Raw genomic sequence first — 84803 nt, 5'->3', positions numbered from 1 at the left:
GTAAGTGAATAGAGTGAAACTCTGTTCGCTTATGACAAGGCGAACAAGCAAAGCGCGTTAGCTTGAATATACAATTAGCTATGAAACTCAATTCAATGTGTCCAATTTCTTGACAGAGTATCAATAAGAGTACAAACTACTTGGGAGACTATGTTGTATCTTTTCGTTATACCAGTGAAATCCCAATGTCCATGCTTGCCTCCCAAGCAGAGGAAGCTAGGGATAAGAGTCGTCTAAACAATTTTGAGACTTGTTTTTATAAAGCAGTGGACTCTGATTATTTAGATCGTTTTAAGCCAGTTTTTCCCGGTGATTTAGCAGGTGGTTTAGAACACCATATATATCCCGTGGACACAGGAATAGTCGAGGTTATTAGTGACTATGTCCCGAGCATTACTTTAACTAAGAGGCGGCTCAACGTAGATTAACCAAAAAAGCAATAATCCATCCTTGAGTGTCTAGCTCACAATTAGATGATATCTCGAGCTGCCCCTCTGAATGTAACTTGCTATTACAGACAACCTAATGTTTGTCGCATAGGTCTGACCTATTTATTTTCTTCGCAAGTGCCAAATGCCTATATCGTATCAAAAGCTATCGCATCACAACGTAACCGCGTCGCATCACAACATAAAAATCCACATAAAAAAACCGCCAACTCAATGGCGGTTTCAACAATTTATTCCCCTAAATCGACGTTATGATACACTTGTTGAACGTCTTCCAAGTCTTCCAGCGCATCGATCATCTTTTCGAATTGTGCTTGTGCGTCTGCATCTAGTGCGATATCGTTTTGCGCAAGCATCGTCAGTTCGGCAACAGAGAATTCAGTGATGCCGGCGTTCTTCAGCGCTTCTTGAACCGCGTGGAATTGGTCTGGTTCTGCATAGATGATGACTGTTTCCTCTTCTTCTAGAATATCACGGACTTCAATGTCTTCTTCCATAAGCAATTCCAATAATTCGTCAGCGGACTTGCCTTCTAATCCGAATACAGCTGTCGCGTCAAACATGTAAGCGACCGATCCACTCACACCCATGTTTCCGCCGTTCTTACCGAATGCTGCACGTACCTCGGATGCTGTTCGGTTCACGTTATTTGTTAGCGCATCGACGATTACCATTGATCCGTTCGGACCGAAGCCTTCGTAACGTAGTTCGTCGTAGTTTTCTTCTGCGCCGCCTTTTGCTTTCTCAATCGCACGGTCAATAATTGTTCTTGGTACGTTATAGGTTTTCGCACGTTCCACGACCATTTTCAACGTTTGGTTCAACTCGGGATCCGGCTCACCTTGCTTTGCAGCTACATATAGTTCACGTCCGAACTTTGCATATATACGACTCGTATTTGCATCCTTCGAAGCTTTTTTGTCTTTAATGTTGTTCCATTTACGACCCATTTCATTCACTCGCTTTCGCTCTGTGCATAGATTCTATCGAGCTATTATACACCCGTTCTCACAATCCTGACAAGTTGAAACCCTAAAAATGGAATACTATCGACAAGCATAAACACCGAGTACGCAAACAATTCATTTTAAATAATTAACACGTATTCAATTAAAAACATGTATGATAAGATCGTTTTTCACTGCTAATGTTCGGTTGCTAATGTAAGTTAATTTTGTATGGTGTTTGATTAAAAGCCTTTTCTACTAGTCTGTTCTTGTCTATATCGTCTCATGCAGAACACGTACACGATTCACCTTTTAATCCGCAACGTTCGTATTTTGTTACTTAAAAACAGAGTTTTCCCTTTTTCTACGTCTGAAACTACTATATACTAAGTGTAGCACTACATTTTCGAATAGAAAGGAAACGTGGGCATGGAACTTGTTTATAAAGGAAAGACGAAAGACGTTTATAAATTGGAAGATGGCAATGTTTTATTGACATTCAAAGATGATGTAACAGGGGAAGATGGCGTATTTGATCCGGGGGCGAATACTGTCGGATTGACGATCGAAGGGGCGGGACGATCGGGTTTACGCATGACGAAGTTCTTTTTTGAAAAGTTGGCGGAACAACAAATCCCGACACACTACATAGCTGCCGATATCGAACGAGCGACGATGACGGTGAAGCCTGCAACTGTATTCGGGAAAGGGCTTGAAGTCATTTGCCGTTTCCGGGCGGTTGGGAGTTTCTTGCGTCGCTATGGTGCTTATTGTAAAGAGGGACAGCCTTTGGATGCGTTTGTTGAAGTGACTATTAAAGACGATGACCGCAATGACCCACCGATTACAAAAGAAGCATTGGCACAACTGAACATCTTAACGGAAGAAGAATACGCCATTCTTGAACCGATGACAAAGCGGATTTCAACCGTTGTAAAAGACGAGCTTGCTGCGAAAGGTCTTGAGTTATACGATATTAAACTGGAGTTTGGTCGTGACGCAGAAGGCAATCTGATGCTGATTGATGAAATTTCCGGTGGGAATATGCGTGTATATAAAGATGGCACTTACATCAGCCCACTTGATCTGGAAAAGCTCGTACTCTCTTAATTTAATTGAAAAAACGCTGTTCATTGCATCGATGAATAGCGTTTTTCTTCGTCATTGGCCTTTATTCTAGCGGCAATTGAAAAACTACTCCACAGTGTGGCTAGACCTAGCGTAAGCATTAACAGCTCAAGATAAAACAGACGTGAATCACCATTGAGATTAAGTTCGTCAATGACCGTTACATTCAGCAATCCGAGTAGAAAAGCGAGCAGAACGGGTAGGATACCTAATGGGTAAACAATGAATCGATTTGCGTATCGAAAGCGATTTTTCCATATGAAGATTAGTGTTAGTATTTGACCGCCAACAATACAACTAGCAATTAATAAGAACAAAGTGTGTATGCCCAATCAAACCCCTCCTCTTCATTGAGACGTCATGCTTTAGAAAAAGTTTCCACTCATAAAAGCGCTCGCAAAGGGCAGACTTGGCAAGAGTGAAAATTGAGGAGGTATGCAGTATGAATAAGAAGATCATCACACTTCTAGCGATTAGCACCTTACTTGTGAGTGCAGGGTGCGTAAAGTCGGACAAAAAAGTGCCAGTCAGTGGTGAGCAAATGAAAGCCATCGTATCACCGCTTATAAATACGGAAGGTGTGACAATTGGCGAAGTGTCGTTAGTGCAAGAAGCTGATGGCGTCGCAATTCATGTGGAAGCAGAAAATTTGTCACCGGGCGTTCACGGCATCCATATTCATGAAACAGGCATCTGTACAGCTCCGGATTTTAAATCTGCCGGTGGGCATTTTAATCCAACGGGAAAAGAACATGGCTTTGATAATCCGAAAGGCTTTCATCTAGGGGATTTGCCCAATATTGAAGTCAACGAACAGGGTAAAGTATCTCGCCAACTGATATCGCCGAAAGTGACGTTAAAACCGGGGATGGAAAACTCCCTTCTGAAGGTAGGCGGAACAGCAATCGTCATCCATGAGAAAGAGGACGATTATAAAACCGATCCGGCAGGGGATTCAGGTGATCGTGTAGCCTGTGCAACCATTACACAATGAATAAAACGGCACGCATACAGTTGCGGGCCGTTTTATTTTGAAAAGAAATTCTCCGTATAATAAGGTTGCGATTTCTCATTAAACGCAACGCCAATCCCGAGATGGCTATATTCCTCAATGAGAATATTATCCCGATGGCCTTTTGAATTCATTAACCCCTCATGTGCAAATATGCTACTCGACTGCCCATACGCCAAATTCTCCCCAGCCCGTTTAAATGCAATATCATCTGCTTTCATACGGTCAAAAGGCGACTGCCCCTCCAAGTTATCATGACTAAAGTAATCATTGTCCGCCATGTCCAAGCTGTGCTTGCGGGCGGTTTCAGAAATCGCATCATCCCATCGCAAAATGGAACGACCGTGCCGAACGCGGGCTGCGTTTGTTAAATCGAAAAGTTGCTGCTCGAAACCATTGCGCAAAGAAACATCGCCGTCTGCGTACATCTCTTTCTTACGCTGCTCGAGTGAGGTTGTAATCATTTGAACTGCCGTCACCGTATAATTCTGATGGACATCGTAAAAGACATACGTATAATGATCACCTGTTTTAAAGAGGTCCATCCCTTCATTTTCCTGAAGCACATATACGTTTAAGCCTTTGCGCATCTCAGTCAGTGGCGTACCGTAAGCTTTTCGGACATCCTCTTTCGAAGAGCCGTACTGAATACCCGCTGATGATGCAATGAGGTCATCGTTCGTATAAATGGCATTTACGTTCCATGCGTCATCAAATGAAACCATGACATAATTCTGGTAATCTTCATGATACGTAAACCATTCCGTTCCGTATTCGTTCAAGGAATGATTTTTCGGCTCTCCCAGCTCAGCCTCGACGGTTGTTTTTGGTGTGCCGAGTTCAATGTTGTGGATCGACAAAGCGGATTGTTGGGGCTTATCCAATTCGGGTTTATCCACTTTCTCAGGGATGAGTTGCTCCACTTCAGACGATTTCGATGTGATGTAAAGTGCCACTTGGTTTACTGTGTTGCGGATTGAACTCATCGTCGTCGTAACGGATTCCTTTCCCATTACGGATTCTATTTTTTCATCTACCGAATCCAAGAAGGACAGGTCAATATAATTGGATACAGGTTCTTCCCATAGAGGTTTTGCAAGATAGACGCCGATCACAAGCACGAGTAATAGAAAAAAACGTCTCAACGAATCGCCTCCTTTCTAGTATTGTACCCGCTTAAGGACCGATAGATACAGCTAGAACCATCGTTTGTTTGTGTACAAGTAAAAAGACGGTATACTAATAGAACGACAGTGGATCGGATTGACTACTGGATTAGTCGAGAGATCGTTTATAATTACCCAGTTAATCGATTTTATAAAAGTGTGGTTGAAGACTACTTGGTTAAAGAGTATAGAGATCGTATTTTTCTAGTAACGTGCACATAAGTGTTTGAGGTAGTGTGGTGTTGATGAAGTTGAGATGAGGAATAAACGAACCATACTTGTGATAATGACGGCTAGCATCGCAGATTTACTTGCATAAGGTCGCGTTGTCAATACATCCATAGAATAAGGGGGTTGGGAAATGTTCAGTGGTATTAGTGCAATTCCGAATGAATTTTATGTGGTGGCGTTCATTGTGGTCATCGTGCTCGTTATTGTAATTGAATGGAAAACACGTTAGGGGGACTTACTTTGACTAAAGCGAAAGACAAGCGGCAGAAACCAAAATTGTCGGCGGAGCATGAACAGATTCGATGTAATGATGTTTGGAGCAGGGATGGTTTCATTGAAAAAGCTCGTATTGAAGGCGGTGCGATGTTAGATGCAGAAGGGGAGCGTCTTGTGTTTGATGATTGTGTTTTGAAAGACGTTTCTTTTGCGTCAAGTACTTGGAGAGGGACGGAATTTGTAGATGTTCGATTTGAAACGTGTGATTTCTCGAATGCACAAATGGAAAACGTCATGTTCCACCGATGTGAAATCATTGATTCAAAAATGACGGGTGTTGATATGGCAAATTCCAATCTAGGTCATGTGCTAATTGAACGTTGCGATGTCCGCTATGCGAATTTCAATTTCTCCAGAATGAAAGAAGTTGAATTTAAGGAATCGGGTTTAGAAGATAGTGATTTCTATGAATGTGATTTTAAGGTAGTTCGTTTCAAGGAATGCAAGTTGAACAATGCGAATTTCTCGGAGACCGACTTGTCTGGTGTTGATTTATCCGCTAATACATACGACCGCATTGAAGTGACGCTACCTAAAATAGCAGGGTGTATCGTTTCGAAGGAACAAGCCGTCGGGTTTGCACGTGTACTTGGGTTAACAGTGAAGGAAGAATAATGGTATACTGAAAAGACATATGACATAGAAAAGAGTGGCAAAATTATGCTGACATTCGAACAAAAACAACAGATTATTGAAACGTTCCCTGAACTGACACGCAAAGAAGTTTCAATGAAGCGCTTGAATTATCATTACGAAGATAGCTTGTATGAAAAGACGGTCGTCGTGCAACATCTTCACCCAAATGGCAATGGCTTTGTGTACGTGGAAGGGATTGAAGGGTATGAGCCGGATAACCGTGGTCTTGTCAATATCCGGGAAGCGTCCGAAGAGGAATTGAAAAAGATTATACAAGATGCAATCCATGGCCTTTCCACTGAAGAAGAGGATGTGGAAGATGCGCTTCGTGAGGAAGTATGGATGAATGGGGAAGGTCAAAAACTGACGTTGTTGGAAGAGGATAACTTTTTCAATATTTACCACGGGTACAACTTGGAAGAAAGTTTTGGTGATTACAGAGATGCGACAGCGTACTTGAAAGAAGAAGGTTTCAAGTTTGCGAAAAGTGGAGGTGAAGCCGAGTGAATGGTAAGACGCTCGTCATCGGCGTTGTTTTATTTGTAATCGCGATATCCGCAGTCATCTATTTCACAATGATGGCTGAATTTAACAAGGATAAGCCTGAAGAAACGATTACGACCATTGTAGATTGAAATCAAAAAAACGCCTGGAAAGCGAAGTGATTTGCTTTTCCAGGCGTTTTTATAAGTTTATTATGCTGAGTTGACGTTAGGGTATTTCTGAGGCCGGCATGAAGCCGGTCATGCAGTCGTTGCCACAGGATGTGGCGTTCTTAGACTGCGAACCTCTGTCCCCTCCGCTTTTGTTAGTGCCAGTTACCGGCTTTATATGGTCCTTTCCTGAATGGCATCCACCAGTTCCATTTTCCGAATAGTTTCATTAAGCTTGGTACTAGTAACAAGCGGATGATGGTTGCGTCGATGGCGACTGCAATGGCGATGCCGACGCCGATTTGTTTGACGGGCATGACGTCTGTGAAGGCGAAGGCGCCTGTTAAGACGATCATGATCAACGCTGCGGATGTGATGATTTTGCTTGTCGTTGCTAGCCCTTCGACGGTTGCGCGGTCATTGTCAAACGACGTTGCGTATTCTTCCTGCATCCGTGAAATGAGGAAAACTTCATAGTCCATGCTCAAGCCGAACACGAGGCTGAAGACGATGACAGGGATGATTAACGCAATGGTACCGGGATGCAATCCGAAATGGCCGTATTGGAAAATATACACGAGAATCCCAAAAGTCGCAGATAGTCCGACGATATTCATCAAAATTGCTTTCAGTGGAATTAAAATCGAACGGAATGCAATCATGAGAATGATGAACGTTGAAATAAGGATGATCAGCAATACATAAACAATGTTATCGAAAATCTCATCAAATATTTCTTGGTTAAATTTCGGAGCACCCCCGACTAACAAATTCCAATCAGTATTCGCCGACCAGTCACGTGTCCATTGTTGGGCTTCATCGGATGAACCTTCTGCTTGAAGTGTCACAGGAATTAATAATTGGTCGTCTTTCACAAAGGACTCTAACAATGGTTCAAGTTGTGCTTTCATTTCCGGTACTTGCATCGCTTGCTCCCATTCCTCAGGGGAAGCGATACCGCTTGCTGTGAAAATAGTAGTCAAGTCATCGACGAGCGGATCGTTTTTCAAGTCGTCTTGCAACGCCAATAAATCGTTTAATCCATTCGTATCCGTCCAACCATTTTTGCGCTCTGCAATGACATATACACTGGACTGATCGCCTAATCCGAATGTATCGTCCATTAATTCATAAGATGCTCTCGAATCATACGTCGTTGGCAACGAATCGATTTGTGGAATGGCTAAATCCATGTTCTTCACTGGAATCAATGCAATGCCTAATAAAATGAATGCGCCGATTGTAATAAGGATTGGCCGTTTAATAACTTTATTCGCAAACTGTCTCCACCGATCTGAACCGTTTTCCTTCACTTTCAACACCTGACCCTTATTAATGCGGTCACCGAGTGCGATGAGGATAGCGGGGAGCAGCGTAATGGAGCTCAACACAGCCATTCCGACAACGAGCATGCCGCCGAGTGCAATGTTTTGGAAAATCTCGACTCGGATGACGAACATGGCTCCGAGTCCGATAAATACACAAAAAGCAGAGAAAATGACAGATCGACCGGCAGTACGAATCGTTGTCGTAACTGCTTCAACAATATCGCTCTTCAACCGTTCTTCACGGTATCGACTAATGAATAACAAAGAAAAATCGATGCTTAACGCTAAACCTAACATTGGTACAATGTTTAAGACAAATATGGCTAAATCCAGTTGACCACCGATAAGCGATAAAATCCCGAATGTCGTGACAATCGTTGTAATACCAACGATTAAAGGGACAACCGAGGCCATAATCGTGCCAAATGCAAATAGTAAAATGATGATCGCAATCGGTAAGCCAATTGCTTCCGCCTTCATCAAGTCCCGCTGGCTTGCTTCGTTTATGTCTTTTGTAAATGCAGACTGACCGGTCAATACAACACCCTTCTGCTCACCGATTGCGTCGCGCATTTCTGTTACGACTTTTGCCATATCCCGATCTGTATTATCAAAATGCAACATTGCATAAGAAACAGTATCTGTATATTGCTCTTCCTGTTCTAAAGGAGAGACGATTTCCGATGTTAAACCGAGCTTTTCAATGTCCTCCAAAGTAGTTGCTACTTTTTCGTCTGTCACATCTTCGAATACGACAAACATCGTCTCGGCTGGTAAATCAAATGTTTCAGAAGCGATTTTCATGACTCGTTCGTGCTCAGCATCCATTCTGAAACCATCACCTTCAAGTAGTCCGGGCAATCGGATTGCAAAAATTGCCATGACAACAAAAAGTGCAGCCCAGGCAATAATGATGGATTTGTATCCTTTTGTCACTAGACGCGCTAGTGTGCGCATATCCTCGTCCTCCCCTAAATACTTCAACTATTCTATTATCATAGCTGAATTTAGCTAGGATGTCTTTTACTAATATGTGAATTTCTTTTTGTTTACGCGGGAAAGGCCAATTAGTGACCAAACAAATGTCGCGATTCAGTGAAACGAAAAAAACCACTCCTCGAAAGAAGTGGTTTTGAATGGTTAATTCAAATTAGTTTTTTTCAACGTTAGTTGCTTGAAGTCCGCGTTGACCTTGTTCGATTTCGAAAGTCACGTCTTGGCCTTCTTCAAGAGTCTTGAAGCCGTCGCCTTGGATAGCGGAGAAGTGTACGAATACATCGTCGCCATCTTCACGTTCGATGAAGCCATAACCTTTTTCTGCGTTAAACCATTTTACTTTACCTTGTTCCATGTTTGTTTCCTCCTCGTGCACAAAAGTACACATTGTGTTACTATCCTTGCTCAAGTCTTGAAGCGGTCAAACGTTAAATCGTGACCATCACGCCGAACAAAAATAATTCTCCTTTATCATAACAGACCTATTTTGGCAATGCAAGTAAAAAGATTTAATTTACAAAAATAAGTCTAAGATTTGAAAAACAATTGCCGCGATTGTTGCACAGATCGGCATCGTAATAATCCATGTTAAAACGATCTTCTTAGCGACGCACCATTTGACGCCTTTTACGCGCTGTGCTGAGCCGACGCCCATGATAGCAGATGATATGACATGCGTTGTACTAACTGGTAAATGAACGAGTGTCGCCCCGAAAATAATCATGGCCGAACTTAAATCGGCTGCCGCGCCATTGACAGGACGTATTTTCATAATTTTACCGCCGACTGTTTTAATAATCTTATAGCCACCAATCGATGTCCCAAGCCCCATTGCTGTAGCGGCTGCGATTCGTACCCATAATTGGATGTCGTCACCGGTTTGTAGCTGAGCAGCGATGAGTGCCATTGTGATGATTCCCATTGCTTTTTGCGCATCATTCGTTCCGTGCGTGAAAGATTGCAAGGCTGCAGTTCCGATTTGCAAGTAACGGATTCTTTTATTCGCCTTGAACAAGTTCCGATTTTTCAACAGAACCTTAAAAAGCGACATGACGATAAATCCGCCGGCGATAGCAATGAATGGTGAAATTAACAACGCCTGCAAAATTTTCAAAAATCCACCGTAATTTAAGATGCCAAATCCTGCTGCAGAAATGGCTGCGCCTGCAATGGATCCAATCAAAGCATGCGAGGAACTGGAAGGAATTCCGAAATACCAAGTGATTAAATTCCATGCGATGGCCGAAATGAGAGCAGCCAAAATAACAATCGATCCACTTTCCAACATGAATGGATCGACGATATCTTTTGAAATCGTTTTTGCAACGCCTGTAAAAGTGAGCGCACCGATAAAATTCATGATGGCTGCCATGTAAATGGCTGTTCTAGGCTTTAGTGCCCTTGTTGAAACGGAAGTTGCGATCGCATTGGCTGTGTCGTGAAAACCATTAATGAAATCAAATGCGAGTGCAAAAACGACAATTGCGATGGTGAGAAACAAAATCATGTCCATAAAGTATACCCCTTACGCGTTTCGCATGATGATTGTTTCAATTGTGTTTGCAACATCTTGGCAGTGGTCGGCTGTGTCCTCCAAAAGCTGGTAGATGTCTTTAAATTGAATGATGCGAATTGGATCTTTCTCGCGGATGAAAAGTTGTTTAATCGATGTACGGAGTACTTCGTCACAAATCCGTTCGTATTCCTTAATCAGCACAGCGTGGTCGCGCATTTGCACCAGTTTCTTTTTCGCTAACAGCTCCATTGCTTTTACAATTTCGTCGGAACTTTTCACGATGTTCTCCATGAATTTCTGCACGTACTCGTCGATTTCCGTCAATGAGAACATTTCTAAGTTTGCTGCAAAGTGCTCAATGCCATCAAGGATGTCATCCATTTTAATCGCAAGTTGTAAAATATCTTCACGCTCGATCGGCGTCATGAAAGAAGTGTTCAGTTTGGAAATGAGGTCATGAATCATATCATCGCCTTCAGTTTCAAACTTCTTCAGAGTGATGCTAACTTCTTTCAAGTCTGCTACAGACTGTACTTTATAATCATCTGCATAATGCATCGCTTTTTGAACGTGCTCTGCTATCGCTAAAAGTGCTGCGAAAAATGGATCGGTTTTACGTGAACTAAACATCTTTAAGCCTCCATCCGTCTCCGGAAATTTTCAATAGACCTATCATAGCAAATTCTCTTTAAAATACATATATTTTTTGTGGATTGTTATCGAAGAAAAACAATTAGTTTTTCTGATGAAGACCTATGCTTTTCCTTGAATTTATTTCTGAGAATTTGAAACTTTACTCGGGATGCTCCGTATATATAGGTGAATTCAAATTGGAGGGAGAGGTGAGAGGATGGAATTGTTCGGAATGCCGGTGCAGAATGTCTATTTGACAGTGCTCATCATCGCAGGTTTGGCAACCGTGCTCTATGTGTTTTTTAGTGACATTGCTGAAGGGGTTGGAGATGTCAGTCCTGTTTTGGATCCAGCTGTTATTTTAGCGTTCATTACCTTCACGTCTGCAGTTGGTTATAGCTTAGAGTTGATGACGGGATTAAGTCATGTGCTGATCATTGTCATTGCTGTAGCTGTTGCAATCGGATTGGACTTTCTTCTATATTTCTTCGTGCTCCTTCCATTGAAATCTGCCGAAGTGTCGCTCGCATACACGGACGAATCCCTAACAGGGCAAGTCGGAAAGGTAATTGTTCCAATACCGGTTGACGGCTATGGAGAAATCGTAATTGAAACGGTGAATGGCATCATTCCAAAGAGAGCTGCAGGGTATGAGAACAGCGCGATCGACTACGGAAAAGAAGTGCTGATCATCGAAGTGAAAGAAGGGACCTTTATTGTAAAGGAATATGAGCCTTTTCGCTTCAAGTAAGAATTCAAAATGAATAAAGGGGGAAATTGAACGATGGAATTGTTTATCATTATTGGGATTGTCGCATTCATTTTATTGGCATTCGTACTCGTTTACATTACGAAGTACAAGACAGTTGGTCCGGATGAAGCACTTATCGTAACGGGTAGTTATTTAGGAAGCAAAAACGTACATACGGATGATTCGGGCAACCGCGTGAAAATCATCCGTGGCGGTGGTACATTCGTCTTCCCGGTATTCCAACAATCTGAACCACTCAGCTTGTTATCAAGCAAGCTCGAAGTAACGACACCTGAAGTCTATACGGAACAAGGCGTTCCAGTCATGGCAGATGGGACAGCGATCATTAAGATCGGTGGTTCGATTCCTGAAATCGCGACGGCAGCAGAGCAGTTCTTAGGAAAATCGAAAGAAGACCGCGAAAATGAAGCAAAAGAAGTGTTGGAGGGTCATCTACGTTCGATCCTCGGTTCGATGACAGTTGAAGAGATTTACAAGAATCGTGACAAGTTCTCGCAAGAAGTGCAGCGTGTAGCTTCGCAAGACTTAGCGAAAATGGGGCTTATTATTGTTTCATTTACAATTAAGGATGTTCGTGATAAAAACGGTTACTTGGATTCCCTTGGTAAACCGCGCATCGCACAAGTAAGACGTGACGCAGATATCGCAACAGCAGAAGCAGAAAAAGAGACACGTATTAAAAATGCAGAAGCAGCGAAGGAAGCACAAAAAGCTGAAATTGAGCGTGCAACCGAAATTGCGGAAGCAGAAAAAGAAAACCAATTAAAAGTGGCGGAATATCGCCGCGAGCAAGATATCGCAAAAGCACGCGCCGACCAAGCGTATGAGTTGGAATCCGCTCGTGCGAAGCAAGAAGTTACGGAACAAGAAATGCAAGTACGGATCATTGAGCGTCAAAAGCAGATTGAACTAGAAGAGAAAGAGATTCTTCGTCGTGAGAAACAATACGATTCTGAAGTGAAGAAGAAAGCGGATGCGGATCGTTACGCGATTGAGCAAAACGCGGCGGCTGACAAATCCCGTCAAATGGCTGAAGCTGAAGCGGAAAAATACCGCATCGAAGCACGAGCTGCAGCCGAAGCTGAAAAAATCCGCTTAGACGGTCAAGCAAAAGCCGACTCACAACGTGCGCAAGGTGAGTCTGAAGCAGAAGTTATCCGACTAAAAGGTCTCGCTGAAGCCGAAGCGAAACGTAAAATTGCAGAAGCGTTCGAACAATACGGTCAAGCGGCTGTCCTTGATATGATTGTCCGCATGATCCCTGAATATGCGAAGCAAGTTGCAAGCCCACTTTCCAACATTGACAAGATTACAGTTGTCGACACAGGGAGCGGTGAAGGCGGCGGTGCAAACAAAGTGACATCCTACGCAACGAACTTAATGTCCACTTTGCAAGAGTCACTTAAAGCATCCTCCGGCATCGACGTAAAAGAGATGATGGAAAGCTACGTCGGTAAAAACAACCTTCGCCCGAGCATCGATAATCTGACGGAGGAATTACGCGTCAAGAAAACAGCACCTTCAAAAGTCGAAGAGACGCAGGAAGAAGAATAATTTTTATAAGCAGAACACCCAGTATCGCTTTGGCGGTAGTGGGTGTTCTTTTCCGTGCTCTAAAAATTTGGTCGTTTACATAGCGGTACTTCCCTAGTCAAAATAGCTTCTTCCATGTCCAAAGTGCAGCGTTCCAAGGCTATAGCAGCCGTTCCTTTGCCTAAAGTAGCCCCTTCCTCCTCATCCAAAACTGCTCCATCTACGTGTGGAGTAACCCCATCTCCCTATACAACCTCCTCACCTTAAGAATTTCTTCATATTTCCCCTTACTCTCCCTTAAGATTCTCCCTGTACACTAGCATTCAGTTACTACGTTGGAGGGATACGCATGATACAGGTACAGGAATTATCACATGCATTTAAAATTGGAAAGAAAGGCAAAGAGAAGCAGGTACCGGTCCTAAAAGGCTTATCGTTTTCAGTTGAAAAAGGCGAGATTGTCTCGATTGTCGGACGGAGTGGATCGGGGAAGTCGACGTTGCTACATATTATGGCAGGCTTTCTAAAACCGGACAAAGGCATTATTGAAGTGAATGGAGTCAAAACATCGGTTTTCAATGAAGCCGAAAGTGCCCAATTTCGGCTTGCAAATTTCGGATTCATTTTTCAAAATTTCCAACTCATGCCTGGATTAACGGCATTTGAAAATATCGAACTGCCGCTTAAATTGAGAGGGGATAATAAGCATGTCCGGACACAAAAAGTGAAAGACATACTTCAGCATGTCGGCCTGACCGATGTACAAAAACATTATCCGAACGAGTTATCAGGGGGACAACAACAACGGGTCAGCATTGCGCGTGCATTAGTAACGGATCCACCCATTATTTTTGCGGACGAGCCTACCGGAAGCCTGGATTCAGAAACGGAACAGGATATCCTCTTGCTCATTCAATCACTAAACCAAACACGAGGTATCACGTTTGTCATCATTACGCATGACGATACAGTAGCAGAAACGGCAAACCGTATATATAGGATGCATGACGGAGAGTTAGTGGAAAGAGGTGTGACCCATGCAATTTAAAGATCAACTGAACTTCGTTGGCCAACATATTAAAAAGAACAAACTACGTGTCTTCATGACCATTCTTGCTGCGACAATGGGGACTGCTTTCCTAATCGTTCTCGCTTCAGTCGGATTCGGCGTGCATGATACGATGCGAAACGAGATTTTAGATAATCGATTGGTCAATCAAATAGAGATATATGGGGATGGAACAGAAGAAATAAACGTGGAAGCACTAAAAAAACGAGAACATGTCAAAGCTGTCGTCTACCGTCAATCCGTAGGGGTACGACAAGAATCAAAACTGGATAATTTCAGTGGCTCTCATGAACTGATTATCACGGACTTCAGTGAAGAGGAAAAGGTCGGTTTTGCCCTACAGGAAGGACGTTTGCCACAGAATGAACACGAAGTTGTCGTCGGGAGTCACTTTGCCGACAATCTTTATGAACAAAGTACCAAAGAAACGGATAATGAGGAACCAAACCCTTATAAAGGTTCTTTAATTGGTAAACAGTTTACATACAAAATGGGCTTGTATGATGAACCAGACCTGTTCCCAGAAGAAACGCCCCTTACTATTGTTGGAATAGCAAAAGAGCCTGCAAAAGATTGGGAAATGGATTTGAAAATCTATGCGGACGCGGCAATCATCAACACATTAGAACCGATCTTTCGTACGCATGTTGAAGAGGAATACAGCGGATTGTTCTATGGCAATGTGACAGTGTACGCCGATAACCTTGAAAACGTCACACGCGTGAGCCAAACATTAAAAGACGACGGCTACGCGGTCTATTCGATCGCCGATCAATTGGAGCAAATAGACGTCTTCTTTCTAGCATTCAAAGCAGGACTTGTTTTCGTTGGAACGATTGCGATATTAATAGCATCTATCGGCATTTTCAATACAATGACGATGGCTGTTACTGAGCGAACACGTGAAATTGGTGTCATGAAAGCGTTAGGGGCAAGCCCTAAACTCATTCAGCGCTTATTCCTTATGGAAAGTGCGTGGATTGGTATCGTCGGTACAATTATTGCGGTTGCCATTTCGTATGGTGTCAGTTTCATTGCGAATATGCTCTTGCCGATTATTGTAACAGCGGCTCTTGGGGAAGAAGAAATAGGTGAATTGAATGTTACATTTTCTATCATTCCATGGCAACTCGTCTTAATCGCTTCAGCCATAAGTATTACAGTCGCAATGCTATCTGGATGGCGTCCAGCACGTAAAGCGACCAAAATTGATGTAATTCAAGCGTTGCGACAAGAATTGTAGTATACTTATTGTTAATTTTTTATTCTGAAAAAGTGATCTAGACTCGGGAAACCGGGTCTTTTCGCTTGCAAGGGGGATACTATGAATTACATTCAAACGATGCGACAACTGATTGGAAATGAAACGCTACTGACGATTGGCTGTGGAGTTATTTTAGTTGAGAACGAAAAAATATTACTGCAACACCGAACGGATGAGGATAATTGGTGTATCCCAGGCGGCATGATGGAGCTCGGAGAAACGTTTGAAGAGACAGCCATACGAGAGACACTTGAAGAAACGGGTCTTGTCATAAAGGAATTGAAACTATTTGGCCTGTATTCAGGTGAGTCATGCTTTGTTACGTATCCTAACGGTGACAAGGCATACAGTGTGCAAATCATCTTTCAGTCCTCGCATTTTGAAGGGAATCTGATACATGCTGGTGAGGAGACGAAAGAACATCAATTTTTTCATAAACATGAACTGCCGTCTAATTTGAATACAAGGCAAGGACGATTCATTCAAGAGTGGGCAAACGGAAAATCTAGTATATAAACAAGACTCGGGAAACCGGGTTTTTTTATTTCAACTGCAAAAAGGTGTATGATAGGAGAAGAAGTTTTCTTTTATTTCTAATTAGGAAAGGCGGAGAAGTAATGGATTATCGAATTGAGCATGATACGTTTGGAGAAATTAAAGTCCCAGCAGATAAATTATGGGGTGCGCAAACACAACGCAGTCGGCAAAACTTTAAAATTGGAGGCGAACAGATTCCACTTGGCGTTATTAAGGCGTTCGCCCATCTGAAAAAATCAGCGGCCATTGCGAGTCACTCCTTTGGCAATCTTTCCGAATTGAAAATGAAAGCAATCGCAACAGCAGCGGATGAAGTACTCGAAGGGAAATGGGACGACCAATTCCCGCTCGTCGTTTGGCAAACGGGTAGTGGTACGCAATCCAATATGAATATGAATGAAGTGCTAGCGAACCGAGGCAATCAGCTATTGGAAGAATGGGGCGAAGTAGACCGCCTACATCCAAATGACGACGTCAACAAATCGCAAAGTTCGAACGACACGTTCCCAACAGCACTGCATGTCGCAGGCGTTATCGCTGTTGAACGTGAATTGTTGCCGGCATTGGCTCAATTAAAAGCGACATTACAAAATAAATCCGAAGCATTCATGGATATTATTAAAATCGGTCGCACGCATTTACAAGACGCGACGCCACTGACACTTGGGCAAGAAATTAGCGGATGGCATCGGATGCTTGAAAAAACGGAAAAAATGTTGAAGGACAGTGTCCAATACATGAAAGAACTGGCCATTGGCGGAACGGCAGTCGGTACAGGACTCAATGCGCCAAAAGGTTTCGGTGAAAAAGTGGCCGAAGAAATCTCCAAGTCGGTCGGCATTTCATTCACATCAGCGGAAAACAAATTCCACGCACTCACGAGCTATGATGAAGTCGTCTATACACACGGTGCCATGAAGGCGCTGGCAGCGGATTTGATGAAAATCGCGAACGATGTAAGATGGTTAGCAAGCGGTCCGCGTTCAGGAATTGGGGAAATCACCATACCAGAAAACGAGCCAGGTAGTTCCATCATGCCTGGTAAAGTGAATCCTACGCAAAGTGAAGCGCTCACAATGGTGGTCGCCCAAGTGATGGGGAACGACGCAACAATCGGATTTGCAGCAAGCCAAGGGAACTTTGAACTGAACGTATTTAAACCTGTTATCATCTACAACTTCCTGCAAAGTGCTAAATTACTCGCAGACGGTATGATTAGCTTCAATGATAATTGCGCGGTTGGGATTGAACCAAACAGAGAAGAAATTAATCTTAAAGTGAAAAATTCACTCATGCTTGTCACGGCATTGAACCCACATATCGGCTACGAAAATGCGGCGAAAATTGCTAAGATGGCGCATAAGGAAGGGACAACGTTGAAAGAAGCGGCTTTGAAAACGGGTTTATTGACGGAAGAACAGTTTGATGAATATGTAGATCCTTCTAAAATGATTGGGCGATGACTGTTATGAAAGAAAAGAATTGTCCATACTGTCAGTTGACTGCAGATCCAGAACAACAAATTATCTTTGAGACAGCTACTTGCGCGTATATCCAAAAGCCTTCCGAACAAAAAGTGCTGGAAGGTAGCGGATTAATCGTACCGAAGCGCCATGCTGTGGATGTATTTTCGTTAACAGCTGAAGAGTGGCAGGATACGCAAGAGCTTTTGTTAAAAGCAAAAGCGTATTTGGAAGAGCAATTTGGTCATGAAGGCTATACAATCGGTTGGAATACAGGTGAAGTAGGCGGTCAATCGATTCCGCATGCTCACTTGCACGTCATTCCGCGATTTGCGGATGAGCCGCTTGCCGGAAAAGGAATTCGATATTGGATAAAACAAAAGGAAAATAGACGGAATACATTGTCCACAAAGTTGTAACCCTTTTTCCAATAAAAGTCCGTTATGATGAAGGGACAACTACGTATTAAAGGAGTAGACTTGAATGAAAAAGAGCCTCATGCCTATACTGTTAATTGTTATTCTTGTCCTTTCAGCTTGTGGAAGTAAGGCGCAACAAGAGGAGCACAACGAAGAAATGGAAGTTGGTCATGAAAAGCATTTGCCGAATGGCGATTTGCAAGAAGTGACTGCATCTGCAACAGAATTACCGAAGTTCTTAGATGACAAACCGGAAGACATGCAACTGGTCTATCAAGTTGCAGCAAGTGCTTCTGACGTGCTCACCTACATGCCTTGCTACTGCGGATGTGGAGAAAGTGCAGGTCACGGCAGTAACTTGAACTGTTTCGTTGATGAAATCCGAGAAGACGGTTCTGTCGTCTGGGACGATCACGGAACTCGATGCCTCGTCTGCTTGGAAATTGCAGTGAAATCCGTACAGATGAAACAAGAAGGCAAGTCGTTGAAGGAAATCCGCGAATACATTGACGAAACTTACAATGAAGGATACGCAAAACCAACTGACACACCGATGCCAGCATAAATAGCTGAAAAGCTGCCCTGTGTGAAAAAGGGGCAGCTTTTTGTATGGAGATAAGTAGGTCTTGGAATAGAGTTTTAATCAATTCGTAAGAACCTTTCCTCAAGGCGTTGATTAACCCACCGTAACCCACTCCCGCACGAATGCATAAACCTCAACATAGCATTAAGCAACCATACAATCGCCACATTCTACATTTTATTTTTCTGAATTTGTTTCTAGCACTTTAAATTTTCTTTAAAACATCGTATGCTGTGTGAGAGAAAATGAGTTTGATATTCCGTTCGGAAATGAGGGAGAGATGGAATGGTTTTTGAAGGGAATAATAAAGTCAGAAGAAAAATCTATCAAGCAATCGATGGATTAACGGATCATGAATTTAACGAAAAGCCGTCAACAGGCGGATGGTCACCAAAGCAGATTTTGGAGCACCTCGCATTGATGGAAACATATATAGCTGCAAGAATTTCAGGTGAATTGAAGAATCCTGATAGCCCGAAAGCTTCTAAAAGAATCATCATGTTGCCGGGAAGTGTGGTACTGAAAGATCAACTTCCTGAGCAAACGGAACCGACGGAACACTACAAAACAATATCGGAAATGAAAGAAGAACTTCACAATTCGCGAATTTATCTTCTTGATGTGTATGACGCAAGTTGCAAAGACGCCCTAAAAGAGAAGTCGCTTGAGCATCCGAATATTGGTTCGATCCCGTTACATCAATGGTTCCCATTTGTTGGAATGTATGAAAAGTGTCATTTGAAACAACTGCGAAAAACAATAGATTGCCTGCTAGTGCATGGTGCGTCGACAGGAAAAACAGATATTGTTGAGTAAAATCCCTATTGCTAAATGCTTAGGGATTTTTCCATTTTAACCATGCCACGCAATGACGATAAAGGTCGTCCAGAAAATCGAGGTACCTACAAGTAATGAACTAAACAAATTAAACAAAATATCACTTCCTATTAAACCATTTTTTTGATAGGAAGTTACCATAAACACAACTGAAAGAATGGAACATCCATAAGACAAACCGACACCGACATAAAACCAACTAAACGATTGTCCTCCCCAATAGAACATGTTCTGGAATAACTGGCTGAACACGAAGCCGATAATGGCGAAAAGCATTGCCAACAGCGTATGTTTTTTACTCATTTCTTCACCCCTTATTCATAACAACGAATGACTCCGTTAGAAAGTTCCGAAAAAATGTTTGCACAAAAAAATGCGTGTCGCCAACTTAATTGACGCACGCACAGTTCGTAGTTGTTGTACCGATCTACATGCATTTTATTTTATATATAAATCACTGACGAGCAAATCGTTAAGAATTTCCGACGGTATTTCAAATGTGACGAGTCCCATATAACCTGGAGCGATTTCATATTTGTCGAACGAAATCACAAGCTTTCCTTTTTCTGTGATATAGAATGATTGATTGGCATCAATTGAAGTGAAACCTTCACCAAATTCTTCTTCTGTAAAATACGAAATATTTTCGTCTTCGGCCATTTGCCTTGTAATTTCATCTGAAATATAAGCGCTAATAACGGGAATGTACTGCTCGTTTTTAAACAAACTTGGCAATGTAATGAGCACGTTATCGACTTTATCAATCGTATCGTATTGCATTGTCGTAGAGGAAGATGCGACAGTGTTCACTTGATAGCGTCCGATGGAAAGAATGCGATCGCTATCGGTTTTCACCTCATACCCTACATCCATTCCTAAGTGTCCGCCACCTGCTTTTTCAATTTCTTTCATCTCTAATTCAAATTGCTTATACAGTTCTTTGTTTTCCTCCAAATACTTTTCATTCAATGAAGCTTGTAATTCCTCATCTTCCAACCCTGTAATGTGTGGCGTAGATACATCGGCTTGGTACGTCTTCTCTTCAAATGCGACCTGATGGATTGTTAGCACTTCAACAATCGAACCTAACACTGGAACGTTACCCATCGCTTGTGCCAATGAAGGGCTGACGTTAATGCTGCCGATGAAAATTGCAGCCGCTGCAGCTGCTCCGACGCATGAATTACGTAAGCGATTCCCTTTTCGCTTTTGTCCTTTTGCTTGTCGAATGGCGTCTGAGACAACGCTGTTCAACTCTGCTGGAATTTCAATGTCCTCATAGTGCTTTTTCAATTTATCGATGTTTTTCAATGCGATTTACTCCTCTCCCAATTCAACACGTAATTTTCGTAGTGCTGCATATAAACGGGTTTTTACGGTATTGACATTTTCCCCAGTAATCTCCGCAATCTCTTCAATTTTCAAGTCTTCAAAAAAACGTAAGAAGATGATTGTTTTATACGTTGGCGACAAGTTATCGACAGCGTCTTGTAAGTCAAAATCATGCACAGTATTTTCGGATGAAGGTAAATGCAAGTCCAGTATTTCATCCGACATAATGGATACACGTTGGTGTTTTCGGATGAAATCAATGGCGGTGTTTACTAAAATTCGGTAGAACCAGGTCTTCATATATTTTACTTCTTCGAGGCGATCGATGGATTTCAATGCTTTTACAATGGCCTCTTGGATAATATCGAGTGCATTTTCCTTGTTCTTTACATAACTGAAGGCCAATCGATAATGGGCTTGTTGGTTTTCTAGTATAAATCTTTCTAGTTGATCGAACTTATCCTTTTTTGTCATGACAATTGGGTCACCTTCTTGATTATTGACGTATCGCGATAGCGTCTCACTAGTATGGACGGTCAATGAACGAAAATAGTTTGATTTGGAAATAAAATATGTATGCTATAATTTTACAAACATCTTGAAAAGGACGTGTTGTGTGATGAAACAACAATCATTCGTTGCTTCTTGGAGTGGTGGGAAAGACTCTGCGTTAGCCTATTATCGTGCTGTGAAGAGTGGTGGTGTACCAAAGCGTATTTGGACAATGTTTGAAGAAGATAAAGAACGTTCGAAATCACATGCGCTTCCACTAGCAATCATTCAAGCGCAAGCAGAAAGTATAGGCGTACCGCTTATGATAAGAGGGGCAAATTGGGGGAGTTATGAGCAACAATTTTTAGACGCTATGCAAGAGTGTGTGGAAGAAGGAATCCCAAACGGAGTTTTTGGAGATATCGATTTGGAAGATCATTTGACATGGGTGCAGACAACATGTGCAAAAGTAGGTATGGAAGCGATCCACCCGTTATGGATGGAACCTCGACGTGCTTTGTTGGAAGAATTCATTCACGCTGGATTTGAAGCGTACATTGTCGTTGTAAACACGAAATTAATGCCTGCTGCATTTAACGGTCGAAAATTTACAATCGATCTTATGGATGAACTTGAAGCACTCGGCATTGATGCGTGTGGAGAATCAGGGGAATTTCATACAGTTGTTGTGGATGGACCGATTTTTAAGAAACGGATTCCAATCAAGTTCACTGGGCAGCATGAACATGGAGGTTATGTGTTTATGGAGGTAGGTGTGGATGAAGGAAAGTGAAGTTCTTCTCTAAGGGTAACTGAAACAATGTGGGAAATTGCTGGATACGCCTTGAAAAATCAATAATTATTTTATACAATAGATAAAGTTTAATGTGTATTATCTATTAATAAAAATAGAAAATAGCTATACAGTCAGGGGAAGAGGATGTACGTTACAAAACACGAGATTTTCAGCATCATTAAGACTACGATGCGAGCCGTCAATATGGACATGGAACTGAAAGATGAACACACTGGGGTTAACATGATGTACGATTTCATCAAGGATGAAGTACTTGTAGATTGCAACCGGGTGCAGGAAGCGTGCCAGGAGTTAGATAAACAGATACCGTTACGAACCTATGTAGAAATTATCACCATTCATGAACTTGGTCACGCCATGGACAGGGAAGCGCTTCTAGCTTCACTTGACCGTGCGGTTGAGTTGTACGAAGCGAAAAAAATGGTGGCAGCTGAAAACCGGGCGACTGATATACCGTTCATGACACTGCGGCTTGAGGAGCTTTCGACAGATATCGCCTTTGAAAAAACAGCATGGGCAAATGCTGAAATGTTGAACCGTTTTTTTGAAGTTGTCGACTGGGATTGTTTTGAGATGGTAAGGACTCACAGTCTATCAACTTATGAAAAGTTGTTTGAACAAGAATTGAAGTGCTATGAAGAACTGATGGAGCAAGATGCAGTACATACATTACAATAGTATTTACGGTGCATAACCGGTTCAAGCAGGCGTTTATCTGCTTGAGGATCAACGAGGAGATGGGGAATCATCGTTAATGTGGAAGACGTGATTTTTACAAGTGTTTTTTTCATTGGCATTATTTTTCTTGTGGTGTTTCTTGTTAAGATTGCTAGAATCTCAAAAGACAATCGAAAGTTGAAAAAGACTAAGATTGAACACCAAGTAGACGAGTTAACCAAAAGGGTTGAAAAGCTGGAAAAGAAGTAATTACACGGTTTACTGCGTAACAAAATAAAAAGCTGACATGAAACAGATTTCCTTCATGTCAGCTTTATTGTATTAGTTGCTCCCGAAAGGCGAACTTCACTCATCCTCAACATCAATTAAAAATATCCGTTCTTCAAACCCGCCACGTTTCTCTGCTTTTTGCTGACGTATTTTTTCTAATTCCTCCACGGAAAATCCTTGGGACATAGCGGCAGCGTGTAAAAGTTCCAGTAGGTCTGCGAGTTCTTCGATGGCATCATCTGGCGTTTCTGCTGCCTCATACTCAGCCAATTCCTCATGCATTTTTCGATTTACTTCGACAATGTACTCGTCTTCGCTCAACACCTTCGTCGAACAAAGTTTGCCTGATTTCTCGATAATAGTCGGTATGAAATCCCGCACTAGTTTATGATATGTCGGCAAAGATTCACCCCCTAAAAACTTTCCATAAAGTATCAGCTACTTATCGACTTCAACAACAACATATCAACTTCATCAACCGTACCAATTTCCTCAAGTAAATCCCAAAGCATTATTTCGGACGTTTCGTTATTAATCAAAAACGGTTCGAGCTTATCAAGAGATGCGACGTAAACAGGATTATATTTGAAAGTGCCGTTCTCAAGTTTTTTCGCCTGTAAAAGACCCAGGAATGTTAACTGATCAACAGTTTGCCCGGTTTCTTCAAAAAGCTCTCGTTGTGCACATTCTTTTGCAGTTTCTCCTGCTTCTCTTTTTCCAGCAGGTAATTCCCATTGTTCTCTCCAAGTGTTGTAGCACATCAGGTGTTTTTCAGAACAACTCAATATTGCAAATGAACCTGCGATTGGTTGAAAGGAATCCAGTTCTTCTTCCTTACACATCAAAAAATCCACAAATTCATACCCGTTGTTTTTCGTATTGATCAATGCCCTGCCTTCTTTCAATCTGTTTTTAAATACCCGGCATCCGCAAGTTCCTTCTCCAAAAACGGTTTTGCCTGCAACATTTCTCTGAAAGCTTCATACTTTGCAAATTTTTCATCGTTCGCTTTCTTCCCGGTAAAATAGGCACGAATCAATATGTTTTTAGGCGTATGCTCCATATCGATGAACTCGAGTAGCTGTGCATCATATCCGACAAGTGCTAACAGCTCGGCGCGGATGGAATCGGTGGCAAGGGCAGCGAACCGCTCCTTAATAAGACCGTGTTGTAACATGACGTCCAGAGCAGGTGATTCAATTTGGGAAAACAATTCGTGTTGGCAACAAGGGACACTTAGAATGACCTTGGCGCCCCACTTGACTGCTCGAGCAAGTGCCATGTCTGTAGCGACATCACATGCATGCAAGGTGACGACCATGTCTACAGCAGTTTCGTCGTTGTAGTCATTAATATCACCAACGAGGAATTCAAGCTGTTCATACCCAAGATCATGCGCAATGCGATTGCATTCTTCAATGACTTCTTTCTTTAAATCTAGTCCGGTCACACGGATATCCATCCCTTTTTCAACATGTAAATAATGATAAAGTGCAAACGTCAAATAAGACTTACCGGAACCGAAATCTAAAATGCGAACTGGACGGTCCTTCGGCAAGTGAGCAAGTGCGTCGTCAATGAACTCTACAAACCGATTAATTTGACGGAATTTATCGTATTTCTGCTTCTTTACTTTCCCTTCTTGTGACTGTACTCCTAAGCGGATAAGGAAGGGATAAGGCGTTTCCTCATCCAATAAATAATTCTTTTTCCGATTGTGTGATAGATTTACGACCTTCTTCACCTCGGCCTTCTCAGCTTTCCAAGATACCTTGTATTTCTTGGTCAGTTGGATATGCACATTCTCGTCAGTGAACTCTGCTTGCATCTGTTTAAACTGCTCTAATTGTTGTTGTAAGGCAGAACGGATATCTTCTAGTTTTACGTTGTCATGCTTCAAAATACGATCATAATGGTATTCAAACTGGATATGCATGTCATTCTTTATTTGAACAGGTTTTAGTTTCACCTTTCCGAGTCCGGTCGATTTATAGCGGGGCTGACTAATTGTTCCTTTGATGAAGGTGCCTTCTTCCATCCGGCGGGCAATCGTTTCAATCAGTTCGTCAAAAAGCATCTTCTAGTACCTCATTTCGTGCGAGTGTGTATGTATTACCATACCAAAAAAGAACCCACAAAGGTGACTCTAAAGCATTGTGGGTTCTTAAAAGTATTGATCTTTAGGGTGCAGTGAACTTTATCATAGCCAATGTTTTGCCCAGTCTTGAATTGGTTTTATTGCTTTTCCTAAGTCTTGGCCTTTTTGGGTTAATGAATATTCTGTTCGAATGGGTCGATCTGTAATGACTTGACGGAAGACGATACCAATATCTTCAAGCTCTTTCACTCGTTCTGTAAGCATGCGGTTACTCAGTTCAGGGATTTTAGAATTAATTTCACTGAATCTTTTAGGTTCTTTCATTAAGGAACATATGATTGTGCACATCCACTTTTTCTCAATGATTTGATAGGCTGCATTGATTTTCGTGTAAACATCTTCCGTGCTTCTCGTTTTTGTCACTTCAATCGCCCTTTCTTACATATTTCAAAAAACAATAGTAAATAACGAATAGTATTAACTTACAGTAGTCTGTTAATTCTATCATAATACCGTTAAAACTTGTAGCATATCAAGAGTCAAAAAATGTCCTATTTATGGTATTGACAACTAGGTTCAAACAGGCTATCATCGTTACGGAAAATAACTTAGGTACTATAAGTTACTTATAAACACTTTTGTTGAATAGCTGGGTTGACGAACACACGCTAGGACACGCTTTTGCGCATAGCTTGTCTACTATGACAACATAGTTTGTATAATTTAGTACTAGCAATAGAAAACACCAAAGAGAAGAAATGAGGATTTCTACATGAGTGTTCAAAAGAAAAGAATTCACTATGCTTGGTGGGTTTTAGTAGGTTTAGTTTTAATGGTTGGTCTTGCAAAAGGTGGCATAATGACAGCTGGTGGCTTGTTTTTAACACCTGTAACCGAAGACCTTGGAATAGGTATGGGGAGTTTAACGTTATATTTTAGTATTTCTTCCATCGTCACGATGTTGTTCCTTCCGATTGCTGGAAAGTTGATGGCGAAATATGATATTCGTATCCTGCTAATCGTTGCGATTGTCTTGCAAGGTGGAGCGTTTGCGATGTTTGGTTTGATGAACTCCGTATGGGGTTGGTATTTGTTCTCAATTCCGATGGCGATGGGATCTGTATTTACAGGTCAAATGGCTGGTCCAGTTCTTGTCAATAGATGGTTTAAAAAGCATAATGGTTTGGCAATGGGGATTATCATTTCTTCAGGTGGACTATTCGGTGCAATACTTCAACCAGCGGCAGGGAATTTGATTGCTAGTGAAGGTTGGAGAAACACGTATATGATTCTAGGACTTGGCGTAATGGCGATTGTCATTCCTGTTGTATTATTGACGATCCGTATGGCACCAAAGCAAAAAGGTCTTCAACCATACGGTATGGCTGAAATGCCAATTGATGCGGCACAAACTGCAGCGTCAGTGGCTGAAACAGGTGTAACTTCAGCAGTCGCGAAAAAATCGAGTGCGTTTTATATGTTAGTGCTCTTCTTCTTCCTGTTGACGTCAATTGCAAGTTTTAATCAGCACGTCGCACCATTTGCAATGGGCTTAGGGTACGACATTAAATTTGCAGGTAATGCAATGGGTGGTTGGTCACTTGGTGTTGTTATTGGAGCCCTAGTATTAGGCTTCCTAAGCGATAAAATTGGTGTAAAGAACACATCAATCTTCTCTATGTTGTTAGGGGTTGTTCCGATCGTCATTTTGCTGTTCGTCCCTGGTAACAAAATGATGTTTACAATAGCTGTTTTCATTCTAGGCTTCGTTATTGCAGCACTTGGAACGTTAGGACCGTTGTTGACGACAGCACTCTTTGGTAACAAAGAATATAGTCAAATTTATGCATTAGCAGCAATCGGTTTAGCGGTAGCAGGTATTGTCGCACTTCCTTTATACGGTTTTATCTACCAAATGACAGGTAGTTATACAACAGTACTTTATGCGATTATTGCAATGTTTGTCTTAAACGTAGTCGCAATACTTTTCGCTTTCAAAGGGAAAAAGAAATTAGAGACTGCTGGTTTGTGGAGTTAAATCGAATACTTATAGGAATAAACCATCTGTCTGTTAGCTGAAGAGGCTAGCAGACGGATGGTTTTTCTTGTGCACACAAGCACTTGTCAGTTCATTTCAAAACCTTGTTGGATGAGGAATTCTTTCATATACGTACGTTTTGGCTCGGATAGGAAATCTGCCATTTGCAAGGACCATTCCGTATCCTTCTGGTTTGATCCGCGATTAAGATAATACGCATGCATCGTCTGATCATATGCTTGTAAAAGCTCCTCATATTTGTCGCTGTCATAGCCATTCTCGTGAATAACAGCTTCAACAGGTAACCTCGGTTTCACTTCATTCGCTTCGTCAGGTACGCCGATTGTCATAGCGAACAATGGAACAACCCCTTTTGGTAATTGAAATAGCTCACTTATTTCGTGTGGTGCATTCCGGACGCCTCCGATATAACAGATGCCGTATCCTTGGCTTTCAGCAGCAATGGCGACATTTTGGGCAAATAAAGCAACATCCACTGCACCTACTAAAAGATTTTCGGTATACGAATAATGAATATCCTTTTGATGAAGCGCCCCTGCTTTTTCTAATCGACAATAGTCGGCACAGAACAGAAGAACAGCCCCTGCTGAAAGAATTTGTCGTTTATTCTTAGAAAGCTCAGCTAATTGCTCGCGCTTTTCCTGCTCGGTCACGTAGATGACAGAATAGGCTTGGACAAAGTGAGAGCTAGCGGCATGCTGTCCAGCGTGAATGAATTCATACACTTTTTCTTTTGGTAGAGTGAGATCCTTGTATTTTCGGACAGATGCATGTGCAGTTAATAATTCGATGACCATTACGTTTCCTCCTAATTGTTTAAGTATTCTATAGTTAGTGAATAGATTAATGGTACACTACAAAAATCCGTTCGAAAAGGGGTGTCGAGATGAGTTGGTTGGAAAGTATTTCGATGACGACAACAGTCATTCTCCTATTTTTAGTCGTCATTCCAATACTGACAGCACTATTTCTTTATTTCTATGATAAAAGGCAAAAGCAGCATGCGATTCTACGGAACTATCCGATTTTAGGTCGAATGCGGTATGTGCTTGAAAAGACAGGTCCAGAACTTCGACAATATTTGTTTGACGATGACAATGACGGTGAACCGTTTAATCGGGAAGAATATTTACATATGGTCATGCCAGGCAAGTATTTAAACAATGTTATCGGTTTCGGATCCAAACGAAACTTTGATGAGGCCGGCTATTATATTCGTAATGCGATGTTCACAAAACAGAATGAGGAAATGCGTGTGGACAATGAAACCCTCATCCATACAATGCGTTACAGGATTGATAACGATAATTTATTTTCCCGCAAGGAACATCGTGAAGAAATTCCAACGATGCCGTGGTTATTACCAGATGAGGATGCAATTATTATCGGACCGAATTGCGAACATCCTTTTCACGTAAGAAGTTTGCTTGGACAATCTGGGATGAGCTACGGAGCGCTTGGTGAAAATGCGATTACAGCACTGTCGAAAGGAATCGGGTTGGCAAAAGAAGCGTGGATGAATACGGGTGAAGGTGGACTATCCCCTTATCATTTGGCAGGTGATGCGCACATTATTGCACAAATTGGCTCTGGCCTCTTTGGATTCCGAACGGAGGATGGCGAATTCAGTTGGGAAAGATTACGAGAAAAAGCGGAAATCCCACAAGTGAAAGCTTTTGAGATTAAGCTCGCGCAAGGTGCCAAAATGCGCGGTGGTCATGTCGAAGGAGAGAAAGTAACCGAGGAAATTGCTAAGATCCGGAATGTAGTACCGTATACGACCATTAATAGTCCGAACCGGTTCAAGCAGTTCTCGGATTATCCGACATTATTTGACTTTATCGAAAAAATACGAAATCATAGCGGAAAACCTGTTGGGATAAAAGTAGTGATTGGTGGGAAAGAAGACGCAGAAGAGCTCGCTTCATTCATGGAGGAAACGGGAAAAGGGCCCGACTTCATTTCCTTGGACGGTGCGGAAGGTGGCTCCGGTGCAACGTACCAAGATTTAGCTGATAGTGTTGGACTGCCTTTGAAATCTGCACTCATGCTTCTCGATGATGCATTGAAGAAACATGGCGTACGTGATGAAGTGAAAATTATAGCATCTGGCAAAATTACAACGCCTGATAAGGCTGCATTGGCATTGGCAATGGGAGCCGATCTCGTACAAATCGCCCGCGGATTCATGATTTCCGTCGGTTGTATTATGGCGCACCGTTGTCACACAAACGATTGCCCTGCAGGTGTTGCAACAACCGATAAAAACTTGCAGAGAGGACTTGTCGTAGAAGAAAAGAAGTATCGGGTAACGAATTATATATTGACGATGCGTGAAGGATTGTTCCGCATTGCAGCAGCGGCCGGTCTTGATTCGCCGACGAAATTAGAACGCCATCACGTCGTTTATAAAGACGAGAGGGGTCGTGTCTTCCCGTTAGATAATTTGGGCGAATCGTATAGGTAATCGTGAATAAGGCTGACAATTGAATAAATTTACCCACTACTCCTTCCGAATTTTGTGATAATATGTAACTAACAATAGATTTTTAGAAAGGGGATAGGTGGATGTCTTTGTTAAATCAAACAGTTGGAGAAGTCGTGAAAGAATGGACACAAAAGAATCCGGACAAGGAAGCTTATGTGTATCCCGAACATGGAATTCGCAAGACGTATCGAGAGTTCGACCAGGAGACGGATGAACTGGCGAAGGCATTCATCGGGATGGGGATAAAAAAAGGGGAGCATGTCGCGATTTGGTCGGACAATAAGCCTCAATGGTTATTGAGTCAATTTGCTACCGGTAAGATGGGAGCCGTTCTCGTTACCGTCAACACGAATTATCAAGCCAATGAATTGGAGTACCTCTTAAAACAATCAGATGCAACGACATTGATCGTAGACGAGGGTTTTAAAGGAACAAGTTACATCGATATTATCCGTTCTATCTGTCCCGAGTTAAATGATAAGGAAGATGGCTTCGTAACAAGCCAACGATTGCCTAAGTTAAAAAGAATCATTCTGATGACCGATAAGCAAGAGGCGGGCATTTATAAGTGGTCCGAATTTTTAGCGCATGCAGATGGAATTACGGATGATGAGCTGAAGAAACGACAGCAATCCATGACCGCCGATGATGTGATTAACATTCAATATACGTCAGGAACAACTGGGTTTCCAAAAGGGGTCATGTTGACGCATCATAATATCGTCAATAACGGTAAAATTATCGGTGATTTTATGAAATTAACGAACGAAGACCGAGTTTGTATTCCGGTACCATTCTTTCATTGTTTCGGATGTGTGCTAGGTAATTTAGCAGCTGTGACACATGGAGCTACAATGGTAATTGTAGAGCAATTTGATCCGTTACGTGTACTGCAAGCAGTACAAGACGAAAAGTGCACTGCGTTACACGGTGTTCCGACGATGTTCATTTCAGAATTGAATCATCCTGATTTTAAAAAGTATGATACATCTTCATTGCGCACTGGCATTATGGCAGGCTCTACATGCCCGATTGAAGTGATGAAACGCGTCATTTCGGATATGGGTGCTCATGAAATTACAATTTGCTATGGACAAACGGAATGTTCGCCGGTCATTACACAAACGCAAACGGATGACCCAATTGAAAAACGCGTATCCACTGTTGGTAAACCACATCCATATGTGGAAGTGAAAATCATAGATCCAATGACGGGTGAAGAAGTGCCTGTTGGAGAACCAGGAGAACTTTGCACGCGCGGTTACCACGTTATGAAGGGTTATTATAATAACGAAGAGGCGACACGTGAAGCGATCGATGAAAAAGGATGGTTACGTACAGGTGATATCGCGGTCATGGATGAAGACGGCTATATTGATATTACTGGGCGGATAAAGGATGTCATCATTCGAGGTGGGGAAAATATCTATCCGCGAGAAGTCGAAGAATTTCTTTACACACATCCTGCCGTTTTGGATGTGCAAATTGTTGGAGTGCCTGATGAGAAGTATGGCGAGGAAGTCATGGCTTGGATTATTCCAAAGAAAGGTGCTGCCATTGACGAAGAATCTATACGTAGTTTCTGTAAAGGGCAAATTTCTCACCTTAAGATCCCCCGGTTCATTCATTTTGTAGAGGAGTACCCAATGACGGCTTCTGGGAAAATCCAAAAGTTCAAACTTCGAGAAATGTCGGTAGAAGAAGTGGTGAGCCGGTAATTGAAAGAGTGAGTTGTGGGAGGTCCTTACACACTTGCTTAAACAACGAGGTAAATACAAACCGCCAGGAACCAATGATTATGAAAAATGGTTTCTGGCGTTTTTTTGTCGTTAACTAGATGTATGAAACAGTGGCTGAAGTCCATGCTACATACGGAATTCAATGTTATGCATACAATGTTTGTTCGTGGGAACCATCTTCATGGTAAATTGTAAGGATGCCGTTATGTTCATTGACATAGGGTTTCGCTTTTTCTAACAGTTCATGCTTTGTCGTTTCTTTAAAGATTGCTCGTTCGCCATTTTTCTTCATCAATATCCAATCATCGTCTCTGGCAAAAGCTTCATAAGTCGTTTGAGTTTCCGAATTATCACCTTGTACGTATTCACGAGCTTTTGCAGTCGCTATGGATATCGCGCGACCTTCTTCGTTTCCTTCGCGCAACAATGCATTTGCAATTTCAATTGCTTTTTCTCTAACATCAGAATCCAAGTTTTTAAATGAATCGGGATAATCATTTTTCGTCCACGGCATACTACATCCCTCCTTACTAGACGATTCCCTAAATGGAAGACGTTAAACTTGAAAGGGAATAGGTAGTAGTGGAGGCATTGTGACTTGGATATGCGGTTATTGAGCTAGTTATGCTGATATTTGAGGAAGAATGCTGGCGATTGAATGGTTTATGCTGATATTTGAGGAAGTATGCGGAGATTGAGTAGTTTATGCGGTTATATGAGGAAGAATGCAGCTTTTGCTCTAATTATGCAGTGATTTCAGGAGTTATGCTGAGTTATGGCCAGATCTGAGTAGGAATGTTTACCCTCTCCAGTAACGCGGGAGAAAAAATGCCTAACGAACGTTTGTCGCGCTAAATGTTCTTAGCCATCTAGAATTTTATTAGCAGCAGACCGCCAAATGAAAACGCAACATGCTAAGTGGGGAATTACAGTAAGTATCGTAGTTGTTTGACCAAAACTTCATAGTGATAATAGGAAATTGACTTGGCAAGTCAATTTCCTGAAGTGGAACCATTCCTTTTTTGGAAAACGAGGAAGGGATCTAGGGCATTGTCGGTTTTTAGTTGGATAAACGGAACTGAACGTTTGTCAGGGTCTATAGATTGGTCTGGAAAGAAGTTTTTTAAGGGATTAGCAAAACCGGTCTCTTCAGCTGCTTCTACTTTGTTGCATGCATAATAGATTTTCCCTACTTTTGCCCAATAAGCCGCACCTAAGCACATAGGGCATGGTTCACCGCTAGCGTATAAAATACAATCGGAAAGATCAGTTGTTTGTAAGGTTGTACATGCTTCACGAATGGCAAGCAGTTCTGCATGTGCGGAAGGGTCTTGTGCGATGTGAACACGATTTGTTCCTTGCCCGAGAACATTGCCGTTTTTCACAAGGAGTGCAGCAAAAGGACCGCCACCTTGCTCAACATTTTCTATTGCCATCTCAATTGTCTTTTGTAACCATTGTTCGTGTGTCATTCTGTCTCCTCCTGTCGAGTTCTGTTCATTTCCCGGGAAATCTGTTGAAAATGATGGAATAAAGTTAGTTTGTTTGGTTCTGCCTTTGTAGATGATTATAACGGAAAATTGTCTGTTCGTCAGATAGTACGCCGAATAGTAAAAATTCATAGATGTATCAGAGAAAACTTTCTTGTTTTTACCACTTTATATTTCAACACAAAATGCTATGATTAAAACGATAAAATAGATAGGGGGGACACTATGTCTACTGAACAATTGTATCAACTCATATCAATCGTTCTTTATTTAGCTCTTATGTTATTCATCGGTTGGTATGCCTTTAAAAGGACAACGAACTTAACCGACTACATGTTAGGTGGACGTTCATTAGGGCCTGCAGTTACAGCATTGAGTGCAGGAGCATCCGATATGTCAGGTTGGCTGCTAATGGGGTTACCGGGTGCAATATATGCGGGTGGCCTTGTTGAAGCCTGGATTGCTGTCGGTTTAACGATAGGTGCGTATTTGAACTGGTTGCTTGTAGCGCCGCGTCTACGCTCGTATACGCAAGTGTCCAACGATTCCATTACTATTCCTAGTTACTTAGAGAATCGCTTGAAAGACAAGTCCAGATTATTGCGGATTGCATCAGGACTAATCATTCTTGTGTTCTTTACGTTCTATGTGTCATCAGGTATGGTAGCAGGTGGAAAGTTCTTTTTAAGTTCTTTTGGCTTGGATTATCATGTCGGTTTATTAATTGTATCGGCAGTTGTAATCGCATACACGCTTTTTGGCGGATTTTTAGCGGTAAGTTATACAGATTTCATTCAAGGATTAACGATGTTCTTGGCACTTCTGTTAGTTCCCATTGTTGGGCTGTTTTTGACGGGTGGTTTGGCAGAAACGTCAGCAAGTATTACAGAAGTAAATCCTGACTTCTTTAACATTGTAAAAGGAGCAACAGCTGCAGGTATAATTTCATCTCTTGCTTGGGGCTTGGGTTATTTTGGTCAACCACATATCATTGTTCGATTTATGGCGATCAGTTCAGTAAAAGAGACAAAGAGTGCACGTCGCATTGGTATCGGTTGGATGATATTGAGCTTATTCGGTGCAATCGCAACAGCGCTTGTAGGTGTTGCGTATTACAAACAAAATCCGGATGTCAGCTTAGCTGATCCTGAGACTGTATTCATTGCACTTGGACAAATCATTTTCCATCCACTCATTGCAGGGATTATGCTAGCTGCAGTATTGGCAGCTGTTATGAGTACGATTTCTTCACAATTGATTGTAACGTCATCAGCGTTAATTGAAGACTTGTACAAAGCCGTGATGAAGTCGGATGCGACAGATAAGCATTATGTCTTTTTAGGTAGGATGGCAGTACTTGTCGTTTCTTTAATTGCGATGGTGCTTGCTTGGCCGAATAAAGAATCGATTTTAAAACTGGTATCGTTTGCTTGGGCTGGTTTCGGTGGTGCATTCGGACCGATTATCATCTTATCCCTTTATTGGCGTAAACTTACGTCGCAAGGCGCGTTATGGGGAATGGTGGCAGGAGCAATTACGGTCGGTATTTGGGGGAACGTTGAAGCGTTGTCCGATATGCTGTATGAAATTGTACCTGGGTTCATCATTTGTTTAATCGTAACGTGGATTGTCAGCTTGATGACATTTAAACCGAATGCAGACATTGACAAAGAATTTTACGATGCTGTGGAAATGGTAAAAAAAGAACGATAATGCTTGAAGAATGACTTAAAAAGAACCGTGGGTAACCAATTTGTAAACGATTGGCTGCCGACGGTTTTTATTTTGTCTTGTCAGGTGCCACTGTTCGTATACATATGATACGCTATTGAAAAGAATGGTAATAGGGGGTCGTGCAGTTGAAGTTGGATCATGTCGTATACTTTACGCATAAAAGTCCGGATGAAATCGTAGATCAGTTGCAACAAGATGGACAGCATGCAGTTGTTGGAGGACGTCATGAGAAATGGGGTACGCATAATGCGTTAATGTACGTCAAAAATGCTTATATTGAATGGTTAGCAGTTGAAAAGCTTGAGCTAGCAGAACGCGTTGACCATCCGCTAACAAGACTGTTGTTACACGATGTAAAGATTCAAGAGGGTTGGGGAACACTTTGTTTATCTGTCGAAAATATAGAAGCCTTTAACGAAGAGTTGCAAAATAAAGGATTCTTGACATCTGGTGTGTTGGACGCCCAACGAAGAACCACGAGTGGAGAAATAAAAAGATGGAAGATGCTTTTTATCAATCAACCGATTTCAAATGAACTTCCTTACCCGTTTTTCATTGAGTGGGAAGAGCCGGAGCAGCTCCGTTTCGACAAACTGAGAGCTGAAGGAGCACTTGTTGAATCCAATGAGAAGAAGGTTATACAGCAATGTGTATTTCATGTTGAAGACCCATTAGGTGTGACGGGTGAGTGGGCGGTTTTATTATCCGCGAAAGTCGACGATAACCATACAATCTCGCTTAACAATGTGACACTACGATTTATTGAACATGAAGGTGGGGTTGAGCGGTTGAAAGAAGTGGTGATTTCCACTGACAAGTAAGCATAGACAAGTTGATGTGGAAGGGGTTTTGGATGTATGGAGTTGTTAATTGAACGGGCGATTCTTGTTGGCGTACAAGAACAGAATGCTGAGCATTTTGCGTATGAAATGGAAGAATTGAAAAATTTAGCGGAAGCGATTGATGTAGAAGTTGTCGGCATGGTCACACAAAACCTTGAACGAAGGCACTCGTCCCTTTATGTCGGAAAAGGGAAAGTAGAAGAGGTAAAACGTTTCTACGAAGAGACAGAAGCCAACTTGGTCATCTTCAATGATGAATTATCGCCTTCCCAAATTAGAAATCTAGAACAAGAACTTGCGGTGAAAGTCATTGACCGGACGATGCTTATTCTGGATATCTTTGCAAGGCGAGCAAGGACGCATGAAGCGCGGATGCAAGTGGAACTAGCCCAGCTACAATATACGCTTCCTCGATTAGTCGGATTACGTGCTTCATTAAGCAGGCAAGGAGGCGGTACAGGGGGCGGTTTCCAGAACAAAGGTGCCGGAGAAACGAAATTGGAACTCGATAGACGAAAGATTGAAGATCAGATTGCAAAGTTGCGGAAAGATTTAGAGCAAGTGCGGGACCGAAGAGATACGCAGCGTAAGCAACGGAAGAAGAGCGGTATTCCAGTCGTGTCAATTGTTGGGTATACGAATGCCGGGAAATCGACGTTAATGAATGGATTATTACGGTTAATGGATGAAGAAAGTGCGAAGCAGGTGTATGAGGAGAACATGCTCTTTGCTACGCTGGATACGTCCGTTAGGCATTTGAAGTTGGCTGATAACAAAGAGTTTTTACTTACAGATACAGTCGGATTTGTTTCAAAGCTTCCTCATCATCTTGTCAAAGCTTTCCGTTCGACATTGGAAGAGGCCAGTGAAGCGGATCTTTTATTGCATGTTGTCGATGTGTCCAATGAAGAATACCGGTATATGATGGATGTAACGAATGAGACGTTGCAAGATATTGGAGTAGAAAACATTACGACGATTAATGTCTATAACAAGTCTGACTTAGCGAACGTACCTTATCCGAAACTAGAAGGGGATAGTGTATGGATTTCTGCGAAAGAAACGGACAGTTTGGTTGAATTAATCGGCGCCATAAAGAGAAAGATTTTTGAGCAATACATTACGTGCAAGCTGCTCATTCCGTTTGATCGTGGTGATATTGTTTCTTATCTAAATGACAAAGCCAATGTTAAAAAGACCGAATACGAAGAAGAGGGAACGCTTATGACGGTTGAAATGGATGCGTATGAAAAGAAAAGGTTAGAGGCGTTCATCGTTAGTCACTAATTCAGCAAATGTCTGTACACAACAAAAAACTGCACTGACAAGGTTACATGTCAGTGCAGTTCTTATCTATAAAGAGAAAGGGGGGTGGGATGGTATTAGTATGCCCGATTTACATAAAGTTAAACATTGATACTCCAAAGTGTACCGAAATGCTGTGTTAATGTATCATGCTAAACAGGATTTTAGTAAAGCGGATTTTAAATGTAGTCTGACTTATGTTGTCGCACAGAAATGCCTTTTGCAATAGTGGTTTGTTGGTAAGAAGGAACAATGAATCAAAGGTCCAAAATTGGCGATAACTTTGTCTATCCGATCGATAACTCGAGCTATCCAATCGAATAAATTGTGAATTCGATGGATAACAAACGCACATTCCATAAATCGACAAGCGCATGTTGAGTGAAGCGAAACGTAGGATGGAATGTTGTATGGATTGGTCATTTGGAGTAGGTAAGGCTCGCTTAATTGAATGAAAAAAGTCATGAATTCATGCATAGGATGAAGGATTCAAATAGTAGAAATGTGAAGAATAATGGAACCCTTTTCGTTCCGCTCCGTATGATTAACTGTAAGAAAAATAGAAAGCTGAAAGGAAGCGAACAAATTATGAAGAAATGGCTAAAAGGGTTAGGTATTGGCGTTCTCGCAGTAGGTTTAGCTGCTTGTGGATCAGCTGCAGAGCCGAAAACAGATCCGGAAACGGGCAAGAAGGTAGAAGTAAAAAACGAAAGTAAAATGACAGCGCAAGAAGTATATAGTAAAGCAATGGAAGTTTCAGCTGAACAAAAGAGCATGAATGCGGTAATGGACATTGAACAGAAGATGACAATTCCAGGTCAAGATCTAAATATGGATAGCAAAATTAAAATGGATATGGATATGATTGTAGATCCAATAGCAATGCACCAAAAGATGAGTATGGACATGGGTGATCTTGGTGCAATGGATATGGAAATGTACATGACTGATACTGGATTTTATGTGAATGATCCAGAAATGGGCGAATGGATTAAGATGCCTAAAGAGATGTATGATGAACTGATGGCGCAAATGGGCGGGGAAACAGATCCGACGCTAGATATGAAGATGTTTAAAGAGTTTAAGGATGATTTTACATTTGAACAAACAGATGATGAATATATTTTGACACTTGCTGCTTCAGGAGATAAGTTAAGCGGGTTAATAAAAGAACTAATTGGCCAAGCGATGCCTGCTGAAGGTGGATTTTCTGAAGAAGAAGCCGAAGTATATGAAAATATGGATGTCAAAAAATTGAATGTGACGATTAATATCGATAAAGAAACCTATTATACAAATGCATTTGACATGGATATGGATTTAACAATGAAGGTTGATGGCGAAGAAATGCATATGGTACAAAAAATAAAATCTGTACTTACAAAAATCAATGAAATCGAAGAAATTGCCGTTCCACAAGAAGTCATTGATAACGCAGTCGATCTAGAGGAAATAATGCAAGAGGAAGGGCAAGAATAAGATTTCTTGAATGATGTTATAGCTAATACGATTGGACGTTAGTATGATCAGCGATCCATCGTATTAGCTTTTTTCGTTTGCAGAGCGTTTTGTTGATAAACTGCCATAACTCGTAGAAGACTGTTGTAACCAAGGAGGTGTTTAGTTGTTTGAGAAAGTTGTATTATTCATTGATAATCATTTTCAAGTAGAGGTTGACACACTATATACAACTGATATAATTGGATTTGCACCTAATTGATAATCGTTTTCAGTAGATTAGTCAACTTGGTAGCAAATAAAACACTGGAGCCCTCTATGAAGAAACGTTATTTAGTTATTGCACTTATTCTATTCTCATTTCTCTCGTTATTCGTTGGAGTGAGTTCTATTAACCCGTTAGATCTCTTGGATTTTAATTCACAGGAGACTGAAATTTTCCTAATCAGCCGGGTTCCCAGATTAGTATCAATTCTCCTTGCTGGAGCAGGAATGAGTATTGCAGGTCTAATTATGCAGCAGCTAAGTCGAAACAAATTTGTGTCACCAACTACTGCAGGTACATTGGATGCAACCAAGCTAGGCATCTTAGTATCCATGTTGTTGTTTACGAGTGCTACAACGCTTGAAAAGATGATTGTTGCATTTGCTTTTGCACTAGCGGGGACGTTGCTGTTCATGAAGATATTGGACCGTATTAAATTCAAAGATGCTATTTTCATACCACTTGTTGGGTTAATGTTTGGAAACATCTTATCGTCCATTACGACATTTTTCGCATACAAAGCGAACGTCATTCAAAATATGTCATCGTGGCTACAAGGTGATTTCTCTATGATTATGAAAGGACGATACGAACTTTTATACATAAGCATTCCCGTGCTAATCATTACGTATTTGTATGCAAATCGGTTTACAGTCGCGGGGATGGGAGAAGACTTTTCCAAGAACTTAGGTCTCGCTTACAAACGTATTGTCAATATTGGGTTAATATTGGTGGCACTTGTTACGACGACTGTCATTTTGACGGTCGGAATGATTCCGTTTTTAGGATTAATTATTCCGAACATCGTGTCAATCTTTCATGGCGATCAATTGAAAAAGACATTGCCACACACCGCACTATTAGGGGCGATATTCCTCCTAATATGCGATATTTTAGGAAGGGTTCTTATTTATCCGTATGAAATCTCCATAAGTTTAATGGTAGGCGTCATCGGAAGTGGAATTTTCCTCTATTTGTTGTTTAGGAGGAAAGCGTATGCGTGATGCGACTAAATTGACAATCCTTTCTGTTTTAGCGTTAGGTTTTTGTGCCTTATATTTATTCCATGATTTAAATGGCAGCTTTGATTATGCTTTGCCACGACGGGCCATCAAGGTGATTGCGATGGTGTTGACGGGTGTCGCGATTGCGTACTCGACGGTAATCTTCCAGACGATCACACATAATCGTATTTTGACGCCGAGTATAATGGGATTGGATTCATTGTACTTGTTACTTCAAACGGTCGTCATCTTTTTCCTAGGTTCTGACCACATTACAATCGTCAACCGACATGTCAATTTCATCTTATCTGTGTTGACAATGGTAGTGTTTGCGCTTATTTTGTACCGTTTTCTATTCCGTGGAGGGAAGCGGCCGATTTACTTCCTGTTGCTTGTCGGAATTATTGTCGGAACGTTTTTCCAAAGCATCTCAACATTTCTACAAGTGCTCATTGATCCAAATGAATTTTTCCGGGTGCAGGATAAAATGTTTGCGAGTTTCAACAATGTAAGTGGAGAGTTGGTATGGTGGGCATTAGGAATTGTCATCCTTACTTTCATTGCCGGTGCAAGATCATTTAACGAGCTAGATGTACTATCACTCGGTCGTGATACCGCCATCAATCTCGGGGTGAGTTACGATCGACTCGTAAAATCAATGCTCATCATTTCGGCAATCCTTATTTCGGTTTCGACGGCTTTAGTTGGCCCGATTACATTCTTTGGATTAATCGTTGCGAACTTATCGTATCAATTCTTTAAAACCTATAAACATTCAATGCTGATTGCAGGGGCATCGGTCATGAGTGTTATTGCGTTAGTTGGAGGCCAATGGGTTGTTGAACGAATCTTTACGTTCTCGACTACACTCAGTGTCATCATCAACTTTGTCGGCGGTGTCTATTTCATTTATTTACTATTAAAGGAGAGTCGATCTTCATGATCCAAGTCCGTGAGTTGTCAAAGTTCTATGGAAAAAAAGTGGTCGTTGAGAAGGTGAATGTCGATATACATCGTGGGAAAATCACCTCTTTCATCGGTCCGAATGGAGCAGGGAAATCGACTTTACTTTCAATGGTAAGCCGACTAGTCGATGCGGATACAGGAGAAGTATTATTGGATAACAAACACGTTGACAAGATGAAATCCAATGAATTCTCAAAGCGCGTATCCATCTTAAAACAGTCCAATTTCATGAATGTACGACTGACAATCCGTGAATTGGTTTCTTTTGGGCGTTTCCCTTACTCACGTGGTAAGTTGAATGCCGAAGACATCCGCATGGTTGAACAAGCGATGGAATATATGGGATTAATGGATATGCAGCATGAATACATGGATGAATTGTCCGGCGGGCAGCGTCAACGTGCATTTATTGCAATGGTTATTGCACAGGATACGGACTACATTCTATTGGATGAACCATTGAACAACCTTGACATGAAACATTCCGTGCAAATTATGAAGATCTTGCGCCGCTTAGTTAGCGATCTCGGCAAGACGGTCGTCATTGTTTTGCATGACATCAATTTCGCTTCTGTCTATTCAGACCGCATAGTGGCACTGAAAGAAGGTCGCGTTGTCAAAGATGGTCCTACGGATGAAATCATTAACTCTGAAGCATTAAAAGAAATTTACGATATGGATATCCCTATTAAAAAGATGAATAACTGTAATATTTGTGTGTATTTCAACTCATAACCTACAAGAGAGCATGTTCGCCAATCATGGTGAGCAGCTCTTTTTTTGTTGTTTGTATGTAATGTAGGTGTTGGTTCAAACTAAAAATAAGGGTTGTCTAACGATCTCGATTGAGAGTATAATGACAAGTGTCATGACAGCAAACTATGCAGCGAGGGGTAAACAAATTGTGAAAAAAGAACAACCGGGGATTTCCCGGAATAAATTACTTGTGATTTCTGGAACGGGTTGGATGTTCGATGCAATGGATGTCGGTATTCTTTCGTTCATTATTGCAGCGATAGCAGTTGAGTGGCAACTGTCGCCTACTGAAATGGGATGGGTAGGTAGTGTCAATTCTATTGGAATGGCAGTCGGTGCATTAGGTTTTGGCATGCTAGCAGATCGCATCGGCCGAAAAAATGTTTTTATGCTGACACTCATCCTCTTTTCGTTAGCAAGCGGACTATCAGCACTTACAACAACACTAACCGTTTTTCTTGCACTCCGATTCGTCATTGGGGCAGGGCTAGGTGGGGAATTACCAGTTGCTTCTACACTCGTAGCGGAAAGTGTATCCGCAAAGGAACGAGGACGTGTTGTTGTATTATTGGAAAGTTTCTGGGCTGCAGGTTGGTTGATTGCTGCGCTCATTGCATATTTCATCATTCCTGAATATGGTTGGAGAATTGCGCTTGTCTTAACTGCGCTTCCTGCATTTTACGCCATTTATTTGCGTCGCAACTTGCCGGATTCACCGAAATTTGAGCGAGCAGGAAAACCGAAACAATCATTCGGTGCCAAGATGAAGCTCATATGGTCCAAACCATATGCACGGAAAACGACGATGTTATGGATTGTATGGTTCACAGTCGTTTTCTCCTATTATGGTATGTTTTTATGGTTGCCAAGCGTCATGGTCATGAAAGGCTTTGACATGATTCACAGCTTCAAATATGTTCTCATTATGACGCTGGCGCAATTACCTGGATATTTCACGGCAGCATGGTTAATTGAAAAGACGGGGCGTAAATTTGTCTTATCGACTTATTTGCTCGGCACCGCGATTAGTGCGCTTACATTCGGAAATGCAGAATCGTTGTCCATGCTTCTACTGTCGGGCGCTTTTCTTTCTTTCTTTAACTTAGGGGCGTGGGGTGCTTTGTATGCGTATTCACCTGAACAATACCCGACATCCGTACGGGGGACAGGGTCAGGGATGGCCGCTGCTGTCGGAAGGATTGGAGGAATATTCGGCCCGTTGCTTGTTGGTTCGCTAGTGGCTAAGGGATTCGGCTTCGGAATCATATTTGGCATTTTTTGCGGAGCGATCATTATTGGTGTCCTTGCTGTAATCATACTCGGAACGGAAACGAAACAGCTTGAACTAGAATAAATTACGTAAGCCGCATAATGTAAGGGATTCATGTCTCTTATGTATGCGGTTTTTTATAGTGGTGATTTATAGTTTATTACTAATACTAAGATTTTAAAATGAGCTTCGAAAACTTTACCGCGCGCCTATCGTGATCCCTGTCTTAAACAATGCCTAAACGAAACCAATTAGCACCCTCTTTCGTACATAACTAGATAAAGGGGGCAATCATATGTCTATTAAAAATTTCAATGTCCGTATAACACCTCGCGAAGCAGTAGATGCTATCCAATCTGCTATCCTACAAGGTAGTATAAGTGGTACATTAGTAGATCATTATGAAAGAGCAGTCGGTGAATCGGAAATGCATGTCTTAATCATGGAAAAATACTATATGCGTTCAAATAATCGGGCATCTATAACGGCGACAATCGATAATTTCGATGGTGTAACTCGTGTTCACGTTGTTGCAGCTGGCAGTTCTGAAGGTGTCTTCTTTAGATTTGATTGGGGAGCAGGCAGTAATTTTGCAAACAGTGTTGAACGTGCATTGGCACATTCGATGATAAGCGAATAAGAGCATCGTTCGTACAAATTATTCGAATCCAATTCCACAAGTAAAACTAAAATTGTGTAGAAAGGGAATAGACAGGTACATCTGTTAGAAACAAGGCTGAAAGGGAGTGGATCAATGTTTCGCATACCTGAAAACATTGCGCAATTGGGCAAGGAACGAATTGAAGGATTTCCGGTCGAAGGGTTTGTGTATGGAGAAGGTCCACAACATCCTAAACTGATGCTTATTGGTGAGGCTCCTGGAGAATTTGAGGTTGTCGATGGTATCCCCTTCATTGGACGTGCAGGAAAAGAGCTTATGAAATCTCTCGCAACAATCGGATTAACACGTGAAGATGTCTATATTACAAGCGCTGTGCGAAGTAGACCGTACAAATGGGGAGAGAAACGAGAACGAGATGGGACAAAGACGACAAGAAAGTACAATCGTCCGCCAACGCAGAAGGAGATTATTGCGCATGCGCCGATCCTTGACTATGAAATCGCGAATGTTCAGCCCAAGCTAATTGTAACGTTAGGGAATGTCGGTTTACAAAGGTTGCTCGGTAAAGAAGCGAAAGTTACGGAATTACACGGGCAATTACTTGAGCAACCCGTCCGCTGCTTGCAGTCATTGGATGAACCGACGTTTAGCTGGACGGAAAAGGCCTATCGACTTGTACCTACTTTTCACCCTGCATCTGTTTTCTATCGCCCTTCTCATCGACCGGATCTAGAAGCAGATTGGTTAGCAATCGGCAAACTGTTACAGCAAATAGAGGAGGGACAAGATGGATAGTAAACGCATCTTGCTCATTGGTTGTAGTGGTGCAGGGAAGTCCACACTGTCCGTGGCACTCGCCGAGAAACTGAAGTTGCCTGTCATTCACCTGGATGCCCTCTTTTGGAACGAAGGATGGGTGCCAACCCCAAAATCCGAATTCCGGGAAAAGCTTCAGTGTGAGTTAGAACAGCCAGCATGGATCATCGATGGCAATTTTAATTCCACAATTGAAATGCGAGCGCAGTACGCCGACTTGGTCATTTTTCTCGATTTTCCAAATTGGCTTTGTTTAGCCCGTGTATTCAAACGTAGATGGCAAAACCGAGGGAAGACACGGCCGGATATGGCACCAGGATGTCCAGAAAAAGTGGATTGGGAATTTATAAAATTTATATGGACGTATCCGAAAAAGAAACGGCCAGGTGTCTACCGAATGATGGAACGTGTCAATGCAGATGTGCTCGTGTTACAAAGTCCTGCAGAAGTGAAGAAGTGGCTTGAGAAGTTGGGAATTGAAAGTAGTGTCGAGGTTCGTAGCCCAAGAAAGAGATAATTGAAAAATGTGTACGAACTTTTACAGTAACCATTTAAATGAAATCCTGTTTACTATTGAATGTATTTTTATAGGAGTTGTGAGGTGTCAACATGGATAGTACGGTCCAAACGAAAGGATCGATGAAGGAATTCTTTGCTTTATTGCAACAGTTAAAGTGGCCGAAAGGAAAGACAGTGCTTGCGCTTTTTCTTGCATTGCTTTCTACAGGGGCAAGTCTTGCTGTTCCGCTCGTGACAAAGCAATTGGTCGATTCTTTAACAACAGCGTCATTTAATTGGCAGACAGCGATTTTTTTGTTTGCAGTTTTTATTCTCCAGGCGGTATTAGGGGGTGTATCCTACTACTTACTGGCGTTCATCGGTGAAACGATTGTCGCTGATTTACGAGGGAAGTTGTGGTCGAAGATATTGAGACTCCCGGTTTCGTATTACGATGACAATGAAACAGGCGAGACGATGAGTCGGATTACACAAGATACGACGATGTTGAAACAATTGGTTTCCGATCATCTCGTATCTTTCATAACGGGTATCATTTCAATTATCGGTGCTGTCGCAATTTTGTTTGTGTTGGATTGGAAAATGACGCTGATCATGCTTGTCAGTATTCCAATTAGTATGGCAATCATTTTCCCGCTTGGTCGGATTATGCATAAGATTGCAAGAGCGACGCAAGGCGAAATGGCAAAGTTCTCGGGGCATCTTGGACGTGTATTAGGAGATATCCGTCTCGTGAAAGCATATCGTGCTGAAAAGAGTGAAGGGGAAAAAGGTGAACAGGCCATTCGCTCTTTGTTTACCTTCGGATTAAAAGAAGCGAAAATTCAAGCGATTATATCCCCTGTAATGACCCTCGTCATGATGAGCATTTTAGTCGTCATCCTTGGCTACGGTGGCGCTCAAGTGGCCAAAGGAGATTTAACTGCAGGGACACTCGTCGCTATCATTTTTCTTATGTTTCAAATCATTATTCCGTTTGCACAAATGGCTCAGGTCTTTACAATTTTTCAAAAAGCGGTAGGTGCAACAGAGCGTATACAACAAATATTGCGTATGGACAGTGAACGAGCTGAAGGGACTTCCGTCATTGATAAGAGCATCCTCGAGTTTCGCGCTGTTGACTTTGCTTATGAATCAGGCAAGCAAGTGCTACAAAATATCACATTCCAAGCTAGACCAGGTTCTGTAACCGCTTTTGTTGGACCAAGTGGTGGAGGGAAAACAACAATCTTTTCACTGATTGAACGATTTTATGTGCCAACTGAAGGTGGTGTATTCATCGGTGACGCGCCAATTGAGGCTATTGCGTTAGGTGATTGGCGAAAACGAATCGGCTATGTATCCCAGGAAAGTCCGTTGTTAAGCGGTACCATTGTAGATAACATCGCTTATGGACTGGAAAGACGTCCTTCCTTGGATGAAATCCGTGGAGCAGCCGAAGCGGCAAATGCGCTTCAATTCATTGACGAGATGGAAGATGGTTTTGACACACTTGTGGGCGAGCGGGGTATGAAATTGTCTGGAGGGCAACGCCAGCGTATTGCAATTGCCAGAGCATTGTTGCATGACCCTGAAATCTTGCTGTTAGACGAAGCGACGTCCAATTTGGATAGTGGTTCTGAGACGCATGTGCAGGAAGCATTGCAACGGTTAATGGAAGGTCGAACAACCCTCATCATAGCCCATCGCTTATCGACTGTTATTGACGCCGATCAACTCATATTCCTAGAAGCCGGTCGTATTACTGGGATTGGCACGCATAGTGAGTTGATGCATTCGCACGCCATGTACAAGGAATTTGCAGAAGGACAAGGATTGTCATGAAAGAATGTTCATTTAGTTGAATGAACGATAAATCTAATCGCATGAAACCAATTCGATACTTGGCTTCATGCGATTTTTGGCTAAACAGCTTCTAACGAGAACTTGCAGTAGGCTTTGTCCGCCATGCACGAACTACTTGCCTCATCACCCTCTCCTCAATCAACCAATCGGAAACCGCTCTGCATTTTTAGCCATTTTGGCACGGGCTGCTTCAAGCAAGTCGATATTCAGCGCATCTGCAAACTGTACCAAATAGATGAGTACATCTGCTGCTTCTTCTGCAATTTCATCTCTTCTTGCAGCCACCGCTTCCTCAGGTGACTGCCATTGAAAGTGTTCAAGGAGTTCACTCGCTTCAAGTGATATGGATATTGCCAGATTGCGTGCATCTCGGTTGCCTGTCCAACCACGTTCTTCAGAAAATTTTCGTAGTGCTTCTTGGAGTTGTTCCATGTATCTCATCCTTCACCATTTTTCTTGAGTATACAGGATGGTTTTTACATAATAAAGGGACGTGAAGGAGGAATTAACATGTACGAACCACTCGATCAAACGTTTTTTGAAGCCCCTGTGCTTGAACTAGCGAAGCGACTTGTTGGCCAGTTGATTGTCCATGAGACACCTAACGGGCTCATTGTTGCCAGGATTGTTGAGACGGAAGCCTATCACGGCCCGGAAGATCGAGCTGCACATAGTTATGGGAATCGACGGACGAAGCGGACGGAAATTATGTTTGACGAACCGGGGTATGTGTATACGTATCAAATGCATACACACACCTTAATGAATGTCGTCTGTGGACCGAGGGGGATTCCTCATGCAGTTCTACTTCGTGCAGCTGAACCGGTAGAAGGGCTTCACTTGATGCAAGAGAACCGGGGTGAAAAGTTGAAAATGAAGGATTGGACGAATGGCCCTGGTAAGCTGTCAAAAGCTTTAGGCGTGACGATGCATTATTATGGCCATCGATGGACAGAACAACCATTGTTCCTTGCGAAAGGTTCGGAAACATTGGAAATTGAAACAGGCCCGCGCGTAGGGATCGGTAACTCCGGGGAGGCGGTTCATTATCCTTGGCGTTTTTTTGAAAAAGATAATCCTTATGTCTCAAAATATCGGCCATAAGTTTAGATGATGGATACTGTGGAATAGTAGTAGGGCTTACGAAATATGAAAGGATGATTAGTCAAATGGCGAAAATAGCTACAGTCATTACAAACCTATTCGAAGACTCTGAGTACACACAACCTGCTGACGCTTTCAAAGAGGCTGGTCACGAAGTAGTGACCATTGAAAAAGAGGCAGGCAAGGAAGTGAAAGGAAAGAGCGACGGAACGACGGTAACGATTGACAAAGGAATTGACGAAGTTAACGCAGCCGACTTTGACGCACTTTTCATACCTGGTGGTTTTTCACCGGATCAGCTTCGTGCAGATGATCGATTTGTCCAGTTTGCGAAGAAATTTATGGACGATTGTAAACCGGTTTTTGCAATTTGCCATGGTCCACAGCTTCTCATTACAGCAAAAACGCTAGAAGGACGACATGCGACAGGCTACAAATCCATCCAAGTGGATATGGAATATGCAGGTGCGAAGTTCTTAGATGAAGAAGTTGTCGTTTGCGATAATCAGCTCGTGACGAGCAGGACACCTGATGACTTACCGGCGTTCATTCGCGAATCAAAGCAACTACTAAATAAATGATGTGTAGTGGGCTGCTCTTAAATGGAGCAGTCCTTTCATTTCGCTCGTTAAATCTGTCAATTGAAAATGATTGAAAGGGACGTATAATACGTAATGTTCTTGAAATGAAAGCAAATGCATGGTAGATTAAGACGGGATTGCTAAATATGTACTAAAATTTCTAATTATTTCGTACATACATAGTGTGAATTGCTAACAACATAGGGGGGACAAAATGTGAAAAAAGTGTTAAAAATGGGAAGCGCTTTCATCGGGATTATTGTCGGTGCAGGATTTGCTTCCGGTCAAGAGATTTTGCAGTACTTTACTAGTTTCGGTTTCATGGGGATTGCGGCGGCAATAATATCTACAGCTTTATTTGCGTACATAGGAATGATATTGACGAGACTTGGTAGCCGGATGCAGACGAAATCACATAAAGAGGTCATCTATAAGATTAGTGGTTTCTACATTGGACTGGTGATTGATTTTATTATTATCTTGACACTTTTTGGCGTAGGTGTCGTCATGGTTGCTGGTGCGGGTTCAAACCTTGAGCAGCAATTCGGATTACCGTCATTTGTCGGTAGTTTACTAATGGTCATTCTTGTATTTGCAACAATTCTATTGAATGTCGATAAAGTTGTAGGAGTTATCGGTAGTATTACACCTTTTCTAATTTTAGCGGTCATTGTTGTATCCGTCTATTGCTTGACGACGATGGATCAATCGTTTGCTGCACTTAATCCAATTGCCAATGAAGTGGATACGACATTGCCAAATTGGTTTATCTCGGGTATCAATTATGTTTCCTTTAATATTGCAGTTGGGGCGTCGATGTCGCTCGTCATGGGTGGCGCAGAGAAGGATGAAAGAACAGCTGCACTTGGTGGGTTAGTTGGTGGTCTTGGACTTGGTATTATGATTTTACTATCTCATTTGGCGATATTCTCAAAAGTCGACGTAGTAGGGGACGCGGACTTGCCAATGTTAGCGATCATCAATGACATCTCACCAATTCTTGCAACCTTAATGGCATTTGTGTTGTACGGAATGATTTTTAACACAGCTGTAAGTATGTTTTATGCATTTGGAGCACGTTTTACAACAATCGGCACAAAAACGTTCAGATCATTCGTGCTGATTACTTTGATCATTGGATTTGCATTAAGCTTTTTCGGATTTAAAAACCTTGTCGCGCACCTCTATCCATTTATCGGCTATATCGGATTACTGCTTTCGGGAATCTTGATTTATACATCATTCAAACTACCAAAAAAAGCAAATCGATACTAGTCAATGAAAAACAAGATTGCTCCGGATTTTGTCTGGTAGCAATCTTTCTTTTTGTCAAAAACTCGACATAACTTCACTTGTGGGACTACACAATTGGTTGTCAGTCGGAGTCGCACGATGGTTTAATGGTAAAGGAGTAGTGAAAACTACAGCTATTCTCAAATGATGTCTTGCATAGATCTCTATTCGCTTACTTGAGTGAAGGATAGTCATGTGATACGACATCCATTTGGCGAAAGGATGAAGCACTTGATTCACTATCGAACGTATGTAAAAGCAGAAGAAGCTCCATGGGTTACATTTATTCATGGTGCCGGTGGAAGTTCTTCGGTTTGGTTCAAGCAAATACGTGAATATCGGAAACACTACAATATACTGTTAGTCGATCTTCGTGGCCACGGGAAATCAGAGAGGGGTCGCTGGAAAAAAGGCGACAGCTTTGCAGATATTTCAAAGGAAGTTATTGATGTGTTAGATGAATTGCAAGTGCCACAGACGCACGTTGTCGGAATGTCATTAGGAACAATAGTTGCCCAAACAATGGCGGACAATTTTCCAAGCCGAGTGAAATCGCTCGTATTAGGTGGCGCTATCATCCGACTGGATGTCCGTACAAAATTTTTGTTGTTTGTCGGCAATGTGTCTAAACGAATAGTCCCTTACATGTTATTGTACAAGCTGTTAGCATATATTATCATGCCGCGCAAAGAGCATGAGGAATCGCGTATGGTTTTTGTGAATGAAGCGAAAAAAATGTGCCAAAAAGAATTCGTCAAATGGTTCTCATTGACCCACCTCATAAATCCTTACTTGTCGCGATTGCAAATGTCAACAACGTCCATTCCAACCTTGTTTTTAATGGGAGATGAAGACTACCTTTTCATCCCACCTGTAGAAAAAGTTGTCAAAATGAGTAAGACCTTTGAATATATAGCAATAAAAAATGCCGGGCATGTATGTAACATCGATCAGCCTGACGAGTTTAATCGAATATCGATCGATTACATTGCCAAAATCGAACAACAAAACGCAGCCGTCCTTGTGTAAGGAGGCTGCGTTCAGCCTGTTGACAAACGCTCGCATCCGTTGTTGCTCGTCGCGCTCGTCCGCTCATGAACTTTAGTTCTATTCGCGTCTTCGCTTGACTTCGGGCGGGCCTGCACGATGCAGGTCATGCAGTCGTTGGGACAGGACGTCCCGAACTTAGACTGCCTTCCAACTGACAAGCGTTTTCAATCAGGCTGAAGGACTTTATATGTATCACAAATTTCATTAAATAAGTGTAGGCAAAGTAAAAAATCAACTTTGTCTACACTCTGAGCGCAGCAGTCTTTGTTTAAGGACGCTGCGCTTTGTTTTATGCAGTTACAAGTGTTAGTTCTTCAGCAGGTCCAAAGAATTCATAGTGAATCTGTTCTTTGGCAACACCATTCGCGACTAATCCGGAAATGACCGCTTGCATGAATGGAGTTGGACCACAGACATAGACATCGCTGCCTGCTAGTACGTGTTGCGCTAGGAATTCACGTGTGATGAACCCATCTCCTTCTTCAGAATAAAGCGTTTCGTATGTGTAGTTTGTTAAGTCTTGATCCATATTGCGCAGATCTTCATCAAATGCTTGGTGGTTCCGTGTGCGTGCAGAATGAAGGAATGCAACAGGACGTTCAGGTGATTGTAGTGCAATCGTCTGAACCATTGCCATCATTGGCGTAATGCCTACCCCTCCACTAATTAACGTCACAGGTGTCTTGCTGTCTGTATCAAGATAAAAATCTCCTGCAGGTGCACTAATTTCGATCGTGTCGCCGACATGTAACTGCTTGTGAAGGTGAACGGATGCTTTCCCCATCGGTTCGCACGCATCTTCCCGCTTAACAGAGATTCTAAATGTATCTTTCCCAGGAGCTTGCGATAAGCTGTATTGTCGATTAATCATGTAGTCCTCACCTGGAATAGAGAAGCGGACTGTAATGTATTGACCAGGTTTAAAGGAAGGCAGTTCCCTACCGTCAACCGGTTTGAAATAGAAAGAAGTGATGACGTCGCTTTCTTGTACTTTATTAACGACAGTGAATTCCTTGAACAGTCTCCAACCGCCTGCTGTATCTTCCGCTTTGTCGTACATGTCTTTTTCAATACCAATAAATGCATCAGCAATAACTCCGTACGCTTCGCCCCAAGCCTCAATAATCTCAGAAGTTGCAGCATCACCAAGGACTTCTTTAATGGCTCCGAGAAGATGATATCCCACGATTGGAAAATGCTCGGGCAGAATTCCTAATGAACGGTGTTTGTGGCCAATTTGAATAACCGCAGGAATAATGGCGCCAAGGTTATCAATATTTGCCGCTGCTGCATATACCGCATTGGCAAGAGCAGTTTGTTGGCGACCTTTTGATTGGTTTGTGTGATTGAAAATGTTCAATAGTTCTGGATGCGCTTCAAACATATTTTTATAAAAAACGGTCGTAATCGTTTTTCCGTGTTGTTCAAGAACGGGTACTGTTGACTTTACAATATCGATTGTTTGTTGAGAGAGCATGTAGTGCACAACCTTTCTTGTTTTGTTAATTCCACAATAAACGATTATGTTGTTTAAAGATATATTTTATATATAACTTTAATGTAGAGTTCTATTTTTAGACACATACCTTTCACCTTCCTGTCATAATCGCTATAATAAAATGTGAAAGAGCGGTGATGTTATGCGTTTGACTTTATATACGGATTTTTCATTGCGCGTACTGATCTATTTAGGTACTAAAGAATTTGGTGAGCTATCACGCGTTCAAGAGATATCGGACACGTATGGCATATCAAAAAATCATCTAACAAAGGTTGTTCATGAATTAGGCAAGATGGGGCTAGTTGAAACGGTTCGTGGGCGTGGCGGCGGTGTCCGGTTGAATGTGAAACCGGAACATATTAATGTTGGCGAGCTCGTAAGGAAGACAGAAGACGACTTTCATCTTGTAGAATGTTTTAAACCTGAAGGCAATCTTTGCGTCCTTACGCCTGCTTGTCGGCTAAAAGGTGCTCTGCAAGAAGCACTCTTAGCCTATTTAGCAGTATTAGACCAGTACACAATTGCGGATTTCATCGTAAACAGAGAAGAGCTAGCAGCAATTTTGTTCAGCAAATCTTTGTGATAGAATATGTAGGAAGATAAACAATAGTAGGAGGATACTTATGAGTAAAGTATTAGTATTTGGACATAAAAACCCTGATACCGATTCCATCACATCGGCAATCAGCTATGCGTATTTAAAACAACAAATCGGAATGGATGCCGAAGCGGTTCGTCTTGGCTCCATTTCTGGTGAAACTGCTTACGCTCTAGGGCAATTTGGTTTTGAAGCACCGAGATTAATTGAAACGGCAGCTTCTGAAACAAAACAAGTCATCCTTGTCGATCACAACGAAAAACAACAAAGTGTGGATGACATTGAAGAAGTTCAAGTGATTGAAGTCATTGACCACCACCGTATTGCAAACTTCCAAACGGCAGATCCACTGTACTACCGTGCTGAGCCAGTTGGTTGTACGGCAACGATTTTGAAGAAGCTTTACAAAGAACATGATGTAGAGATTCCGAAAGAAATTGCAGGCCTTATGCTATCAGCAATTATCTCGGATTCCCTGTTATTCAAATCCCCAACATTTACCGAAGAGGATCGCAAAGCAGCTGAGGAACTTGCAGCAATTGCAGATGTTGACGCAGAAGTGTACGGCTTGGAAATGTTAAAAGCGGGAGCGGATTTAAGCGGCAAGTCCCTTGAAGAACTCGTCTCTCTAGACGCAAAAGAATTTACAATCGGTGATGCAAAGATTGAAATCGCTCAAGTGAATGCCATTGAAGTGAACGATGTATTAGACCGTCAATCAGAGCTTGAAGTATTGTTAAACAGTATTATTGAAGAGAAGGACCTGTCACTCTTCCTATTTGTTGTGACGGATATTCTAAACAATGATTCAACTGTCATTGCTCTTGGACAAGCTGCTGAACGTGCGTGTGCGGCATTCAATGTAGGGCTAACAAACAATACTGCAATCTTTAAAGGTGTCGTTTCCCGTAAGAAACAAATCGTCCCGATTTTAACGGAAGCATTGAAATAAAAGTGATATGAGGGACAAAAAATACCGCATGAAGCTTGGTTATCATAACCTCGTTTCCATGCGGTATTTTACTTTTGCAATAAGTATAGTGGTGTTAGAAATTTAGTTGAATAAATGACGTAAATAGCGATCGGGTGTATGCAAAAAATCTCTCGTTATCTGAACATGTGACAGTTCATCAAATATAGCCGGCTCCAGAACACCATTTTGCACTTCATACAAATCGGCGTACGGATAAGCCATCATGATGGGGGAATGAGTAGCAATAAGGAACTGAGCTCCTTCTTTCGTCATCTCATGTATCATCGCAAGAAGTGTCAGCTGATTTTGCGGCGACAAAGGTGCTTCCGGTTCGTCCAGAATATAAAAACCTCCAGGTCGAAATCTTGCTTGAAATAAGTCGAAAAAACTTTCTCCGTGTGAACGTTTTTCCAATCCTTCTCCGTAAAGACTACGTAGTTCATGGTACGTTTTTGCATACGGCAAAACTTCTAGGCTATATGGATCTCGTTGCTTTATTTCCTCTATTTTTGCTCGTGCATCTTCACGCATTGTTGCAATACTTCGCGTATATGTAATGAAATCTGCTGCGCGAAAAAAGAAGCCATTATTCGATTTCAAGGACCAGATAATCTTCAAGTCTTCTGCAAGTTCAAATGCTGGAGAGAGCGAATGGTCCTTTTCCATATGCTCTCCGCTAATTAAAATGCTTCCCGCTGCAGCAGCAATTCCTTCTAATAACGTCGTCTTTCCACAACCATTATCACCGACAATAATTGTCACGGGTGCGGAAAATGCTAATCCGTCAAACCTACGAACAATGTCCAAATTAAATGGATAACGGTCGTCCATCGTCGTGTACTTTCTTTTAATCTCTCTGACAGACATCCCTTACACCCCTTTTCGTCAGTATACTTGAAAAGTGGCTCAATTCAAATCGAGTGGTTTAGTAGCAGGTCCTTCTAGGACAGAACCGTCTGTACGAAAGCGGGAACCGTGACATGGGCAGTCCCACGTCTGATCCGCTTCATTCCAACGTGTCCTGCACCCCATGTGTGTACATATAGGAGAATCGGTTCGTGTAATATGGCCGCCCGTAAACTCTTTTACTACAAGTCCAGTATTGCGCAAAGCTTGTAAAAGGAACGATCCAAAACCTGTGCGATCCGGGGCATATAAAGATATCGCTTTGTTTTCACGTCCAACGATTTGGTCAGTAATAATGCGCGCACTGGCAATGGCGTTTGACAAGCCCCATTTTCGGAAACCCGTATTAATGTATACATACGGCATGCTAGAAGAAATGATACCCGCATAAGGGATTAGGTCAGGTGTAGATGGGTCTTGGGCAGACCAGCCATATTTCAAGGCTTCTAGTTGGTACGTATTCCGTAATTCAAACGATAACGTTTCATAATGAATTTGAGTCGCTTTTTCCGTTCCTGCTACATGGGATTCGCCGGCTAGTAAGAAATGGGTCTTTCCGTCAATATATACGGTACGGACTGAACGTTTCGGGTTATCTACTGAAATATACTGCCCTTGAAGTGGCATGTTTGCATAGCATGACACGATATAGGAGCGATTGACGCTTAACTTTAAAATTTGCAAACCTCGCAGCGCTTCAATTGGATAATGCGTGCACAATGAGAGGTTGGAGAATTGAATTTCGTGCTCACTACTTGTGTACACTACGCGTTTTTTTAAATCCATTAACCGGACATCCGTCTTTTCATAAATACGGGCACCAGCTTGCACTGCTAATTTAGCTAGATGCTGACCGAATCGTACAGGATGTAGTTGTGCTTCGCGTTTAATTGTCAATGTAGCTTCTGTTTTTAGTGGAAGTTCACTGTTCCTTCCGAGTTCTCCCGGAATACCAATCTCCTCATATGCTTTCATCTCGTCTTGAAGTTTTTCAGTTCCGTATTTTGATTGCGAGAACAAGATGGAATCTGCGTTTCGAAGTTCATCACCTTCAGCGATGGATTCCCCAAACAGCACAGCTTGCCGATTCGCTTCATAATACAACTTTGCATTTTCACGACCAAACTGTTTAATTAAATCGGCATACACTACATCATGTTGCACGGTCAATTTCCCTGTTGAATGACCGGTTGCTCCACAAAGAATCTCATCTTTTTCTAGTAAAATGACATCTTTCCCTTCCTTCGCAAGGAAATAAGCATTGGCAAGTCCACTTAACCCACCGCCAACAATACAGACATCACATGATACATCTTTATCGAGTGGGGGATAGGCGTTGCGTTTATAGGCAGTTTGTAACCAAAGTGAGTGTTTCATTAATAATCCTCCAATTTATTGTTAACTACTGCGATAGCAGGCATATTCATTGTTGCCATAATGAATGAAATCTAAAATAGAAGTAGAAAGGTGGGGGCTGTTAATGAAAATTGAGATATGGTCAGATTATGTTTGTCCTTTTTGTTACATCGGAAAACGCCGGTTAGAAGAGGCACTTGCATCTACAAATTTAGCCGGTCAAGTCGAAGTGGAATTCAAAGCGTATCAATTGGACCCAACTACACCTGCTACATCAGAAGCACCGATGCTTGATGGATTGGCAAAGAAATACGGTGTCAGTTTGGATGAAGCGAAAAACATGATGGCGAATGTCGCGGAACAAGCGAAGACGGTCGGATTACAATATGATGTGGATGGCATGAAGGTAGCCAATACGTTTAACGCACACCGGCTTGCAAAACTTGCCGCCACTGAAGGGAAGGCGGATGCGGTTTCTGAGCGATTAATGCAAGGGTCCTTCCTAAAAGGCGAAGCGCTTGGCAAGGAAGAGACGCTATTGAATATTGCTGAAGAAGCAGGCATGTCAAAAGAACATGTATCTGCCATGCTCCAATCTGACGAATTTGCTGCAAATGTTCAGCAAGACATCGAAGAAGCAAGGCAAATCGGCGTGCAAGGCGTACCCTTCTTTGTCATTAATCGCAAATATGCTATTTCAGGAGCGCAGCCTGCACAAGCATTTGCAGAAGCATTAGAGAAAGTCGCAAAAGAAGAAGGCATTCAACCCAAATTGCAAGTGCTCGGCAGTGAAGGAAAAGGCGTTTGCACAGACGATCAGTGTGAAATATAAGTTACAGATAGAGTAGGAATACCATTTGCCGCAACTCAAATATGCATGAAGGGCTATTCGTCCTCGTGCATATTTTTTTGTGTGGATTGCGGTGGAAGGCTCCTCGATAGAGGGAGTAAATGTGAAAGTGTGATGTAAATCGTTTCATTGGAAAATTTTCAATGCCCGTGGGCGTTAAGAATTAATGCAGTCGGTCAAATAGAGGTGTTCTAAATGCCCGTGAGCGTCGGAAATTGGTGCGTACGGTCAAATAGAGGTGTTCTAAATGCCCGTGAGTGCCTGAAATTGGTGCATACGGTCAAATAGAAGTGTTCTAAATGACCGTGAGCGCGGGAAATTGATGCATACGGTCAAATTGAAGTGATCTAAATGCCCGCGAGCGTCGGAAATTGGTGAGTACGGTCAAATAGAAGTGATCTAAATGCCCGCGAGCACAAGAAACGGGTGTGTACGGTCAAATAGAGTTGTTCTAAATACCCGTGAGTGCCGGAAATTGGTGCATCCGGTCAAATAGAGTTGTTCTAAATGCCCGGGAGCGTCGGAAATAGGTGAGTACGGTCAAATAGAGATGTTCTAAATGCCCGTGAGCGTTGGAAATTGGTGCATACGGTCAAATAGAAGTGCTGAAGAAAAAGAACCAAACTGAGGATAAAGGGTGTTTATCTATCAATAGCGATCTATTCCGTTCCATACAATTGCAAGCGTTCTAAAAAAACTTTTTCCAGCCTAAGTCGTATCAATTTTACAACGCAGAGCACTTCATGCGAACGATACAGCACAAAATTCATATATTTCATTTCAGTAACATTGAAATACAAATAAAATAGGCAGCCTAAGAAGAATCGCTTGTCAAAAAAGCGGATTGCAAGCATACTTATAAGAGTGAAAGGATTTTCTGATCGTTTGGAAAAATAGTATTTGGTGGCGTAGAAACAATTCATTAGCATTGCGCCATAACTAGTAGGGAAGGCATCACACCGTCTTCGTGTATCAGATTTTCACTACCTCGAAAGGATTGTGTTTAGATGTCAAAATATATTTGGTTAGAAGCATTACAAAAGCACTTACATGACGGCGAGCTGCTGATTGATGAGCCGTTACATAAATATACGAAAACGAAATTAGGCGGCGCTGCAGATCTTTTAGTCATTCCGGCAACAATGGAGGAAATGGCTACAACCGTCCGCTATGCCCATGAAAATAACATACCACTACTTCTATTAGGGAATGGGTCGAATATGGTTGTACGTGATGGCGGTGTGCGAGGCATTGTGCTTCACATGTCGAAGCTTGATCGCATCATCATTGACGGAACGCGTGTCCATGCAGAAGCAGGTGCTCATATTATCGAAGTTTCACAAAAAGCGGCGAAAGCATGTCTCACGGGCTTGGAATTTGCTTGTGGTATTCCTGGGAGCATTGGGGGCGCAATGGCAATGAATGCGGGTGCCTATGGCGGGGAAATAAAAGACGTAATTGTGCAAGCGACCGTTATGGACCTAGCTGGGAACGTGTTTGTGTTAACGAAAGATGAATTGGAACTTGGTTACCGGAAGAGCATTATTGCGAAAAAAGGGTACTTTGTCTTATCGGCTGATTTTCAATTGGCTGACGGTGTCCAAGAAGAAATCGATGCAAAAGTGGCCGATTTAACGTATCAACGTGAATCCAAACAACCCCTCGAATATCCTTCAGCAGGCAGTGTGTTCAAGCGACCTCCAGGTTATTTTGCCGGGAAGCTCATTCAAGATTGTCAGTTACAAGGTAAAGGTTTTGGTGGTGCTGAAGTTTCCATAAAGCACGCAGGCTTCATTGTGAATAAAAATAATGCAACTGCATCTGACTACATTCAAACGATAGAAATGGTGAAAAAAGAAGTGAAAAGTCGATTTGACGTCGATTTAGAACTCGAAGTGAAAATTGTGGGAGAAGAACCACAATAAGAGGAGGTTTTAAACCTCCTTTACATAACGCATTGAAAAGTCGGTGTCGGGAAAGGGGTAAAGAATGAACGAATTTTCGATAGATGGAATTATTCTTTTAATGGGCTTCTTTTTACTTTGTGGCGTCCTCATGACAAAGCTCACTTCGCGGGCAGGCGTACCTGCACTCGTTCTCTTTATGATTTTAGGAATGGTGTTAGGGAGTGACGTGTCAGGCCTCATCTATTTTTCCGACGCTCATTTAGCGCAAACAATCGGGATTGTCGCGCTCATCATCATTTTGTTTGAAGGTGGGCTCCAAACTGAATGGAAAAACGTCCGTCCGGTCTTAGGCGGTGCAAGTGTCCTCGCCACAGTAGGGGTAATTATGACAGCAGCGGTCGTTGCAATTGCTGCACACTATGTATTGGGATTAGGTTGGCTCGAATCATTCCTCCTAGGTTCCATCGTTGGTTCAACCGATGCCGCTGCTGTATTTTCTGTCATGTCCGGACAAAACATCAAATCTAAAATGTCTTCTACATTAGAAATGGAATCGGGCTCCAACGATCCAATGGCGATGTTCCTCACCGTCGCCTTCATTGAATGGCTTACGCTCCCAAACTTCTCAATGGGCAACTTGATTGTAAACTTTTTCGTCCAAATGGGACTTGGTCTCGTGTTAGGACTCGGTTTAGGCTATTTAGCATCCATTTGGATGAATAAAATAAAACTCGATGCGAGTGGTTTATACGCAGTACTCTCAATGGGGTTTGCCATTGCAATCTACGCGGTTACCTCCTCATTGGGAGGGAGTGGACTGTTAGCCGTATACGTGGCCGGTATATTAATAGGTACACGTGAACTAAATCATAGCCACGCAATCTTTAGATTCCATGAAGGCTTTGCATGGCTGATGCAACTTATTATGTTCGTCATCCTCGGCTTGCTTGTTTTCCCGAAAGAGTTAGCAAACTTGGACCTTATTTGGAAAGGTCTCGTATTGTCTTTCATTCTAATGTTCGTAGCAAGACCAATAGCTGTATTTTTATGTACGATGTTTTTCAAATATACTTTCAAAGAAAAGTTATTTTTATCATGGGCAGGCCTACGAGGAGCAGTTCCAATCGTCTTGGCAACGTTTCCGTTATTAGCAGGTGTCCCTGATCCCTATTTGTATTTTAATATGATCTTCTTTATGGTCATCACATCCGCGTTATTGCAAGGCTCAACAATCTCAAATGTTGCGAGATGGCTCGGCTTGGAAGCACCAGCAACTCCGAAACGGATTCATCAGCTTGAACTGATTTCCATGGATAAAGCAAACGCAGAAATGCTGGAAGTCGAAATCTCAGCAAACTCGCCATTCCTTGATCAAAAAGTGCAAACACTTGGCTTACCGAAAGAAACCGTCATCTCCGCTATCATTCGTGACGGAAAACTAGTCATGCCTACAGGTCGTACGAAACTGCAAGCAGAAGATGTCCTCTTCATACTCGCTGCAAAAGAACAAGTACCAAAAGTAAAACTTGTCCTAGCAGATGAAAATGGATTTGAATAAGAAATTGAAATAAAGCAGAAATGCATGAAGGTCAACTCGCCATCATGCATTTTTTCTGCTTTTAGTATGGTGCCAAGTGCTATTTATCTAGCATTATCGCTCTTAATCAGCCAGCGCTTCACCGTTCGATTGTTACGCCCAATCGTCGTTTCTGCATGTAACAACGATTGGAACACAGCTTCTTCTGTCGCCTCTATCGTCGCTTGGAACAATTTGTTCATCAGCGGTATATCATCTCTCAACATAGTGTGTGTAACCGTCAATTGCTCACTCGTGTGGGGAATTGTATAGGCCGTTGAAAAGGCGATAATGATATCTCCACTTCCGTTATGGATATATGTGCCTGTCCTGCCAAGCCCAATCGATGCACGTTTTGCCAGTCGTTTCAATTGACGTTCATTCACCGGTGCATCTGTTGCGACGACAATGATAACTGAGCCATCGGGTTTCTCTTGAAGTTCATTTTCCGACGTCAAATCCGTTATTGAACCTTCATAACCATTTCGAACAAGCCATTCATCTAGCAAACATTCTTCTTGGTTTCCGAAGTTTGTTAATGTCAACACACCGACAGTGAATGTCAAATCCCCTTCAGAAGCAACTCTTGAAGAAGAACCAATTCCTCCCTTGTGTCCAAAACAGATCATGCCTTTTCCTGCACCGACAGCCCCTTGCTCAAATTTCCCGCTTTCCGCTTTTCGAATTGCTTCAATCGCATGCGTTGGTCGGACTTTCATTTCCCGCATCGCATTTAAATAGCTATCATTGCACTCACCTACAACGATATTTAAGGAGCTCGTTGAATCACCAATAGTAGGATTTTCATCGAGCATATAGTGCAAGGTACCTTCCAATACAGCCCCGACACTAAATGTATTCGTCAACATAATTGGAGATTCGATAAGTCCCAGCTCTTCAACTTGAATAAGTCCAGCCGTCTTTCCAAATCCGTTCAACACAAAACTTGCGGCAGGCACCTTTTGTTCGAATAAATTCCCCGCATGCGGCAATATAGCAGTGACACCCGTACACGCACTGTCTACCGCTGTCTCTTCCTGTAACGTGACATGTCCTACTTTCACACCGGGGACATCTGTCAGCATGTTCAACTTTCCTCTTTCCATCTAAAACGCTCCCAACCTCATTTGATGATTAACACAGGTGCAGCAACTCTCTTTGCCACTTTATGACTAACACTTCCTAACAGCATTTCTTGGAATGAATTCAACCCTCTACTGCCAATCACGACTAAATCGAATGGCTCTTCGTTTGCATAAGCCACGATTGTTGGACCGGGATCTCCATGGCGAATGACAAAGTCATATGCTGCCTGTTGGTTGTCCAAAACCGCTAAAATCGGTTCAATCCGCTTTTTACGATCGTTGTGCAAATCCTCCACAGCTGCGTCTTGGATGACATCCTTTCGCGTTCGATCATAATGAAGTACATAAAGCGCAACGATGGACGCATGTGGGGTAACTGTTGCAAGCCAGGCAGCATGTTCAGCTGCTCGTCTCGAATTTTCTGACCCGTCGATTGCTAGTAAAATGCGATTATACAATGATATCATCCTCCTCTAGTCATTTACTATATGTCGGGTAAACAGTGTCGAATGCTAATCAAATTCAATATAAATCTTCATTATCCTTTATTTCCGATAAAAAAACACAAGTAGGGAAAGTAATTGCTTGTTTTGCTGGTTAAGAACGTTTAAAAAACATTCAAATGTCTGTTTGTTTATCCTTGCATAACAATTTTTTATTGCATATACTAGGATATAATCAAACGAACATTTGAATGAGGTGGCTAATATGACGAGTAAAGATACATGTGAAGTGTTCATAGTCCGTGACGATGTAGTGGACCATGTCCAGAAAAGTTTGCCAGACGTGAGTGGAATGGTACAAATATTTAAAGCACTTGCGGATGAAACACGTCTAAAGATTGCGTTTTCGCTCACACTGGAAAAAGAGATGTGTGTATGTGATGTAGCTGCTGTTATCGGCTCTTCCAATGCAACCGCTTCTCATCATTTACGGTATTTAAGAGAGCATGGTCTGGCGAAATCGAAACGGAAAGGGAAAATGGTCTATTATGCTTTAGCCGATTCGCACGTATACGACTTAGTCAACATTGCACATGATCATGCGCGAGAAGGAGTGGACGAAACGGATGACAACGAAAACTGAGTATAGATTGGAGAATTTATCGTGCGCAAGTTGTGCGATGAAATTCGAAAACAATGTAAAAAATATTCCTTCTGTAGCAGAAGCGACGGTCAATTTCGGGGCGTCCAAATTATCGTTTACAGGGGATGCAACAGTTGAAGAGTTGCAAGCAGCAGGTGCGTTTGATGGCATTAAAGTTGTCCCGTTAACAAATCGACAACCTGAAACGAAAATACCGTTCTATCGACGCAAAGAGAATATCGTCACATTTTTATCTCTCATTTTCGTCATTGCGGGAATGACGTACACATACAAAGAAATCCCGAATCCAACCGTTGCAACAGGTCTTTTCGCTGTAGCAATCATCATCGGAGGAACAGGAATGTTCCTCACAGGGCTAAAAAACCTTGCAAGACTAGACTTTGATATGAAGACGTTAATGACCATTGCGATAATCGGTGCGGCGATTATCGGAGAGTGGCAAGAAGCAGCAGTCGTCGTTTTATTATTTGCATTAAGTGAAGCGCTAGAGGCGTATTCAATGAATAAAGCCCGACAATCCATCCGGGACTTGATGGATATTGCCCCACCGTCAGCGGTCGTTAAACGGAACAATGAAGTGTTAGAACTACAAACTGAAGACATACAAATCGGAGACATCCTACTCGTCAAACCAGGACAGAAGATTGCAATGGACGGAATCGTGAAAAGTGGAAGGTCGACTGTCAATCAAGCGCCCATTACAGGTGAATCTGTTCCAGTCTTAAAAGAAGTAAACGATGAAGTGTTCGCGGGCACATTGAACGAAGAAGGTGCACTTGAGGTGACCGTTACAAAACTAGTAGGGGACACGACGATTGCAAAAATTATTCATCTTGTAGAAGAAGCACAAGCTGAAAAAGCACCTTCCCAGAAGTTCGTCGATAAATTTGCAAAATATTATACGCCAATCATTATCGCCGTCGCGATCTTAGTTGCTATAGTTCCTCCGTTGTTCGGTGCAGAGTGGCAACCGTGGATTTACCAAGGTCTTGCTGTCCTAGTTGTTGGTTGTCCATGTGCGCTTGTTGTCTCAACGCCAGTAGCAATCGTGACTGCAATTGGAAACGCAGCCCGCCAAGGTGTCCTCATTAAAGGCGGCGTTCATTTGGAAGAGATGGGACGTATTACAGCGGTTGCATTCGACAAAACGGGAACGTTGACAAGAGGATATCCGGAAGTGACAGACTTCATTGTTGGTAGAGGTGCAAACGCGGATATTCTTCAATCTGTTGCAGCTGTCGAGTCAATGTCTCAGCACCCGTTAGCAAGAGCGATTGTTAACTATGCTAAAGGACAAGGCCCAATTACAAAAGAAGTGAGTAATTTCCAATCTGTAACAGGGAAAGGCGCCTACGCTGATGTAGATGGCGAGCTCATTCATGTCGGCAGTGTGTTATGGGCATCCGAACTAACGGAACTGCCAGATGATATGAAACAACATGCGGTGAAACTGCAGCAAGCGGGAAAATCTGTTATGGCAGTGCTAGCGAATCATACTTTCCAAGCACTGATCGCGGTAACTGATCCATTACGGGAGGAAAGTGCAAAAGTGCTACAGCAGCTAAAAGCAATTGGTATCCGCCACACTGTCATGTTGACAGGTGATGATCAGCGAACAGCTGAGGCCATTGCTTTGCAAACTGGTGTTACAGATGTGCGTGCGGGGCTCATGCCAGAAGATAAATTAACTGCGGTAAAAGAGTTGATTGGCGATTACGGCCGTGTAGCAATGGTCGGTGATGGTATCAATGACGCGCCTGCTTTAGCAGCTTCCTCCATCGGGATTGCAATGGGAGGAGCGGGCACAGACGCTGCGCTTGAAACAGCAGATATTGCACTTATGGCGGATGACCTGTCCCAATTGCCGTATACAATGAAATTAAGTCGAAAAACGTTGCAGATTATCAAAGAAAATATTATGTTTGCATTAGGCTTAAAAATTGTGGCGCTGTTATTAATCATCCCAGGATGGTTGACACTATGGATTGCAATCTTTGCGGATATGGGAGCAACATTACTTGTCGTGCTTAATTCGCTAAGATTACTGCGGATTCATAAATAACGTAAGCAGCGGAACGGGGGAACTATCATGCAGTTACGTGAATGGACGATGGAAGAACAAGAACAACTTATACATTTCTTAACGACAAATACGTGGCCGTTTCACGGAAATGCCCATCCTGAACGCGATTTGATTGAAAAGACGATTGAAGAAGGTGGCTATGAATCAGACGAAGTCAAAACATTTTGGGTGCAAAATGAAGATGAGGATATCGTTGGCATCGTGAAAATCTATGATTTACAAGATGAAATTCCGCTTTTCGACTTACGAATTGCGGATGAATATCGAGGATTTGGTTATGGAGCGAAAGCACTCAAGTTAATTACTGAATTCGTCTTCGGCTTACCTGAACGTAAAATCCGTTTGGAAGGACATACACGTCAAGACAACTTGGCGATGCGGAAGACATTCGAGCGTGCAGGCTTTGTAAAAGAAGCGCACTTACGGAAAGCATGGTTCTCGCCGAAAGAGAATTCCTATTATGATGCGGTAACGTACGGTATGACGCGTGAGGACTTTTTAGCTGGAACAACGACACCTGTCATATGGGAAGACGCGGGGCATGGCGAGAAAGGGAAGAAAACAAAGCGTATCCCTAATTTTCCTACAGAATTCGAATCTGAACGGTTGCGTATTCGTAAACCCGAAATGGGAGATGCATTAGACGTCTATAAAGCACTGAAAAACTCCCTACCCGCTTTGCAACCATGGCTACCATTTGCGCAACAAGAACCTGAACTGCATGTAACCGAAGAAAATCTCCGTGAATCCATCGCGGATTTCATCACACGGAAAGATCTGCGGTTGCACATCTTCTTAAAAGAAACAGGCGAGTTCATAGGATCCACTGGCTTACACCGTATTAACTGGGCGATTCCAAAGTTTGAAATCGGGTATTGGCTGGATACGAAATATGAAGGAAAAGGCTATATGACGGAAGCAGTCGAGCGTCTAACGCGTTTCGCTTTCGAAGAACTAGGTGCTAATCGTGTTGAAATTAGGTGTGATGAAGAGAATGGGAAAAGTCGTTCCATCGCTGTACGGAACGGATTTGAGCTTGAAGGAATTCTGAAATCTGATTCTCTTTCAAGCGATGGCCAACATTTACGCAATACATGTATTTATGCGAAGGTAAAATAAATGAACATAAAGGGTGCCATGGAAGTGGCGCCCTCGGTCTGTTGGTGAATGTGTAAATGTGGTGTATTTCTACCGCGTCCCTAAAATTGGTTCATTTACAAAGTTTTATAGATAGGCTGTATTTGTTTAGCGTAACGTCGATTAATTGTCATGAAAAAGAGTGCAGACAAAGTCAACTCTGGCTTTGTCTACACTCTTACGTTATACAGACCGCCTTCCAGTGAGAAGCTGGATGACAAAAATGATTCCTGCAATCACTAATAGAAGGTGAATCAAACCGCCGCCAACCTTCATAAGGAATCCTAGTAACCAAAATGCTAGTAGTGCTACGATAATAATCCAAAGTATTTTGCCCATTTTTTTCACCCCTTTGTAGTGGTATAGTGAATGTACCCGATAGTTAGAAAATGTAAACCGCCATCTTGAAAGATGGACGACAATGCATACGGGAGGTGCATCGGTTGGCAACACCAAGTATGGAAGATTATATTGAACAAATCTATTTGCAAATTGAAGCAAAAGGTGAGGCGAGAGTTTCTGACGTTGCCGAAGCCTTATCTGTTTTGCCTTCGTCTGTAACGAAAATGGCACAACGGCTCGATCGCGAAGGATACGTATCTTATGAGCGATACCGTGGCTTAGAATTGACGGATAGAGGATTGAAGTTTGGGAAAAAATTAGTTCGGAGACATGAATTACTTGAACAGTTTTTGCGAATCATCGGTGTCGAAGAAGCACTCATTTATCAAGATGTTGAAGGAATTGAACATCATTTGAGCTGGAACGCGATGGACAGGATTACAGATCTTGTGGAAGCAATGGAAGAAGATGAAGACTTTGTACGTAAACTGAAAGAACGGCAAAGTTTTGAAATGGAAGGGTAGATGAAAATGACAACATACAAGCCAGGGACAATTGCCAAATTGCATGTCAAAGGTATAGAAGGATCTAGATGGATATTAGACGGAGGAGATGAAGAAATCTTCGTCAACGCTTCTGAATTTGAGAAGCCTCTTGAAGAGGGAGATGCTGTCGAAGTATTCCTCTATATGAATCGTCGTGGTGAATTGACTGCAACTGCCAATTTGCCAAATATGACGTGTGATACATTTGGATGGGCCCGTGTAATTCGAATTGATGAGAAAGAAGGGGCGTATGTCGACATCGGTTCTTCATTCGAAGTGCTGGTCAATAAAGCCGATTTACCTCGAGTAAAGGCATTATGGCCGAGAACAGATGATGAGCTGTATATGACGTTACGAATGGATTTAGGTGGAAATATTTTTGCGCGCCTTGCAACAGAAGAGAAAGTACAAGAACTGATTTTAGAAGCACCTGCCACAGTGTTCAATCGTAATTTGCAAGCAAGAGCGTACCGTCTGTTACCTGTAGGCTCGTTCTTTTTAAGCACACCCGAAAATTACCGGATCTTCGTGCATCATACAGAGCGTGAACAAGAACCGCGTCTCGGTGAAAAAGTGGAAGTGCGCATTATCGATGTACGGGAAGATGGTACGTTAAATGGATCCCTACTTCCGAGAAAAGAAGAACGAATCGGTGATGATGCCGAAACGGTTTATCGTTATCTTGCTGACGTAGGGGGGAAAATGCCCTTCACCGATAAATCGACCCCTGATGAAATAAAAGAAATGTTTGGTCTGAGCAAAGCATCCTTTAAGCGTGCGCTTGGAAAATTGATGAAAGAAGGAAAAGTGACGCAAAACGACGGATGGACAAGTTTGAAGTAACTGTAGATTGGGAACTTTTTCAATGATGCATCGTACTACTTCTTAGATAAGGAGGGATTGCTTATGAGAAAATTATTGATGACAGCAAGTGCAATGTTACTATTCATTGGAATGTTATTTCCTGGTTTAGCGAAGGCTGATACTGCAATTGACGAAAAACTAGGTGTGCCGATTGTTGTGTTAGGTGCGAACCTGACAGATGCTGAAAAAGAATCAGTCAAACAGAGTTTGAAAGTCGATAAAGATACGGAAATAGAAGAAATCATCGTTGACGGTAAAGACCTTGTAAATTATATAAAAGACGGGAATAGCCAAGCGCGCATGTATTCTTCTGCAAAAATAACGCGGCAAGATGCTGGCAAAGGTCTCGTTATTAAAATTGTCACACCGGACAATATTACCCAAGTGACGAACGAAATGTATGCAACAGCAATGTTGACCGCTGGAATTGAAGATGCAATCGTTGAAGTGGCAGCTCCTAAACCAGTGACGGGACACTCGGCCTTGGTCGGTATTTACAAAGCGTATGAAGTATCTGGTGAAACGCTAGACACCGAACGGACGGATGTTGCAAACGACGAATTGAATCTTGCAACGAAGTTTGCGAAGGATTCAGGCATTGATCAAGACAAAGTTGCCGAGCTACTGACGGAAATTAAAAAAGCGATTGCTGATCAAAACCCTGCTACGAAAGAGGAAGTCGAAAAAATTGTAAATGAGCAATTGAAGAAGCTGAATATTGAATTGAGCGACGCGGACCGGCAATTACTTGTTGATTTAATGGATCGAATTCGAAATTTGGATATCGACTTCGGAAAATTATCAGATCAATTGTCGGATATGGCAGCAACCATTAAAGAGAAGATTGGAGAAATCGATCCAGGCTTTTGGGATAAAGTAAAACAGTTCTTCGAAAATTTAATGGACTCCATCAAGTCTTGGTTTAACTAAGTAGGCATCGGAATATGATAGAATATTATAAAAGGAGAGGATTTCATGGAATTTACATTTGTTGAGCTGGGCGGAGATGCATTTGCATTTCGCAATGAACAAGATGGAAAACTGCTAGCCGAAATTACATGGACGCTTCTCGCCGATGTTATGGTCATGGACCACACCTATGTGTCTGAAGACTTGCGTGGGCAAGGCGTTGCAAAGGAATTGTTGGACCGGGCAGCAGCTTATGCACGTGAAAAAGATTACAAAATGGAAGCGGTTTGCTCGTATGTAGTTACTGCATTTAATCGCTACAAAGAATACGAAGACGTAAAAGCATAAACCATCGAAAAGGCGACTCCTAATTGGAATCGCCTTTTTTATACGTATAAGTCCAAAGTGACAGGAAATTAAAGTCCCCAAGCTAATGTAACAGCGTAGACGATACTTGTTAAAACAGATGCGCCTGCGACGGTATAAAGCATGTCCGTCGAGGTGAACAATACTTTTTTCCCCATGTTGCATGCTCTCCTTTCGCTCAGTAGAATTAGTATTTGTTAGTCTTTTATTACCCCTGTGCATGAGATTAAAACGTACTTATCTCACAAAATGAAAGAAATAAATTGAAAATGAAACTATTTAGTTTGAATGTACGTATATTTTGGTATGATAGAAAATAGTTTAAAAGAAAGAGGTGTTTGCATGAACAGAACGGCTGAAAGAGTATTGTCAATCATTGCCGTAGTCATGTCAGCAGTAGGAACGATTTTTGCATTTATCGGGATGGGCTTTTTTAATCTCATTAAGAACGATCCGGCAATTCGTCAGGAAATGGAAATGGAATTCATGGCAGATCCGACAATGACCCCAGCTGACGTGGAAGCAATTTTTACGTTTTTTGATGTAATTGGTGGGTTTATGTGGTTAATCATCATAGCGATGATTCTTAGCATCATCCTGAATATCATCGGGATCGTCAATATTTGGAACAATAAAAACGCCAAACTTGCAGGAATCATGTTCATCATTGCAGGTGTGCTAGCTGGTATCTTATCATTGTCATCTATTCTGTTGTATATCGCTGCAATCCTATGTTTCACAAAGAAACCGCCATTGCAAGAAGATATCCAATTTGCTGATCAGCCGCATGACGGCGACACAATGAGACCGTTGTAATGTTAAACGAGCAAAAAGAGCAATCGAGTATATTCGATGCTCTTTTTGCTTTTTTTGTGCGTTGTTGAGATATCGCGAATGCCTAGTAGTTGCGCTGGAATTGAAGGACTGTAGAATGTTAGCCTTTAATGACGCGTTGAAGAGGAAAACCGCAGCTCGCGCGTCATGAAGTATTGTTTAATGACACGTTGAAGAGGAAAACTGCAGCTTGCGCGTCAATAAGTATTGTTTAATGACGCGTTGAAGAGGAAAACTGCTGTTTGCGCGTCATGAAGTAGTGTTTAATGACGCGTTGAAGAGGAAAACTGCAGCTAACGCGTCATGAAGTAGTGTTTAATGACGCGTTGAAGAGGAAAACCGCAGCTTGCGCATCATGAAGTATTGTTTAATGACGCGTTGAAGAGGAAAAGTGCTGCTCGCGCGTCATGAAGTATTGTTTAATGACGCGTTGAAGAGGAAAAGTGCCGCTCGCGCGTCATGAAGTAGTGTTTAATGACACGTTGAAGAGAAAAACCGCTGCTTGCGCGTCATGAAGTATCCTTTAACGCCCCGTTAATGAAATAAACCGCTGCACGCGCTGTCGCTAACCAGCTTTTCACGACACGATGAGGAGAAAAGAAAAAATTCGCGAGAAGCCATAGTAGTAAATCCTAGGCTCCCGCGAATCATTCATTTATAAAGTTGTCTCCAATACAATCTTGCCATTAAGCCATGACGGGTTGATGGAGATAATAGACGTATTGAGCTGTTTCAACAGGGCAGCCTTCAAAATTCTCCTCGAATACATCAAGCAATTCAAAACCTTGTTTTTCATAAAACGCTCGTCCACCCGTATTTCTGCTATCCACATACACAAACAGTTGCTTAGCACTACTTAACATCGAAATGGCGTAATCGACCAACATCTTGCCATAACCTAAATGCTGATGAGAAGGAAGAATGTACATTGAAGTGACTTCGGCATCTCCGTCTTCATCTTCCTTTGTGAAGTTAAGGAAGCCGACAGGAATACCCTCTTCGCACTCAACGACTAACATATGTGTTTTTTCCATACGCTTCATCATCATTGCGTTGGAAAAAGAGCGATTGAGATAAGCTGTCTGAATGTCTTGAGGAATGATGTTGGCATATGTATCACTCCAAGTGTGATGAGCGATATGTTGGATATACCCAATGTCTTTACTATTCATAGGTCTAATCAAGCCGCTGTCACCTCCGCTATCCTTTTTGCTATCATAACAAAAAATAGGGCATGAAACTATATTTGTCATCGAATTGAAATATAAAAAAGTAAATTATCTGATAAAATTAAATGAGTTGCACTCTTTAACAATGAAATTTGAAAGGAAGTTTCTAAACGACGGCAAAGGGTATACTAGCCGTATAATACGATTTATCAGATCAATGGAGGATTGATAGGTATGGCACGTAAACGTGGAAATGGATTGCTTTTAGCTACATTAGCAGCAGGTGCGTATGCGTATTTCAGTAAGAAAGAAAATCGTGACAAAGCGATGGTTGCGGTCAACAATATGAAAACAAAAGTCGATTCGTTCGTAACTTCACAAAAATTAAACAGAAACGATGCAGCAAAAGCTGGATTCTCGGACCCTTATGATTTACAGGATAACAAAATGGTGAGTGAAGGTGCACAAACGAGTGTTCATTACTACAACCAGGAAGTGGAAGACAAGTCGAAGGAATCTAAAGAAGACGGTCTCTACAAAAAGAAAGAAAACTCAACTGATGCTCCTGGTATGAATCAAAAAGAAAATGATAATAAGTGACAAAGACGCCTCTGAATCGGGGCGTTTTTTTATGCGAGAATACAAAAGTGCCATTTGAAGAAATCTGAAATGCTTGAATGAATACAGCCTACATTTTGGCCTATTTCGTCCCTGTCATCGTTCGGACATGCCCTCATAATGCAATGATCGTGCGTCGAAAACAGTTCAAAAACAATTATGGAATGAACCGTATCGTACCGCTGTCACGTGCTTGTCGATAACTTTTGTGATGAAATCAAGGTTTTTACGAAGATTAATTGTAATTAGGTAGTGAATTGATGTATACTTTTCAGTAGTTTGAAATAGTGAAGGTGAATCTATTGAAGAAGAAACTTGGTTTATTTACGATATTGATGACCGCCACTTTATTTTTGAGCGGTTGTTCTGGTGTACAGAACAAAGAAGGTACGTTTTATAATATTTTCGTCAAACCGATGGAATGGCTCCTTCATTATCTTGGAGAGGCATTTAACGGAGGTTATGGTTGGGCAATCGTATTAATTACCGTTGCAATCCGTCTAGTGCTCATGCCACTTATGTTGAAAAACTATAAGTCGCAACAAGATATGAAAATCAAAATGGATGCACTACGTCCTGAAATGGAAGACATCCAAAAGCGGTTGAAAGAAGCAAAAGAGAAAGGCGAAAAAGAAGAGCAAATGAAGCTGCAACAAGAAATGATGGGCTTATATTCTAAGCACGGTGTGAATCCATTAAACATGGGCTGTCTCCCACTAATCATTCAAATGCCGATCATCATGGGGTTATATTTTGCAATTCTGTATGCTCCGCCAGAAGTAAAAGAGCACCAATTCCTTTGGTTTAACCTCGGTGAACCAGACAAAATCATGATGCTTGTTGCAGGAGCTGTCTATTTCGTCCAAGCACGTGTCTCCCTTTGGACAATGCCTGAACAGCAAAAGCAACAGATGAAGCTGTTCATTTACATGTCACCAATCATGATTATGTTCATCTCATTCTCTGTCATGGCAGCACTACCGTTGTACTGGGCTGTCGGAGGGATCCTTCTAATCCTTCAAACGTATATCGGACGCAAGTTCTATTACAAGAACACAGAACCGATTCCGGAGAAGAAATAAGCGATAATGTCATAATGGAGGCTGGAGAGCAATCTCCGGCCTTTTTTGGAGGAATTTAGTATGAATCAAAAGAAAATCTTCATGACAGGCATCGTACTCATTACGTTGTTAACCTTGTATTTCGTCATCCGAGGACAACTCGATTATGCGATCCTTACAATGATGGCACTGTTCACGCTAACGAATGCATCTAGAGCAAGGTCCTTTAAAGAACAAGGATTTGAGAAAGAATCAAAATGGATGCGCTATTTATCAATGATTTTTGCATGTGCATTCGTCGTCGTATTCATTTTGATTTTCTTTATCTGATAAAAAAACGTTTTCCGGAAACTGAACAATCCGGAAAACGTCCTTTTAATACGCCAAGCGTTTTCGAGTGACGAGCACAATGACAACCGCAGGAATTGTGCACACCGTCATACCAAGAAAAGCGGCACCTGGCGATAAATCATATAAATAGCCTGCTGGAAATGTTAAAATTGCGGCACTCAGACTCATCGCGAAAGCTGCGTAAAACCCTTGAGCTGAAGCGATTTTTGAATGTGGTAAGTTTTTAGAGATATATTGAATGAATGCATAATGGGCGATGCCGAAAGATAAGGCGTGCAACCCTTGGGATAACACAAAAATCGCTGCCGTTGGAAACAAGAAAATGATGACCCAGCGGACGGTGGAGCCGACTCCGGCAAGCAAAAACATTGTGGAAATGCGCATGTTCGATAAAAAACGATCTGCCTGCGTGAAGAAAATAATTTCAAACAAAACGGCAATGTTCAAAATGACACCGATTGTAAACCCGTTAACATCTAGGTCGTCTAGAAAAAGATAGCCATAATTGTAATAAGAGGCATGTGCTCCTTGTAAGAGAATGGCTAATAGCATAATGACCGGAAAACCTTTTGTTGCAAATAAAGAACGAATGCCGGCTTTTTCAACTGGATGGACAAGTTTTTCAGGAAGTTCATTCAAAACGGCTGGGGCAGGTCGCATAAAGAAGATACCAGCAGCTGCTAGACCAGCGATCATCATATAGAGAATGGCTTGTTCATTCCAAATAGCAGTAGCGCCTCCAACGAGTAGTAAAGCAATCGTATAACCGATCGATCCAAATGAACGACTTTTTCCGTAATGGATACGCTCTTTTTGCATCAAAACAGACGCACCACTTTCCACACCCGGTAAAATAATAGGATAAACGATGCTAAACAACACCGTGATGATGAGTAACGTAGTGAATGTGGATTCAGGAATATAGAAAATAGCAATGACTACTGACAGCAACGTCATCCATTTGATGACGCGTATATACGATGTACGACTTGTTAAATAGGGAAAAATAAGAAACGTGGAAAACGCTCGGGCAACCATTCCAGCACCCATAATGATGCTGGCAGCTTTGACAGACATTCCTTTTTCGTTTGTCAGCCAACCTGTCCAATAAGGCACAAAAACTCCCCACGTAAAGAAAAAAGCTAAAAAGCTGATGGATAGCCATCGTTGATTATTCATTACTTAACCTCGCAATCATTCAAACACTTATGAAAATAAATGATAGCATACACCATCTTGAAAGAGAAAGATAGATTGCTGGCTGCTACTCATTCTCCATAGAACAGCAACAAAAAGTGATACGCAAAGTAGAAGGAAGGCCAACAAAAAATGAAACGGAAAAGCAACAATAAAACCAATAAAGCCCTTACCATCACCTTACTCACATCAAGTATTGTCATGACAGCACTTGTCGTGTGGATCGGATTAAATGGCTGGGATGTAACGAAAACGCTAAAACAAGTAGGCATTGGAACTGAAGTGGAACCACAAGAAACGCCATTGGAAACACCAGACGCAGTAGAAGAACAAGAGAAAGATCCCGAAGAAAATGACGTGACAAATGAGACTGAGACTAAAGACCAGAAGGATACAGAAACGACAACACCTACTAAAGAGCAGCAGAAGCCTGTCACACCAGCTCCAAAAGAAGAAGACAAAGCGCAAGTGACAAACAAGCCACCTGTGAATAAAAACAAAAGTGGCTATATAGAAGGGCAGGAATTGCCAAAAGAGCCAACGTACATTAACGGAATACTGCTAGCAAACAAACAATATCCCTTACCAAGCACGTTTGCTCCAGGTGAAAACACAGAAGCTCGAGATGCATTCGATGAAATGGCTGCAGAAGCAAAACTATCAGGTTTTAATATTACGGCCTTCAGCACCTACCGTTCATACGAATACCAAGTATCACTCTATGATCGCTACGCCAAAAAAGACGGCGTTGAAGCAGCAGATCGCTACAGCGCACGTCCGGGTTACTCCGAACACCAAACAGGACTCGCATTCGACATCGGTGAAGTGAACTACGAAAAGCACTGGGCGTCCTCCTCGTTTGGCGACACCGAAGCAGGTAAATGGGTAGCTGCAAACGCCCATCGCTACGGATTCATCCTCCGCTATCCGGAAGGCAAAGAAGCCATCACAGGGTACATGCACGAATCGTGGCATTTCCGCTACGTCGGAAAACCTGCATCAGAAGAGATTTTCAAACGCAACATTACACTCGAAGAATACCTCGGCGTTCAATAAATCATGCATCCACGAAACGGTTCACCGGAATAGTGGATGCTTTTTCTTTTTGGCAATCGCGTCATTGGTTTTTCTGTAGTACTTGCAAACGCCCGTATGCCCTCTGTAGAGTATCCCGACCAATAGGTGATCCACGCGGCCCTAAGTTGAACATCCACGCCAAAGCATTGCTCCACACGCCCTAATGGAGGCATCATGCCTTAAACGGACCGTACAGCGCACAAAGCAGGCCAACACACCACATCCCGTACCCCAAACACCGTAATCTGCTCCACCAAAAAAACGATGCAGTACCAAAGGGCACCGGCATCGCCAAAAATCATCATAAAATTGGTGACAACAATCTTGAAATAGACTCTTTAATCTTAATACCGCGCGTCCGGTTCATGTACATCTCATACGTCAACTCGGTTGACAATTGCATATCTTGCTCAAATAATTCTGCGAGCTCATGGGATTTTTCTCGATCGTAAATGAAAGCATTAATTTCAAAGTTGAGCTTAAAACTACGGACATCGATGTTCGCTGTTCCGACCGTTGACAGCTCATCGTCCACGATAATTTGTTTGGAATGAATGAAGCCGTTCTCGTAAATATAGACTTTGGCACCTGCTTTCAATAGCTTTCCGACGTTAGAATACGTCGCCCAGTACACAAACATATGATCAGGCTTATTTGGAATCATAATTCGCACATCGATACCTGACAAACAAGCAATGCGAAGGGCGTCTAAAAAGCTAACGTCCGGAATAAAATAAGGTGTTTGAATGTAAATGTAGTCTTTTGCTAAGAAAATCATTTTCAAATAGCCATCTTTAATCTGTTCCCATTCCTCATCTGGTCCACTCGAAACAATTTGTAAGCCGACAGAACCTTTTGTGGGAATAGCAGGGAAATACCGTTCTGCGTATTCAATGTCATCGCTATTTGTCGCTTGATTCCAATCCATCAAAAAGCGTGTCTGTAGCGGATGGAGTGCACTTCCTTCAATTCGCAAATGCGTATCGCGCCAATAGCCGAATTTTTTATCTAACCCTAAATACTCATCCCCAACGTTAAATCCTCCCACATAACCAATCCGTCCATCGATGACAACAATCTTCCGGTGGTTACGATAGTTTAGACGGGGATTAATTAATGGTAAAATTGCCGGGAAAAATGCAGCGACTTCACCGCCACAATCCGTTAATTCTTTCAAATGCTTAATACGTAAACCGCGTGATCCGATATCATCATACAAGACACGCACTTTGACGCCTTGTTTTGCTTTACGAATCAGTACATCCAAGATTTTTTTACCTAATGAATCCAAACGCAAAATATAATATTGAAAATGGATGTGGTCTTTCGCATTTTCGAGATCGTTTAATAAAGAATCAAATTTTGCGGCGCCATCATTAAAGATTTTGACATCATTGTCTTGTGTCAGCACTGCGTGGTTATTCCGAAGATGTAAGTAGATCATGTCATAATAATGCGCGGTATCGTCCAATTTGAAGTCGAATGTTTCATCCTCAATCGCGTCCATTTGGTAATCAATGAGCGTTTCAATTCCGATGCGATTTTTCCCTTCCCACCTCGAAGCGTGTTTATTTCGTAACCTTCTTCCAAATAGCAGGTAGATGAAGAAACCAAACAAGGGGACGAAAAATAAAACAAGAAGCCAAGCCCACGTTGCTGTCGGGTCTCTACGCTCCAAAAAAATAAGCGCAATTGCAAGTAAGGTATTTAAGATATAAATAATTGTTATTGAGATGGTGATTAAACTTGCCATATACGTCCTCCTTAAATGACTCTTTCTATTAGTATACAGAAAAGTACCCGAAAAAGAATAATATACTCCTTTTCCGCTTAAAACCTACTTGACTGATATGAATTAAGGGTATATAGTTTTTCTAACAAATAAAAGTAGGGAAAGAGGAATTCAAAAATGGATAATTTGTTGGTCGTCATTAACGTTTTAGGCTTTTTACTCTTAGTCGGCTTGCTCTATTCTATGCACCGAAAGAAGATTTCGTTTTCAAAACGAGTATTTACCGGTTTAGGACTCGGAATTGGCTTCGGATTGATTTTACATGTTGCTTATAGTGCAGAATCAGAAATATTAGCTCAATCGGTCAGTTGGATCAGTATAGTAGGAACTGGCTATATTAAATTTCTTCAAATGATTGTTATTCCCTTAGTATTCATTTCAATCCTTGGCGCATTCACCAAAGTGACGATCGGCAAAAACTTTGGGAAGATGGCCGGTTTGATTTTAGGGATTTTAGTAGGAACAACCGCAATTGCGGCCGTTATCGGAATTGCTTCTTCCATGCTTTTTGGTTTGGATGCATCCGAAATCGTACAAGGGGAAGCGGAAGCGGCACGTGGACTTTCAATTGAAGAACGTTCTGCGTCAGTTGCAGATAAAGCATTGCCGGATCAAATCTTAGATCTACTACCGGCGAATCCGTTCTTAGATTTTACAGGCGCTCGTCCAACGTCCACGATTGGCGTTGTCATTTTTGCAGCTTTTCTTGGTTTCGCTTATTTAGCACTTAGAAGACGGGATGAGGAAAATGCGAATCTCGTGAAAAAGGGGATCGATGCGCTTTATTCCCTCATTATGGGTGTCGTGCGAATCGTATTGCGCTTAACACCTTATGGGATTTTGGCAATCATCGCAAAAACTGTAGCAACATCCGATTTTGCAGCCATTTATAGCTTAGGGAAGTTTGTGCTTGCTTCCTACGTCGCACTACTCGTTATGTTTGTCATTCATCTCATCATCATTACGCTATCAGGTCTAAACCCGATTACGTATGTGAAAAAAACAGCGGAAGCGCTCTTGTTTGCGTTCACTTCCCGCTCAAGTGCTGGAACATTGCCGTTGAACATTAAAACACAAACAGATCGGCTCGGTGTGCCAGATGGCATTGCGAACTTCGCAGGCTCTTTCGGTTTATCAATCGGACAAAATGGTTGTGCAGGTGTTTATCCAGCGATGTTAGCTGTCATGATTGCACCAACTGTCGGGCAAAATCCATTAGAACCTACATTTTTAATTACCCTCATTGCCATTGTTGCCATCAGCTCATTTGGAGTTGCGGGTGTTGGTGGAGGAGCAACGTTTGCAGCAATTCTCGTTTTGTCTGCGCTGAATCTACCGGTTGCATTGGCGGGGCTGTTAATATCGGTAGAACCGTTGATTGATATGGGACGTACTGCTTTGAATGTCAGCGGCTCCATGACGGCGGGCGTGACGACTGCACGTGCAACTGGAGAGTTGAACCGAGACATTTATAACGATTCCATTGAACACCAATCTATTGAAGCATCCTAACGGCAGATGCCGCAAAAGCAACAATTCATTGTTTACAATACGTACGATCGGTTCAACTACGGCCGGTCGTTTTTTTTATTTTTTATTTTTCTTAAATATTAGATAAAAACGAGCAGGTATAATATAATGGTGGAAAATGTATATTTTCTTCTGGGAGGATGATAATCATTGAAACGGTAGTGAAAGTTCAAAGGGGTAACAAAAAGGAGTGGTGGATCCTAATCGTCACACTGTTAGCCTTACTTTTGTTTTTCTTACTCACTCACTTTTTATCGATTTACCCAGGCGGCTACTCGTTTGATAAACAGAGTGGCGAAGTGTTAATTGGAAAAGGTGCTGACATACAACGTGTGGCATTGTCTACGAACAATGAACTGAAAATCGCTCTTTTAGAAAGCGAAATAATCTACCTTAAAACGCTCTGGTATGTAGGTTTACTATTTACAGCAACATGTTTAATAGGAACGCTCACTTTTAGAAGATTAAAGTTAAAGAAAGTTATTCTACTGACAGCATCGATATATGTGGTTCTAGCTATTTTGCTGAGTATCTCGTATGCAAATACACTATTCTCTATAGAGAGTTTAATTAATAATCTAATCAAATAAAAAGAGTTCGAGCGAAGCCGAACTCTTTTCTAATCTAAACGTTCTTTTATAAATACAAACGTCTCCATAATAAAATTTTTGTAAGGTGTATAAGGCATTGGATCGACATTAGCCACCGCTTTTCGTATCGCTGTTATTGCTTTCTTTTTGTCTCCCAACGATAGGTAACAAAGTGCAGCATATGCATCTTTTTCATAGAAGATGGATAAATCGAATGGATGATGTACATAGTCAGCAATTTTCACTTCTTTAAAACAGCTCAGTGCTTCCTCGTATTTCTTTATGCCGTATAATGCCTTTCCTTTTTCCAAATGAGCATAAGGGAGAAACGCATTGGGAACAACTTGCTTATCAAAATGAGCATTGATGATCGCTAAAGCCTCTTCAAAATCTTTCTTATAGGAGGTTAAATAATGAACACTTGCAAATTTAGTGAAAAAGATTGCATCCTGATCATCCGCGAAGTCCCCGTAAAGTAAAAGTTTTCGCTCATAATACTCCATTGATTGTGCATCATTATTCATCATGGCATGGAAAGTAGCAATTCGGTACAAATGATCAGTACGATAGAAAATCTGTTTTTCCTTCGAAAATTCGATTCCTTCGTTCATGACTTGAATGGCCTCAACTGCATTTCCAACTGCATATTGAAGAACCGCCTCTAAATAATAAAAATCGAGCCGTGTTAGAGGATCAATAAATGCATTGCGACTTTCAATATCGGAACGCTCCCTCAATAAAAGTTTAAGAGCCCTGTCGTAATCATGCGCAGTGAATTTCACCATAGCGCGGAAAATACCGACTGCTGCAAGTCGAGGAGTAATATTCATTTGATCATAAATTGCGCCAGCTTTGTCTAAAAGTTCCTGCCAACCGTCTTTCTTTTCGTAGTATAAGGAACGGCTATAAATGTCTAACAGTCGAGCAGCTTCATAGCCGTGTGACAATTTCTCGATATAAGGTTCGATTAGCACAATAATCTGCTCATGCTCATCGGTTAACTCATCGAATTCCACACTAAATAGTTTTTCTGCTACTTTTAAAACTTCCCTTAATTCCTTTAGACTCACTTCCTCCATCAGCTCAGCCACTTCAACTCCAAGCCGCTCAGCGATATACGTCAGGCTATCCATCGAAGGATTCGCTTTATTGTTTTCAATTAAACTGAGCATTCCTTTCGTCAACTGATCGCCAGCTAGCGCTTCTAATGTTATTTTCTGTTGTTTGCGTATTGTTCGGATACGCTCTCCTAACGTAGACAATTGGAACACCTCCTCAAAAGTATGTATTGAGACTCATTTTAACATCATTTGTGTTGAATCAAACGTATCTACTTCTGTATATGTTTAATTATATTAAACTTTTAGTTGAAAAGAAAGAGTGTGCGTGTTATTATTTGTTTAATCTTATTAAACTTACTGAAAGGAATGACTATTTTGAGTGAAGCGATAAAGTTAAAGAGAGCAACCTATCATCTATGGACATTCACAATTAGTAAGATGATTTCTTCTTTTGGAGCGCAAGTCTACGCATTTGCCATCAGTTTTTACATTTTACAAGTAACGGGATCAGCAACGAGTTTCGCGACAAATTTGATATGTAGCATTTTACCTCGGACACTATTAGCGCCATTTGCGGGATATGTAGCAGATAAATATTCGAGAAAGACAATCATCATCGGCGCTCAAATTGCGACGACGTTAGCAATTGGGGGATTGCTGGCAGTGAGTCTGACGTACGGGTTGTCACTCATCGCCATCTATGCGACAACTGTTGTATTAGCGATGACCTCGACGTTTTCCGGTGTCACATTCACTTCGTCGATAACGGGGCTCGTCGATGAAGCGCGTATCCAACGTGCTATGTCCATGAACCAAATGTCTATTTCATTCGCTGCCATTGGAGCCCCTGCATTAGGCGGATACTTATATGGTGTAGTGTCAATGCCTATGTTTTTAACAATGTATATGGTTGCTTCTCTAACAGCAGTCATTTTAGAGTCGACAATGAACTTCAATCTTTTTGCGAACAGGAAAGAAATTGTAGATGGAGAGCCAAAAGAATCAATGCTTCAAAGTATGAAAGCGGGCGTTTCTTATTTGAGGAAGCAACCAATATTGATGAGACTTATTTGGATTTCGCTCGTCATTAATTTTCTGTTTGGTGCATTTCAAGTTGGCTATGCCTTCATACTCATTGAAAAACTAAAAATGATATCGACACACTTTGGTTATACGGAAGGCGCAACGGCAGTTGGAACGTTGCTAATGTCCATCAACTTATCTATTAGAAAAGAGATTAAATATCCTTTATGGATTGGTAAATGGGGGATAATTGCAATGGGAATTGTCATGGGAGCAGTGGCAGTACCGCTACTTATCCATATTCCTTATAACGGTATGTTCGCTTTTTACTTAGGTCTTATGCTTAGTTTTGGCTTGCTATCCATTCTTGTTAACACACCGTTGTTTGTTATGATGCAAAAAATGATTGATGACGATTACAAAGGTCGCGTCTTTTCTTTGTTAGAAACAATGGCGATGGCACTCATGCCACTCGGAATGGTACTGTTCGGCTTCCTATACGACGTCGTACCTGCACAATGGATTCTCCTTGCATCGAGTTCGGTATTAATTGTCGTGGTCCTCATAATGGCCCGTCCATCTGTCGTACGAGAAGCACATCCAGAATTAAATCGTACAAAAACAGTAAACGTAGAAACAGTGTAGTAAATCGTAAAAAGGGGTGTAGGTGTGGAAAAGATTTTTAATGAAATTGTACACATTATGCAAAATGACTATGCAGGTTGTAAAGATAAGAAAGGTTGGGATCGACCTGATTACTTTCTGGATAAAATCCGAGCAGGTGGGGAGCTATCTAAACTAGCGTTCAAGGAAATTGTCGATGAGTATTTACTTGATTTTAAAGATCGTCATTTGTATTTCTTACTGGATAACGCCGCACATGATGTGCCGAAAAATCGGGGTTTCAATGTCAGACGCTATAAAGACCGGTTGTATGTAACGGAAGTAGTTGCGGAAACACGTTTACAAATTGGAATGAGTTTTGCAACAATTGGCGGCTATACAATCCCGGAGTTAAAGGAAAAACACCATCGTTTATTAAATGAGAATCATACTGAACGTGAGAAGTGGATGCCGATTCTTATGCAATATGAAGAAGGGCAACTTGATGTTGGCGACGAACTTCTCAATTTTACATTCGATCTGTTTGATAAAAAACAATCTGACCCAACATACGCCATCGAAAAAGTGGCAGAAGACACACTTCTATTAACGATGACCGATTTCATGAACCCAGATGCAATCGCCAAATTGGTCGGTGATCATGAAGCATTACTGCGTACTACCGACAAGTGGATCGTGGACGTACGCGTCAATAACGGCGGTAGTGACTCCAGTTATTACTCGCTACTACCGTATTTATTGCCAGAAGAAGGTTTAAACTTGGCTGATACGGAAGATAAAATGCTTATGTATTGTACAGAAGCAAGTGCGCAACGAGTTTTACCAGATCTTGAGGAAGCAATCAACCAAACGGAAGACGAACAGGCGCGTTTCGTATTGCAAATCTTTAAAAGAGAATGGGACCGTAACAGAGGAAAGGGCTTTGTCGAATTTGACTTCAGTGAATTAGCGAAAGACGCTTACGTAAAAGGTACAAAACAGCCATCAGAGGTTATCGTCTTAACAGATGTCATGTGCGGGAGTGCAGGTGATTCATTTGTCGAGCTCGTAAAAATGTCGTCTAAAGTAACCGTCATCGGCAGACCAACGCTCGGAGTAAACGATTACTCCAATTTGGTTAGTGCTAAATGGGGAGAAGGATTTGAGCTCATGTATCCGACGTCAAGGTTATCGCGGATTGATAAAGGTGAGGGAATGACGGGTGTCGGTATCACGCCGCATGTTTATATACCGTGGACGCCTGAACATTTGGAAGAGGATGTCGACATGAAGAAGGCGCTGGAGCTTTTATCTACAGAGAAAGTGAAATGAACATTAAAAAAGCGAAGTTCAACCTCTTAAAGAAGGTGAGAACTTCGCTTTTTTCACGCACTTCGTAACGTCTTATGCGATTTTGCAAACAGTATTACAAGTACAATTGACAAGATTGCAAGTGTGGCAGAGACGTAATAAATGGCACCGTCCATTTTTGTAATGAGGAACGTGAACAGTAAAGGTGCAAGAATTCGTCCCATATTATCCATGGAATACGTCATACCGGCAGCCGTTCCGTACTTGCCTCCGGATTCCTTAGAAGTGAGTGAAACAAGGATCGTCCGAGTTAACGCATTCCCAGCTGTAAACACGCTAAGTGCAAAGCCGGCCCAAAAAAGATTTGTCGTAAACGGAATCAATACTAATCCGATGGCAGAAATAATTTGCGCACCGATAATCCACTTCGTTTCCGAGCCGTCTTTTACGCGGCGTACAACCCCGCCTTGTATGGCCGCATCCACTAATCCGCTTGCCATGAATAAATACCCGATTTGAATCGGTGTAATTTCAATTTTTGAAATCTGGAACAGTTGGAACGTCGATTCAATGCCTGATAGAATGAATGTCACCATGAACGATAGGAGAAATAAGTTCCGGATCCGATACTTCCAAAACATTGCACTCCCTTTTGGTAATAAAGCACGTTTCGTCGCTTCACCTTGTCGCTCCGGTTCTTTCAAAATAATGCCCGCGTAAATAAGAATGAGCAAGGTTAAAATTCCTGATGCGATGAACGGTGTTTGTAAACTGATGTCTCCTAAAATACCGCCAAGAGCCGGTCCGAATATGAAGCCAAGACCGATAGACATACCAAGAAAGCCCATATACTTATTTCGATTTTCTTCCGTCGTCATATCACCGACGAACCCAGTTACTGCTGTATAGAGTGCACCTGAGAAAATCCCTCCAACAATACGTGAAACATAAAGCAATGGCAGATTTTCAATGAAAAGAGCAAACAGGAAAAAGCTTAAACTAAATCCAGTCAGCCCAATCATAATTAACTTCTTCCGACCCGTCCTGTCTGACAAAGAACCCCATAGCGGAGCAGTAAAAAACGAAGCTAAAGCATATATCGTCAACAAACCTCCGACATGCACTTCGGATAAATTCTGTTGCACAATGACTTCAGGAAGAACTGGAATGATAATACCAAATCCAAGGTAAACAAAAAATTGTACAGACATCAAAAGAATAATGGCCTTTTTCATCACAAAACCTGCTTTCTATAACAATCCATATAGCCATTTTACCCTTTGAACGAATCGCTTACAAAACATATGTATCTCAACAGGTGACAGCGTACTTTCAAATGCAAAAGCTTCATTTATCAAATCCAGCACATCAAGCTTAAACGCGGCAAAACTCCTTCAAACGCCGCATACCTACACGAAACGCGGCAAAATTCCTCCTAACGCCGCATACTCCCTTAAAACACGGCATAACTCCTCCAAACGCGGCAAAATTCATTCTAACTCAGCATACTTTCTTAAAACACCGCATATCAAGCTTAATCGCCGCATAACAAGTTCCCCGCAACACTCCCGTTAAATTGTCAAAACCCATTCGGCGCGATTTAAATCGTTTAAACAGAAAGAACCGCCCACGTGAAAAATGAAAGATGGTAATATCGGTATGGAAGATCTTGATAGTAATCAAACGCCGCAAACTTCGCTCAAACGCGGCATAACTTACGTTTAATGACGCGCGATCCCTGAAAAAGGAGTCTCCCGCGTCGATAAGTTACGTTTATCGACGCGCAATCCGTGAAAAAGGAGTCTCCCGCGTCGATAAGTTACGTTTATCGACGCGCGATCCCTGAAAAAGGAGTTTACCGCGTCGATAAGTTACGTTTAATGACGCGCAATCCGTGAAAAAGGAGTTTACCGCGTCGATAAGTTACGTTTAATGACGCACAATCCGTGAAAAAGGAGTTTACCGCGTCGATAAGTTACGTTTATCGACGCGCAATCCGTGAATTAGGAGACTCATGGGTACCGTCAAGAAGTATGTGTAACACACAATAGCCAACAATTTAGCTGATTTTACATGGAGTGGCGGACATGTTAGCCTTGGCAGGCTAGGCCAGCTTGTTAATAAAGCTGACCTCATGGCC

At 42.0% G+C, this 84803-nt stretch carries 85 protein-coding genes; 56 read left to right on the top strand and 29 right to left on the bottom strand.

The genetic code is table 11. The annotated features are described in order from the left end of the window. Positions 1-679: 679 nt before the first annotated feature. Complete coding sequence (locus QT711_RS13920; RefSeq protein WP_317945197.1) at positions 680-1399, bottom strand: YebC/PmpR family DNA-binding transcriptional regulator; 720 nt, start codon at positions 1397-1399, stop codon at positions 680-682. A 426-nt stretch (positions 1400-1825) separates the two neighbouring features. On the opposite strand from QT711_RS13920, the gene QT711_RS13915 reads away from it, so the two are divergent. After that, a complete protein-coding gene (locus QT711_RS13915) occupies positions 1826-2506 on the top strand; it encodes a phosphoribosylaminoimidazolesuccinocarboxamide synthase (protein WP_317945195.1) in 681 nt (226 codons plus the stop codon). 20 nt (positions 2507-2526) lie between these two features. On the opposite strand, the gene QT711_RS13910 is transcribed toward QT711_RS13915, so the two are convergent. Beyond that, the gene (locus QT711_RS13910; RefSeq protein ID WP_317945193.1) at positions 2527-2856 is read right to left on the bottom strand and encodes a hypothetical protein; all 330 of its coding nucleotides are present in this window, start codon (positions 2854-2856) and stop codon (positions 2527-2529) included. A gap of 110 nt (positions 2857-2966) precedes the next feature. On the opposite strand from QT711_RS13910, the gene QT711_RS13905 reads away from it, so the two are divergent. Next, on the top strand, positions 2967-3518 hold the full coding sequence (locus QT711_RS13905) for a superoxide dismutase family protein (RefSeq protein WP_317945191.1): 552 nt from the start codon (positions 2967-2969) through the stop codon (positions 3516-3518). A 32-nt stretch (positions 3519-3550) separates the two neighbouring features. On the opposite strand, the gene QT711_RS13900 is transcribed toward QT711_RS13905, so the two are convergent. Then, complete coding sequence (locus QT711_RS13900; protein ID WP_317945189.1) at positions 3551-4681, bottom strand: CAP domain-containing protein; 1131 nt, start codon at positions 4679-4681, stop codon at positions 3551-3553. Between the two features lie 492 nt (positions 4682-5173). On the opposite strand from QT711_RS13900, the gene QT711_RS13895 reads away from it, so the two are divergent. The 3 genes from QT711_RS13895 to QT711_RS13885 are packed head-to-tail and all read left to right on the top strand — an operon-like array spanning position 5174 to position 6480. Next, positions 5174-5824 (top strand): pentapeptide repeat-containing protein, encoded by a 651-nt coding sequence (locus QT711_RS13895; RefSeq protein WP_317945187.1) that lies wholly within the window; start codon positions 5174-5176, stop codon positions 5822-5824. 45 nt (positions 5825-5869) lie between these two features. Next, a complete protein-coding gene (locus QT711_RS13890) occupies positions 5870-6352 on the top strand; it encodes a hypothetical protein (protein ID WP_317945185.1) in 483 nt (160 codons plus the stop codon). Then, positions 6349-6480, top strand: a complete 132-nt coding sequence (locus tag QT711_RS13885; RefSeq protein WP_317945183.1) for a hypothetical protein — start codon at positions 6349-6351, stop codon at positions 6478-6480. Before QT711_RS13890 ends, QT711_RS13885 begins: the two co-directional genes overlap by 4 nt. Before the next feature lie 173 nt (positions 6481-6653). On the opposite strand, the gene QT711_RS13880 is transcribed toward QT711_RS13885, so the two are convergent. From QT711_RS13880 to QT711_RS13865, 4 genes are all read right to left on the bottom strand, one after another. Further along, positions 6654-8783: an MMPL family transporter gene (locus tag QT711_RS13880; protein ID WP_317945181.1), complete on the bottom strand. Its 2130-nt coding sequence runs from the start codon at positions 8781-8783 to the stop codon at positions 6654-6656. Positions 8784-8976: 193 nt separating this feature from the next. Beyond that, complete coding sequence (locus QT711_RS13875) at positions 8977-9177, bottom strand: cold-shock protein (protein ID WP_060205704.1); 201 nt, start codon at positions 9175-9177, stop codon at positions 8977-8979. Positions 9178-9336: 159 nt separating this feature from the next. Further along, positions 9337-10335, bottom strand: a complete 999-nt coding sequence (locus QT711_RS13870; protein ID WP_317945176.1) for an inorganic phosphate transporter — start codon at positions 10333-10335, stop codon at positions 9337-9339. Positions 10336-10347: 12 nt separating this feature from the next. Continuing rightward, positions 10348-10968 (bottom strand): DUF47 domain-containing protein, encoded by a 621-nt coding sequence (locus tag QT711_RS13865; protein WP_317945174.1) that lies wholly within the window; start codon positions 10966-10968, stop codon positions 10348-10350. A gap of 220 nt (positions 10969-11188) precedes the next feature. Between QT711_RS13865 and QT711_RS13860 the strand changes: the two genes are divergently transcribed. The 9 genes from QT711_RS13860 to QT711_RS13820 all read left to right on the top strand — a co-directional run bounded on the left by QT711_RS13860 (position 11189) and on the right by QT711_RS13820 (position 19427). Next, positions 11189-11722 (top strand): hypothetical protein, encoded by a 534-nt coding sequence (locus QT711_RS13860; protein WP_317945172.1) that lies wholly within the window; start codon positions 11189-11191, stop codon positions 11720-11722. A 33-nt stretch (positions 11723-11755) separates the two neighbouring features. Next, entirely contained in the window at positions 11756-13297 is a 1542-nt protein-coding gene (locus QT711_RS13855) for a flotillin family protein (RefSeq protein ID WP_317945170.1), read from the top strand. A 328-nt stretch (positions 13298-13625) separates the two neighbouring features. Next, entirely contained in the window at positions 13626-14324 is a 699-nt protein-coding gene (locus QT711_RS13850) for an ABC transporter ATP-binding protein (RefSeq protein ID WP_317945169.1), read from the top strand. Beyond that, positions 14314-15588: an ABC transporter permease gene (locus tag QT711_RS13845; protein ID WP_317945168.1), complete on the top strand. Its 1275-nt coding sequence runs from the start codon at positions 14314-14316 to the stop codon at positions 15586-15588. The genes QT711_RS13850 and QT711_RS13845 overlap by 11 nt, the downstream gene beginning before the upstream one ends. 81 nt (positions 15589-15669) lie before the next feature. Beyond that, on the top strand, positions 15670-16125 hold the full coding sequence (locus QT711_RS13840; protein ID WP_317945166.1) for an NUDIX hydrolase: 456 nt from the start codon (positions 15670-15672) through the stop codon (positions 16123-16125). Between the two features lie 101 nt (positions 16126-16226). Continuing rightward, positions 16227-17609: a class II fumarate hydratase gene (gene fumC / locus QT711_RS13835; protein WP_317945165.1), complete on the top strand. Its 1383-nt coding sequence runs from the start codon at positions 16227-16229 to the stop codon at positions 17607-17609. A gap of 5 nt (positions 17610-17614) precedes the next feature. Then, a complete protein-coding gene (locus QT711_RS13830) occupies positions 17615-18028 on the top strand; it encodes an HIT family protein (RefSeq protein WP_317945163.1) in 414 nt (137 codons plus the stop codon). A 64-nt stretch (positions 18029-18092) separates the two neighbouring features. Continuing rightward, entirely contained in the window at positions 18093-18593 is a 501-nt protein-coding gene (locus tag QT711_RS13825) for a PCYCGC motif-containing (lipo)protein (RefSeq protein ID WP_317945161.1), read from the top strand. Between the two features lie 303 nt (positions 18594-18896). Next, positions 18897-19427, top strand: a complete 531-nt coding sequence (locus QT711_RS13820) for a DinB family protein (RefSeq protein WP_317945159.1) — start codon at positions 18897-18899, stop codon at positions 19425-19427. A gap of 36 nt (positions 19428-19463) precedes the next feature. Here the strand turns inward: QT711_RS13820 and QT711_RS13815 are convergent, their stop codons facing one another. From QT711_RS13815 to QT711_RS13805, 3 genes are all read right to left on the bottom strand, one after another. After that, entirely contained in the window at positions 19464-19751 is a 288-nt protein-coding gene (locus tag QT711_RS13815) for a hypothetical protein (protein WP_317945157.1), read from the bottom strand. Between the two features lie 135 nt (positions 19752-19886). Beyond that, the gene (locus QT711_RS13810; RefSeq protein WP_317945156.1) at positions 19887-20759 is read right to left on the bottom strand and encodes a DUF3298 and DUF4163 domain-containing protein; all 873 of its coding nucleotides are present in this window, start codon (positions 20757-20759) and stop codon (positions 19887-19889) included. Positions 20760-20765: 6 nt separating this feature from the next. Next, positions 20766-21254, bottom strand: coding sequence for a sigma-70 family RNA polymerase sigma factor (locus tag QT711_RS13805; RefSeq protein WP_317945154.1), 489 nt, complete (start codon positions 21252-21254; stop codon positions 20766-20768). 145 nt (positions 21255-21399) lie between these two features. Between QT711_RS13805 and QT711_RS13800 the strand changes: the two genes are divergently transcribed. After that, positions 21400-22065, top strand: coding sequence for a Dph6-related ATP pyrophosphatase (locus QT711_RS13800; protein ID WP_317945152.1), 666 nt, complete (start codon positions 21400-21402; stop codon positions 22063-22065). Between the two features lie 147 nt (positions 22066-22212). Continuing rightward, complete coding sequence (locus QT711_RS13795) at positions 22213-22767, top strand: integrase (protein WP_317945150.1); 555 nt, start codon at positions 22213-22215, stop codon at positions 22765-22767. Positions 22768-23112: 345 nt separating this feature from the next. On the opposite strand, the gene QT711_RS13790 is transcribed toward QT711_RS13795, so the two are convergent. The 4 genes from QT711_RS13790 to QT711_RS13775 form a co-directional block, all read right to left on the bottom strand. Continuing rightward, positions 23113-23439: a nucleoside triphosphate pyrophosphohydrolase gene (locus QT711_RS13790; RefSeq protein WP_317945148.1), complete on the bottom strand. Its 327-nt coding sequence runs from the start codon at positions 23437-23439 to the stop codon at positions 23113-23115. Between the two features lie 32 nt (positions 23440-23471). After that, entirely contained in the window at positions 23472-23924 is a 453-nt protein-coding gene (locus tag QT711_RS13785; protein ID WP_317945147.1) for an NUDIX hydrolase, read from the bottom strand. Between the two features lie 14 nt (positions 23925-23938). Further along, on the bottom strand, positions 23939-25114 hold the full coding sequence (locus tag QT711_RS13780) for a class I SAM-dependent methyltransferase (protein WP_317945145.1): 1176 nt from the start codon (positions 25112-25114) through the stop codon (positions 23939-23941). Between the two features lie 123 nt (positions 25115-25237). Further along, a complete protein-coding gene (locus QT711_RS13775; protein WP_317945144.1) occupies positions 25238-25558 on the bottom strand; it encodes a winged helix-turn-helix transcriptional regulator in 321 nt (106 codons plus the stop codon). A gap of 349 nt (positions 25559-25907) precedes the next feature. On the opposite strand from QT711_RS13775, the gene QT711_RS13770 reads away from it, so the two are divergent. Then, entirely contained in the window at positions 25908-27173 is a 1266-nt protein-coding gene (locus QT711_RS13770) for an MFS transporter (RefSeq protein WP_317945143.1), read from the top strand. 86 nt (positions 27174-27259) lie between these two features. Here QT711_RS13770 and nfsA read toward each other — a convergent pair whose 3' ends face one another. Next, positions 27260-27991: an oxygen-insensitive NADPH nitroreductase gene (nfsA, locus tag QT711_RS13765; RefSeq protein WP_317945142.1), complete on the bottom strand. Its 732-nt coding sequence runs from the start codon at positions 27989-27991 to the stop codon at positions 27260-27262. An 89-nt stretch (positions 27992-28080) separates the two neighbouring features. Here nfsA and QT711_RS13760 point away from each other — a divergent pair, with 89 nt between their 5' ends. Then, positions 28081-29661: an FMN-binding glutamate synthase family protein gene (locus QT711_RS13760; RefSeq protein ID WP_317945141.1), complete on the top strand. Its 1581-nt coding sequence runs from the start codon at positions 28081-28083 to the stop codon at positions 29659-29661. A 101-nt stretch (positions 29662-29762) separates the two neighbouring features. Then, positions 29763-31400, top strand: a complete 1638-nt coding sequence (locus QT711_RS13755) for an AMP-binding protein (RefSeq protein ID WP_317945139.1) — start codon at positions 29763-29765, stop codon at positions 31398-31400. A 166-nt stretch (positions 31401-31566) separates the two neighbouring features. Here QT711_RS13755 and QT711_RS13750 read toward each other — a convergent pair whose 3' ends face one another. Together QT711_RS13750 and QT711_RS13745 are read right to left on the bottom strand one after the other, a co-directional pair. Next, the gene (locus QT711_RS13750) at positions 31567-31935 is read right to left on the bottom strand and encodes a DUF2188 domain-containing protein (RefSeq protein ID WP_317945138.1); all 369 of its coding nucleotides are present in this window, start codon (positions 31933-31935) and stop codon (positions 31567-31569) included. A 478-nt stretch (positions 31936-32413) separates the two neighbouring features. Beyond that, a complete protein-coding gene (locus QT711_RS13745; RefSeq protein WP_317945137.1) occupies positions 32414-32893 on the bottom strand; it encodes a nucleoside deaminase in 480 nt (159 codons plus the stop codon). 243 nt (positions 32894-33136) lie between these two features. Here QT711_RS13745 and putP point away from each other — a divergent pair, with 243 nt between their 5' ends. The 12 genes from putP to QT711_RS13685 all read left to right on the top strand — a co-directional run bounded on the left by putP (position 33137) and on the right by QT711_RS13685 (position 46292). Next, complete coding sequence (putP, locus tag QT711_RS13740) at positions 33137-34624, top strand: sodium/proline symporter PutP (protein ID WP_317945136.1); 1488 nt, start codon at positions 33137-33139, stop codon at positions 34622-34624. 146 nt (positions 34625-34770) lie between these two features. Then, positions 34771-35466, top strand: coding sequence for a VOC family protein (locus tag QT711_RS13735; protein WP_371391627.1), 696 nt, complete (start codon positions 34771-34773; stop codon positions 35464-35466). 36 nt (positions 35467-35502) lie between these two features. Continuing rightward, entirely contained in the window at positions 35503-36774 is a 1272-nt protein-coding gene (hflX, locus tag QT711_RS13730; RefSeq protein WP_317945134.1) for a GTPase HflX, read from the top strand. A gap of 606 nt (positions 36775-37380) precedes the next feature. Further along, positions 37381-38271 carry a DUF6612 family protein gene (locus tag QT711_RS13725; protein ID WP_317945132.1) on the top strand — a complete coding sequence of 297 codons (891 nt, stop codon included), beginning with the start codon at positions 37381-37383 and terminating at the stop codon, positions 38269-38271. A 297-nt stretch (positions 38272-38568) separates the two neighbouring features. Beyond that, positions 38569-39519 carry an ABC transporter permease gene (locus QT711_RS13720; protein ID WP_317945130.1) on the top strand — a complete coding sequence of 317 codons (951 nt, stop codon included), beginning with the start codon at positions 38569-38571 and terminating at the stop codon, positions 39517-39519. Further along, the gene (locus QT711_RS13715) at positions 39512-40462 is read left to right on the top strand and encodes an iron chelate uptake ABC transporter family permease subunit (protein WP_317945128.1); all 951 of its coding nucleotides are present in this window, start codon (positions 39512-39514) and stop codon (positions 40460-40462) included. The genes QT711_RS13720 and QT711_RS13715 overlap by 8 nt, the downstream gene beginning before the upstream one ends. Then, entirely contained in the window at positions 40459-41220 is a 762-nt protein-coding gene (locus QT711_RS13710; RefSeq protein ID WP_317945126.1) for an iron ABC transporter ATP-binding protein, read from the top strand. Before QT711_RS13715 ends, QT711_RS13710 begins: the two co-directional genes overlap by 4 nt. 133 nt (positions 41221-41353) lie before the next feature. Continuing rightward, complete coding sequence (locus QT711_RS13705) at positions 41354-42595, top strand: MFS transporter (RefSeq protein WP_317945125.1); 1242 nt, start codon at positions 41354-41356, stop codon at positions 42593-42595. A 211-nt stretch (positions 42596-42806) separates the two neighbouring features. Further along, positions 42807-43151, top strand: a complete 345-nt coding sequence (locus tag QT711_RS13700; protein ID WP_317945124.1) for a DUF6054 family protein — start codon at positions 42807-42809, stop codon at positions 43149-43151. A gap of 114 nt (positions 43152-43265) precedes the next feature. After that, positions 43266-43928, top strand: coding sequence for a uracil-DNA glycosylase (locus QT711_RS13695; protein WP_317945123.1), 663 nt, complete (start codon positions 43266-43268; stop codon positions 43926-43928). Beyond that, positions 43921-44466, top strand: coding sequence for an AAA family ATPase (locus QT711_RS13690; protein WP_317945122.1), 546 nt, complete (start codon positions 43921-43923; stop codon positions 44464-44466). Before QT711_RS13695 ends, QT711_RS13690 begins: the two co-directional genes overlap by 8 nt. Positions 44467-44558: 92 nt before the next feature. Beyond that, positions 44559-46292, top strand: coding sequence for an ABC transporter ATP-binding protein (locus tag QT711_RS13685; protein WP_317945121.1), 1734 nt, complete (start codon positions 44559-44561; stop codon positions 46290-46292). Between the two features lie 159 nt (positions 46293-46451). On the opposite strand, the gene QT711_RS13680 is transcribed toward QT711_RS13685, so the two are convergent. Further along, positions 46452-46745: a nucleotide pyrophosphohydrolase gene (locus tag QT711_RS13680; protein WP_317945119.1), complete on the bottom strand. Its 294-nt coding sequence runs from the start codon at positions 46743-46745 to the stop codon at positions 46452-46454. Positions 46746-46823: 78 nt separating this feature from the next. Between QT711_RS13680 and QT711_RS13675 the strand changes: the two genes are divergently transcribed. The 4 genes from QT711_RS13675 (at position 46824) to QT711_RS13660 (ending at position 50320) form a co-directional block, all read left to right on the top strand. Next, a complete protein-coding gene (locus QT711_RS13675) occupies positions 46824-47417 on the top strand; it encodes a DNA-3-methyladenine glycosylase (RefSeq protein WP_398296139.1) in 594 nt (197 codons plus the stop codon). A 65-nt stretch (positions 47418-47482) separates the two neighbouring features. After that, a complete protein-coding gene (locus tag QT711_RS13670) occupies positions 47483-47998 on the top strand; it encodes a type 1 glutamine amidotransferase domain-containing protein (protein ID WP_317945117.1) in 516 nt (171 codons plus the stop codon). A 216-nt stretch (positions 47999-48214) separates the two neighbouring features. Then, on the top strand, positions 48215-49273 hold the full coding sequence (locus QT711_RS13665) for a YkvI family membrane protein (RefSeq protein WP_317945116.1): 1059 nt from the start codon (positions 48215-48217) through the stop codon (positions 49271-49273). A gap of 249 nt (positions 49274-49522) precedes the next feature. Then, positions 49523-50320 carry an alpha/beta fold hydrolase gene (locus QT711_RS13660; RefSeq protein WP_317945115.1) on the top strand — a complete coding sequence of 266 codons (798 nt, stop codon included), beginning with the start codon at positions 49523-49525 and terminating at the stop codon, positions 50318-50320. Between the two features lie 310 nt (positions 50321-50630). Here QT711_RS13660 and hmpA read toward each other — a convergent pair whose 3' ends face one another. Further along, positions 50631-51818 carry an NO-inducible flavohemoprotein gene (hmpA, locus tag QT711_RS13655; protein WP_317945114.1) on the bottom strand — a complete coding sequence of 396 codons (1188 nt, stop codon included), beginning with the start codon at positions 51816-51818 and terminating at the stop codon, positions 50631-50633. Between the two features lie 163 nt (positions 51819-51981). On the opposite strand from hmpA, the gene QT711_RS13650 reads away from it, so the two are divergent. After that, a complete protein-coding gene (locus tag QT711_RS13650) occupies positions 51982-52425 on the top strand; it encodes an Rrf2 family transcriptional regulator (RefSeq protein WP_317945112.1) in 444 nt (147 codons plus the stop codon). 40 nt (positions 52426-52465) lie between these two features. Continuing rightward, on the top strand, positions 52466-53392 hold the full coding sequence (locus QT711_RS13645; RefSeq protein ID WP_317945110.1) for a manganese-dependent inorganic pyrophosphatase: 927 nt from the start codon (positions 52466-52468) through the stop codon (positions 53390-53392). Positions 53393-53494: 102 nt separating this feature from the next. Here QT711_RS13645 and QT711_RS13640 read toward each other — a convergent pair whose 3' ends face one another. Both QT711_RS13640 and QT711_RS13635 read right to left on the bottom strand, forming a co-directional pair. Then, the gene (locus tag QT711_RS13640) at positions 53495-54280 is read right to left on the bottom strand and encodes an AAA family ATPase (RefSeq protein ID WP_317945108.1); all 786 of its coding nucleotides are present in this window, start codon (positions 54278-54280) and stop codon (positions 53495-53497) included. A 39-nt stretch (positions 54281-54319) separates the two neighbouring features. After that, positions 54320-55696 (bottom strand): FAD-dependent oxidoreductase, encoded by a 1377-nt coding sequence (locus tag QT711_RS13635; RefSeq protein WP_317945106.1) that lies wholly within the window; start codon positions 55694-55696, stop codon positions 54320-54322. A gap of 103 nt (positions 55697-55799) precedes the next feature. Here QT711_RS13635 and QT711_RS13630 point away from each other — a divergent pair, with 103 nt between their 5' ends. From QT711_RS13630 to QT711_RS13620, 3 genes are all read left to right on the top strand, one after another. Then, positions 55800-56507, top strand: a complete 708-nt coding sequence (locus tag QT711_RS13630) for a DsbA family oxidoreductase (RefSeq protein ID WP_317945104.1) — start codon at positions 55800-55802, stop codon at positions 56505-56507. A gap of 1025 nt (positions 56508-57532) precedes the next feature. Beyond that, positions 57533-58450: a UDP-N-acetylmuramate dehydrogenase gene (gene murB / locus QT711_RS13625; RefSeq protein WP_317945102.1), complete on the top strand. Its 918-nt coding sequence runs from the start codon at positions 57533-57535 to the stop codon at positions 58448-58450. Positions 58451-58514: 64 nt separating this feature from the next. Further along, positions 58515-59990, top strand: coding sequence for a potassium/proton antiporter (locus QT711_RS13620; protein ID WP_317945100.1), 1476 nt, complete (start codon positions 58515-58517; stop codon positions 59988-59990). A gap of 83 nt (positions 59991-60073) precedes the next feature. Here the strand turns inward: QT711_RS13620 and QT711_RS13615 are convergent, their stop codons facing one another. Together QT711_RS13615 and QT711_RS13610 are read right to left on the bottom strand one after the other, a co-directional pair. Next, a complete protein-coding gene (locus QT711_RS13615) occupies positions 60074-61114 on the bottom strand; it encodes a DmpA family aminopeptidase (RefSeq protein WP_317945098.1) in 1041 nt (346 codons plus the stop codon). Between the two features lie 17 nt (positions 61115-61131). Further along, a complete protein-coding gene (locus tag QT711_RS13610) occupies positions 61132-61551 on the bottom strand; it encodes a universal stress protein (RefSeq protein ID WP_398296134.1) in 420 nt (139 codons plus the stop codon). Between the two features lie 250 nt (positions 61552-61801). Between QT711_RS13610 and QT711_RS13605 the strand changes: the two genes are divergently transcribed. Genes QT711_RS13605 through QT711_RS13595 form a run of 3 tightly spaced genes read left to right on the top strand, consistent with a single transcriptional unit; the run spans position 61802 to position 65402 of the window. Then, positions 61802-62179 carry an ArsR/SmtB family transcription factor gene (locus tag QT711_RS13605; RefSeq protein WP_317945096.1) on the top strand — a complete coding sequence of 126 codons (378 nt, stop codon included), beginning with the start codon at positions 61802-61804 and terminating at the stop codon, positions 62177-62179. Continuing rightward, complete coding sequence (locus QT711_RS13600; protein WP_317945095.1) at positions 62163-64262, top strand: heavy metal translocating P-type ATPase; 2100 nt, start codon at positions 62163-62165, stop codon at positions 64260-64262. The genes QT711_RS13605 and QT711_RS13600 overlap by 17 nt, the downstream gene beginning before the upstream one ends. Before the next feature lie 27 nt (positions 64263-64289). After that, positions 64290-65402, top strand: a complete 1113-nt coding sequence (locus tag QT711_RS13595) for a GNAT family N-acetyltransferase (protein ID WP_317945093.1) — start codon at positions 64290-64292, stop codon at positions 65400-65402. A 201-nt stretch (positions 65403-65603) separates the two neighbouring features. Here QT711_RS13595 and QT711_RS13590 read toward each other — a convergent pair whose 3' ends face one another. Then, positions 65604-65759, bottom strand: coding sequence for a lmo0937 family membrane protein (locus QT711_RS13590; RefSeq protein WP_317945091.1), 156 nt, complete (start codon positions 65757-65759; stop codon positions 65604-65606). Positions 65760-65863: 104 nt separating this feature from the next. On the opposite strand from QT711_RS13590, the gene mntR reads away from it, so the two are divergent. The 5 genes from mntR to QT711_RS13565 all read left to right on the top strand — a co-directional run bounded on the left by mntR (position 65864) and on the right by QT711_RS13565 (position 69262). Continuing rightward, entirely contained in the window at positions 65864-66286 is a 423-nt protein-coding gene (mntR, locus tag QT711_RS13585) for a transcriptional regulator MntR (protein WP_317945089.1), read from the top strand. A gap of 6 nt (positions 66287-66292) precedes the next feature. After that, a complete protein-coding gene (locus QT711_RS13580; RefSeq protein WP_317945199.1) occupies positions 66293-67150 on the top strand; it encodes a CvfB family protein in 858 nt (285 codons plus the stop codon). Positions 67151-67213: 63 nt separating this feature from the next. After that, positions 67214-68101 (top strand): DUF1002 domain-containing protein, encoded by an 888-nt coding sequence (locus tag QT711_RS13575; RefSeq protein WP_317945087.1) that lies wholly within the window; start codon positions 67214-67216, stop codon positions 68099-68101. Positions 68102-68146: 45 nt separating this feature from the next. Next, complete coding sequence (locus QT711_RS13570; protein WP_317945085.1) at positions 68147-68428, top strand: GNAT family N-acetyltransferase; 282 nt, start codon at positions 68147-68149, stop codon at positions 68426-68428. 360 nt (positions 68429-68788) lie between these two features. Beyond that, a complete protein-coding gene (locus tag QT711_RS13565; RefSeq protein ID WP_317945084.1) occupies positions 68789-69262 on the top strand; it encodes a DUF4064 domain-containing protein in 474 nt (157 codons plus the stop codon). A 704-nt stretch (positions 69263-69966) separates the two neighbouring features. Here QT711_RS13565 and QT711_RS13560 read toward each other — a convergent pair. After that, positions 69967-70452: a GNAT family N-acetyltransferase gene (locus tag QT711_RS13560; protein WP_317945083.1), complete on the bottom strand. Its 486-nt coding sequence runs from the start codon at positions 70450-70452 to the stop codon at positions 69967-69969. A gap of 231 nt (positions 70453-70683) precedes the next feature. Between QT711_RS13560 and QT711_RS13555 the strand changes: the two genes are divergently transcribed. The 3 genes from QT711_RS13555 (at position 70684) to QT711_RS13545 (ending at position 72458) form a co-directional block, all read left to right on the top strand. Further along, the gene (locus QT711_RS13555; protein ID WP_317945081.1) at positions 70684-71049 is read left to right on the top strand and encodes a hypothetical protein; all 366 of its coding nucleotides are present in this window, start codon (positions 70684-70686) and stop codon (positions 71047-71049) included. Between the two features lie 320 nt (positions 71050-71369). Further along, entirely contained in the window at positions 71370-72149 is a 780-nt protein-coding gene (gene yidC, locus QT711_RS13550; protein WP_317945079.1) for a membrane protein insertase YidC, read from the top strand. A 60-nt stretch (positions 72150-72209) separates the two neighbouring features. Continuing rightward, positions 72210-72458, top strand: coding sequence for a hypothetical protein (locus tag QT711_RS13545; RefSeq protein WP_317945077.1), 249 nt, complete (start codon positions 72210-72212; stop codon positions 72456-72458). Between the two features lie 45 nt (positions 72459-72503). On the opposite strand, the gene QT711_RS13540 is transcribed toward QT711_RS13545, so the two are convergent. Continuing rightward, a complete protein-coding gene (locus QT711_RS13540; protein WP_317945075.1) occupies positions 72504-73658 on the bottom strand; it encodes an MFS transporter in 1155 nt (384 codons plus the stop codon). Positions 73659-73808: 150 nt separating this feature from the next. On the opposite strand from QT711_RS13540, the gene QT711_RS13535 reads away from it, so the two are divergent. After that, the gene (locus QT711_RS13535; protein WP_317945074.1) at positions 73809-74732 is read left to right on the top strand and encodes a D-alanyl-D-alanine carboxypeptidase family protein; all 924 of its coding nucleotides are present in this window, start codon (positions 73809-73811) and stop codon (positions 74730-74732) included. 322 nt (positions 74733-75054) lie between these two features. On the opposite strand, the gene cls is transcribed toward QT711_RS13535, so the two are convergent. After that, entirely contained in the window at positions 75055-76506 is a 1452-nt protein-coding gene (gene cls / locus QT711_RS13530) for a cardiolipin synthase (RefSeq protein ID WP_317945073.1), read from the bottom strand. A 156-nt stretch (positions 76507-76662) separates the two neighbouring features. On the opposite strand from cls, the gene QT711_RS13525 reads away from it, so the two are divergent. Continuing rightward, positions 76663-78057: an L-cystine transporter gene (locus tag QT711_RS13525; RefSeq protein ID WP_317945072.1), complete on the top strand. Its 1395-nt coding sequence runs from the start codon at positions 76663-76665 to the stop codon at positions 78055-78057. 158 nt (positions 78058-78215) lie between these two features. Further along, complete coding sequence (locus tag QT711_RS13520; RefSeq protein WP_317945071.1) at positions 78216-78665, top strand: hypothetical protein; 450 nt, start codon at positions 78216-78218, stop codon at positions 78663-78665. A 29-nt stretch (positions 78666-78694) separates the two neighbouring features. Here the strand turns inward: QT711_RS13520 and QT711_RS13515 are convergent, their stop codons facing one another. Then, the gene (locus tag QT711_RS13515) at positions 78695-79927 is read right to left on the bottom strand and encodes a helix-turn-helix transcriptional regulator (RefSeq protein ID WP_317945069.1); all 1233 of its coding nucleotides are present in this window, start codon (positions 79925-79927) and stop codon (positions 78695-78697) included. A gap of 174 nt (positions 79928-80101) precedes the next feature. Between QT711_RS13515 and QT711_RS13510 the strand changes: the two genes are divergently transcribed. Both QT711_RS13510 and QT711_RS13505 read left to right on the top strand, forming a co-directional pair. Beyond that, complete coding sequence (locus QT711_RS13510; protein ID WP_317945067.1) at positions 80102-81394, top strand: MFS transporter; 1293 nt, start codon at positions 80102-80104, stop codon at positions 81392-81394. A 24-nt stretch (positions 81395-81418) separates the two neighbouring features. Further along, complete coding sequence (locus QT711_RS13505; protein ID WP_317945066.1) at positions 81419-82684, top strand: S41 family peptidase; 1266 nt, start codon at positions 81419-81421, stop codon at positions 82682-82684. A gap of 53 nt (positions 82685-82737) precedes the next feature. Here QT711_RS13505 and QT711_RS13500 read toward each other — a convergent pair whose 3' ends face one another. After that, positions 82738-83898, bottom strand: a complete 1161-nt coding sequence (locus QT711_RS13500; RefSeq protein ID WP_317945064.1) for an MFS transporter — start codon at positions 83896-83898, stop codon at positions 82738-82740. Positions 83899-84803: the final 905 nt, after the last annotated feature.

This window comes from Sporosarcina saromensis (genome assembly GCF_033253735.1).
Lineage (GTDB): Bacteria > Bacillota > Bacilli > Bacillales_A > Planococcaceae > Sporosarcina > Sporosarcina saromensis.
The sequence above is the reverse complement of the archived record's forward strand: the minus strand, read 5'-3'. Positions and strand labels throughout refer to the sequence as shown.

What these genes read in the sequence shown, in the direction of transcription:
- QT711_RS13615 (WP_317945098.1), bottom strand. Translation starts at nt 61,114, where the DNA reads ATGGAAAGAGGAAAGTTGAACATGCTGACAGATGTCCCCGGTGTGAAA.
- QT711_RS13780 (WP_317945145.1), bottom strand. Translation starts at nt 25,114, where the DNA reads ATGCTTTTTGACGAACTGATTGAAACGATTGCCCGCCGGATGGAAGAA.
- QT711_RS13590 (WP_317945091.1), bottom strand. Translation starts at nt 65,759, where the DNA reads ATGGGCAAAATACTTTGGATTATTATCGTAGCACTACTAGCATTTTGG.
- QT711_RS13845 (WP_317945168.1), top strand. Translation starts at nt 14,314, where the DNA reads ATGCAATTTAAAGATCAACTGAACTTCGTTGGCCAACATATTAAAAAG.
- QT711_RS13525 (WP_317945072.1), top strand. Translation starts at nt 76,663, where the DNA reads ATGGATAATTTGTTGGTCGTCATTAACGTTTTAGGCTTTTTACTCTTA.
- QT711_RS13600 (WP_317945095.1), top strand. Translation starts at nt 62,163, where the DNA reads ATGACAACGAAAACTGAGTATAGATTGGAGAATTTATCGTGCGCAAGT.
- QT711_RS13535 (WP_317945074.1), top strand. Translation starts at nt 73,809, where the DNA reads ATGAAACGGAAAAGCAACAATAAAACCAATAAAGCCCTTACCATCACC.
- QT711_RS13710 (WP_317945126.1), top strand. Translation starts at nt 40,459, where the DNA reads ATGATCCAAGTCCGTGAGTTGTCAAAGTTCTATGGAAAAAAAGTGGTC.
- putP (WP_317945136.1), top strand. Translation starts at nt 33,137, where the DNA reads ATGTCTACTGAACAATTGTATCAACTCATATCAATCGTTCTTTATTTA.
- QT711_RS13700 (WP_317945124.1), top strand. Translation starts at nt 42,807, where the DNA reads ATGTCTATTAAAAATTTCAATGTCCGTATAACACCTCGCGAAGCAGTA.
- QT711_RS13620 (WP_317945100.1), top strand. Translation starts at nt 58,515, where the DNA reads ATGAACGAATTTTCGATAGATGGAATTATTCTTTTAATGGGCTTCTTT.
- hmpA (WP_317945114.1), bottom strand. Translation starts at nt 51,818, where the DNA reads ATGCTCTCTCAACAAACAATCGATATTGTAAAGTCAACAGTACCCGTT.
- QT711_RS13825 (WP_317945161.1), top strand. Translation starts at nt 18,093, where the DNA reads ATGAAAAAGAGCCTCATGCCTATACTGTTAATTGTTATTCTTGTCCTT.
- QT711_RS13605 (WP_317945096.1), top strand. Translation starts at nt 61,802, where the DNA reads ATGACGAGTAAAGATACATGTGAAGTGTTCATAGTCCGTGACGATGTA.
- QT711_RS13905 (WP_317945191.1), top strand. Translation starts at nt 2,967, where the DNA reads ATGAATAAGAAGATCATCACACTTCTAGCGATTAGCACCTTACTTGTG.
- QT711_RS13855 (WP_317945170.1), top strand. Translation starts at nt 11,756, where the DNA reads ATGGAATTGTTTATCATTATTGGGATTGTCGCATTCATTTTATTGGCA.
- QT711_RS13820 (WP_317945159.1), top strand. Translation starts at nt 18,897, where the DNA reads ATGGTTTTTGAAGGGAATAATAAAGTCAGAAGAAAAATCTATCAAGCA.
- QT711_RS13725 (WP_317945132.1), top strand. Translation starts at nt 37,381, where the DNA reads ATGAAGAAATGGCTAAAAGGGTTAGGTATTGGCGTTCTCGCAGTAGGT.
- QT711_RS13540 (WP_317945075.1), bottom strand. Translation starts at nt 73,658, where the DNA reads ATGAATAATCAACGATGGCTATCCATCAGCTTTTTAGCTTTTTTCTTT.
- QT711_RS13750 (WP_317945138.1), bottom strand. Translation starts at nt 31,935, where the DNA reads ATGCCGTGGACGAAAAATGATTATCCCGATTCATTTAAAAACTTGGAT.
- QT711_RS13580 (WP_317945199.1), top strand. Translation starts at nt 66,293, where the DNA reads ATGACAACATACAAGCCAGGGACAATTGCCAAATTGCATGTCAAAGGT.
- cls (WP_317945073.1), bottom strand. Translation starts at nt 76,506, where the DNA reads ATGGCAAGTTTAATCACCATCTCAATAACAATTATTTATATCTTAAAT.
- QT711_RS13680 (WP_317945119.1), bottom strand. Translation starts at nt 46,745, where the DNA reads ATGGAACAACTCCAAGAAGCACTACGAAAATTTTCTGAAGAACGTGGT.
- QT711_RS13675 (WP_398296139.1), top strand. Translation starts at nt 46,824, where the DNA reads ATGTACGAACCACTCGATCAAACGTTTTTTGAAGCCCCTGTGCTTGAA.
- QT711_RS13555 (WP_317945081.1), top strand. Translation starts at nt 70,684, where the DNA reads ATGGCACGTAAACGTGGAAATGGATTGCTTTTAGCTACATTAGCAGCA.
- QT711_RS13630 (WP_317945104.1), top strand. Translation starts at nt 55,800, where the DNA reads ATGAAAATTGAGATATGGTCAGATTATGTTTGTCCTTTTTGTTACATC.
- QT711_RS13570 (WP_317945085.1), top strand. Translation starts at nt 68,147, where the DNA reads ATGGAATTTACATTTGTTGAGCTGGGCGGAGATGCATTTGCATTTCGC.
- QT711_RS13805 (WP_317945154.1), bottom strand. Translation starts at nt 21,254, where the DNA reads ATGACAAAAAAGGATAAGTTCGATCAACTAGAAAGATTTATACTAGAA.
- QT711_RS13715 (WP_317945128.1), top strand. Translation starts at nt 39,512, where the DNA reads ATGCGTGATGCGACTAAATTGACAATCCTTTCTGTTTTAGCGTTAGGT.
- QT711_RS13755 (WP_317945139.1), top strand. Translation starts at nt 29,763, where the DNA reads ATGTCTTTGTTAAATCAAACAGTTGGAGAAGTCGTGAAAGAATGGACA.
- QT711_RS13500 (WP_317945064.1), bottom strand. Translation starts at nt 83,898, where the DNA reads ATGAAAAAGGCCATTATTCTTTTGATGTCTGTACAATTTTTTGTTTAC.
- QT711_RS13880 (WP_317945181.1), bottom strand. Translation starts at nt 8,783, where the DNA reads ATGCGCACACTAGCGCGTCTAGTGACAAAAGGATACAAATCCATCATT.
- QT711_RS13920 (WP_317945197.1), bottom strand. Translation starts at nt 1,399, where the DNA reads ATGGGTCGTAAATGGAACAACATTAAAGACAAAAAAGCTTCGAAGGAT.
- QT711_RS13545 (WP_317945077.1), top strand. Translation starts at nt 72,210, where the DNA reads ATGAATCAAAAGAAAATCTTCATGACAGGCATCGTACTCATTACGTTG.
- QT711_RS13670 (WP_317945117.1), top strand. Translation starts at nt 47,483, where the DNA reads ATGGCGAAAATAGCTACAGTCATTACAAACCTATTCGAAGACTCTGAG.
- QT711_RS13565 (WP_317945084.1), top strand. Translation starts at nt 68,789, where the DNA reads ATGAACAGAACGGCTGAAAGAGTATTGTCAATCATTGCCGTAGTCATG.
- QT711_RS13870 (WP_317945176.1), bottom strand. Translation starts at nt 10,335, where the DNA reads ATGGACATGATTTTGTTTCTCACCATCGCAATTGTCGTTTTTGCACTC.
- QT711_RS13830 (WP_317945163.1), top strand. Translation starts at nt 17,615, where the DNA reads ATGAAAGAAAAGAATTGTCCATACTGTCAGTTGACTGCAGATCCAGAA.
- QT711_RS13770 (WP_317945143.1), top strand. Translation starts at nt 25,908, where the DNA reads ATGAGTGTTCAAAAGAAAAGAATTCACTATGCTTGGTGGGTTTTAGTA.
- QT711_RS13745 (WP_317945137.1), bottom strand. Translation starts at nt 32,893, where the DNA reads ATGACACACGAACAATGGTTACAAAAGACAATTGAGATGGCAATAGAA.
- QT711_RS13915 (WP_317945195.1), top strand. Translation starts at nt 1,826, where the DNA reads ATGGAACTTGTTTATAAAGGAAAGACGAAAGACGTTTATAAATTGGAA.
- QT711_RS13575 (WP_317945087.1), top strand. Translation starts at nt 67,214, where the DNA reads ATGAGAAAATTATTGATGACAGCAAGTGCAATGTTACTATTCATTGGA.
- QT711_RS13645 (WP_317945110.1), top strand. Translation starts at nt 52,466, where the DNA reads ATGAGTAAAGTATTAGTATTTGGACATAAAAACCCTGATACCGATTCC.
- murB (WP_317945102.1), top strand. Translation starts at nt 57,533, where the DNA reads ATGTCAAAATATATTTGGTTAGAAGCATTACAAAAGCACTTACATGAC.
- QT711_RS13760 (WP_317945141.1), top strand. Translation starts at nt 28,081, where the DNA reads ATGAGTTGGTTGGAAAGTATTTCGATGACGACAACAGTCATTCTCCTA.
- QT711_RS13815 (WP_317945157.1), bottom strand. Translation starts at nt 19,751, where the DNA reads ATGAGTAAAAAACATACGCTGTTGGCAATGCTTTTCGCCATTATCGGC.
- QT711_RS13860 (WP_317945172.1), top strand. Translation starts at nt 11,189, where the DNA reads ATGGAATTGTTCGGAATGCCGGTGCAGAATGTCTATTTGACAGTGCTC.
- QT711_RS13800 (WP_317945152.1), top strand. Translation starts at nt 21,400, where the DNA reads ATGAAACAACAATCATTCGTTGCTTCTTGGAGTGGTGGGAAAGACTCT.
- QT711_RS13560 (WP_317945083.1), bottom strand. Translation starts at nt 70,452, where the DNA reads ATGAATAGTAAAGACATTGGGTATATCCAACATATCGCTCATCACACT.
- QT711_RS13650 (WP_317945112.1), top strand. Translation starts at nt 51,982, where the DNA reads ATGCGTTTGACTTTATATACGGATTTTTCATTGCGCGTACTGATCTAT.
- QT711_RS13875 (WP_060205704.1), bottom strand. Translation starts at nt 9,177, where the DNA reads ATGGAACAAGGTAAAGTAAAATGGTTTAACGCAGAAAAAGGTTATGGC.
- QT711_RS13795 (WP_317945150.1), top strand. Translation starts at nt 22,213, where the DNA reads ATGTACGTTACAAAACACGAGATTTTCAGCATCATTAAGACTACGATG.
- QT711_RS13685 (WP_317945121.1), top strand. Translation starts at nt 44,559, where the DNA reads ATGGATAGTACGGTCCAAACGAAAGGATCGATGAAGGAATTCTTTGCT.
- QT711_RS13635 (WP_317945106.1), bottom strand. Translation starts at nt 55,696, where the DNA reads ATGAAACACTCACTTTGGTTACAAACTGCCTATAAACGCAACGCCTAT.
- QT711_RS13840 (WP_317945166.1), top strand. Translation starts at nt 15,670, where the DNA reads ATGAATTACATTCAAACGATGCGACAACTGATTGGAAATGAAACGCTA.
- QT711_RS13690 (WP_317945122.1), top strand. Translation starts at nt 43,921, where the DNA reads ATGGATAGTAAACGCATCTTGCTCATTGGTTGTAGTGGTGCAGGGAAG.
- hflX (WP_317945134.1), top strand. Translation starts at nt 35,503, where the DNA reads ATGGAGTTGTTAATTGAACGGGCGATTCTTGTTGGCGTACAAGAACAG.
- QT711_RS13595 (WP_317945093.1), top strand. Translation starts at nt 64,290, where the DNA reads ATGCAGTTACGTGAATGGACGATGGAAGAACAAGAACAACTTATACAT.
- QT711_RS13720 (WP_317945130.1), top strand. Translation starts at nt 38,569, where the DNA reads ATGAAGAAACGTTATTTAGTTATTGCACTTATTCTATTCTCATTTCTC.
- QT711_RS13695 (WP_317945123.1), top strand. Translation starts at nt 43,266, where the DNA reads ATGTTTCGCATACCTGAAAACATTGCGCAATTGGGCAAGGAACGAATT.
- nfsA (WP_317945142.1), bottom strand. Translation starts at nt 27,991, where the DNA reads ATGGTCATCGAATTATTAACTGCACATGCATCTGTCCGAAAATACAAG.
- QT711_RS13705 (WP_317945125.1), top strand. Translation starts at nt 41,354, where the DNA reads ATGACAGCAAACTATGCAGCGAGGGGTAAACAAATTGTGAAAAAAGAA.
- QT711_RS13850 (WP_317945169.1), top strand. Translation starts at nt 13,626, where the DNA reads ATGATACAGGTACAGGAATTATCACATGCATTTAAAATTGGAAAGAAA.
- QT711_RS13520 (WP_317945071.1), top strand. Translation starts at nt 78,216, where the DNA reads ATGATAATCATTGAAACGGTAGTGAAAGTTCAAAGGGGTAACAAAAAG.
- QT711_RS13865 (WP_317945174.1), bottom strand. Translation starts at nt 10,968, where the DNA reads ATGTTTAGTTCACGTAAAACCGATCCATTTTTCGCAGCACTTTTAGCG.
- QT711_RS13890 (WP_317945185.1), top strand. Translation starts at nt 5,870, where the DNA reads ATGCTGACATTCGAACAAAAACAACAGATTATTGAAACGTTCCCTGAA.
- QT711_RS13640 (WP_317945108.1), bottom strand. Translation starts at nt 54,280, where the DNA reads ATGTCTGTCAGAGAGATTAAAAGAAAGTACACGACGATGGACGACCGT.
- fumC (WP_317945165.1), top strand. Translation starts at nt 16,227, where the DNA reads ATGGATTATCGAATTGAGCATGATACGTTTGGAGAAATTAAAGTCCCA.